At 67.3% G+C, this 112,842-nt stretch carries 104 protein-coding genes (1 of these 104 only partly in view); 55 read left to right on the top strand and 49 right to left on the bottom strand.

Features of this window, described 5'->3' with window-relative positions; genetic code table 11:
- The 4 genes from AC1DFE_RS09700 to AC1DFE_RS09685 form a co-directional block, all read right to left on the bottom strand.
- On the bottom strand, nt 1-1,705 hold the 5' portion of the coding sequence (locus AC1DFE_RS09700; RefSeq protein ID WP_476905681.1) for an alpha-galactosidase. 491 nt of this gene lie to the left of the window's left edge; the window shows 1,705 of its 2,196 coding nt (coding positions 1-1,705); the start codon lies at nt 1,703-1,705; its stop codon lies off the left edge, out of view.
- A gap of 133 nt (nt 1,706-1,838) precedes the next feature.
- The gene (locus AC1DFE_RS09695; RefSeq protein WP_476905680.1) at nt 1,839-3,191 is read right to left on the bottom strand and encodes an ABC transporter substrate-binding protein; all 1,353 of its coding nucleotides are present in this window, start codon (nt 3,189-3,191) and stop codon (nt 1,839-1,841) included.
- Between the two features lie 47 nt (nt 3,192-3,238).
- A complete protein-coding gene (locus AC1DFE_RS09690; RefSeq protein ID WP_476905679.1) occupies nt 3,239-4,180 on the bottom strand; it encodes a carbohydrate ABC transporter permease in 942 nt (313 codons plus the stop codon).
- 12 nt (nt 4,181-4,192) lie between these two features.
- Nucleotides 4,193-5,149, bottom strand: a complete 957-nt coding sequence (locus tag AC1DFE_RS09685; protein WP_476905708.1) for a carbohydrate ABC transporter permease — start codon at nt 5,147-5,149, stop codon at nt 4,193-4,195.
- 215 nt (nt 5,150-5,364) lie between these two features.
- Between AC1DFE_RS09685 and AC1DFE_RS09680 the strand changes: the two genes are divergently transcribed.
- Together AC1DFE_RS09680 and AC1DFE_RS09675 are read left to right on the top strand one after the other, a co-directional pair.
- On the top strand, nt 5,365-6,591 hold the full coding sequence (locus AC1DFE_RS09680) for a Gfo/Idh/MocA family protein (RefSeq protein ID WP_476905678.1): 1,227 nt from the start codon (nt 5,365-5,367) through the stop codon (nt 6,589-6,591).
- A gap of 14 nt (nt 6,592-6,605) precedes the next feature.
- Nucleotides 6,606-7,625: a LacI family DNA-binding transcriptional regulator gene (locus AC1DFE_RS09675; protein ID WP_476905677.1), complete on the top strand. Its 1,020-nt coding sequence runs from the start codon at nt 6,606-6,608 to the stop codon at nt 7,623-7,625.
- A 28-nt stretch (nt 7,626-7,653) separates the two neighbouring features.
- Here AC1DFE_RS09675 and AC1DFE_RS09670 read toward each other — a convergent pair whose 3' ends face one another.
- The 5 genes from AC1DFE_RS09670 to acs form a co-directional block, all read right to left on the bottom strand.
- Nucleotides 7,654-8,436: a DeoR/GlpR family DNA-binding transcription regulator gene (locus AC1DFE_RS09670; RefSeq protein WP_476905676.1), complete on the bottom strand. Its 783-nt coding sequence runs from the start codon at nt 8,434-8,436 to the stop codon at nt 7,654-7,656.
- Between the two features lie 43 nt (nt 8,437-8,479).
- A complete protein-coding gene (locus AC1DFE_RS09665) occupies nt 8,480-9,391 on the bottom strand; it encodes a carbohydrate ABC transporter permease (RefSeq protein ID WP_476905675.1) in 912 nt (303 codons plus the stop codon).
- Nucleotides 9,388-10,359, bottom strand: a complete 972-nt coding sequence (locus AC1DFE_RS09660; protein ID WP_476905674.1) for a carbohydrate ABC transporter permease — start codon at nt 10,357-10,359, stop codon at nt 9,388-9,390. Before AC1DFE_RS09660 ends, AC1DFE_RS09665 begins: the two co-directional genes overlap by 4 nt.
- A gap of 16 nt (nt 10,360-10,375) precedes the next feature.
- Nucleotides 10,376-11,686: an ABC transporter substrate-binding protein gene (locus AC1DFE_RS09655; RefSeq protein WP_476905673.1), complete on the bottom strand. Its 1,311-nt coding sequence runs from the start codon at nt 11,684-11,686 to the stop codon at nt 10,376-10,378.
- 177 nt (nt 11,687-11,863) lie between these two features.
- Nucleotides 11,864-13,861: an acetate--CoA ligase gene (acs, locus tag AC1DFE_RS09650; protein ID WP_476905707.1), complete on the bottom strand. Its 1,998-nt coding sequence runs from the start codon at nt 13,859-13,861 to the stop codon at nt 11,864-11,866.
- A gap of 403 nt (nt 13,862-14,264) precedes the next feature.
- Here acs and AC1DFE_RS09645 point away from each other — a divergent pair, with 403 nt between their 5' ends.
- From AC1DFE_RS09645 to AC1DFE_RS09635, 3 genes are all read left to right on the top strand, one after another.
- Nucleotides 14,265-15,893, top strand: a complete 1,629-nt coding sequence (locus AC1DFE_RS09645; protein WP_476905672.1) for a hypothetical protein — start codon at nt 14,265-14,267, stop codon at nt 15,891-15,893.
- A gap of 129 nt (nt 15,894-16,022) precedes the next feature.
- Nucleotides 16,023-16,847, top strand: coding sequence for an endonuclease III (gene nth, locus AC1DFE_RS09640; protein WP_476905706.1), 825 nt, complete (start codon nt 16,023-16,025; stop codon nt 16,845-16,847).
- Nucleotides 16,844-17,521 carry an NUDIX hydrolase gene (locus AC1DFE_RS09635; RefSeq protein ID WP_476905671.1) on the top strand — a complete coding sequence of 226 codons (678 nt, stop codon included), beginning with the start codon at nt 16,844-16,846 and terminating at the stop codon, nt 17,519-17,521. The genes nth and AC1DFE_RS09635 overlap by 4 nt, the downstream gene beginning before the upstream one ends.
- Before the next feature lie 39 nt (nt 17,522-17,560).
- On the opposite strand, the gene AC1DFE_RS09630 is transcribed toward AC1DFE_RS09635, so the two are convergent.
- Both AC1DFE_RS09630 and AC1DFE_RS09625 read right to left on the bottom strand, forming a co-directional pair.
- On the bottom strand, nt 17,561-17,752 hold the full coding sequence (locus AC1DFE_RS09630; protein ID WP_043417572.1) for a YegP family protein: 192 nt from the start codon (nt 17,750-17,752) through the stop codon (nt 17,561-17,563).
- A 371-nt stretch (nt 17,753-18,123) separates the two neighbouring features.
- Nucleotides 18,124-19,875 carry a bifunctional 3'-5' exonuclease/DNA polymerase gene (locus tag AC1DFE_RS09625; protein WP_476905670.1) on the bottom strand — a complete coding sequence of 584 codons (1,752 nt, stop codon included), beginning with the start codon at nt 19,873-19,875 and terminating at the stop codon, nt 18,124-18,126.
- A gap of 205 nt (nt 19,876-20,080) precedes the next feature.
- Here AC1DFE_RS09625 and ssd point away from each other — a divergent pair, with 205 nt between their 5' ends.
- From ssd to AC1DFE_RS09590, 7 genes are all read left to right on the top strand, one after another.
- Nucleotides 20,081-21,391, top strand: coding sequence for a septum site-determining protein Ssd (ssd, locus tag AC1DFE_RS09620; protein ID WP_476905669.1), 1,311 nt, complete (start codon nt 20,081-20,083; stop codon nt 21,389-21,391).
- Nucleotides 21,388-22,881: a TadA family conjugal transfer-associated ATPase gene (locus AC1DFE_RS09615; protein ID WP_476905668.1), complete on the top strand. Its 1,494-nt coding sequence runs from the start codon at nt 21,388-21,390 to the stop codon at nt 22,879-22,881. The genes ssd and AC1DFE_RS09615 overlap by 4 nt, the downstream gene beginning before the upstream one ends.
- The gene (locus AC1DFE_RS09610) at nt 22,878-23,681 is read left to right on the top strand and encodes a type II secretion system F family protein (protein ID WP_476905667.1); all 804 of its coding nucleotides are present in this window, start codon (nt 22,878-22,880) and stop codon (nt 23,679-23,681) included. The genes AC1DFE_RS09615 and AC1DFE_RS09610 overlap by 4 nt, the downstream gene beginning before the upstream one ends.
- Before the next feature lie 43 nt (nt 23,682-23,724).
- Nucleotides 23,725-24,339, top strand: coding sequence for a type II secretion system F family protein (locus AC1DFE_RS09605; protein ID WP_476905666.1), 615 nt, complete (start codon nt 23,725-23,727; stop codon nt 24,337-24,339).
- 458 nt (nt 24,340-24,797) lie between these two features.
- Entirely contained in the window at nt 24,798-25,085 is a 288-nt protein-coding gene (locus AC1DFE_RS09600; RefSeq protein ID WP_476905665.1) for a DUF4244 domain-containing protein, read from the top strand.
- Nucleotides 25,086-25,195: 110 nt separating this feature from the next.
- The gene (locus tag AC1DFE_RS09595) at nt 25,196-25,651 is read left to right on the top strand and encodes a TadE family type IV pilus minor pilin (protein ID WP_476905664.1); all 456 of its coding nucleotides are present in this window, start codon (nt 25,196-25,198) and stop codon (nt 25,649-25,651) included.
- A gap of 41 nt (nt 25,652-25,692) precedes the next feature.
- Nucleotides 25,693-26,043, top strand: a complete 351-nt coding sequence (locus AC1DFE_RS09590; protein WP_476905663.1) for an Rv3654c family TadE-like protein — start codon at nt 25,693-25,695, stop codon at nt 26,041-26,043.
- Between the two features lie 146 nt (nt 26,044-26,189).
- Here the strand turns inward: AC1DFE_RS09590 and AC1DFE_RS09585 are convergent, their stop codons facing one another.
- Both AC1DFE_RS09585 and AC1DFE_RS09580 read right to left on the bottom strand, forming a co-directional pair.
- A complete protein-coding gene (locus AC1DFE_RS09585) occupies nt 26,190-28,586 on the bottom strand; it encodes a DEAD/DEAH box helicase (RefSeq protein ID WP_476905662.1) in 2,397 nt (798 codons plus the stop codon).
- 146 nt (nt 28,587-28,732) lie between these two features.
- On the bottom strand, nt 28,733-29,425 hold the full coding sequence (locus AC1DFE_RS09580) for a GNAT family N-acetyltransferase (protein ID WP_476905661.1): 693 nt from the start codon (nt 29,423-29,425) through the stop codon (nt 28,733-28,735).
- Nucleotides 29,426-29,550: 125 nt separating this feature from the next.
- Between AC1DFE_RS09580 and trhO the strand changes: the two genes are divergently transcribed.
- Nucleotides 29,551-30,444 carry an oxygen-dependent tRNA uridine(34) hydroxylase TrhO gene (trhO, locus tag AC1DFE_RS09575; RefSeq protein WP_476905660.1) on the top strand — a complete coding sequence of 298 codons (894 nt, stop codon included), beginning with the start codon at nt 29,551-29,553 and terminating at the stop codon, nt 30,442-30,444.
- A gap of 28 nt (nt 30,445-30,472) precedes the next feature.
- Here trhO and AC1DFE_RS09570 read toward each other — a convergent pair whose 3' ends face one another.
- Genes AC1DFE_RS09570 through AC1DFE_RS09560 form a run of 3 tightly spaced genes read right to left on the bottom strand, consistent with a single transcriptional unit; the run spans nt 30,473 to nt 32,099 of the window.
- Complete coding sequence (locus AC1DFE_RS09570; protein ID WP_476905659.1) at nt 30,473-31,033, bottom strand: hypothetical protein; 561 nt, start codon at nt 31,031-31,033, stop codon at nt 30,473-30,475.
- Between the two features lie 48 nt (nt 31,034-31,081).
- The gene (locus tag AC1DFE_RS09565; RefSeq protein ID WP_476905658.1) at nt 31,082-31,525 is read right to left on the bottom strand and encodes a hypothetical protein; all 444 of its coding nucleotides are present in this window, start codon (nt 31,523-31,525) and stop codon (nt 31,082-31,084) included.
- 19 nt (nt 31,526-31,544) lie between these two features.
- The gene (locus AC1DFE_RS09560; protein ID WP_476905657.1) at nt 31,545-32,099 is read right to left on the bottom strand and encodes a hypothetical protein; all 555 of its coding nucleotides are present in this window, start codon (nt 32,097-32,099) and stop codon (nt 31,545-31,547) included.
- Between the two features lie 60 nt (nt 32,100-32,159).
- Here AC1DFE_RS09560 and AC1DFE_RS09555 point away from each other — a divergent pair, with 60 nt between their 5' ends.
- Complete coding sequence (locus AC1DFE_RS09555) at nt 32,160-33,779, top strand: DUF7059 domain-containing protein (RefSeq protein ID WP_476905656.1); 1,620 nt, start codon at nt 32,160-32,162, stop codon at nt 33,777-33,779.
- Between the two features lie 43 nt (nt 33,780-33,822).
- Here the strand turns inward: AC1DFE_RS09555 and AC1DFE_RS09550 are convergent, their stop codons facing one another.
- On the bottom strand, nt 33,823-34,143 hold the full coding sequence (locus AC1DFE_RS09550; protein WP_476905655.1) for a hypothetical protein: 321 nt from the start codon (nt 34,141-34,143) through the stop codon (nt 33,823-33,825).
- Nucleotides 34,144-34,438: 295 nt separating this feature from the next.
- Between AC1DFE_RS09550 and AC1DFE_RS09545 the strand changes: the two genes are divergently transcribed.
- The 5 genes from AC1DFE_RS09545 (at nt 34,439) to proC (ending at nt 40,776) form a co-directional block, all read left to right on the top strand.
- Complete coding sequence (locus AC1DFE_RS09545) at nt 34,439-35,032, top strand: winged helix-turn-helix domain-containing protein (protein WP_476905654.1); 594 nt, start codon at nt 34,439-34,441, stop codon at nt 35,030-35,032.
- A gap of 174 nt (nt 35,033-35,206) precedes the next feature.
- Entirely contained in the window at nt 35,207-37,930 is a 2,724-nt protein-coding gene (topA, locus tag AC1DFE_RS09540) for a type I DNA topoisomerase (protein WP_476905653.1), read from the top strand.
- A 54-nt stretch (nt 37,931-37,984) separates the two neighbouring features.
- On the top strand, nt 37,985-38,434 hold the full coding sequence (locus AC1DFE_RS09535; RefSeq protein WP_476905652.1) for an SseB family protein: 450 nt from the start codon (nt 37,985-37,987) through the stop codon (nt 38,432-38,434).
- An 82-nt stretch (nt 38,435-38,516) separates the two neighbouring features.
- Complete coding sequence (locus AC1DFE_RS09530) at nt 38,517-39,509, top strand: Ppx/GppA phosphatase family protein (RefSeq protein ID WP_476905651.1); 993 nt, start codon at nt 38,517-38,519, stop codon at nt 39,507-39,509.
- A 433-nt stretch (nt 39,510-39,942) separates the two neighbouring features.
- A complete protein-coding gene (gene proC / locus AC1DFE_RS09525) occupies nt 39,943-40,776 on the top strand; it encodes a pyrroline-5-carboxylate reductase (protein ID WP_476905650.1) in 834 nt (277 codons plus the stop codon).
- A 159-nt stretch (nt 40,777-40,935) separates the two neighbouring features.
- Here proC and AC1DFE_RS09520 read toward each other — a convergent pair whose 3' ends face one another.
- Nucleotides 40,936-41,622 (bottom strand): potassium channel family protein, encoded by a 687-nt coding sequence (locus tag AC1DFE_RS09520; protein WP_476905649.1) that lies wholly within the window; start codon nt 41,620-41,622, stop codon nt 40,936-40,938.
- A complete protein-coding gene (locus AC1DFE_RS09515) occupies nt 41,615-43,048 on the bottom strand; it encodes a TrkH family potassium uptake protein (protein WP_476905648.1) in 1,434 nt (477 codons plus the stop codon). Before AC1DFE_RS09515 ends, AC1DFE_RS09520 begins: the two co-directional genes overlap by 8 nt.
- Nucleotides 43,049-43,153: 105 nt before the next feature.
- Between AC1DFE_RS09515 and AC1DFE_RS09510 the strand changes: the two genes are divergently transcribed.
- Together AC1DFE_RS09510 and AC1DFE_RS09505 are read left to right on the top strand one after the other, a co-directional pair.
- A complete protein-coding gene (locus AC1DFE_RS09510) occupies nt 43,154-44,365 on the top strand; it encodes an acetoin utilization protein AcuC (protein ID WP_476905647.1) in 1,212 nt (403 codons plus the stop codon).
- 88 nt (nt 44,366-44,453) lie between these two features.
- On the top strand, nt 44,454-45,110 hold the full coding sequence (locus tag AC1DFE_RS09505) for an ArsR/SmtB family transcription factor (RefSeq protein WP_476905646.1): 657 nt from the start codon (nt 44,454-44,456) through the stop codon (nt 45,108-45,110).
- A gap of 89 nt (nt 45,111-45,199) precedes the next feature.
- On the opposite strand, the gene AC1DFE_RS09500 is transcribed toward AC1DFE_RS09505, so the two are convergent.
- Nucleotides 45,200-46,540 carry an alpha-hydroxy acid oxidase gene (locus tag AC1DFE_RS09500; protein WP_476905645.1) on the bottom strand — a complete coding sequence of 447 codons (1,341 nt, stop codon included), beginning with the start codon at nt 46,538-46,540 and terminating at the stop codon, nt 45,200-45,202.
- A gap of 112 nt (nt 46,541-46,652) precedes the next feature.
- Between AC1DFE_RS09500 and AC1DFE_RS09495 the strand changes: the two genes are divergently transcribed.
- Complete coding sequence (locus AC1DFE_RS09495) at nt 46,653-47,360, top strand: FadR/GntR family transcriptional regulator (protein ID WP_476905644.1); 708 nt, start codon at nt 46,653-46,655, stop codon at nt 47,358-47,360.
- Between the two features lie 92 nt (nt 47,361-47,452).
- On the opposite strand, the gene AC1DFE_RS09490 is transcribed toward AC1DFE_RS09495, so the two are convergent.
- Genes AC1DFE_RS09490 through AC1DFE_RS09480 form a run of 3 tightly spaced genes read right to left on the bottom strand, consistent with a single transcriptional unit; the run spans nt 47,453 to nt 51,265 of the window.
- On the bottom strand, nt 47,453-49,987 hold the full coding sequence (locus AC1DFE_RS09490; protein ID WP_476905643.1) for a beta-glucosidase: 2,535 nt from the start codon (nt 49,985-49,987) through the stop codon (nt 47,453-47,455).
- Entirely contained in the window at nt 49,988-50,890 is a 903-nt protein-coding gene (locus AC1DFE_RS09485; protein ID WP_476905642.1) for an MFS transporter, read from the bottom strand.
- A gap of 60 nt (nt 50,891-50,950) precedes the next feature.
- A complete protein-coding gene (locus tag AC1DFE_RS09480) occupies nt 50,951-51,265 on the bottom strand; it encodes a hypothetical protein (RefSeq protein ID WP_476905641.1) in 315 nt (104 codons plus the stop codon).
- A 132-nt stretch (nt 51,266-51,397) separates the two neighbouring features.
- Here AC1DFE_RS09480 and AC1DFE_RS09475 point away from each other — a divergent pair, with 132 nt between their 5' ends.
- Nucleotides 51,398-51,988 carry a TetR/AcrR family transcriptional regulator gene (locus AC1DFE_RS09475; RefSeq protein ID WP_476905640.1) on the top strand — a complete coding sequence of 197 codons (591 nt, stop codon included), beginning with the start codon at nt 51,398-51,400 and terminating at the stop codon, nt 51,986-51,988.
- A 167-nt stretch (nt 51,989-52,155) separates the two neighbouring features.
- Here the strand turns inward: AC1DFE_RS09475 and AC1DFE_RS09470 are convergent, their stop codons facing one another.
- Nucleotides 52,156-53,169 (bottom strand): LacI family DNA-binding transcriptional regulator, encoded by a 1,014-nt coding sequence (locus AC1DFE_RS09470; RefSeq protein WP_476905639.1) that lies wholly within the window; start codon nt 53,167-53,169, stop codon nt 52,156-52,158.
- Nucleotides 53,170-53,435: 266 nt separating this feature from the next.
- Here AC1DFE_RS09470 and AC1DFE_RS09465 point away from each other — a divergent pair, with 266 nt between their 5' ends.
- Genes AC1DFE_RS09465 through AC1DFE_RS09450 form a run of 4 tightly spaced genes read left to right on the top strand, consistent with a single transcriptional unit; the run spans nt 53,436 to nt 57,868 of the window.
- The gene (locus AC1DFE_RS09465; protein ID WP_476905638.1) at nt 53,436-54,845 is read left to right on the top strand and encodes a Gfo/Idh/MocA family protein; all 1,410 of its coding nucleotides are present in this window, start codon (nt 53,436-53,438) and stop codon (nt 54,843-54,845) included.
- Between the two features lie 25 nt (nt 54,846-54,870).
- The gene (locus AC1DFE_RS09460; RefSeq protein WP_476905637.1) at nt 54,871-55,833 is read left to right on the top strand and encodes an NAD-dependent epimerase/dehydratase family protein; all 963 of its coding nucleotides are present in this window, start codon (nt 54,871-54,873) and stop codon (nt 55,831-55,833) included.
- Nucleotides 55,830-56,735 (top strand): 5-dehydro-4-deoxyglucarate dehydratase, encoded by a 906-nt coding sequence (locus AC1DFE_RS09455; protein WP_476905636.1) that lies wholly within the window; start codon nt 55,830-55,832, stop codon nt 56,733-56,735. The genes AC1DFE_RS09460 and AC1DFE_RS09455 overlap by 4 nt, the downstream gene beginning before the upstream one ends.
- Nucleotides 56,735-57,868, top strand: coding sequence for a mandelate racemase/muconate lactonizing enzyme family protein (locus AC1DFE_RS09450; protein WP_476905635.1), 1,134 nt, complete (start codon nt 56,735-56,737; stop codon nt 57,866-57,868). Before AC1DFE_RS09455 ends, AC1DFE_RS09450 begins: the two co-directional genes overlap by 1 nt.
- 87 nt (nt 57,869-57,955) lie before the next feature.
- Here the strand turns inward: AC1DFE_RS09450 and AC1DFE_RS09445 are convergent, their stop codons facing one another.
- Together AC1DFE_RS09445 and AC1DFE_RS09440 are read right to left on the bottom strand one after the other, a co-directional pair.
- The gene (locus AC1DFE_RS09445; RefSeq protein ID WP_476905705.1) at nt 57,956-59,008 is read right to left on the bottom strand and encodes a M24 family metallopeptidase; all 1,053 of its coding nucleotides are present in this window, start codon (nt 59,006-59,008) and stop codon (nt 57,956-57,958) included.
- Between the two features lie 77 nt (nt 59,009-59,085).
- Nucleotides 59,086-61,122 carry a DUF6807 family protein gene (locus AC1DFE_RS09440; RefSeq protein WP_476905634.1) on the bottom strand — a complete coding sequence of 679 codons (2,037 nt, stop codon included), beginning with the start codon at nt 61,120-61,122 and terminating at the stop codon, nt 59,086-59,088.
- Nucleotides 61,123-61,532: 410 nt separating this feature from the next.
- On the opposite strand from AC1DFE_RS09440, the gene AC1DFE_RS09435 reads away from it, so the two are divergent.
- The 3 genes from AC1DFE_RS09435 (at nt 61,533) to AC1DFE_RS09425 (ending at nt 64,917) form a co-directional block, all read left to right on the top strand.
- Nucleotides 61,533-62,477 (top strand): carbohydrate ABC transporter permease, encoded by a 945-nt coding sequence (locus AC1DFE_RS09435; protein ID WP_476905633.1) that lies wholly within the window; start codon nt 61,533-61,535, stop codon nt 62,475-62,477.
- Complete coding sequence (locus AC1DFE_RS09430; protein WP_476905632.1) at nt 62,467-63,414, top strand: carbohydrate ABC transporter permease; 948 nt, start codon at nt 62,467-62,469, stop codon at nt 63,412-63,414. The genes AC1DFE_RS09435 and AC1DFE_RS09430 overlap by 11 nt, the downstream gene beginning before the upstream one ends.
- Nucleotides 63,415-63,594: 180 nt before the next feature.
- Complete coding sequence (locus AC1DFE_RS09425; RefSeq protein WP_476905704.1) at nt 63,595-64,917, top strand: ABC transporter substrate-binding protein; 1,323 nt, start codon at nt 63,595-63,597, stop codon at nt 64,915-64,917.
- Nucleotides 64,918-65,087: 170 nt separating this feature from the next.
- Here AC1DFE_RS09425 and AC1DFE_RS09420 read toward each other — a convergent pair whose 3' ends face one another.
- The 3 genes from AC1DFE_RS09420 to AC1DFE_RS09410 form a co-directional block, all read right to left on the bottom strand.
- Nucleotides 65,088-67,103 (bottom strand): beta-galactosidase, encoded by a 2,016-nt coding sequence (locus AC1DFE_RS09420; protein ID WP_476905631.1) that lies wholly within the window; start codon nt 67,101-67,103, stop codon nt 65,088-65,090.
- Between the two features lie 51 nt (nt 67,104-67,154).
- A complete protein-coding gene (locus tag AC1DFE_RS09415; protein ID WP_476905630.1) occupies nt 67,155-69,257 on the bottom strand; it encodes a DUF6807 family protein in 2,103 nt (700 codons plus the stop codon).
- A 164-nt stretch (nt 69,258-69,421) separates the two neighbouring features.
- The gene (locus AC1DFE_RS09410; RefSeq protein ID WP_476905629.1) at nt 69,422-70,447 is read right to left on the bottom strand and encodes a LacI family DNA-binding transcriptional regulator; all 1,026 of its coding nucleotides are present in this window, start codon (nt 70,445-70,447) and stop codon (nt 69,422-69,424) included.
- A gap of 195 nt (nt 70,448-70,642) precedes the next feature.
- Here AC1DFE_RS09410 and AC1DFE_RS09405 point away from each other — a divergent pair, with 195 nt between their 5' ends.
- The 8 genes from AC1DFE_RS09405 (at nt 70,643) to AC1DFE_RS09370 (ending at nt 78,841) form a co-directional block, all read left to right on the top strand.
- Entirely contained in the window at nt 70,643-71,002 is a 360-nt protein-coding gene (locus AC1DFE_RS09405) for an L-rhamnose mutarotase (protein WP_476905628.1), read from the top strand.
- Between the two features lie 45 nt (nt 71,003-71,047).
- Nucleotides 71,048-72,226, top strand: coding sequence for an L-rhamnose isomerase (rhaI, locus tag AC1DFE_RS09400; protein WP_476905627.1), 1,179 nt, complete (start codon nt 71,048-71,050; stop codon nt 72,224-72,226).
- 5 nt (nt 72,227-72,231) lie between these two features.
- Complete coding sequence (locus AC1DFE_RS09395) at nt 72,232-74,286, top strand: bifunctional aldolase/short-chain dehydrogenase (protein WP_476905626.1); 2,055 nt, start codon at nt 72,232-72,234, stop codon at nt 74,284-74,286.
- A 5-nt stretch (nt 74,287-74,291) separates the two neighbouring features.
- On the top strand, nt 74,292-75,746 hold the full coding sequence (locus AC1DFE_RS09390; protein ID WP_476905625.1) for a rhamnulokinase: 1,455 nt from the start codon (nt 74,292-74,294) through the stop codon (nt 75,744-75,746).
- A gap of 57 nt (nt 75,747-75,803) precedes the next feature.
- Nucleotides 75,804-76,811 carry an acetylxylan esterase gene (locus AC1DFE_RS09385; protein ID WP_476905624.1) on the top strand — a complete coding sequence of 336 codons (1,008 nt, stop codon included), beginning with the start codon at nt 75,804-75,806 and terminating at the stop codon, nt 76,809-76,811.
- A gap of 253 nt (nt 76,812-77,064) precedes the next feature.
- Complete coding sequence (locus AC1DFE_RS09380) at nt 77,065-78,213, top strand: 3-deoxy-7-phosphoheptulonate synthase (protein ID WP_476905623.1); 1,149 nt, start codon at nt 77,065-77,067, stop codon at nt 78,211-78,213.
- Nucleotides 78,214-78,308: 95 nt separating this feature from the next.
- On the top strand, nt 78,309-78,521 hold the full coding sequence (locus AC1DFE_RS09375) for a helix-turn-helix domain-containing protein (RefSeq protein WP_003797758.1): 213 nt from the start codon (nt 78,309-78,311) through the stop codon (nt 78,519-78,521).
- Between the two features lie 221 nt (nt 78,522-78,742).
- Entirely contained in the window at nt 78,743-78,841 is a 99-nt protein-coding gene (locus AC1DFE_RS09370; protein ID WP_003792170.1) for a 30S ribosomal protein bS22, read from the top strand.
- 66 nt (nt 78,842-78,907) lie between these two features.
- On the opposite strand, the gene AC1DFE_RS09365 is transcribed toward AC1DFE_RS09370, so the two are convergent.
- A complete protein-coding gene (locus AC1DFE_RS09365; RefSeq protein ID WP_476905703.1) occupies nt 78,908-79,726 on the bottom strand; it encodes an HAD family hydrolase in 819 nt (272 codons plus the stop codon).
- 83 nt (nt 79,727-79,809) lie between these two features.
- On the opposite strand from AC1DFE_RS09365, the gene AC1DFE_RS09360 reads away from it, so the two are divergent.
- Complete coding sequence (locus AC1DFE_RS09360) at nt 79,810-80,067, top strand: glutaredoxin family protein (protein ID WP_076800524.1); 258 nt, start codon at nt 79,810-79,812, stop codon at nt 80,065-80,067.
- Nucleotides 80,068-80,153: 86 nt separating this feature from the next.
- Nucleotides 80,154-80,849: a redox-sensing transcriptional repressor Rex gene (locus tag AC1DFE_RS09355; RefSeq protein ID WP_476905622.1), complete on the top strand. Its 696-nt coding sequence runs from the start codon at nt 80,154-80,156 to the stop codon at nt 80,847-80,849.
- Between the two features lie 118 nt (nt 80,850-80,967).
- On the opposite strand, the gene AC1DFE_RS09350 is transcribed toward AC1DFE_RS09355, so the two are convergent.
- From AC1DFE_RS09350 to AC1DFE_RS09340, 3 genes are all read right to left on the bottom strand, one after another.
- The gene (locus AC1DFE_RS09350) at nt 80,968-81,849 is read right to left on the bottom strand and encodes a hypothetical protein (RefSeq protein WP_476905621.1); all 882 of its coding nucleotides are present in this window, start codon (nt 81,847-81,849) and stop codon (nt 80,968-80,970) included.
- A 206-nt stretch (nt 81,850-82,055) separates the two neighbouring features.
- Nucleotides 82,056-82,718: a hypothetical protein gene (locus tag AC1DFE_RS09345; protein ID WP_476905620.1), complete on the bottom strand. Its 663-nt coding sequence runs from the start codon at nt 82,716-82,718 to the stop codon at nt 82,056-82,058.
- Between the two features lie 128 nt (nt 82,719-82,846).
- Nucleotides 82,847-83,395 carry a YceI family protein gene (locus tag AC1DFE_RS09340; protein WP_476905619.1) on the bottom strand — a complete coding sequence of 183 codons (549 nt, stop codon included), beginning with the start codon at nt 83,393-83,395 and terminating at the stop codon, nt 82,847-82,849.
- A gap of 197 nt (nt 83,396-83,592) precedes the next feature.
- On the opposite strand from AC1DFE_RS09340, the gene AC1DFE_RS09335 reads away from it, so the two are divergent.
- The 5 genes from AC1DFE_RS09335 to ccsB are packed head-to-tail and all read left to right on the top strand — an operon-like array spanning nt 83,593 to nt 88,503.
- A complete protein-coding gene (locus AC1DFE_RS09335) occupies nt 83,593-84,258 on the top strand; it encodes a histidine phosphatase family protein (RefSeq protein WP_476905618.1) in 666 nt (221 codons plus the stop codon).
- Between the two features lie 2 nt (nt 84,259-84,260).
- Nucleotides 84,261-84,872 carry a TlpA family protein disulfide reductase gene (locus AC1DFE_RS09330; protein ID WP_476905617.1) on the top strand — a complete coding sequence of 204 codons (612 nt, stop codon included), beginning with the start codon at nt 84,261-84,263 and terminating at the stop codon, nt 84,870-84,872.
- Between the two features lie 6 nt (nt 84,873-84,878).
- Nucleotides 84,879-85,634, top strand: a complete 756-nt coding sequence (locus AC1DFE_RS09325; RefSeq protein WP_476905616.1) for a cytochrome c biogenesis CcdA family protein — start codon at nt 84,879-84,881, stop codon at nt 85,632-85,634.
- Nucleotides 85,634-87,376 (top strand): cytochrome c biogenesis protein ResB, encoded by a 1,743-nt coding sequence (gene resB, locus AC1DFE_RS09320; protein WP_476905615.1) that lies wholly within the window; start codon nt 85,634-85,636, stop codon nt 87,374-87,376. Before AC1DFE_RS09325 ends, resB begins: the two co-directional genes overlap by 1 nt.
- Nucleotides 87,376-88,503 (top strand): c-type cytochrome biogenesis protein CcsB, encoded by a 1,128-nt coding sequence (gene ccsB / locus AC1DFE_RS09315; protein WP_476905614.1) that lies wholly within the window; start codon nt 87,376-87,378, stop codon nt 88,501-88,503. The genes resB and ccsB overlap by 1 nt, the downstream gene beginning before the upstream one ends.
- 144 nt (nt 88,504-88,647) lie before the next feature.
- On the opposite strand, the gene AC1DFE_RS09310 is transcribed toward ccsB, so the two are convergent.
- Both AC1DFE_RS09310 and AC1DFE_RS09305 read right to left on the bottom strand, forming a co-directional pair.
- Complete coding sequence (locus AC1DFE_RS09310) at nt 88,648-89,304, bottom strand: hypothetical protein (RefSeq protein WP_476905613.1); 657 nt, start codon at nt 89,302-89,304, stop codon at nt 88,648-88,650.
- Nucleotides 89,305-89,760: 456 nt separating this feature from the next.
- Complete coding sequence (locus AC1DFE_RS09305) at nt 89,761-90,246, bottom strand: PLD nuclease N-terminal domain-containing protein (protein ID WP_476905612.1); 486 nt, start codon at nt 90,244-90,246, stop codon at nt 89,761-89,763.
- A 301-nt stretch (nt 90,247-90,547) separates the two neighbouring features.
- Between AC1DFE_RS09305 and AC1DFE_RS09300 the strand changes: the two genes are divergently transcribed.
- Nucleotides 90,548-90,871 carry a DUF4229 domain-containing protein gene (locus AC1DFE_RS09300; protein ID WP_476905611.1) on the top strand — a complete coding sequence of 108 codons (324 nt, stop codon included), beginning with the start codon at nt 90,548-90,550 and terminating at the stop codon, nt 90,869-90,871.
- 2 nt (nt 90,872-90,873) lie between these two features.
- On the opposite strand, the gene AC1DFE_RS09295 is transcribed toward AC1DFE_RS09300, so the two are convergent.
- The 5 genes from AC1DFE_RS09295 to AC1DFE_RS09275 all read right to left on the bottom strand — a co-directional run bounded on the left by AC1DFE_RS09295 (nt 90,874) and on the right by AC1DFE_RS09275 (nt 95,326).
- Nucleotides 90,874-91,755, bottom strand: coding sequence for a 1,4-dihydroxy-2-naphthoate polyprenyltransferase (locus tag AC1DFE_RS09295; RefSeq protein ID WP_476905610.1), 882 nt, complete (start codon nt 91,753-91,755; stop codon nt 90,874-90,876).
- Between the two features lie 90 nt (nt 91,756-91,845).
- Nucleotides 91,846-93,054: an AMP-binding protein gene (locus AC1DFE_RS09290; RefSeq protein ID WP_476905609.1), complete on the bottom strand. Its 1,209-nt coding sequence runs from the start codon at nt 93,052-93,054 to the stop codon at nt 91,846-91,848.
- 61 nt (nt 93,055-93,115) lie between these two features.
- A complete protein-coding gene (locus AC1DFE_RS09285; protein ID WP_476905608.1) occupies nt 93,116-94,069 on the bottom strand; it encodes a 1,4-dihydroxy-2-naphthoyl-CoA synthase in 954 nt (317 codons plus the stop codon).
- A 21-nt stretch (nt 94,070-94,090) separates the two neighbouring features.
- A complete protein-coding gene (locus tag AC1DFE_RS09280; protein ID WP_476905607.1) occupies nt 94,091-94,531 on the bottom strand; it encodes a VOC family protein in 441 nt (146 codons plus the stop codon).
- 33 nt (nt 94,532-94,564) lie between these two features.
- Nucleotides 94,565-95,326 carry a lysostaphin resistance A-like protein gene (locus AC1DFE_RS09275; RefSeq protein WP_476905606.1) on the bottom strand — a complete coding sequence of 254 codons (762 nt, stop codon included), beginning with the start codon at nt 95,324-95,326 and terminating at the stop codon, nt 94,565-94,567.
- A 360-nt stretch (nt 95,327-95,686) separates the two neighbouring features.
- Between AC1DFE_RS09275 and AC1DFE_RS09270 the strand changes: the two genes are divergently transcribed.
- Entirely contained in the window at nt 95,687-97,465 is a 1,779-nt protein-coding gene (locus tag AC1DFE_RS09270; RefSeq protein WP_476905605.1) for an ABC-F family ATP-binding cassette domain-containing protein, read from the top strand.
- 130 nt (nt 97,466-97,595) lie between these two features.
- Here the strand turns inward: AC1DFE_RS09270 and AC1DFE_RS09265 are convergent, their stop codons facing one another.
- Both AC1DFE_RS09265 and AC1DFE_RS09260 read right to left on the bottom strand, forming a co-directional pair.
- Nucleotides 97,596-99,518, bottom strand: a complete 1,923-nt coding sequence (locus AC1DFE_RS09265) for a hypothetical protein (RefSeq protein WP_476905604.1) — start codon at nt 99,516-99,518, stop codon at nt 97,596-97,598.
- Nucleotides 99,515-99,988: a hypothetical protein gene (locus AC1DFE_RS09260; RefSeq protein ID WP_476905603.1), complete on the bottom strand. Its 474-nt coding sequence runs from the start codon at nt 99,986-99,988 to the stop codon at nt 99,515-99,517. The genes AC1DFE_RS09265 and AC1DFE_RS09260 overlap by 4 nt, the downstream gene beginning before the upstream one ends.
- 400 nt (nt 99,989-100,388) lie before the next feature.
- Here AC1DFE_RS09260 and AC1DFE_RS09255 point away from each other — a divergent pair, with 400 nt between their 5' ends.
- Complete coding sequence (locus tag AC1DFE_RS09255; RefSeq protein WP_476905602.1) at nt 100,389-101,852, top strand: amino acid permease; 1,464 nt, start codon at nt 100,389-100,391, stop codon at nt 101,850-101,852.
- Between the two features lie 76 nt (nt 101,853-101,928).
- Here AC1DFE_RS09255 and AC1DFE_RS09250 read toward each other — a convergent pair whose 3' ends face one another.
- The gene (locus AC1DFE_RS09250) at nt 101,929-102,654 is read right to left on the bottom strand and encodes a dienelactone hydrolase family protein (protein WP_476905601.1); all 726 of its coding nucleotides are present in this window, start codon (nt 102,652-102,654) and stop codon (nt 101,929-101,931) included.
- A gap of 162 nt (nt 102,655-102,816) precedes the next feature.
- Nucleotides 102,817-102,993 carry a CsbD family protein gene (locus AC1DFE_RS09245; RefSeq protein ID WP_236804990.1) on the bottom strand — a complete coding sequence of 59 codons (177 nt, stop codon included), beginning with the start codon at nt 102,991-102,993 and terminating at the stop codon, nt 102,817-102,819.
- 234 nt (nt 102,994-103,227) lie between these two features.
- Between AC1DFE_RS09245 and AC1DFE_RS09240 the strand changes: the two genes are divergently transcribed.
- The 5 genes from AC1DFE_RS09240 to AC1DFE_RS09220 all read left to right on the top strand — a co-directional run bounded on the left by AC1DFE_RS09240 (nt 103,228) and on the right by AC1DFE_RS09220 (nt 107,449).
- Nucleotides 103,228-103,686 (top strand): SRPBCC family protein, encoded by a 459-nt coding sequence (locus AC1DFE_RS09240; RefSeq protein WP_476905600.1) that lies wholly within the window; start codon nt 103,228-103,230, stop codon nt 103,684-103,686.
- Complete coding sequence (locus AC1DFE_RS09235; protein WP_476905599.1) at nt 103,686-104,375, top strand: pentapeptide repeat-containing protein; 690 nt, start codon at nt 103,686-103,688, stop codon at nt 104,373-104,375. Before AC1DFE_RS09240 ends, AC1DFE_RS09235 begins: the two co-directional genes overlap by 1 nt.
- A 187-nt stretch (nt 104,376-104,562) precedes the next feature.
- On the top strand, nt 104,563-105,774 hold the full coding sequence (locus tag AC1DFE_RS09230; protein ID WP_476905598.1) for a thiolase family protein: 1,212 nt from the start codon (nt 104,563-104,565) through the stop codon (nt 105,772-105,774).
- The gene (locus tag AC1DFE_RS09225; protein ID WP_476905597.1) at nt 105,774-106,598 is read left to right on the top strand and encodes an enoyl-CoA hydratase/isomerase family protein; all 825 of its coding nucleotides are present in this window, start codon (nt 105,774-105,776) and stop codon (nt 106,596-106,598) included. The genes AC1DFE_RS09230 and AC1DFE_RS09225 overlap by 1 nt, the downstream gene beginning before the upstream one ends.
- Nucleotides 106,595-107,449 (top strand): 3-hydroxyacyl-CoA dehydrogenase family protein, encoded by an 855-nt coding sequence (locus tag AC1DFE_RS09220; protein WP_476905596.1) that lies wholly within the window; start codon nt 106,595-106,597, stop codon nt 107,447-107,449. The genes AC1DFE_RS09225 and AC1DFE_RS09220 overlap by 4 nt, the downstream gene beginning before the upstream one ends.
- Before the next feature lie 54 nt (nt 107,450-107,503).
- On the opposite strand, the gene AC1DFE_RS09215 is transcribed toward AC1DFE_RS09220, so the two are convergent.
- From AC1DFE_RS09215 to AC1DFE_RS09205, 3 genes are read right to left on the bottom strand one after another with little or no spacing between them, the layout of a single operon-like run.
- Nucleotides 107,504-107,734: a DUF6480 family protein gene (locus AC1DFE_RS09215; protein ID WP_377948614.1), complete on the bottom strand. Its 231-nt coding sequence runs from the start codon at nt 107,732-107,734 to the stop codon at nt 107,504-107,506.
- 34 nt (nt 107,735-107,768) lie between these two features.
- Nucleotides 107,769-108,200, bottom strand: coding sequence for an SRPBCC family protein (locus AC1DFE_RS09210; RefSeq protein WP_476905595.1), 432 nt, complete (start codon nt 108,198-108,200; stop codon nt 107,769-107,771).
- Nucleotides 108,201-108,239: 39 nt separating this feature from the next.
- Entirely contained in the window at nt 108,240-109,091 is an 852-nt protein-coding gene (locus AC1DFE_RS09205) for an SGNH/GDSL hydrolase family protein (RefSeq protein ID WP_476905594.1), read from the bottom strand.
- Nucleotides 109,092-109,313: 222 nt separating this feature from the next.
- Here AC1DFE_RS09205 and AC1DFE_RS09200 point away from each other — a divergent pair, with 222 nt between their 5' ends.
- Entirely contained in the window at nt 109,314-109,985 is a 672-nt protein-coding gene (locus AC1DFE_RS09200) for a tyrosine-protein phosphatase (protein WP_476905593.1), read from the top strand.
- Nucleotides 109,982-112,165: a S1 family peptidase gene (locus tag AC1DFE_RS09195; RefSeq protein ID WP_476905592.1), complete on the top strand. Its 2,184-nt coding sequence runs from the start codon at nt 109,982-109,984 to the stop codon at nt 112,163-112,165. The genes AC1DFE_RS09200 and AC1DFE_RS09195 overlap by 4 nt, the downstream gene beginning before the upstream one ends.
- 37 nt (nt 112,166-112,202) lie before the next feature.
- Here the strand turns inward: AC1DFE_RS09195 and AC1DFE_RS09190 are convergent, their stop codons facing one another.
- Together AC1DFE_RS09190 and AC1DFE_RS09185 are read right to left on the bottom strand one after the other, a co-directional pair.
- Nucleotides 112,203-112,499: an antibiotic biosynthesis monooxygenase family protein gene (locus tag AC1DFE_RS09190; RefSeq protein ID WP_476905591.1), complete on the bottom strand. Its 297-nt coding sequence runs from the start codon at nt 112,497-112,499 to the stop codon at nt 112,203-112,205.
- Between the two features lie 76 nt (nt 112,500-112,575).
- On the bottom strand, nt 112,576-112,842 hold a 267-nt coding region (locus AC1DFE_RS09185), incomplete at its 5' end, for a choice-of-anchor Q domain-containing protein (protein WP_476905590.1).

The following is a 112,842-nucleotide window of genomic DNA, read 5'->3' as shown; positions in this document are numbered from 1 at the left end:
ACAGCGCGGTGATGGCACGGAAGGACAGGTCGTGGGTGCGGGCGGTGGTGTGCGACGTGGTGGGGCCGACGTGCCCGCCCACCAGTTCGGGCGGAACCACGACGCCGGTCCACCGCTGGATGGTCTGCCGTTCCAGCGCGTCGTTGCAGTCCGAACCCCAAATGCGGTCCGTGCGGTCCAGGATGCCGAGGTCCACACGTGCCCCGCCGGACGAGCAGCTTTCGACTTCGACGCCGGGATGGGCCTTCCGGAGCTCATCGAACAGGCGGTAGGCGGCGAGCGTCTGCTCGTGGACGGAGGAGCGCCCGGCGTGCCCGTGCTCGGTGAGGTCCCTGTTCTGGTCCCACTTCAGGTAGCTGATGTTGTTCTCGCGCAGCAGGGCGTCGATCCGGCCGAAAATGTACTGCCAGGCCTCCGGGTTCACCAGGTCGATGACGTGCTGGTTCCGCCAGGCCAGCGGCAGGCGTCCGCCGTCCTTGTGCGAGGCGGCGGCCGGTCCCACGATCCAGTCCGGGTGCGCCCGTGCCACGTCCGAGTTGAGGTTGATCATTTCGGGCTCCACCCACAGCCCGAACTCCATGCCCCGGGACGTGACGGCCTCGATGAGCGGTGTGAGCCCTTCCGGCCAGAGCGACTCGTCCACGAACCAGTCACCCAAGCCGGCGGTGTCGTCGCGGCGGCCGCGGAACCATCCGTCGTCGAGCACGAAGCGCTCCACGCCCAGGTCGGCGGCCGAGTCCGCGAGCTCGATCAGGGTGTCCAGGTTGTGGTCGAAGTAGACGGCCTCCCACGTGTTGAGCACCACGGGGCGCGGCTTTCCGCCGCCCGACGCCGGGAGCACGTGGTGCGGGCGGGAACGGAACCAGCTGTAGAACGCCTCGCTGATGCCGTCCAGGCCGCGGTCCGAGTAGGCAGCGAAGAGCTTGGGAGTGGTGTAGTCCGCGCCGGGCCCGAGGATCACCTCGGCCGGGCCGAGCAGTTCGGAGCCGCCGATCATCGTTCGCCCGTCGGCGAGGGTGTCCGCAAACTGTTCGTGGTTGCCGCTCCAGGCCAGGTGGGTGGCCCAGACCCTGCCGTGGCGGTTACCGAAGCCGGCGGTGCCGGCGGCGAACAGCAGCGAGGAGTCGTGTCCTGTGCGGCCGTGCCGGCCGGTGCGCACCCAGGTGCCCTGTTGGATGGGCCGCCGCTGCGGGTGCCGTTCCCGGCACCAGCGCCCGGTCAGGTCCAGAAGTTCGACGGCGTCCGGAGCCACCGGGAGGACGGCGGCCAGTTCGTCGAGCTGGAAGGGAGTGGTTCCGGTGTTTGTGACGGTGTGCTGCAGTTCCAGCAGGCCGCCGTCGTGCAGGACGAGAGTGGATTCGACGGTGATGCCGGCGTCGGCATCCTGCTGGACGACTACGGCTGAGCTGCCGTCAACTGTGGCGTGCACGGCGCGCAGGCGAACGGAGAAGTCGAGTCCGGAGACGCCGTCGGCAATCCGGTGCCCGCGCAGGCCCGGCCGGCCACGCCAGCTGGAGGACGCCTGCGGGAGCAGTCCGGCCGGGACGGTGACGTCGACGGCGGAGTTGGGAATAGTCTCCGAGAGGATGGCCAGGTCAGGGAGTTCGCTGCCAAGGTCGGCACCCCAGTGGATGACCTCGGCCTCCCCGCTGTTGAAGCTGATCACCAGGCTGGTGCCGGTGGTACGGAGGTGCAGGGGGTCCATAGGTGGGTCTCTTTCGTGATGCGCAGATAGGTAGGAGTGGTGTCGCGGGGCCGGGCGCGGTGTGCGCGGTTCCGGCCCCGCTGGTGTGGTGCTGTGTGGATGCCCGGACTTTAATTTTCGCCCAGTTGGCTCGCTACTTGAAGAGCGCGTTCACCTGGTCGTTGGCTTCGGTCAAGGAGCTGGCGGGCTTCTTGCCGGAGAGCACTGCGTCCATCGCAGGCTTCATGATGCCGTCAACTTTGGCCGCCTTGTCCGCGATGGGGAAGAGGAACGTGGTGCCGTCCTTGACGTGGGTGGTGAAGGCCGAGACATCGGTGCCCTTGGCCTTGAACGCCTTGGCCGCCTTTTCGGAGGAGCTGGTGATAGCCGGGAAGACCACGGCCTTGGATGCTACGACGTCCTGGCAGGCGGCGGAACCGAGGTATTCAACCCACTTGACGGACGCTGCAGGGTTCTTGGTGCCTGCCCAGACGGAGTCGGCAAGGCCGTTGAACATGCTGGCACGCTTGCCGTCGGGGCCTTTGGGGGTGGGAGCGAAGGCGGTTTCCACGCCCTTGTAGCTCTTGTACTGGCCGATCAGCCAGTCACCTGTGGTGTTGATCGCAGCCTTGCCGGCGCCGAAGTTGTCAGCGAGGCTGGCGCCCACCGTGGTTTCCAGCTTGGGCATGTAGCCCTTCTCGATCAGGCCGGCCCACCAGGCGATGGTTTCCTGGAACTTCGGGTCGTCGTAGTTGAACTTCGTGCCCCAGGGGTTCTTGTCCGTGTGGGTCCAGCCCGTGGTGGCGCTCAGGAAGCTCCATTCGGTCTGGCCCTGGCCGGAGCCGCTGCCTGCCAGGCCCAGCCCGTAGACGGCGACGTTGTTCTTGTCAAAGCCGGCTTCGTCGCCGCGCTTGCCGTTTTTGTCCACGGTCAGGTGGGCGATGGCCTTCTCATAGCTGCCGCCATCCTGCGGGTTCCAGTCAAGGTTGGCCATCTGTTCGGCGCTGATGCCGGCCGAGTCCGTCATCGCCTTGTTGTAGAACAGGCCTACGGTGTCCCAGTCCTTGGGCAGGCCGTAACGCTTGCCGTCCTGGCCCACCCAGAGTTCGGGCAGGCCCTTGGTGTAGCTGTCCAGCTTGACGCCGTCCTTGGCCACGGCGTCGTCGAGGGAGAGCAGCTGCTTTTTGGCCGCGTACTCGGGGTACTTGGAAAGGTGGTCGGTGAAGACGTCAGGGGCTGTGCCGGCGACAAAGCCGTTGGTCAGCGTGGTCCAGTAGTCGTCCCAGCCGCGCTGGGTGATCTTGACCTTGATGTCGGGATTGGCCTTGGTGAAATCGTCTGCGCACTGCTGGTAGGCCGGGAGCTGGTTGGCGTCCCAGAGCCAGTAGTTGATCTCGCCTTTGGCCTCGCTGGAGGCGGTGCTGCCTCCGCCGCAGGCGGAGAGCGAGAGGGCGGCCGCTGCAGCGACGGCGACGGCGGCTGCGACAGTGCGTATGGGCTTCTTCATGACGGACCTTTCGAGGGTGTTTCGGGGGGAGGGGTGAGGTGAAGGGGTTACTTGATTCCGGAGAAGCCGATGGAGTTGACCACCTTCTTGCCGAAGGCGATGAACAGCAGGAGCACGGGGAGTGCGGCCACCAGGGTGGCGGCCATCAGCCCGGTCCAGTCGGGGGCGCCCTGCGGGGACTGGGACTTGAAGACGCCCAGGCCCACGGTGAGCACACGGACGTTTTCGTCCTGGCCCACGAGCAGCGGCCAGAAGTATTCGTTCCACTGGCCGATGAAGGTCAGCAGGGCCAGCGTCGCCAGGGGTGCGGCGGCGTTGGGCAGGACGATCTGGAAGAAGATCCGCAGGTGCTTGGCGCCGTCGAGCATGGCGGCTTCCTCCACTTCCCTGGACATGCTCAGGAAGAACTGGCGCAGGAAGAAGATGGCGAACGGCGTCATGAACAGGAACGGCAGCGTCATGCCGGCGAACGTGTTGAGCAGGCCCAGGTTCTTGATCATCAGGAAGTTGGGCAGCGCGGTGAAGATCGGCGGGACCATCATGGTCGCCAGGAACACGCCGAACACAGCGTTCCTCCCGGGCCAGCGGAGGCGGGAGAAAGCGTAGGCTGCCATCGCACTGAAGAAGACCTGCCCGGCGGTGGTAGCCGTGGCGAAGATGACCGAGTTCCGCAGGTAGAGCCAGAAGTTGATCGCGGCTCCCGAGCCGCCCTCGGCGATGGCCTCTTCCGGGCTCTGCATTCCGAGGACCCGCTTGAAGGCGCCGAGGCTGAAGTCTGCGGGCAGCAGGTTGCTGGCGTTCGATGCCAGCGAGGCGTTGGTGGACAGTGCCGTGCGGAGCATCCACAGGAAGGGTGCCACCGTGACGGCCACGGCGAGGGCCACCAGGGCCCATGCTCCGACGCGCCGCCAGTTGACCGGCTTCTTGGCGGAATTCCTGACATGGATCTTGCTGACGGGCTTCTTGCGGGAAAGAGTGGAGGTGCTCATGGCTGGGATTCCTTAGTCCAGATCCGATTCGTTGCCCTTGAGGAACTTCATTTGCACGAAGGCCACCAGGGCAAGAATGAGGAAGAGAATGACGGACAGTGCCGATGCGTAGCCGAAGTCCGATTCGCCGAAGGCCTTTTGGTAGATGTACATCTGGATCACGCGGGAGGCATTGATGGGGCCGCCGGCGGTGGTCACCGCCACGGTGTCGAACACCTGGAAGGACCCGATCACGGTTACCACCAGCACCAGCACCAGGACGGGGCGAAGGAGCGGCATGGTGATGCTCCAGAAGGTCCGGGTGGCGGAGGAGCCGTCCAGCGATGCAACCTCATAGACGTGGTTGGGAATCGACTGGAGTCCGGCGAAGATCAGCAGGGCCGTGTAGCCCATGTGCCGCCAGACGTTGACGGCGGCGACGGTGGGAATGGCCCACTGCTCGCTGCCGAAGAAGGCGATGCGCGGCAGGCCCATCCAGCTGATGATTTCGTTGACAATGCCGATCTGGTAGTCGAGCATCCAGAACCACAGCAGCGCCACGATGACGTTGGCCACCAGGAAGGGCAGCAGCAGCGCGCCGCGGATGAACGTGGACTTTGCGACGCGGTGCATCAGGAGTGCCAGCCCGAGTGCGATCACCGTCTGGAAGCCGATGTTCAGGGCGACGTACTGGACGGTGACCCACATCGCGTTCCAGAACAGTTCGTCGCCCAGCATGGCGGTGTAGTTCTTGATACCGATCCAGGTGGGGTCGCCCAGGATGCTGTACTCGGTGAAGCTGAGGTAGGCGCCCCGGATTGTGGGGACCAGATAGAAGAAAACAAAGCCGATCATCGCCGGGAAGATGAAGAACAGCGCCACCTTCAAGTCGCCGAGGCGGCGGATGAAGCTCTTCCGGGCGGGTTTCTCTGTCTTGGGCCGGCCGCCCCGCGCCGCCGTGTCCTGTTGATGCTTGGTAAGGGTGGTCATCATCGACCCTTCCTGGGTGTGTGATGGAACTAACAATCGCCACCGAATCTACACGAGTAGATTTGAGCGCGCAAGGAATATTTCTTTATGGATTACTGGCCGCACTTTCTCCAACGTTGCAAGCGTTGACTCGAGTAGATCCGGCTGCAAGACTGTGACGCAAACATGTTGGCGCGCCGGACAACGGTGCCCTCGGATCCTGAAAGGCAGGAACAATGGCGTTTTCAATCGGAGTAGTTGGCGTGGGACAGTTCGGTGGCCAATTCGCGCACCTCTTCAATCTGCATCCCGGGGTCAGCGAGGTCTTCGTCGTGGACGAGAGGGCGGACCGTGCGGCCGAGGCAGTTGGGCAATACGATCTGGCCGGTTCCATCGGCACCTTCGATGAGCTGCTGGCGTCCGACGTCGACGCCGTCGCCATCTTCACGCAGCGGTGGACCCACGGACCGCTGGTGGAGCGGGCGCTCCGGGCCGGAAAGCATGTCTACTCGGCCGTGCCCATGGCCGTCACCGAGGACGAGATCGCGAGGATCATCGACGCCGTCCGGGAGACCCGCAACGTCTACATGATGGGTGAAACCAGCTACTACAACCCGGCCACGGTCTATGCGCGCCAGCAGCACGCGGCCGGCCGGTTCGGGAGGGTGTTCTACTCCGAAGGCGACTACGTCCACGACATGGACCTGGGCTTCTACGACGCCTACCAGTACAGCGGCGGGGAGCGCTGGAAGGAAACCGCCAGCTACCCGCCCATGCTGTATCCCACCCACGCGATCGGCGGCGTCCTCGGTGCCCTGCCCGCGCACGCCGTGAGCGTCAGCTGCGTTGGCGTGAAGGACGACCGCCAGGACGGAGTGTTCGACAAGGACATCAGCATGTTCGGGAACGACTTCTCCAACGCCACGGCCCTCTTCGAACTGAACGACGGCGGTGCCATGCGGACCAATGAAATGCGCCGGGTGGGCTACCCCTCGCATATTCGTGAGTCGCGTTTCCGGTTCTTCGGCACCGAGGCGAGCTTTGAGCAGCTGGCCAAGGTGACGGTGTGGCAGGACAAGACCAACGTCCACGACATCTCAGAGCAGGTGGAATCCCGGCCCAGCGTGCCCTTGGACGATCCCTCGCTCGCCAATGTGGCCCCCGAACTGCGGGACGCCTTCGTGTCCGGGCTGGCGCCGGTGCATGACAGCGAGAGGCTGCCGGAGGAGTTCCGCGGCGCCCCGAACGGCCACGAAGGCAGCCACCAGTTCCTGGTGGACGACTTTGTCACGGCCGTGAACACGGGATCGCTGCCGCCGGTCAATGCATGGACGGCCGCGCGGTTCACCCTGCCCGGCATCGTGGCCCATGAGTCCGCCCGGCGGGGCGGCGAACGCCTCCCCATCCGTGACTTCGGCGATGCTCCGGACGTGCTTCAGGACGTGCTTCAGGACGTGCTGTAGCTAGCATGGACACTATGACCATTCCGGCAGCGCCCGCCCCGCGGACCCAGGTGACCCGCAAGGATGTTGCCCGGTACGCCGGGGTGAGCACCGCCGTCGTCAGCTACGTGGTGAACGGCGGGCCGAAGAAGGTGGCGCCTGCGACCGAAGCGAAGGTCCAGGAAGCCATCCGGCAGCTGGGCTACCGCCCCAACGCGGCTGCGCGGGCCCTGAAGCTGGGGTCCAGCGAAACGATCGGTTTGGTCATTCCGGACAACAGCAACCCGTTCTTCTCGATGCTGGCCCACGCCGTGGAGGATGCGGCGGGGGCACTCGGGTACGCCCTGGTGCTGACGAACTCGGACGGCAACCTGGCCAAGGAGCGCCGGAACATCCGGAACCTGGCAGCCCGCCAGGTGGACGGTGTGGTTCTGGCCAGCGTCCTGTTCGAGCCTGACCTGGCCGATCTGGAGACCGCGGAGATCCCGTCCGTGCTCCTGAGCCACAGCGGGAGCTCCGCCGCGGTCACCACGGTGGGCGTGGACCTGGCCAAAGGTGCGCGCACCGCCGTCGAGCATCTGATCGGGCATGGCCACACCAACATCGGCCTGGCCATGGGCACCACCACCGGCAACGAAGCGGACGCCCGCGAAGAGGGCTGGGTGCAGGCGCTGAGGGTAGCCGGGTTGCCGGAAGGCCCCATTGCCCGCAGCGCTTTCACCCGCGTTGGCGGCTACGCAGCCGGGCAGCGGCTCCTCGCGTCGGGGCACAGGCCCACCGCCATCTTCGCGAGCTCGGACATGCAGGCCATCGGCATCCTCCGTGCGCTCCACGAGGCCGGCCTCTCCGTCCCGGGGGACATCGCACTGGCTTCCTTCGATGGATCAGAGGACGCCGAATACTCCTGGCCAACGCTGACCACCGTGCAGCAGCCCGTGCGGGACATGGCCGAGGCCGCAGTCCGGGCGCTCGTCGGGGCGGACCGCGGCGAGCCCGCACAGCACCGCGTCTTCCCGACGAAACTTCTGGTCAGGCAGTCCTGCGGCTGCCCGTAAGCCCGATACGGCCTACGCGGGTACGGCCCTAAACGAGCCTTAGCCGGCCCACCCGGTCCCGGAGGATCCGCTGGGCGTCGGGGGACAGGCCGGAATCGCTGATCACCTCGTCGGCTTCCTCAAGTTTGGCGATGGTGCTGATTCCCTGCGTGCCCCACTTGGTGTGGTCCGCCAGGACCACCACCTTGCGCGAGGCTGCGATGAACGCACGGTTGGTCTCGGCCTCCAGCAGGTTGGGCGTGGTGTAGCCGGCGTCCGCGTCCATGCCGTGCACGCCGAGGAACAGCAGGTCCAGGTGCAGCTGGCTGAGCGCCGCCGTCGCGATGGGGCCCACGAGGGCGTCCGACGGCGTGCGCTCGCCGCCGATGAGGATCACCGTGGAGGCGTGCCGCGCGGACCCCGACGCCGAGGCATGGTGGAAGAGGTCGGCGATCTTCACCGAGTTGGTGACCGCCGTGATCCGGGGGCCGTTGGCGAGTTCCTTGGCCAGCGCCCACGTGGTGGTGCCCGCGCTCATGGCCACTGCCATCCCTTCATGGACGAGGCCGGCGGCCTCCAGGGCAATGGCGCGTTTCTGCGCGGTTAGCTGGGTGGATTTCAGCTCGAATCCGGGTTCGTGCGTGCTGGCATCCCCGGGCAGCTTGGCGCCGCCGTGGATCCGCTCCACCTGGCCGCTTTCCTCCAGCATCTCGATGTCGCGGCGGACCGTCATCAGGGATACGCCCAGCTGCTGGGCGAGGTCCGAGACGCGGACCACCCGCTCGCGCCGGACGGCGTCCACTATGGACTGGTGGCGGGCAGCGGGAAGCATCGGGATCCTTTCACTGGGTGAAGCTCTTACTGCCCATCATCGCCTAGCCCTTGCTGGAACCAAGAGTCAGGCCCGCAACAAACTGCCGCTGCAGGAGCAGATAGACAACCAGGGTGGGAATTACCGTGATCACGGCGCCGGCCGCCAGCAGGTTGTAGTTGTTCAGGAACTCGCCCTGGAGGTTGTTGATGGCGGTGGTGACGGGCAGCCGGTCGCCGCTCTGAATGAACAGCAGGGGCCAGAAGAAGTCGTTGTAGATGAAAATGACTTCCAGGGTGGCAAGGGCAGCGAAGGCCGGCCGGCACAACGGCATGATGATTTCCCGGTACTGGCGCCAGATGCCGGCGCCGTCCACGAGGGCGGCTTCGGTCAGGTCCGCGGAAAGTGCCTTCATGTAATTGGACAGCACGAAAGTGCAGAAACCCATCTGGAAGGCCATGTTCACCGCTATGACGATGATGTACGTGTTCAGCATGTTGCCCGAATCGCTGAACGAGTAGGGCACCTGGAAATGCTTGGCCATCTCGAACAGCGGCGCCGCCAGGACCTGGGGCGGGAGCAGGTTCCCCGCCGTGAACATGATGAGCAGTGTGATATTGAACTTCCAGTTCACCCGGCTGACGGCGAATGCCATCATGGAGGCGAAAAAGAGTACCAGGAGCACCGCCGGAACGCAGATGATCACCGAGTTCCAGAGGTATTTGGCGAAGCCGCCCTGGGACCAGGCCTGGATGAAATTGTCGAAGTTGAAGTCACCGGCCAAGCTGAAGTAGCCGTGCTCGTTGGTCGAGGCGATCGGCCGCAGGGCGGTGAACACGGCCCAGACCAGGGGGACCAGCCACATGACCGCCATCGCCGTCAGGAAGATATGCGTGCCGTAATGCCGCGTCGGTTTGCTGCCGGAGCGTTCGGTTTTCCCGGTCATCGCAGTGCGGGCGGAGACGGCGGCGCTCATGCCCTGTTCTCCTTGCCGAAGGTGCGGCTGAGGTAGAACACGATGGGTACGAGCGAGATGACCAGGAGGACCACCGCAAGGGCAGAGCCGACGCCGATCACCTGGCCCTCGCCCACGAGGTTCTGGATCACCAGGGCGCTCAGGAGCTCCAGGCCGTTGGTGCCGCGGTTGATCACATAGACGACGTCGAACGCCCGCAGCGATTCGATGATGGTGATGACGACGATGACGATGTTGATGGGCCGCATGGCCGGGAAGACCACGCGGAAAAATGTCTGGGCGGCGTTGGCACCGTCGATGGCCGCGGCCTCCTTCAGGCTGGGGTCCACACCTTTGAGGCCTGCCAGGTACAGCAGCATGACGTAGCCGGCGTGCCGCCACGTGGCGGCGATCATGGCGGCCCAGATGTTCACGGAGGAGTCCCCGAACCAGTCAACGGCCTGCGGCGTACCGGACGTGCCCAGCAGGAAGTTCAGCAGGCCGTTGTCACGCTGGTAGAACAGCTGCCAGATGATGCCGACCAGCGCGAGCGAGAGCATCACGGGTGTGAAGAAGATGCTCTGGTAGATCCTGCTGCCGCGGATCTGCTGGTCCAGCAGCACCGCCAGCAGCAGGCCCAGCGGGGTGGCCACCAGGGCCAGGAAGGCAAGCCACAGCAGGTTGTGCTGGATGGCCGGCCAGAACGGCGGGTAATCCTGGGATATGTACTGGTAGTTGTCTGCGCCCGCGGGCCTGATATCGCTCAGGGCGAGACCGTTCCAGCGCGCGAAGCTTAGCCCGACGGACATCACCGTGGGCAGCCAGATAAACACCAGCTGGATGAGCGTGGGGATGCCCACCATGAGGGAGAGGACCGCCTTGTCCCGTTTGGAGAGCCGGCGGACCCGTCCGCTGCGGACCCGCTTCGCCGGCGCCCCGGAGGGCGCCCTGGACTCGGGCGGGACGAGGTCACTTGCTGTTGTGCTCATGGAAGTCCCCGCATTGCTACTGGGCCGCGTACAGTGACTTGGCCTGCGCCTCAAGGTTCTTGACGTCCATCTTGCCGTCCTTGAGGAAGGTCTGCAGGGCCGGGATCATGACGTTGTTGGCCATCGCGGGCAGGGCGTCGCGGTCAAAGAACTGGCTGATGGACTTCGCCTGCGCAATGGTCTCCGCGCATTTTTTGTTCAGCGGCGTGAACTTGGAGTTGTCCGCGCCCTTGGCCGTGGCGATGTTGGAGGAGTCCACCGATGCGTAGATGTTCTGGCCTTCGGGCGTGCCGATGAATTCCATGAACTGGTGCGCGGCCGCGTTCCCGCCGCCCTTGGTGGACAGCAGCAGGCCGTCGATGGGCGCTTCCACGGCATCCCGCCCCTCGGCAGCGATCTCCGGAAACGGGAAGAAATCGACGTCCTTCAGCACCGCGGGATCGGTGAACTGCTGGGTGACGAAGGAGCCGAGCAGGTACATGCCCGTCTTCTTGGCTGCCAGTGCCCGCGCGGCGTCCTGCCAGGTCTGGCCGAGCGCCGCAGGATCCTGGAAGGGGAGCAGGGCGGACCAGGTGTCGAAGACATCGGTCACCTTCTTCTGGTCCCAGGACTCCTTGTGGGCGCACAGGTCCACGTGGAACTGGTACCCGTTGAGGCGCATGTTGATGTAGTCGAAGGTGCCCATGGCGGGCCAGCCGTCCTTGTCCGCGAAACCGATCGGGATGATGCCGTCGGCCTTCATCTTGGCCGCCAGGGTCTTGAGGGCGTCGAAGGTTTCCGGCACCTTGTAACCCATGCTGTCCCACAGGCTCTTCCGGTAGAAGAAACCCCACGGATAGTTGTAGTTGGGGACGAAGTACATCTTCCCGTCCGGGCCGGTGGAGGCCTTCTTCAGCGCGTCGGAGAAGTTGCCGCCGATCTTGCCCCAGACGTCATCAACCGGTGCCAGGAGCCCCTTGCCGGCATAGAACTGCATCCTGTAGCCGGCGAACCAGGTAAAGGTGTCGTCGGGCGAGCCCTGCAGATAGGAATTGATCTTGTTCTGGAAGTCGTTGTGCGGCACCACGTTGGTGCGCACCGTTTTGCCCGTTTTCTGCGAGAACGCGTCGGTGACGGCCTGGTAGGCCTTCTTGGGGACTTCGTCGGAGGAACCGGATCCGAACGTCAGGCCGGAGGATTCCGAGCCTCCGGCAGACGGCCCGCTGCCTCCGGTGCACGCCGCCAACAGCGGCACGCCCGCCAGGCCGGCGGCGCTGATGCCCAGTGTTTTGAGGAATGTCCGCCGGGCTGGCCCGGCGCTGGTTGACGCTTCCGGATGCATTGCCATGATCTCTCCCGCGGGACGGAGCCCTGTGACATGTGTCACATATAGATGACTATAACCTCGCAAAAGGGAACAGGAAAGATCGCGAAACAACACGGGGATTTTCGGTGCCGCGACCCCCGTGGGTCCGAAAGAAACAGGGCCCGCCCGGTGATCCGGACGGGCCCTGGTTTGGCTCCGCTAATTCTTCAGTGACTCGGCGATCTGCTGCATGACGGTGTTATCGGCGAGGGTGGTGGCGTCCCCGACGTCGCGTCCTTCGGCGACGTCTTTGAGGAGCCGGCGCATGATTTTGCCGGAGCGGGTCTTGGGCAGTTCGGGCACCACGAGGATGGTCTTGGGTTTGGCGATCGGGCCGATTTCCTTGCCCACGTGGTTGCGGAGGTCCTGGACGATTTCGTCGCCGGAGTCCACGGCGTCGCCGCGGAGGATGACGAACGCGACGACGGCCTGTCCGGTGGTTTCGTCGGCTGCACCGACGACGGCGGCCTCCGCCACCGCGGGGTGGCTGACCAGGGCGGATTCGATTTCGGTGGTGGAGAGGCGGTGCCCGGAAATGTTCATGACGTCATCCACCCGGCCCAGGAGCCAGATGTCGCCGTCCCCGTCCTTCTTGGCACCGTCGCCAGCGAAGTACATGGTCTCGAAGCGGGACCAGTAGGTGTCCTTGAACCGCTCCGGGTCGCCCCATATGCCGCGGAGCATGGCCGGCCAGGGTTCGCGGATCACCAGGAAGCCGCCGTGCCCGTCGGGGACCGAGGCGCCGTTCTCATCCACGACGTCCACCGCGATGCCGGGCAGCGGCACCTGCGCGGAGCCGGGCTTGGTGGCGGTGACGCCGGGCAGCGGCGCGATCATCTGGGCGCCGGTTTCGGTCTGCCACCAGGTATCCACGATGGGTGCCTTGTTGCCGCCGATGACGTCCCGGTACCACATCCAGGCTTCGGGGTTGATGGGTTCACCCACGGAGCCCAGGACCCGGATGGAGGACAGGTCGTACTTGTCCGGGATGTCCCGGCCCCACTTCATGAACGTGCGGATCGCGGTGGGGGCGGTGTAGAGGATGGAGACCTTGTACTTTTCCACGATCTCCCACCAGCGGCCCTGGTGCGGGGAATCCGGAGTGCCTTCGTACATGACCTGGGTGGCGCCGTTGATGAGCGGCGCGTAGGCGACGTAAGAGTGTCCGGTGACCCATCCGACGTCGGCCGTGCACCAGTACACGTCCGTTTCGGGGTGCAGGTCAAAGACCGTCTTGTGGGTGTACGCGGTCTGGGTGAGGTAGCCTCCGGTGGTGTGCAGGATGCCCTTGGGCTTTCCGGTGGTGCCGGAGGTGTAAAGGATGAACAAAGGGTGTTCGGAGTCATGCCCGACGGCGGTGTGCTCGGCTGACGCTGCCCCGACAGTGTCCTCCCACCAGTGGTCCCGGTCCTCGTGCCAGTCCACGTCCTGGCCGTTGCGCTTGACCACCACCACGTTCTGGACGGTGTGGCCATCATCCCTGAGGGCGGCGTCGACTGCTGTTTTCAGGGCGCTGGGCTTGCCGCGCCGGTAGGTGCCGTCCGCGGTGACCACGAGCTTGGCTTCGGCGTCCTCGATCCGGGACCGGAGCGCGTCGGCGGAGAAACCGCCGAACACCACCGAGTGCACGGCGCCGATCCGGGCGCAGGCCAGCAGGGTGATGACGGCCTCGGGGATCATGGGCAGGTAGACGGCCACCCGGTCGCCCTTGGCCACGCCGAGGGACTCGAACGCGTTCGCGGCCCGCTTCACTTCGTCGGTCAGCTCCGCGTAGGTGTAGGAGCGGGTGTCGCCGGGTTCGCCCTCGAAGTAGATCGCCACCCGGTCACCCAGGCCGTTCTCCACGTGCCGGTCCAGGGCGTTGTAGGCCGCGTTGACCTCGCCGCCCACGAACCACTTCGCGAACGGAGGGTTGGACCAGTCCAGGGCCTCGGTGAAGTCCTTGCTCCAGGTCAGGAGGTCGCGGGCCTGCTTGGCCCAGAACGCGGGCCGGTCAGCTGCTGCCTCGGCATAAACTTCGGCGCCCACCACGGCGTTGGCGGCGAAGTCTTCGGAGGGGGCAAACTTGCGGTTCTCATACAGCAGGTTTTCAAGTGCATCGCCCTGCTGGCTGGGGGTGGCAGCGGTGGCCGTCGAACCGGGGGTGTCCTGGGACATGGTGAACCTCATCATTCATCGATCTTTGCTGCGCGGTGCGCCGGTCCCGGCCATCACCCCGCCGCTGCACGGCGTCAGGCAACGGCCCGTCGCGGACAAACCGCAAAGAGCTGTTCCGAAACCAGACTAGCGCCTCCGGCGTGTGCGCGTGGGCAGCGTCACACAAGGAGCCGTGAGCGGTGCCCTTTTAGCGGCGAACGGAACTTTAGGAGAGCTGTGCGGCTTCTGTGAGCGCGCCGCACCGCGGCCAGCCAGCTAGTGAAGCACCCTCCTCTTGGCTAGGCTGAGATGGACTCGTGACAATGGCCGGAGGCAGCCAGACCGCTTGTGGTCAGGCTCCGGCCGTAGGGCGGAATCACGCTTCGGACGCCAGTCCGGTCGCCGCCACGCTAAGGAGAACAGAATGAATCAGCAAAGCCAAGGCCAGCAGGGCACGGCCCAGCCGGGGCCAGCCCAGCAGGGTGCCGGCCAGCCGGGCCCCGGTCAGGCACCGCTCGGGGCTGGACAGTCCGCGCGGCCCGAAGCGCAGACTACTGCGCCGAACTTCATGAAGCAGGAGGGGGTGCGGAATGAGGCCATTGCTGGACCCTTTACCGTCCGCGACCTGACCGTCTTCGCGGCCACCCTGGTTCTCTTTATCGCATCGCTCATTCCCATGTTCGCCGTGCGCTACAACCTGTGGAACCTTGGAAGCCTCTTCTTCCTGGGGCTCGGCGTGGTGCTGCCGCTCATTGTTGCCGCACTGTTTGTGGCCCGCCGGCTCGCCCCCGACACGAAGGTCCGGATCGGGTCGCTGTCCGTGGACCAGTTCGGTTCAGTGGTGGCCTCGTTTGCGGTGGCCTTCTTCTTCCTGTCCATCGCCGGCGCCTACACGCCCAGCCTGCTCGTGGCGCTGATCGGTTCCCTCGTGCTGCTGGCCGCCACAGTGCTGGCCCGCTTCATCCCGTTCTTCGCCGGCGACTTCCTCGGCCGTACCGAGGTGCCAGCCCACATCATGGCGCGCGACTCGGCCGTTCCGGTGCGCAAGCCCAAGGCGCCCAAGGAGCCGAAACCCGCGGCTGCCACGCCCGGCACTGGCTCCACCGGCGCGTTGCCGGATAGCGCTGCGTCTACGGCCTTCACTGCTCCGCAGGGTACTGAGCCGCGGCATCCTGTCTCCCACGGTGCGACGGCGGTCGGCCAGGCGGGGCGCGAAGCAGCCCGAACCGGAACTTTTGGTGCCGGAACTTCCGGTGCCGGTACCGCGGCTGCGGGAGTTACTGGACCCGCAGCAGCTGCTGCCGGAAGCGCAACTGCCGGAACCGCCGGAACCGCCGGAACTGCCGGAACCGCCGGAACTGCCGATACAGCGCCGGCGAATGGCATGTGGCCCGCCGCCAACGCGGCCAGCAGTGCCGCAGCATCGCCGGAAACGGGACCCGCCGCCGTCGTGCGGTCCGCGCAGACCGGGGAAGCCGCCACGCAGGAGGCAACGGTGGCGTCGGCCAAGGCCGATGCCACCACCACGCCGCCGGTGGCACCGGAGGCCGAGCGGACCCAGCTGGACGGGGCCACTGCAGCCCCGGCGATCAGCGCAGACACTGCAGCATCCCCGGCCAGCGCAGACACTGCCGCAGCCCCCGCGGCGGAGACGGCGCGGACGGAAGCACCTGTCGCCGAAGGCAAGTCCGGCGCGGCTGCGCGGAAAGCGGAAGCGGAGGCTGCACGGGCGGCCTCGGCCACGCCTGCCACCGCCGTCCACCCGAGGGTGGATGTGCAGCAGCAGGTGCGGTCGCAGGAACCGATTGGCGCCACCGTCGACCCGGCGAGCCGGCCGGAGGAGTCCGAGCAGGAACAGGTCCAGGAGGCCTTCTGGTTCGCCGTGGCGCAGCACCGCACCGCCGTCGACGAGCGCACGGGCGCTCCGCTGTTCGGGATCGAGCCCGGTGGCTGGGTCCTGGCACTCGAGGACCGCGGGGACGAATTCCTGGTTCAGCACACGGACGGCCGGGTGGGCGTCCTGCGCGACCTCAGCAACATCGAGCGCGGCTAGCCGGCCGCCGTGGCCAGTTCCGCTTCGCGCCGGCACGGCTCGCCGGACGGCATCACCGTAGTCCCTGCTCCGGCGGAGGTGCCAACAGGGGCTCCCGCCGAGGCGCCCGGGGATGCCGTACCTGCCGAAATCCCCGCCGTCAGCGGGCCGGGGGCTAACGCCCCGGCCCGCTCCGGCGAATCGCCGCTGGCACTGAAACGCCGGGCGCGCAGGATCAACCGGGCCCTCGCCGAGCAGTACCCGTACGCCCACGCCGAACTCGACTTCCGGAACCCGTTCGAGCTGCTCGTTGCCACGGTGCTGTCCGCGCAGACTACGGATGTGACGGTCAATCTGATCACGCCGCTGCTGTTCTCCCACTACCCGGACGCCCGTGCCATGGCGGAAGCCGACACCGCGGAGCTCGAAGCCATCATCAAGCCGACCGGGTTTTTCCGTGCCAAGTCCAGGAACCTTCTCGCCCTGGCCACCCGCGTGGTGGACGAGTTTGACGGCGTGGTGCCCGGACGGCTGGAAGATCTGGTGACCCTGCCCGGCGTCGGACGGAAAACCGCGAACGTGGTGCTGGGCAATGCGTTCGGCATTCCAGGCATTACGGTGGACACCCACTTCGGGCGTCTGGCGCGGCGCTTCGGCTGGACCGAGTCGGACGACCCAGTCCGGATCGAGTCCGATGTGGCGGAGCTGTTTGAGCCCAGGGACTGGACCATGCTGTCCCACCGGGTGGTCTTTCACGGCCGGCGGGTGTGCCATTCCCGGAAGCCCGCCTGCGGGGCCTGTGCCGTGGCCAACTGGTGCCCCAGCTTTGGTTCGGGTGAGACAAACCCGGCCAAGGCCGCGAAGCTGCTGAAATATGAACTGGCGCCCGGAAGCGAGGAGCTCCTGGCAAAACTGCTGGCCGAGACGCACCGCGCGGCGGAGATCCGGATGGAATCCCAGCGGAGGACTCCGTGACGGCGCGCCAGAACCTTGTGGACCTCGTCGACTCCATCCGCGCGGGAACCGCTCCTGCCCGGAATCCTTACTGGCGCAAGCTGACCGTTGACGAGTCAGCTGCCCGCAAAGCAGCCGTCCTGATCCTGTTCGGGGCCCTGGACGATGTGCCCGCCGGCTCTGACAAGCCGCTGGTGGCTGCAGACCTGGACGTCCTGCTCCTGGAGCGCGCCCACACCCTCGATGATCATCCCGGCCAGGTAGCCTTTCCAGGCGGCGGCATCCACGTGGGTGAAACTCCGGTGGAGGCCGCGCTCCGGGAAGCCGAGGAGGAAACGGGATTGGACCCGTCCGGCGTCGAGGTGCTGGGTGCCATGCCGGAACTGGCACTGCCGCGCGGCAACTTCCTGGTGACCCCGGTCCTGGCCTGGTGGCCCTCGCCGTCGCCGGTCCGGGTGGTGGACTACGGCGAGTCCGCCCAGGTCTTCCGCGTACCGGTCCGTGACCTGCTGGATCCCGAAAACCGCACCATGGCGGCCGTGACCCGCATGAACCAGACGTTCCAGAGCCCGGCGTTCACGGTGAACGGCCTGGTGGTCTGGGGCTTCACGGGCATGATTCTGAACGAAATGTTCGACCAGCTGGGCTGGGCCGTTCCGTGGGACCGGACCCGGCTTCATCCGCTGGACCTCTAGGCGGCACTGCTGGCTTTGGCCGCCCCGCGGCGACCGGTGTTAGTGCTGCGACTTTCGCAGATCCACCACCAGGCCGGTGGCGGCGTTTTCACGCAATGCGTTGATGCCGGCCACTACTCCCGAAACGCTCTTGAACCGCGGCGACTCTGCCACGATGTTTCCGTCCCCATCCATGAGACGAAATTTGTAAGACTGATCGCTGTCCTGGTGAACCTCAAACTTGCCCGCCATTGGCGTGGAAACCCCCTGCTGATGCTTCGTCGCACGTGCCGGGCCAACTTATTGCCACTGCCCGGCCACCATAGAGCTTAGTGGTCCACGCCACACGATGCGAACTACTCGCCGGTACATGACTCAGTACAACCGCGTATTCCGTCTGTGGCGGATGTGACTTTTGTTTCCCGTGAGCAGGGGCTATTGTCCTGCCCCCGACCCCGGGCAGGCGGGCGACGGACGCGTTGAGCGGTGCCGTCGTGGGGCACTTTGGGGGTGCCGCCGTCGTGAATTACGACGGCGGCCGGCGTGTCGCGTGCCAAAGTGCCCCGTTTCGGCCGGGCCGGCTTCGCGGGGCGTCGGGCTTTTGGGGCTGCAGGGGTGAAGGGCTACTTTGCGTTGTCGTAGGAATCGACGACGGCGACGCTCACGGGGAACTCGACCGGAATGGTGCCGAAGAGCAGCTCCTTCGCGGCGTTGGCGGCTTCCTCGATGGCGCGGATGCAGGCGTCGACGGCGGGGTCGGGGGCATGGACCATCACTTCGTCGTGCAGGAAGAACACCAGTTCCCCGCTTCCTGAACCGTCGGCACGCATGGTGCGCAGCCGCCGTCGTAATTCCGCCAGCCAGCAGGCGGCCCAGTCCGCCGCGGAACCCTGGACGACGAAGTTGCGCGTGAAACGTCCGCGGGACCGCGCGATGGCGTCCGCGCGGCGCTGTTCCTCCGCCGAGGTGGAGCGCTGGCTGAGGAACCACCGGTCCGACGGCGGCGGGCTGCTGCGTCCCAGACGCGACGTGACGGTCCTGCCGGCTTCACCGTCGCGGGCGGCGCGCTCGACGAAGCCCACGGCCCGCGGATAGGTCTTGGCCAGCTGCGGCATCAGGCGGCCTGCCTCGCCGGAGGTGGCCCCGTACATGGCGCCCAGCAAGGCCATTTTTGCCTTGCTGCGGTCGCCGCCGAAACCCTTGGCGGCGATACCCGCGTAGAGATCCTGGTCCCGGGCGGCCTCGGCCATGGTGGAATCCTGCGCGAGCGCCGCGAGAACGCGGGGTTCCAGCTGGGATGCGTCGGCCACGATGAGCTTGTGTCCCGGATCGGCGTGCACAGCGCCGCGGACCTGGCGGGGGATCTGCAGCGCCCCGCCGCCGCGTGACGCCCAGCGGCCGGACACCACTCCGCCCACCACATACTCGGGCCGAAACCTCCCGCGCCTCACCCACGCGTCCAGCCACGCCCAGCCGTTGGCGGTGTGCAGCCGCGACAGTTTCTTGTAGGTCAGGAGCGGCGCGATGGCCGGATGGTTGGATCCCTTCAGCTCCCATTGCCGCGTGGACTTCACCTCGATGCCGTTGCGGTGCAGGGCGCGCATGAGTTCCTGCGGCGAGTCCGGATTCAGGGCTGGCGCGTTCAGCAGGCCCCGGAGTTCCGTGTTCAGGGCTTCGAGTTTGGCCGGCCGGTGCCCCTGCGGGGGCCGCGGCCCCAGGTGATCGGCCAGGATCCGCTCGTGCAGCTCCTCACGCCAGGGCACGCCAGCGTGCTGCATCTCGGCCGCGACCAGGGCGCTGGCCGACTCGGCGGCCAGGAGGAGCTGGAGCCGCTGCCGTCGGTTCCCGTCTCCGGCGGCGGCTGCCAGGGCCTCCTGCTGGGCGGCATATTCGGCGCGCAGCTCGGCCAGACTTTGCCGCGGTTCGGTTGCCGCGCCCGGGTCGTCGAAGAGTGCGCCCTGGTCCGCGGGCGGCGGGGGTGGCTGAAGCAGCCGCGGCGGCTGCAGGTCGTCGTCCTGGGTGAGCTTCTCGGCGTTCCTGGCGTACGCGGTGTGCGCCGTGAACTCCGAATGGGCCAGGATCGCGCCGCACAAGGAGAGGTCATAGCAGCGCTCCACGTCGACGCCGGCCGCCAGCAGCGACGGGTACCAATCCTGGGTGCGGTGCCAGATCCAGCGCGGGCGCCGCTTCTCGAGTTCACGGACGACGGCGGCCAGCCCGGTTCCGCTGCCTGCCGCGCCGGGTTGGGGTGCGGTTTCCCGTCCGCTGGCCAGAGGGACGACGCGGGGTTCCGGATTGGCGGGATGAGGGAGGCCCGCTGCCGTGAGTTCCAGTATGGCTGCGCCGTCGGGGTGGGCGGCGAGCAACAGATACATGTGTCTAATTCTGCCTTGCCGCCGGGCTTATTGTTTTCGTGCCGAGCATCTCGTGGGCCGTCGGTTGGTCTGCATTGGCCCCTCCCGCACTGGTCCTATGCCGCTTGTCCTCCACAGGGAGCTGGACAGGAAGCGGGGTGACCGGTTTTCCACATACAGTCATTCACCTCTGACGGGAGGCCGTTCCTTTGGGCACAGTTGCTGCATGAGCAGGCATCACGCCCGGAACCGGCGACTCCCATCAGACCCGGACACTGCCCCGCCGGATGGCGCCCTGCGGGATGTCATGCTGCCGGATGCCGCGCTGCCGGATGCCCACGGGTTCTGGGCAGGGCCGCCGGGCGACGTCCCTGACGGCTCCTCCCCGGTGCCCCGGGGCAGACGGCGTCCGGAGACGCAGCGCGTGTCAGCTCCGGTGAGGGCACTAACAAGCTCTGACTCCGGAACCTGGCTCCCAGCTGACGGCGGCGATGTCCTGCTGGTCACGGGTTTTGAGTTCCTGCGGGGCGAAGTGGAACGGATTGTCGCCGCTGCCGGCGGACGGCTCCGGGTGGTGGACGATGTGGCGGAGGCCGCGCCGTTCTGGGATTCCGCTGCCGACGTTCTCGTCGGCAGCGATGTCCGGGAGTTGCCGCCCCGCCGCCGTGCCCCGGCCGTCCTCGTGGGCCTGAGCGGGGAAGGGGACACGCTCTGGCACCTTGGCGCTGCCCTGGGCGCCCAACGCGTCGCGGTCCTCCCGGATGCCGCCGCGTGGCTGGCCGAGTACCTCAGCCGCTCCCGTTCACCGGAGGCCGGAGGCCTCGTCCTCGGCGTTACCGGCGGCTGCGGAGGCGCAGGCGCCACTACCGCGGCGGCGTGGCTCGCCCAGGCGGCAGCGGAACTCGGCGCCCGGGTCCTGCTCGTGGACGCCGATCCCTGGGGTGGCGGCCTCGAACTGGCCCTCGCGGCGGAGGAATCACCGGGCCTCCGCTGGCCGGACCTGGCCGACGCCAGCGGCAGCATTGACCCGCAGCAGCTCGCGGACGCCTTGCCCATCGCCGGTGGATTCTCATTTCTCTCCTGGCCGGGAAGCCGGGAGCGGCCACCCCTGGTGGACCCGATAACAGTGGGGGGTGTCTTCGACGCCGCACGCCGGGGCTACGAGGTGGTTATTGTCGACATCGGCCGCAACGCGGAGCCGCTGCGCACCTTCGCGTGGGATTGCGACCGCCTCCTGGTTGTCGTCCCGGCGCAGTTGAAGGCTGCCGTGGCCGCCGCCCGGCTCCTGCAGGAGCTTCCGCCTGTCGAATCAGCCTTGGTCATCCGTGGCAAGGCCGGGGCTGCCCTGGACGCCGCTCTGGTCGCCGAGTCCGTGGGGCTGCCCCTGCACGGCGTGATGCCCGAGGTGCGGGGCACAGCCTCGGCCACGGAGCTGGGCCGCCTGCTCGACCAGGGCAGGCGGAAGAGCGTGCGGCGTTTCGCTTCGTCGGTGCTAGGGCTCCTCGCCGGGGACCTGCAGGTCGGAGACCTCCTGTGACTGCCCACTCGGGAGCGGCCGCCACCGGTTTTCCTGGTACACCGGCTTCCCGCGCGGCCCTCACCGAGACTGCCGGGCGCCGGCGTGCGGCCCGGGTTTTGGACGCTGGGCTTCTTGAGACCGTCCGCGAGTCGGTCATGGCGGACGCCGGACCTGTGACCCCGTCGCGGGTGGCTGCCGCAGTGCAGGCCACCGGAAAGCTGTTGGGCACAGCCGGTTCCCTCGCCGCGGCCGAACGCATCAGCGCCGAGCTCAACGGCCTCGGGCCGCTGCAACACCTGGTCCGGGATACGTCGGTGACTGACATCTTCGTGAATGCCCCGGACTCCGTCTGGTTGGACAGGGGCCGTGGCATCGAACGGACATCGGTGGCCTTTGCGGGGGAGGCCCAGCTCAGGGCCCTGGCCGCCAGGCTGGTGGCATCGGGCGGCAGGCGTCTGGACGACGGGTCGCCGTGCGTGGACGTGCGGCTCGAGGGCGGCTACCGGGTCCATGCAGTCCTGCCGCCCATTTCGGCGTCGGGCACGCTGCTGAGTATCAGAATCCGGCGGGAACAGGTCTTCACCATGGATGAGCTCCGGGGCGGGGGCATGTTTGGGCCCCTGGTGCAGTGCGTTCTGGAGCGCATGGTGGAACAGCGGTTGAGTTTCCTGGTCAGCGGCGCCACCGGATCCGGAAAGACCACCCTCCTGTCCACTCTTCTGGGGCTCTGCCATCCAGGGGAGCGGCTGGTCCTGATCGAAGACGCCGCGGAGCTGAACCCGGTACACCCGCACGTGGTCTCCCTGGAGTCGCGGCACGGGAACCTCGAGGGAGGCGGCGCCGTGGACCTCGGGGAACTCGTTCGCCAGGCCCTGAGGATGCGGCCGGACCGCCTGATTGTGGGGGAGTGCCGGGGCGCCGAGGTGCGCGAACTTCTTACTGCCATGAACACTGGCCACACCGGAGGTGGAGGGACCATCCACGCCAACGCCGCGGAAGCCGTTCCTGCCCGGCTCACCGCTCTCGGAGCCCTTGCCGGCCTTGGGCAGGAAGCCGTCCGGCTCCAGGTTGCCAGCGCAGTGGACGTAGTAATCCACGTGGCCCGGTCCAGGCACGGACGCTACGTCGCGTGCGTCGGAATCCTGACCGAGCGGCCCGGTGGCCTCGACGTCTCCGTGGCCCTGGATATTTCGGCCGGCAAGCCGGTTCGCGGGCCGGCGTGGGAGCTCCTTGCCCGGCGCCTGGCCCTCGATCCGGGCTTTGCCCTTGCAGCCCCTGTCTCCGATGCCGGGCCTGCGCTCGATCCGGGCCTTGCCCTGGATTCTGTCCCTGTCCGCGACTCCAGCCCCGCACTCGACGCTGGCCCAGCCAGTCACGCATCGGGTTGCCCGACAGGTTGGGCAGACCCAGCCCAGCCGGCCGCGTCGGCGGCGTTGGCCGCGCCGGGCGGACTGCACGGCCCGGAGACCGGCCGTGAAAACCGCGTGGCCCGCAGGGCAGCAGCATGACCGCGGCGTTCGTTTGCGCACTGGTCCTTGCCGCCTGGCTGATCCTGGGCCCAGCCCGGGGACCTGTTCGGCGGGCGCACCATGCCTTCGGCCTCAGCCGTTCGATCGGCGGTCGTTTTCGCCGTGATGGCAGGCCTGCCGCAACGGGCCACGGCAGGTTCCGCCTCGCCCAGGGCCGCCGCAGGGAGTCCTTCGTGTCCCTGACGGTTGTGGTTCAGCAGTTGGCTGCCTTGCTGAAAGGCGGCCGGTCTCCTTCGCGCCTGTGGGACGAACTGTGGCAGCTCTACGTGGAGTCGGGCCTCACAGACGACGACCCGCGCCGGCCACAGCTCAGCCCCGGATCGGCAGCGGTCCTGGCCGCTGCCCGGGGAGCGGCCATGCGGGGAGCGCCGGTGGCCGAGGCAATCCGCTCGGCGGCTTCGCCCAAACATCATGGCGCCGGCGGCCGTGAACCGCGGATCTGGGCGGAGCTGGCGGCCTGCTTCGAGATAGCAGCCGCCAGTGGCTGTCCGCTGGCAGACGTCCTGACACGCTTTGCAGCGCAGCTGGAGGTTGAGGATGACGCTGAAGCCGCCCGCCAGACCGCGCTTGCAGGACCGAAGGCAACGGTCACCCTGCTGACCTGGCTACCGGTGCTTGGCCTGGGACTGGGCATCTGTCTCGGCGTGGATCCGCTGGCCATGCTGCTGGGCACGCCGTTCGGGATGGCAGCGCTGACCGCGGGCATCGGACTGACCTTTATTGGCCGGATCTGGTCCGCGCGACTCGTGCGGGCGGCGGCCGGGGCGGCTGCGCCATGAAAACCCGCCACTTGTGGTACCGCGGCATGACCGGATCAGGCCAATGACCGGACCTGTCCTGGCTGCTGCCGTCGTCTCACTGGCACTCGCCGCCGCCGCGGGCCTCGCGTTTAGCGGAACCGCTCACGGGAGATTAGGCCTCCTGCGACGGAAAGGACATGTGGCGGCGAACGGCAGTGCGGATGGAGACGACGAGCCGCAGGGCCGGGCAGAACAGTCGCCGGGCTTGCGTGATACCGCCATGATGCTTGAGCTGATTGCCGCGATGCTTCATGCAGGCTCGGGCATCGGACGGACCCTGGAACTGGTGGCCGCCGCGGCCTCACCCGAGTATGCCCGGGCCCTGCGGCCGGTCGTGGGAGCCATGGCCATTGGCGCGGACTGGGAGACGGCCTGGCGGAGTTCAGACGTGCGTTCGCCGGAAATACTGGCCCTGCGCGACGCTTTGGGCTTTGCCGCGCTAACGGGTGCACCGTCCTCGGCCATCCTCTATGCCCAGGCCGCCAGAATGAGGCGGGAACGTTTCCGGGCCGCGGAGAAGCGCGCGGCCTCGCTCGGCGTCAAGCTGGTGGTCCCACTGGGGCTATGCTCGTTGCCGGCCTTCATCTGCCTGGGGGTCGTTCCTGTGCTGCTTGCCCTGGTTCCCTCGGGCAGCTGAGTTCCCTCCGGCAGCTGAGTTCCCTGGGGAAGCTGCATCCTGTGGGCGCACGGTGCATGCGCCGAAACCTCCTGGCATCGCATGTACGGCGGGCTGGTCTTATGCCTTTCGGACCCGGTGCTTGCCCTACTGTCATGGGCCCTCACGATATTCCCCGCGGCAAAACTGATGCGCACCGATCCTGATTCGCGGCGATAGTGACTCGCGCCGCTGCGTGGTGGCGCTTGCCCTGCGTTTTCTCGCTACGGTGCTGGCTGCCCGCGCAGACAGACGCCAAGTGCTCTCGTGCCGCGGTGCTGGCTGCCCGCGCGGCCGCCAAGCGCACGGGCACTTTTCCTCCACAGACGGCTGGCCGCGCAGCTTTTCCACTTAGGAAAGTTTGGGCCTTACCGGTCCGGGCGTCCGGCGGAAGAGTCGAATGCACCGGCAACTGGCCGGAAGTCCAGAAAGGAATATTCATGTCCCTCAACCACCACACTCCGGGTGAAGCTGCCCGGCCTTTGGGCCAGGACCCCGAAGAAGCAGATGTCCTGGAGATCTACCCGGGCGCCAGCATGGCGCCGCGGGTGAAGGCGCGGCCCCGCAGGCGGCTCATGGGGTCGGAAGCCGGCATGGCTACCGCAGAATATGCCATCGCCACGCTGGCGGCGGTGGGCTTCGCCGGACTCCTGGTGTTCATCCTTCGAAGCGACGAAGTCCGTGGCTTCCTGCTCACCCTGATCCGTACGGCGCTGGCCCTGCCGTGAGACCCGCCCCGCAGACCCTTCCGGCGGCCGGCGGTCTTGTGTCCTGCCGGCAGCCCGGGCACCAGTCCGGAGAGGAGGCTGGCGCTCGCGGTCCGGGGACGGAGCGCGCTGTGAGTGGCCTCGGGAACGGCCGCGGCGCGGTGACGGCGGAATTTGCCGTCGCTCTGCCGGCGGTCCTGCTTCTCCTGGCGATGCTGCTGGCGGGGTCTGCGGCCGGGATCACCCAGCTCCGGCTGGAGGAGGCGGCCCGGGCAGGTGCCAGGGCACTCGCCAGGGGTGAGGATGCCGCCGCCGTCGACGGTATCGTGCGGAAGCTGGCCGGCCCTTCGGCCTCGTCGGCTGTGGTGCCCGGCGGCGAATGGATGAGCGTCACAGTGTCGGACAGGGCGGCGGGACCCTTGGGACGCATGGTGCCGTGGACGCTGACCGCCAGGGCCGAGGCACGCAGCGAAACGGCATCGTCGGCGCCGCTGCCGGGAACAGCGCAGGGAGGCCAGGCAGTCCAGGCAACACAGGCGGCACTGGCCGGGCGAACGTACGCCGTTCCTGCCGGGCGGCCGCTGTGAGCCGGCGGCGGACACAGCCGCGTGGCCGGTGGCGGCACCCGGTGTCAGGATTCGGATCCGAACGCGGATCCGGCACTGTGCTGGCAGCGGCGCTCGGCATGGCCGTTGTCATGGTCATGGCCCTTCTCCTCCTCCTTGCGCATGCGGCCGCGGCGGCATCCAAGGCCGCCGCCGCGGCCGACCTTGCGGCGTTGGCAGCGGCTGACGCGCTCCGCGGGGTTTCGGCGGGCGAACCCTGCTTGGTGGCCGCCGGCGTGGCAGCCCGCCACGAAGCAAGGCTCGTCAGCTGCACGGAGGAAGGTGACCAGTCCGTCGAAGTCAGGACGGAACTATCTGCCGGACCCCTCCTGGGTGTTGCCACTGGCCGCGCCAGGGCCGGACCACCGCCCTAAGTGGGGCCGGCTTGGGTGGCACCTGGCCCTTGCTGTCCTGGCGCAGTTGCTGTTGGGCCCCATTTGCTGGGGCGCAGTTGCTGTCCCGGCCCCGTCGCTGTTCGGGCCGTGCTGTTTGGCCCTTAGTATTCGGCTCTTCGGCACACCTAGACTACGGTCGGCGCCGGCGCGCCCGCCTCGGTATCCCTTTGCGACCCCGCGTCCCGCGCATCCCTGAGCAGGACATCGATCAGCGTGACAGCGGCGTCCTTATCCAGGGGGTTGTTCTTGTTGCCGCATTTTGGGGACTGGACGCAGGACGGGCATCCGGACTCGCACTCGCAGGCCTCGATCGCGTCCCTCGTGGCCGTGAGCCATACCTTGGCCTTCTCGAAGCCCCGTTCGGCAAAGCCGGCGCCGCCAGGGTGCCCGTCGTACACGAAAATCGTCGGCACGCCGGTGTCGGCATGAATGGCGGTCGAAACCCCGCCGATGTCCCAGCGGTCACTTGAGGCAACCAGCGGCAGCAGGCCAATGGCGGCGTGTTCCGCGGCGTGGAGGGCACCTGGAAACTGCGCTTCGACGAGCCCGGCGCCTGTGAGTGACCGGTTCTCCACTACAAACCACACGGCCTTCGTGAACAGGTCCCTGGCGCCCAGATCCAGGGGCTCCTCGCCCAAGACCTCATTGGAAATCAGGGCCTTCCGCTGAAAGGAGACCACTTGCGTCGTGACCTTGACGTCGCCGAAGTGCACGCCAACATCGCCCCACTGCGCGGTCCGCTGGGTCTCAAGAACCTCGATCTGCGTGACGTCCCGGGCAGTCGTGTAGTAGTCCGGGTTGGCACGGCGTACCACCACGCAGTGATCATCCTCATTCAGGTCCTCCACCACGTAGCTATCGCCCTGATGGACGTACACGGCACCAGTGTGGGCTTGGTAATGGGTCTGCGGCGAATCCATGGTTCCCAGCAGCGAACCGGTGTCTGCATCCACAATGCTTACCGGCCCGCCGCCGTCGGCCCGCAGGTTCACCATGGCCGCGGCGCTCTGCGAATGGGTCCAGAACCAGCCGGCCGGGCGCCGCCGCAGGTACCCCTGTGCCACGAGCTGCCCGAGAAGCTTCTCCGAAGTCGCTCCGAACAGCGGCAGCTCCGCCACGCCGAGCGGGAGCTCCGCGGCTGCGGCACAGAGGTGCGGGCCCAGCACATAGGGATTGGACGGATCAAACACTGTCGCCTCGACGGACACGTCGAAGATTGCTTCCGGATGATTGACCAGGTAGGTGTCCAGGGGATCGTCGCTGGCCACGAAGGCGGCGATGGCGTCCTGGCCCGCACGGCCAGCTCTGCCGATTTGCTGGAAGAGGGATGCCCTGGTGCCCGGCCAGCCGGCCACCAGGACGGCATCAAGCCCGGAGATGTCGATGCCCAGTTCCAGGGCCGAGGTGCTGGAAATACCCAGCAGCTGGCCGGTCCGCAGTGCCCTTTCCAAGGCACGGCGTTCTTCCGGGAGGTACCCGGAGCGGTAAGCCGCCACCCGCTGCGGCAGGCTGGGGTCGACTTCATCCAGGAGCCGCTTGGTGATGGACGAGATGGTTTCGGCGCCGCGTCTGGATTTGATGAAGGCGATGGTCCGGACCCGCGACGAGACGAGGTTCGCGAGAAGATCGGCGGTCTCCGCCACCGCCGTCCGGCGTTCCTTGGCGCCGTTCTCGCCGCGCACCTCGCTCAGCGCCGGTTCCCAGAACGCCACAGTGGTGGACCCGTGCGGCGAGGAGTCTTCGGAGACTCCCTTGACCGCCGCGCCAATGAGGCGGCCGAAGGACTTCTCCGGCTCGGAAGCGGTGGCTGAGGCGGCGATGAAGACCGGCCCCGCGGCGCTGCCGTCGGCCGCGTAATAGGCGCAGATGCGCCGCAGCCGGCGCATCAGGTTGGCAACATGGGAACCGAAAACGCCACGGTAGCTGTGCGCCTCGTCGATAATCACGTACCGCAGGCGCCTGAAGAACCCGGCCCACCACGCATGGTTCGGCAGGATGCCGAAGTGCAGCATGTCCGGGTTGGCCAGAATGAAGTTCGCGTGGTCGCGGATCCAGCGGCGGGAGGCCTGGTCGGTGTCGCCGTCGTAGGTTTCCGCGCGGACCGTCGGCAGGTTCAGGGAACGGATAGCCGCGAGCTGGTCTGCCGCCAGGGCTTTGGTGGGGGAGAGATAAAGGGTCACCGCGCCGTCGTCGTGGATTTTTCCCGGTTCCGACAGAACGCGCAGCTCGGAACGGTGAATCGCATCCAGGGCCGGCAGCTGGTAGGCCAGGGACTTCCCTGACGCTGTCCCGGTGGCGATCACCACGTGATCGCCACCGTGGGCAATGTCTGCTGCCCGGATCTGGTGCCGGTACGGCTGGTGGATGCCCAGCTTGCCGTAGGCCGCGACCAGGTCCGGGTGGGCCCAGGCCGGCCACGGTTCGTGGACGGCCGCGCGTGCCGGAATCGTCCGCACATGCCGGAGCTGCTCCGGGTCCGGGCCGCGGCCCAGCAACGGAATCAGCGAGTCATGGGGGTTCACCCCAACATTCTTTCATCCGGGCAAAAATCGCCGGCATAGGACACTCATCCGCACGGAACAGCAAATGAAGGCAGGACAAACGAACCGGCACAGCGCAGCCAAACCCGGCCGTAACCCGAAGGCGGGAACGGAAGTGCCTGAACGGCTTAGACCACGGACAGGTCGGCGCCCTCATCGGAGGCCGAGAGCATCAGGACGTGGCACACCGAGGACCAGCCCAGATGCGAGTACAGCTTTTGTCCGTCCAGGGACGCCAGCAGCAGGCCGTCCTCCACGTCGTGCGAAAACGCCTGCGCCGCCAGGGCCTTCATGATGAAGCTGCCCAGGCCACGGCGCTGGAAGGACGGTTCGGTCACGATCTTGTCAAACACCGCGGTGCCCTTGATGACCACCACGCGGCCGCTCACCGCCAGGGTGTCGCCCGAGCGTACTTCGGCAAAATGGACACCGTCGGACTCCCACGTTTTCAGGGCGAGGTCGTCATCCGAGAGCCACGGGTCCTCGGAGTCCTGGGTTTCCATGTCCACGACCATCATGGTCTGGGACGCTGACGTGGCATTGAGGTTGTGCTGCTCAGCCAAGAGCTTGTAGCGTCCCACGTCATTTGTCAGGATTGTCAGCACCCGCTTCGGGGCCTCGGCAGTTTTTGCCGCCAGGTCCGCGAACTCGGTATCCGTAGGATCGGAGGCGAAGTATTCCCAGTCCCCGGTTGTGTCCGCCCGCAGGGCGGAGGGGAACCGGCCCTCAGTTCGCGTCTCGTAGCCGCGGCAACCAGCCCAACCGGCCACCCAGACTTCAAGCAGATGAGTGATGTCTCCAACCATGGCTTCTGGCGTCATGTGAAGAGAGTATTCCAGCGCTGTCATAAGCAACAGAGCTTCGGCGCTTGCTTATGCAATTGTGATAGGAGGCTCTTCCCCGGCCTGGAGTCCGTTCCCGCCGGCCAGCAAGTACCCTTAAATACGTGGCTTTGAACCGAATCGTGCTCTTTTACGGCTTTACCCCTATTGCGGACCCGGACGCCGTCCGGCTCTGGCAGCGTGCCCTCTGCGAAAAGCTCGGCGTGACGGGGCGGATCCTCATCTCCAGGGACGGCATCAACGCCACCGTCGGCGGAGAGATCGGCGCCGTCAAGCAGTATGTGAAAACGACCCGCGAATACAGGGGCTTCCGGGGAATCGACGTCAAATGGTCCGACGGCGGGGCGGAGGACTTCCCCCGGCTGAGCGTCAAGGTCCGCGATGAGATCGTTTCGTTCGGCGCACCCGGCGAGCTGAAGGTGGACGAGAACGGCGTCGTGGGAGGCGGAACCCATTTGCAGCCCGAGGAACTCCACGAACTCGTTGACGCAAAGAAAGCCAGCGGCCAGGACGTGGTGTTCTTTGACGGCCGCAACGCCTTCGAGGCGCAGATCGGAAAGTTCAAGGACGCCGTCGTCCCCGACGTCGCCACCACCCACGACTTCATCACCGAACTCGACTCCGGCAAGTACGACCACCTCAAGGACCAGCCCGTCGTCACCTACTGCACCGGCGGCATCCGCTGCGAGGTGCTGTCCAGCCTGATGGTGAACCGCGGCTTCAAAGAGGTGTACCAGCTGGACGGCGGCATCGTTCGCTACGGGGAACAGTTCAAGGACCACGGCCTCTGGGAAGGCTCCCTCTACGTCTTCGACAAGCGCATGCACCTCGAATTCAGCGAGGACGCCAAAACCATCGGCGAGTGCGTCCGCTGCCAGGCGCCAACGAGCAAGTTCGAAAACTGCTCGAACCCCAGCTGCCGCACACTCACCCTGTACTGCGCCGGCTGCGCGGCCACTCCCGAGACCCTGCGCTGCCCGGACGGCTGCGCCGCCTGAGCGGACCGGACCGGTACGCCCTGCCGCGTCAGATCCGGCTGATCCGGTAGGCAAAATTGGCGTCCGACCGTGCCTCCACCGTCACCCGAAGCACGGAATCCTCGGACAGGTGCACCACATTGACGCGCGACGTGCCGCACCGAAGGCTGAGGTCCACCAGCGCGAACTCTGCGTCGCGAACGGTGAACGCGACCCGCTGCTCGCTCCGGCAGGCGAGGGTGAGGGAGTATGTGCCGCTCGGCAGCTGCCGTGTGGATTCCGTCTTGCTGCGGCCCCTGGCAACGCTGCCATAGTTCGTGTGGAAAACCTGCCCCTCGGCGTCGGGCAGCACTTCCTTCGCCCATTCGGTGAGCTCATCGCCCGCCACCGGCACGTTCTCCAGGGGATCCCGCGGCAGCACGGGATCCGTCACCACCGGGGCATCCGGCAGTTCACCCCTGCCGTCGTCGTAGTTGTATTCACAGCCGCCCAGGACGGCGGCAACCAGCACCAAGAAAAGCACGACGGCGGCTGCCGGCGCCCGCAGCCAAAGCGTGCGTTGCGCCCGCCCCAGGAAACGAAGCGCGGAGGCCATCCGCACCGTGGGCATACCCCGACTTTAGGCCCGCGCAGCCCCCGGGTACAGAGGGCTCCCACCCTAACGCGCGGGGACCAGGTGATAGGCGTACAGGAGCGGCGCGTCCACGCTCGAGGCACTGATTTCCATCCGCCCGGGCTTGGCTACGGTGATCTTCGTGGTTTCCCGGCTGCCGTTGCATGCCGCCCCGGCTTCCGTCAGTTCCTTACCGGCGAGCGTCACCCCGAAGAACGCCTTGCCGCCGCCGTCGCAGGTAATGGTCAACGTGTAATCACCTGCCGGAACGCTGGCTGCCTCCTGGACGATCCTGTTCCTGTTGAGGATCTTGCCGGCGTCCTGCAGCACGGCCTGGCTGTCGGAGGGCAGCGCGGTGGCCTGCCACTGGGGGACGTCCGCATTTTCGACCGAAACCACGGCAGTGCAGGCGGTGGCTGCCAGCAGTATGGCGGCGGACGCTACCGCCCCGCCAAGGGCACGGAAAATGAGGGGATAACGTTCAGCCATGGCTTCAAACTTACCCGCTTCAGGTGCTGCCGGTTTCCGTCCCCCTCCTCCCGCTCCGCCGGGAGGCCGCAAAGGAGACAAGTCTGTCTGCCTCCGTCAGTACCTTGGCCATGCCCCCGGAGCTTGCCAGCACCCGCTCTCCGCGTGACTCCAGAGCCACCGGTATGGCGGCGGTCCGTGCAGCGGTTCCCGGCGGCACCGCGGTTTCCTGCTGTGGGGGCCGGGGCTGCGGGCCCTCGCGCCTGATGCTCTCCTCGGACAGGGTCAGCGCATCGATTTTGGCGCCGCCGATTTTGTCCAGCATCTCGTAGTCGTCGTCAGTGCACAGATCACTGGTGGCAAGGTACCTCAGGGTGACCAGGCCCACGACTGCCCTGCTGAAGTCGCGGTCCATGGCAAGCTCGATGGCCCACTGCGCCCGCTTCCACCACTGGTCGCGCCGGTCCGCCTCGCGCCGTTGGGCGAGGGTGCGCCAGGCGATCCACCCCGCGATGAGGGCGGCCAGCAGCGGTGCGAATGCCGCCGCGTACCGCAGCCATTCGGGATCGGCCGCCAATGCCTGGGTTCCGAGCATGGCCCCACTGTAGCCCCGGCGCCCGACACTGAGGGCACGGCCGGGAAATAGACTTGGCCGGTGACCGAACCAACGCACTTCACCGCCGGCAACACTCCCGACGCCCCGCGCAGCGACCTCCCCGACCTCCTGACCGCGCTGGCCGCAGACCTCCGCGGGGTGGGCTACACCCTGGAGGGCGTGGCTGACCTGCTGGGGGAATCGGCGTATTCGGCCCTGAACCGCGACCAGCTCGTCCCGGCTCTGATCGTGACTGAAGCAGCAGCCGCCGGCGAGCCGCGCACCGCGGCGCTGGCCGCCGTCGTGCGTTTCTGGCTCCTGGCCGTCCCGCAGGAGGCGGAGGTGCTCGACGCCGCGCTGCCGCGGACCCGCACCGAGGGGCTGGTGGCTCTTGGTCTGGCGAAAATCACGGGGACCGGGGCTGCCGCCGAAGCGGACCTGCGCCCCTATGGCTGGGATTCCGGCGCGGATGGCAGCGTCGAAGTCTGGGTGGCCAGCGACCTCGCCGCGCACCAGCGGCCCGGCGTGCTCAGGCACGACCACGTCCTGGGCATCGGCCAGGCGTCCACCACCCTTGTCCAGTCCACCATCCGCCGCCCTGCCGGACGAGCATTGGACCTGGGCACCGGCTGCGGCATCCAGACCTTCCACCTGCTGCAGCACAGCAGGCACGTCACCGCCACCGACATCTCCGTGCGAGCCCTCGCCTTCACGCGCTTCAACCTGCTGCTCAATGCCGAAACGCTGGACATCGATCCGGCGCAGCCGGAAGAGCGGGTGAGCCTGCGGCTCGGATCGCTCCTAGAGCCTGTGGCCGGCGAGGCCTTCGACCTCGTCGTGTCCAACCCGCCCTTTGTCATCACGCCGCGCACTGCGGGCGAGGCTGCGGCCAGCCAGTTCACCTACCGCGACGGCGGCCTGCCGGGCGACGACATCGTCGCGTCGCTCATCCGCTCGCTGCCTGAGGCGCTTGCGCCGGGTGGAACAGCCCAGCTTCTGGGCAACTGGGAGATCTTGAAGGGGGCGTCGTGGGATGAGCGGCCGCAAAGCTGGGCCGGTCCGGACGCGGACGCGTGGTTCATCCAGCGCGAGCAGGTCGGGCCGGAGCTGTACGCCGAGACCTGGCTGCAGGATGCCTCCGAAACCCGGGACAGCCGGCACTACCAGGAGGCCTACGCCGCCTACCTGGACGACTTTGCCTCGCGGAATGTCGGCGGAATCGGGTTCGGCATGATCTTCCTCCGCCGGCCGGCGGGTGAGCAGCGGATCCACCGGTTCGAGGAGATCACCTATCCGATCGAACAGCCGGTCGGCCCGCACCTGGGGGCAGCGGTCGAAAGGGCCGACTGGCTGGCGGACCACGACGTGGCCGCGGCCCACCTCCTCGTGGCCGAGGACGTCACCGAGGAGCGGCACCAGCGCCCCGGCGCCGAACACCCCGGCGTCATCCTGCTGCGCCAGGGAGCCGGTCTCCGCCGCACCAACCTTTTGAGCACCGAACTCGCGGGCTTTGTCTCCGCGTGCGACGGCGACCTGACCGCCGGACAGATTGTCGGCGCCCTTGAGGCGCTGCTGGGCGGAACGGACGAGTTCGACGGCGAGGCCTTCCGGACCGGCCTGCTCACGGAGGTGGGCAATCTGGTCCGGGACGGTTTTCTGCTGCCTGTGGACCCGGACTGACAGCGGTCCCGCAGCGCGAAGGCGCAGGCAGCTAATTTCACCGTCAGTTAATCAGGGCACGGCCCATCCCGGGAGCAGGCACATCGATGGTGAAGCCGCACATGCAGCGGAATGTGACAGCGTCGGCGGCGCCCACGGCCTTCACCGAGCGGATCAGGCGCTGGCCGTCCACCCTGATGGCCATTTCCAGGGAGAATTCCTGGTCCAGTCGCTTCATGGGCCGCCGGCAGTGCCGCGGGGTGCCCGTCGCCGCCAGCAGGGAGCCGTCGGCGGCTGTGCCTGCGTCCTGGCCTGCGCCCGTCAGTTCGCCGGAGGGTCGGGCGGCCGGCATCAAAGCGTCTTCGTCGAGGGTAATCATGGTCATCCTTTGGGCTTCTTACGGGGCTGCCAACGTTGGCGGCCCCGCCGCGAACTGCTTGCGGGAGGTCTGTTTACGCATGTAAGCAAAGCATGCTTAGTATTTGCGGGGCAAGCCGGGCCGGCCGGTCCGCGGATATCAAGCATTTCTTTCAGAGCCGCTTCCCGTTGCGTAAACTGGGGGAGTGAGTACTGACACGCCGGAACCGGCGCCGGACGCCCCCCCGGTTGGGTCCGAGGCGCCCGCGTCCGGGATGGCCGGGGCTGCGCCCGGGCATCGCAGGAACCGGCCCGAAAGGAAGGTGGAAATCACCGACCCGACGGCGATCCGGGCCCTGGCCCACGCCGCCCGCCTGGAGGTCATCTCCGAGCTGTACTCCACGCAATCCAGCCGCACCGCCACGGAACTCGCCCAGCAGACCGGCCTCACGCCCAGTGCGATGAGCTACCACCTGCGGGCACTGCAGAAGTGGGGCATCGTGGTCCCGGCCGAGGCGTCGGCCGACGCGCGCGAACGCCGGTGGAAGGCCGCGGGGACCGATTTTGCGATCAACTCCGGAGGGGCAGTGGCCGGTCCGGACTTCGCGGTGATCGACCTCGAACTGGACGCTTTCCGCCGCCGCGCCAGCGCTTACGCCCGTACCCGGGACGAACAGCGCGAACGCGGTGAGTCAGCGGAGCCGGCGCAGGCTGTGCTGCTCGCGAGCAACCTCCTGTACCTGACGGCAGAACAGCGCAGCGAACTGACGGAAAGGGTCTTTGACCTGCTGCGCGACTACGCTCTTGAGGATCCCAACCACATTCCAGCGGGCGCCGAACGGATCGCCACCATGTGGTCCATGATTCCGGATGACCGCACCTTGCCCGGTGCCTCCGGCAGGGAAGACGGCACCTGACAGGCGCGCTCCGGTCCTGCGCCGGCTCGCCGGAGGAACCGGGCGGACGGCCGGCAATACGGGCCGTGACGGGAGCCACCGTTTTCCACATGACAGCGCAGAATTCTGCAAAATATGGTGAACTAGGCCAATATGGGCTGATCTGCCCGAGCAACCTTTTTCTGTAGGAGCACTGTGCCAAGCAAGGCCAAAACCGGCAAGAAACTCGTGATTGTGGAGTCTCCGGCCAAGAGCAAGACCATCGCCAAGTACCTGGGCGAGGGCTTCATCGTTGAGGCCTCCATCGGTCACATCCGCGACCTGCCGCAGCCGTCCGAGCTCCCCGCGGACCTGAAGAAAACCTCGCTGGGCAAGTTCGCCGTCGACGTCGAAAATGACTTCAAGCCCTACTACGTCGTCTCGCCGGACAAAAAGAAAAAGGTGGCCGAGCTCAAGGCCCAGCTCAAAGACGCTGACGCGCTCTATCTCGCAACCGATGGGGACCGCGAGGGCGAAGCCATCGCGTGGCACCTCCTGGAGGTCCTAAAGCCCAAGGTTCCCGTGTACCGGATGACCTTCGGTGAAATCACCAAGGAAGCCATCCACCGGGCCATGGACAACCTGCGCGACGTCGACGCCGCCCTGGTGGACGCCCAGGAGACCCGGCGCATCCTGGACCGCCTCTACGGCTACGAGATTTCCCCGGTGCTGTGGCGCAAGGTGGCGCGCGGACTGTCCGCTGGCCGCGTGCAGTCCGTGGTCACGCGCATGGTCGTTGACCGCGAACGGGAGCGCATGGCGTTCAAGGCCGCGTCCTACTGGGACCTGACCGGGCAGTTCGGTGCCGACGCCGGCTCTTTCAAAGCGAAGCTCGCCGCCGTTGACGGCGCCAAGGTGGCCACCGGCCGGGACTTTAACGACGACGGCCAACTCACCTCTCGCAATGTTGCGCACCTCAACGAGGAACTCGCCACATCCCTGGCCGACGCGCTGCAGGACGCCGATTTCCGCGTCCGCTCCGTTGACACCAAGCCGTACACGCGCCGCCCCGCCGCGCCCTTCACCACCTCGACGCTGCAGCAGGAGGCCGGCCGCAAGCTCCGGTTCTCATCCAAGAGCACCATGCAGGTCGCCCAACGGCTGTACGAGAACGGCTACATCACCTATATGCGTACGGACTCCTCGGCGCTGAGCGACGAGGCCGTCACGGCCGCGCGCCGCCAGGCTTCCGAGCTGTACGGCCCCGAATACGTTCCGCAGTCGCCGCGCGTCTACACCAGCAAGGCCGCCAACGCACAGGAAGCCCACGAGGCCATCCGCCCCGCCGGCGACTCTTTCCGCACCCCGGCGCAGGTTGCCAAGCAGCTCAGTGGCGACGAATTCCGACTGTATGAGCTGATCTGGAAGCGCACCGTCGCCTCCCAGATGGGCGACGCCAAGGGCTCCACCGCCACCATCCGCCTGGGCGCGGTGGCCTCCGACGGCCGCGACGCCGAATTCTCCGCCTCCGGCACGGTCATTACGTTCCCCGGCTTCCTCGCCGCCTATGAGGAAGGCAAGGACGAAAGCCGTGGCGACGACGAGTCCGACGAGGCCCGCCGCCTGCCGAACGTCACGAAGGGTGACGCGCTGAACGCCTCGGACATTATCGCCGTCGGCCACGAGACCTCGCCGCCGCCGCGCTACACGGAAGCGTCCCTGACTGCCGAGCTGGAAAAGAAGGGCATCGGCCGCCCGTCCACCTATGCTTCCACGATCTCCACCATCCAGGACCGCGGCTACGTCCGGAAGCAAGGCTCGGCCCTGGTGCCGAGCTGGATCGCCTTCTCCGTGGTGCGACTCCTTGAACAGCACTTCACGGACTATGTGGATTACGAGTTCACCGCCGACATGGAAGGCGACCTGGACAAGATCGCCAACGGCCAGGCTGCGGGCGCCGCCTGGCTCAAGCACTTCTACTACGGCGAAGATGCCGACCCCGGCCTGCTGAGCATCGTGAACAACCTGGGTGAGATCGACGCCCGTGAGATCAACTCCGTGCCCATCGCGGACGGCATCACGCTGCGCGTAGGCAAGTTCGGCCCCTACCTGGAGAGCTCCCTGCCCACGGTGGACCCCAAGACCGGCGAGGTGGTGGAGTCCGCCCGCGCCAACGTCCCCGAAGACCTGGCTCCGGATGAGCTCACTGCACAAAAGGCAGTGGAGCTCATGGAAACGGCGGCTCCCGAGGAACGTGTCCTTGGTGCCGACCCGCACACCGGCCACACTGTTGTTGCCAAGAACGGCCGGTACGGCGCCTACGTCACCGAGATCATCCCGGAAATGACTGAGGAACAACTGGCCAACCAGCCCGTGGAGTACTACAAGAACGGCAAGCCCAAGCCGCCGAAGAAGCCTGTCAAGGCCAAGCCGCGCACAGGGTCGCTGTTCAGTTCCATGACCGTGGACTCTGTCACCCTGGACGAGGCCCTGCAGCTCATGAGTCTTCCCCGTGCGCTCGGCGAGGACGCCGAGGGCAACGTGATCACGGTGCAGAACGGCCGCTTCGGCCCGTACCTGAAGAAGGGTACGGACTCCCGGTCCATCGGCTCGGAAGAGGAAATCTTCACCATCACGCTGGAGCAGGCGCTGGAGATCTACTCCCAGCCCAAGCAGCGCGGCGCCCGTGCCGCCGTGCCGCCGCTGGCCGAGTTCGGTCCGGACCCGGTGTCGGAGAAGAACATCGTCGTGAAGGAGGGCCGCTTCGGTCCGTACATCACCGATGGCATCACCAACATCACCGTGCCCCGGAGCACCTCGCTGGAGGAGCTCACGCGGGAACGCGCCGTCGAACTCCTCGCCGAAAAGCGGGCCAAGGGCCCGGTCAAGCGCACCGCCACGCGCAAGGCCCCCGCGAAGAAGGCCGCGGCGAAAAAGTAAGCCCGGTGGTTGACCGGAATTGCGTCGTGCCCCGCGACGTGGTCGAGTAGATGCATGACTCAACAGCCGGAATCCGCAGACACCACGCCGCTGAACGACCTTGAGGAGAAGCTGGCCCGGGGCGGCCAGCCGGACGCCGACCCGGTGGACGTCATCCTGTCGTTCCTCAACAACGAGGTCTACGTAGTGAGCTCCGACGCGCTTGAGGGCGAAGACTCCCAGGTCGAGCCTCTGGTGCTTGGGAACGCGGACGGCCGGCCGGTCCTTGCGGTGTTCTCGCACCCCAGCCGCGTTGACGCGCAGTACCTGGAGGCTGCCCCGAACGTTCTGGGGACCCAGGGCGCGGCAATCATCGCCAACATTGGCGATGAGCTGGGGATGGTCATCAACCCGGGCGCTGCCTATGGCTTCGAGATCAACCCCGAGGGCATCGCCAACATCAAGCGCGACTTCAAGCGCGCCGATGAAATGGACCCTAACCCGGCGGGCCTCGAGGGCGAATAACGCTGCGGCTGTCCGCAGCCGGAGGTCCGCAATCTAACTGTCGGGTTGCGTCCGCCGCGCCGGCGGGAGGAATAATGGCAGGATGCGGCTAGGCGTCCTCGACATCGGTTCCAACACTGTCCACCTCCTGCTGGTGGATGCCCACCCAGGCGCGCGGCCGGTACCTTTCGCCTCGCACAAGCGACCCCTCTCGCTGGTGCAGTACCTCGATGAGGCCGGCAACATCACCGACGCGGGCCAGTATGAGCTGACGGAGTTCGTGCTCGAGGCCTGGGAATTCGCGGCGCGGCACAAGGCTGACGACCTGCTGGCCTTTTGCACATCGGCAGTCCGAGAGGCCACAAACGGTCCCGCCGTGCTGGCCCGGGTGAAGCACGAAACCACTGTGACGCTGCAGGAACTCTCTGGCAGCGAGGAAGCGTCCATGACGTTCTTCGCCGTCCGCCGCTGGTATGGCTGGGCCGCCGGCACCGTCCTGAACTTCGACATCGGCGGCGGTTCCTTCGAAATGGCGCTGGGCCAGGATGAGCTGCCGGAGCTGGCCACCTCCGTGCCCCTCGGTGCCAGCCGGCTGACCCGGGACTGGCTGCACGAGGATCCGCCCTCCGCGAAGAGCGTCAAGGAACTGCGCCGCTACATCCGGGCCACCCTCAAGCCGGTGGTTCGAAACTTTAACGAGGTGGGCAGGGCCAACGTCCTGGCCGGCACCTCGAAGACCTTCCGCTCACTGGCCCGGATCGCCGGGGCCGCCCCCAGCGCCGCCGGCCCCTACGTGAAGCGCGACCTGAACCGTGCTGACCTCGGCATCTGGGCGCAGCGCATTTCTGCCATGAAGACCGAGGACCGGCTGCACCTGCCGGGGGTCTCCGAGGCACGGGCCAACCAGCTCCTCGCCGGCGCCCTGGTGGCTGAAGCGGCCCTGGAGCTTTTCGAGTACAAGAAAATCAAGATCTGCCCGTGGGCGCTGCGCGAGGGCCTCATCCTCCGGCGGCTCGACCAGCTGGTCTTCGACGGCCCGCTGGAGCCGGCACCGCACGTGGGCATCCAGCAGGCCTCGGCGCTGCCTGCAGTCTAGGGCCGGCGCCTTTAAACGAGTAAGCGCCGGCCGGCTACGCAGAAGAAGCTGGGGGGAACACTTCTGCAACCGACCGGCGCCATGCCAGTCCCGAAGGACCGGCTCCATCACTCGCACCTGTGAGGTATCTACGACACTAGAGGGGCAGTATGGGTGTTCTGCGGGATTTGCCTGACAGCAGGCTGGGAATCTGTCGGCAGCCTCGCGGAGCTTAAAAGTAAAAGACACCGACGGCCTGCTGCAGAAAAATGGGCAAAACCACTGCAGACCGTCGGTGCCTGACAAGCATCCCCATGCTTGCTTCATCACTCGCACCCTCAATGAGGTAATTACTAAGTTAGGTGCCGAAGGTGTGTGAATGCTTCGGCCAGCATGTGAGCTTCCTGTGAATGGCTGGCCTGCATCCGGAGCGATGAACTGCAATGATGGAGCAATGAGCAACCGAATCGCATTCCTTGGCTGTGGATCAATGAACGAGGCCATTCTGGGCGGCCTGCTGGAGAGCGGCACGAATCCCATGGAGATCGTGGCTACCGTCCGCCGGGCGGAGCGGGCAGCGGAGCTGGCCGAACGGCACACCGGCATCACGGCCATCGCCGGCAGCGAAGAACCCGACAACAACAAGCAGGCGGCCAAGGGGGCCGGCGTCGTGATTCTCGGCGTCAAGCCTGTGGGCATCGCCGAGCTGGCCCGGGAAGTCAGCGGCTCGCTTTCCCCCGATGCGATCGTTATCAGCGTTGCGGCCGCCGTCTCCATCGCCCAGCTCGAAGCCGCCCTGCCCACGGGCCAGGCGGTGATCCGGACCATGCCGAACACCCCCGCGAAGCTCGGCCGCGGCGTGGTCTCTGTGTCTGCCGGCAGCAGCTGCTCGCCCGAGCAGCTCCAGCGGGCGAAAGACATCCTTGGCGCCGTGGGAACCGTCGTCGAAATTCCCGAGGAACAGGTGGACGCCCTGGGCGCCATCAGCGGCTCCGGTCCGGCCTATGCGTTCTACCTGGCCGAGGCGATGGCAGCCGCCGGCGTGGAACTCGGCCTTGACCAGGAGCTGGCACTCCTGCTGGCACGCGAAACCGTCGCCGGAGCCGGCCTCATGCTCGCGGAACCCGGCGCCGAACCGGCCGCCCTGCGCAAGGCCGTCACGAGCCCCAACGGCACCACCGAACGCGCCATCGCCACGTTCGATGACCGCGGCATGCCGGCGATCATCGCCGCGGGCGCACGCGCCGCTGCCGACCGTGCCGCCGAGATCACCAAGCAGCTCGGCTAGCCACGCACCCCTCCCGCTCCAGGATTGGAGTTTTTGTCCAGGTACCGCGGGTAAAAGCCCCTTTAGGGCCCGATATCTGGACAAAAACTCTCCCGACGGCGGGCGGGACTTTACGGACGACGGCGGGCCGCCGTCGTCGGGTGCGTTACTAACCTTGCGTTACGGCCGGGCGGCGAACCGTTCCAGCAGGTCCACGTGGCCGGACACGATCAGCATGTCGCGGGCGGACACCTTGGTCTCGGGCCGGGCGTACGTGAAGTCCTCGCCGGGGGACTTCACGCCCACGATGGTCACGCCGTACTTGGACCGCACCTTGGACTCGTCCAGCGTGAAACCGACCGTTTCACGCGGCGGATACATCTTCACGATGGCGAAGTCGTCGTCGAACTCGATGAAGTCCAGCATGCGCCCGGAGACCAGGTGAGCGGCGCGGACGCCGGCGTCGGCCTCGGGGTAGATGACGTGGTTGGCGCCGATGCGGGTGAGGATCTTGCCGTGGGACGGCGTGATTGCCTTGACCCACAGGTGCTCGATGCCCAGGTCCACCAGGTTCACGGTGATGAGCACCGAAGACTCAATGGACGTGCCCACGCCCACCACCGCCGAGCTGAACTCCTGCGCACCCAGCTGGCGCAGCGCATCGATGTTTGTGGCATCCGCCTCCACCACGTGGGTTAGGACAGGCGACCACTTCTGGACCAGCGACCTGTCGCGTTCGATGGCCAGCACCTCGCGGCCCTGCTTCACCAGCTGCTCGGCGGTGGAGGCGCCGAAGCGGCCCAGCCCGATCACCAGGACCGGTGCGTTGTGGGCGGGGCGGTTGGCGGCGCCTGACGAATTAGCCAATGATGGGCCTCTCTTCCGGGTAGTGGTACAGCTGGCTGCGCTGGCGCAGGGCCAGGGCAGCGGCAAGCGTGACGGTGCCGACGCGGCCGGCGAACATCAGGATCGACAGCACATACACGCCCTCCGGCGGCAGTTCGGCGCTGAGGTTGGTGCTGAGGCCGACTGTGCCGAAGGCTGAGATGGTTTCGAAAAGCACCCGGTCGAGGGAGGCGCCGCTGATGTGCAGGAGCAGGAAGGCCGACGCGGAGACCAGCGTGGCGCCGGCGACGATCACGGAGATGGCCACGCGCATGGTCCCCTCCGGGATGGTGCGGCCGTAGACCTTGACGTCGGCGTCGCCGCGGGCTTCGGCGATGATGGCCAGGAACATGACGGCGATGGTGGTGACCTTGATGCCGCCGGCCGTCGACGCGGAGCCGCCGCCGGCGAACATGAGGGCGTCCGTGAGCAGCTTGGTGGTGGATTCCATCTGGTTCTGGTCCACGAGGTTGAAGCCGCCGGAGCGTGTCATGACGGAGGCGAAGAGCGCGTGCGTGATCTTGTCGCCGAGGCTCATGTTCCCGATGGTCCGGCTGTTGTCCCACTCCATGAGCGCCCACAGCACGGTGCCGGCCGCCAGCAGGATGAACGAGACCTGGATGGTGAGCTTCGTGTGCAGGTTCCACTTTTTCCAGTTCAGCCCGTTCTGCTGGAGCACCATGACCACGGGGAAGCCCAGGCTGCCCAGGAACACGCCGAGCATGAGCGGGATGAGGATCCAGAGGTCTGTTTCGTAGGGGACGATTCCGTCCGAGTGCGGGGTGAACCCGGCATTGTTGAAGGACGAGATCGCGTAGAAGACGCCGTGCCAGACGGACTGCAAGAATGGCTCGCCGAGGACCATGAAGCGCGGGATCAGGGCGAGCGCAAGGGTGCCCTCGATCACCACGGAGGTGGTGATGACGATCCGCAGCAGGGTACCCACTTCACCGAGCCGGCCGGCGTTGTTCATGGCCTCCTGGGCGATGAGCTTGCCCCTGACCCCCAGCTTCTTGCTCACCATGAGGGCCAGCAGCGACGCCAACGTCAGCGTGCCGAGGCCGCCGACGAAAATGCCGATCAGGATGATCAGCTGCCCGAAGAAAGACCAGTGCGCGGCGGTGGACACCACGGTCAGGCCCGTGACGCAGACGGCCGAGACCGCGGTGAAGAGCGCCTGGTGAAGCGGCGTGAAGTCACCGGTTGCCGAGGAGGCCGGCAGCGACAGGAGCGCTGTGAAAAGGACGATGACCACCACGAAGGCGCTCAGGGCAAGGCGGGCCGGGGAGGTGTTGGCAATGTCATCGATGAAGTCACGGATGCCCGTGAATATCCACAGGCCCTCACGCTCCGGCGGTGCGGGTTGCCAGCTGGCGGGGCTCTTGGACCTCGACTGGCTTTGGGTCATGTGCGGCTATTCCTCGATTGACTCTGCTTCCTCCAGTAGTAAACCACTAAACACCGCGCCGTGACCGGGCCTGCGACCAGACCGGCCTCCGGTAGCCTGTGAGTGATGACACTCCAGCCCGGACTCAGCCTCCCCGCACTGCCAACGACGGTGGTGTGGGACGCCGCCATGACGGCCTACAACTTCGGCCCGGGCCACCCCATGGCGCCGGAGCGCCTGGACCTGACCGCCCGGCTGGCCGGAAGCCTGGGCCTGCTGGACCTCGGCCACGTCACGCTGGCGGCCCCGGACGTGGCCGACGACGGCGAACTCACCACAGTCCACAGCCCCGACTTCGTGGCCGCGGTCCGCCGGGCCAGCGACAACCCCGCCGCCGCGGACGAGTCTTACGGACTCGGCACCGAGGACGATCCCGCGTTTGCCGGCATGCACGAGGCCGCCGCGCGACTGGCCGGCGGCTCCCTCCTTGCGGCGAGCTCGATCCTGGACGGCTCGGCGGTCCGGGCCGTGAACTTCGGCGGCGGACTCCATCACGCATCCCGTGACCGGGCCAGCGGCTTTTGCGTCTACAACGATGCCGCCCTGGCCGTCCGGAAACTGCTCGACGGCGGCGTGCAGCGGGTGGCATATATCGACGTCGACGCCCACCACGGGGACGGGACGCAAAGCATCTTCTGGGACGAGCCCCGCGTCCTTACCATCTCGCTTCATGAGACCGGAATGTCCCTTTTCCCCGGCACCGGCTTCGCCAACGAGATCGGCGGTCCCGAGGCCCTGGGCAGCGCGGTGAACGTGGCACTGCCCGCGGGGACGGGGGACGCCGGCTGGCTGCGGGCGTTCCACGCCGTGGTGCCTCAGCTGGTGGGCGCCTTCGCACCCGAGGTCATCGTCAGCCAGCACGGCTGTGATTCGCACCGGCTCGATCCCCTGACCCATCTCAACGTCAGCGTGGACGGACAGCGTGAGGCCGCCACCGCCGTCGCGCACCTCGCCGCCCGGTACTGCGGAAACCGCTGGATCGCCACCGGCGGCGGCGGGTACCACATCACGGGCGTGGTGCCGCGGACGTGGAGCCACCTGATCGCCATAGCCGCGAACCGGCCAGTGCCGCTGCGGACCCCCGTGCCGGAGGCGTGGCGGACCTATGTGCAGGAGCGCTACGCCGTTGACACGCCAGAGACTATGGGCGACGACGCCGACGTCTGGTGGCGCTCCTGGGAGGTGGGCTTCGATCCCAACGACGACATCGACCGCACCGTGATGGCCACGCGCAAAGAGGTTTTCCCGCTGTACGGCCTGGACCCCTGGTTCGACTAGTTCACTGGTTCGACCAGTTTCTTCACGGGACGGGCCCGAGGCGAAATAGTAGATGCCATTCGGCGTATATGTCGCTAGGGTGGGTCTCATGGTGACAGACGACGTATTTGCCGTCATTGCTGAGGCAACGCGGCGCGACATTCTCGTGTCTCTCCAGTCGGGGGACAAAGCTGTGGGGGAGCTGGTCGAGGAGCTCGCCGCCAGCCAGCCCACCATCTCCAAACACCTCAAGGTGCTGCGTGAAGCAGACCTGGTCAGCATGCGCGCGCAGGGCCAGAAGCGCTACTACGCGCTTAATCCCAAGCCGCTGGCCGGAGTCGCAAGCTGGCTTGAGACGTTCGACGTCGGACGCGCGGCTTCCGCCGCAGCATCACCTGAGGCCGTACCCCAGCAGGCTGAGGAAGCACCGACCGGTTCCGCCCAGACGGCTTCGTCAGCCGCGTCCGCCGGGACCCCTTCCGTAAGTCCAGGGACGGCCGCGGCCGTCCCTGTTGCGGAGGTCCCGGACGCCTTCGCGGCAGCCGCGGCGCACGCCCGCGGTGCAGCGGACGATGCCACCCACGCCTCTGGCCGTCCGGCGAGCGGCGAGCTGAGTCCCGCCGTCGTGGTTCCCGGCGGACAGCTGCCAGCAAGCGCGGGCCAGGATGACACCGTCCCGCAGCAGATCGGCCGCTCCGTGGGCCGTGCGGCGACGAAAGCCGCGGACCTGCTGGCCAGCCTGCCCAAGTTCGGCCGCAAAAAGTAGCCCGCTCAACGAGTTTTTGTCCAGATAATGGGGGCTAATCGCCCATTTGAGGCCATTATCTGGACAAAAACTCCAGCGCGGAGGGCGGGTTATTTGCGCAGGATCCGCACGTGGTCCGGGGTCAGCTCGGAGATCTTGCTGGCGCCCAGGAGCGCCATGGTGCGGGCCATGTCCTTTTCGAGGATCTGCAGGACGCGGTCGACGCCGGCCCGGCCGCCGGCCATGAGCCCGTAGAGGTAGGCGCGGCCAATGAGCGTGAAGTCGGCACCGAGGGCCAGGGCTGCGATGATGTCCGCGCCGCTCATGATTCCGGTATCCAGCATGATGGCAGCGTTGCTGTTGTCCGCCTTGAGCGCCTTGGAAACTTCCGGGAGCAGGTGGAAGGGGATGGGGGCGCGGTCCAGCTGGCGGCCGCCGTGGTTGGACAGGACGACGCCGTCGGCGCCGTGGTCCACCACCTTGCGGGCGTCGTCCACGGTCTGGATGCCCTTGACCACGAGCTTGCCCTTCCAGGTTTCGCGCAGCCAGTCCAGGTCCTCGAAGGTGAGGGTGGGGTCGAACATGGAGTTGATGAGGTCGGCCACCGTGCCCGTGTACCGCGAGAGTGACGCGAAGGTGAGCGGCTCGTGGGTGAGGAAGTTGAACCACCAGGCCGGCCGGTAGGACGCATCCAGGACGGTCTTCAGCGTCAGTGCCGGCGGGATGGTCATACCTTTGCGGACATCGCGCAGCCGCGCCCCGGCGACGGCGGTGTCAACCGTGACCATGAGGGTGTCGTTCCCGGCCTTCGCCGCCCGCTCAATCAGTCCAAGGGAGCGGTCGCGGTCCGTCCAGAGGTACAGCTGGAACCAGTTCCGGCCGTTGGGTGCCGCCGCGGCCACGTCCTCGATCGAGGCGGTGCCCATGGTGGAGAGCGTGTAGGGGATGCCTGCGGCTTCGGCGGCCTGCGAGCCCGCGTATTCGCCCTCGGACTGCATCATCCGGGTGAAGCCGGTGGGGGCGATGCCCACGGGAAGCCGGGAGGACTTGCCCAGAATGTCAGTGCTCAGGTCGATACTGGAGACATTCCGCAGGATGCCGGGGCGGAACTCGATGTCCAGGAATGCTTCACGGGCACGCCGCAGGGTGATCTCGGACTCCGCCGCGCCGTCGGTGTAGTCAAACGGTGCCTGCGGGGTGCGGCGCTTGGCGATGTCGCGCAGTTCCCAGACAGTACTGGCGCGCTTGAGCCGGGCCTCCTTGCTGAACTCGGGCTTCTTGAACTGCATGAGCGGGGCGAGGTCCGAGTACTTCGGGATGCGGCGCTTCAGCGCGGCCGGAACGGCAGTGGCTGCCGCAGCGACGCCGGTGGCAGTCCGCGTGGCCGGAACGTCCGTCGCGTCCGGGGCCGGGGTGGTCTCGGGGTTGCTGGGCTGGATGGTGTGGGTCATGGCTTTCCTCCGTGGGCATGCCGGGAGACGGGCTGAACAGCCAGAGCCTCCCTGCTGTGGTCTAACCACACTGTAAAGCATGTGGTCCAACCACATCAAGTACCATGGGCTCATGCGCACGCACCAACTTGTCCTGCGGTGGATCGAGGACCAGCTCTCCGGCGGCCAGCTCGCCGTCGGCGGCAGGCTTCCAGCCGAGCGGACCCTGGCCGAGCAGCTAGGTGTCTCCCGCACCTCCGTCCGCGAGGCCATCAGGGTCCTCGAGGCCATGGGAGTGGTACGGGCAGGCGTGGGGTCCGGCCCGGAGGCGGGAACGGTGGTGATCTCAGATCCGACGGCGGCGCTTGGCTCCGCCCTGCGGCTGCACGTGGCCACGCAGCACCTGCCGGTGGAGGACGTGGTAGAGACGCGTGTGCTGCTCGAGTCCTGGGCGGCCGCCCGGGCCAGGCCTGACGCACCGGAGCTGGACGTGGCCGGCGCCCTGCTGGACGACATGGACGAGGGCCACGGCACGGACGACTTCCTGGCCCTGGACGTCCGCTTCCACCTGGCCCTTGCCGACGCCGCCGGCAACGCCGTGGTCAGCGCCATGATGGGGTCCCTGCGGGAGGCCATCCAGGGCTACGCGGGGCAGCTGACGGCGAATTTGCCCGACTGGGATGCCACCGCCGCACGGCTGAGGGCCGAGCACCGGGAGATCCTGGCGGCCATCAAAAAGGACGACGGCGGCCGTGCAGCCGAGCTGGTGGCGGCCCATATCCGGGGGTACTACAAGGAAGCCGGGCTGGGCCCGAAGGATTCGGACCCGGCCCGGCCGTAATCGACCTTTGGGATGGAGTTTTTGTCCAGATAATGGCCCCAACCGGGGGTGTAACTCGCGATATCTGTCCAAAAACTCCAGGGGGGTGAGGGTTAGCGGACCTCGACCTCCAGCGACTGGAAGTCGTCCGCCGCGTGCCGGCCCACCAGCAGGCGGAACGGGCCGCGCTCAACCTGCCAGCTGCCGTCGTAATGGCCAAAGGCACGGGCCGGGATCCGCACCTCAACTGTGTCCGTGCCGCCCGCTGCCAGGTGCGTGCTGGCGTATCCGGCCAGCCAGCGGACGGGCCGCTCCACCGCAGAATCCTCGCGCGAAAGGTAGACCTGGACCACCTCGCGGCCGGTGCGCGTGCCGGTGTTCCGGACGGGGACGTGCACCACGATGTCCCGGCCGGCGGGAACGGACTGCGGCGCATGGGCGGCGCCGAGTTCGAATGTGGTGTAGCCGAGGCCGAAGCCGAACGGGAACAGTGGGGTGGCGCCGCCCGCGGCCTGCTGCCTGAGCCACGCGCGGTAGCCGACGTGGATGCCCTCGCTGTACACCACCTTGCCGTCAACGGGCGTGGTGTTCAGGACGGGAACGTCCGCGAGCGCCGACGGCCAGGTGGTGGGAAGCCGGCCGCCGGGCTCCTCCTTGCCAAGCAGGATGTCCGCCACGGCGGTGCCGAACTCCTGCCCGCCGAACCAGCCGAGGAGCACGGAGCTGACCCTGTCCAGCCACGGCAGCAGCACCGGCGAACCGGAGTTGACCACCACGACGGTGCGCGGGTTGACCGCGGCCACAGCCTCAACAAGCTCGTTCTGGTGGCCGGGGAGGTCCAGGTCCTTGCGGTCGAAGCTTTCGGATTCGATGGCTGCATTGGTGCCCACCACGACGACGGCGACGTCGGCCGTCCGCGCCGCCTCGACGGCGGCACGGATCTCGGCCTGGGGATCGGCGACGATGGCCTCCTCGCCGAGCAGGATGGCCGTCAGCGGAATCTCCTGCTGCGGCGGCAGCTTGTATAGCGCGTCGATGGCGAACCGCTGGCCGGCCGTGGCCTCGAAGGCGTGGATGGTCTGGGGCGGATCGAACAGGGCAGCGCCCAGGACGTCGGTATCGTCCTCCAGCTCACCGTTGAAGACCTCGGTGCCGCCGATGGAGACGGCGATGTGCCCGACGGTACCCACGCCGAGGTGGCGGACGCCTGCGGTTTCCGCTGTCCACTCGGTCTGCATGCGGATAGCCGCCGTGCCCCCGGGAATGCCGACGCCGAACCAGATCAGGTGCGAAGCCAGCCGGTCCTCGCCCGAGATCTCCGTTCCGTCGGCGGCCAGGAAGGTCACGCGCATGCCGGGCACGCCGCTGACCGGGTTGTGCAGCGCCTTGCGGGCGAACGGCTGCAGCCCCTCGGCCACCTTGGCGCCGCGGGCGTAGGTGAGGGTGACGTCGTCGGGCAGTGCCTTGCGCAGGCCCTCCAGCGGCGAGACGGTGTACTTGGGCATGACCGTGGCGCTGCCGCCGCCCTGCGTGCGGGCCTCGTCGGCGTTGTGCCCGATGACGGCCACGCTGCCGAGTGCCTTGGTGTCCAGCGGGAGCAGGCCGCCCTCGTTGCGGACCAGCACGGCTCCGCGGACTGCCACCTCGCGGGCCAGCTGCGCGCCGTCGAGCTCCGCGGGCAATTCGGTGACCGCGGCGTCGAAACCTTCCAGTGAACCGACCCTGGCGGCGAGGCGCAGGATGCGGGTGACCTTTTCCAGGATCGCGTCCCGGCTGACCCGGCCGTCCTCGACGGCGGCGAGCAGCTTGGCGCCCCAGTGGCCCACCGGCCCGGGCATCTCCAGGTCCTGGTGGGCTTTGGCGGCGTCCACCGAGCGGACACCGGTCCAGTCCGAAACCACGACGCCGTCGAAGCCCCACTCAGTGGACAGCGGGGTTTCCAGCAGCTTGTTCTCGCTGGCCGTGGTGCCGTTGATGGAGTTGTAGGAACTCATGACCAGCCAGGCGCGGGCCTCGGTGATGGCGTCCTCGAACGCGGCCAGGTAGAGCTCGCGCAGGGGCCGTTCGTCGACGACGGAATCGGAGGTGAAGGGGTCGGTCTCGGCCTCGTTGGCGAGGTAGTGCTTGGGGGTGGCGCCAACGCCCATTGACTGCACGCCGGCGACGTAGCCGGCCGCGAGGGTGGCGGTGAGCCGCGGATCCTCGCTCATGCATTCGAAGTGGCGGCCGCCCAGCGGAGAGCGGTGCAGGTTGATGGTGGGGCCGAGGACGGCGTGGACGCCCTTGCGGCGCGCCTCCTGGCCCAGCACCTGGCCGTAGCGGCGGGCGATGTCCACGTTCCACGTGGCGGACAGGGCGGACGATGACGGCAGGGAGACGGAGTCGTGGCGCTCGTCGAAGTCTTCGCCGCGGACGCCGGCCGGGCCGTCGGACAGCACGATCCGGCTCAGGCCGATTTCCGGAATGGCTCGCGTGGACCACACGTCGGCACCGGTGAGCAGCCCGACCTGCTGTTCCAGGCTCAGGCTTCGGGCCAGGTCGCGCAGGCGCGCCTCGGCCTCTTGCGGCAGCAGCCCGGCGCCATCTGCCGGGGCGGTCTTGGGTGAGGTCTTCTGTGAGGTCTTCTGTGCGGACAGGGTGGGGTTCATTTATTTGACTCCTTTGATACGGGTGACCAGTACAGCGCCGATGATGCCGACGGCGGCCCCTCCGAGGAAGAGGGCGGGGTAGCCGCCGAGGGCGATGACGGGGAAGGCGACGGCGGGCACGATGGACTGGGGGAGTGCCTGGGCAATGTTAAAGACCCCGAAGGTCTTGGCGTTCTCGGCCTGGCCGCTGGGCAGGAGGTCGGCGATGAGGGCCACGTCAACGGCGCCGAAGCAGCCCAGGCCGAGGCCCACGATCGCCTGGCCCACCAGGACCTGGTCTGTGCCGGGGCTCATGGCGATGACGATAAGGCCGGCCATGATGATGAGGCTGGAGGCGATGACCAGGGCCTTGCGCTTGCCGATCCTGTCGCTGATCCAGCCGCCCGCGATGCTGGTGACTACAGTTCCGGCCGAGCTGACCAGCGTGGCCTGGAAGACCAGGGAGGCGATGCTTTCCTCTGCCACGTGGAGCTGGTCCGCGAAGAAGTACGGCAGGCAGAGCAGGCCCGCGCAGTAGCCGATGTAGACCATGAACTTGGTCAGCCAGGCCCAGCCGAGGCCAGGGTGGAGGCGCGGATCGAAGTAGAAGGATCCCAGGACTTCCTTGAGGTTCAGGGGCGCCGGCCGTTCGGTGAGGACCCGGTCCTTGAACGTGAAGGCGAAGCCAATGGCCAGGGCGGTCCCCACGATGCCCGGAACCACCGCCATCTGGAAGGCGTTGTCGAAGAGTTGCGCGAAGTACGCCGCTGCCACGAGGCCGATGGGCAAGGTCATGCCGATGAGGCCGGAGAGGCGGCCGCGCTCAGCGGGGGCGGCCTGGTCCGGGAGCGTCGCGACGAGGGCGGCCAGTGCAGCGTTGAATCCGAGCTGCGCCACAACCCAGGCGCCCAGGACCCCGGCCACATCGCCGGCGAGGCCCAGGAAGAAGAGCGCGCCGAGCCAGATGAGGGAGCCTCCAACGATTCACGGCTTGCGCATGCCGAGCCGGGACGTGGTGCGGTCGCTCAGGCGTCCGAAGAACGGGTTGGCCACCAGGGCGATGACGGCCCCGACGCCGGCCACGAGGCTCAGCGCTCCGGCCCTGGTTTCCGGGGTGGTGATTTCGGAGACCTTGATGGCGAGGACGACGAGGGCAGGTGCGAGCAGGGCCATCCAGAGGCCTGCGCTGGCGATGGGCATGCCGATGACGTATGCCCGGGGTGCCCTGACGGACGGTCCTGCGGTTGAAGATCGTGCGGGCGGAGCCGCTGTCTCTTCGGATATGGATTCGATGGCCACATTGCCTCCTGACGAAAAGTGGCCCACCGTTGGGCCTCGGTGAAAGCGTAGCGCCAAAAACCTAGTGTGACTAGGTTTTGTGGAACTTGACTTGGCGCCCGGTGGAACGGGACCGTGAAATAAACTGGCGAAATGTCTCCCTCAAAGCCCCGCGGGCAGTACGCCAAAGGCGCCGAACGCCGCGAGCAGATCATCCAGACCGCTACAGATGTCTTTGCCACCGAAGGCTTCGAGGGCACGGCCCTCAAGCGAGTCGCCGAGCTCGTGGGCGTCAAGGAAGCAACGCTCTTCCACTACTTCAGCGGCAAGCAGGAGCTGCTGACGGCGGTGCTTGCCGAGCGGGACCGGCGCAGCAGGGACCTTGGGGGATTGGTCGAGTTTGGCCTGCCGATGCTGGCCCCGGTGGCGGAGCGGAACAGGAAGGAGCCCGGGCTAACCACGCTGTACGCCGTGGCATCGGCAACGGCCAATGACCCCGGGCACGCTTCGCACGGCTACTTCCAGGACAGGTACTCCCAGCTGGTGGACGTGCTGGCGCTCGACATCGGCCGGCGACAGGAGGCGGGAGAGGTCCGGTCTGACGTTGCCGCGGAGCCACTCGCGCGGCTGGTCATCGCCGCCTTCGACGGTTTGCAGCTGCAGTGGCTGTACGACAAGAAGGTGGACATGGCTGGCGGACTGACGGAGCTCGTCGACGTGCTCCTGGTCCCGGCCAAGCCCTAACTCCGGCGCGCTCAAACCGCAGCCCATCAGGCACGCGGCACCTCAAAGGCCGCGGCCCCTCAAGCAGGTGGCCCCTCAAGCCCGTGGTGTGGAGTTTTTGTCCACTTGTCGCGACTTAGGGGGCCTTTAGGGGCCATTATCTGGACAAAAACTCCACCGGTGAGGGGCTACTTTCCGGCGGGGCCCGTGCTTCCGCGGATCTCGAGGCGCGGTTGGAAGGTGGTCTCCTCGTCCGGTGCCTCCGCGTTGCGGATCAGGGCCCGCAGGCTGTGCCACGCCCGTTCGCCGAGTTCCGTGATCGGCACCGCGGCGGTGGTGAGCGGCGGGGTGGTGTACCGGGCGAAGGGGATGTCGTCGAAGCCGGTGATGGAGATGTCCTCGGGAACGCGGACGCCGCGTTCGTGCAGTCCGCTGAGCAACCCCATGGCCACGAGGTCGTTGAACGCGAGGACGCCAGTGGCCCCGCTGGCCAGCACCTGGTCCACGGCTTCATGGCCGGTCTCGAAGCTGGACCCGCCGTCGAGCATCCGGAGCTCGACGCCGGGATGCCCGGCCCGGAACTTGTCCAGCCCGGCCATTCGGGCCCGGTTGGAGGCGCTTCGGGCAGGGCCTGCAAGGAAGGCGATGCTGGTGTGCCCCAGGGTGACCAAGTGTTCGGCGAGCTCCTGCACGCCCTGGCCGTAGTCCACCTCGAGGCTGGGCACGCGGGTTTCCGTGGTGCTGCGGTTGATCAGGACCATGGGATGCAGTGACGGCGCCAGTTCCTCAAGTTCGGCGTCGGCCATACGCGGCGCGCAGAGCACCAGCCCGTCGCAGCGTCGCCGCGCTTCGCCGGCCAGGATCGCCTCCTCGCTGGAGACTTCCGAAGAGTCCGCAATGAGCACCCGGTAACCGTCCTGGGCCGCGGCCATGCTCAGCCCCCGCAGGATGGCCTGGAACGTGGGGTTGGCAAGGTCCGGCACCACGATTCCGATGGTGTCGGTCTTGCCCAGGGCCAGGCTGCGGCCCACAGGATTCGGTTGGTAGTTCAGTTCCGCCGCCGCATCCCGCACGCGCTGGGCGATGGCGGGATCCACGGTGAAGTTGCCGTTCATGACGCGGGAAACGGTGGCATGCGAGACGCCGGCCTTGATGGCGACGTCCGCGATGCCGATGCGCCGGGTGCCGTTTCTCCTGCCCATGTGCTTCCTTCCCTGTCTGCTGCCACTGTCCAGCCGCGGCCGCGCAGCCACTGTCCAGCCGCGGCCGCGCAGCCACTGTCCAGCCGCGGCTGCGCAGCCACTGTCCAGCCGCGGCTCCTCCGGCCTTGCGAAAGATGGTTGACGCGCTTGCCGGTGTCTTGATACAAAGCTTATAACGTTTCGAGAAAACGCTTTCTCAGGATTTTTCCTTCATGTGGGCAGGGCGTCAAGCGGCCCGCCTACCGCCTTTGGAAAGGGGCTCACCCATGGTCAATGTCGACACAGCACAGAAACCACGGCCCGGAACGAAAACGCCGGAAAAGCGCTCCCGGATTGCCCTGATCGGCACCGGCGGCCGCTCGGAGATGTACATCCGCGCCATCCTCGGCGAGCACGCGGATGTGGCAGAGCTGGTGGCCCTCTCGGACGCCAATCCCGGCCGCGTGGAGTACTACCAGCGGCTCATCCGCCAACTCGGCGCGGAGGCTCCGGCTGACTCGTTCGAGCCCGGCAACCTGGCCGGATACATCAGGGCCAACGGGATCGACCGCGTCATCGTCACCACCCCGGACTACACCCACGCCGATTACATCGTGGAAGCGCTGGAGGCGGGGGCCGACGTCGTCGTCGAAAAGCCGCTGACCATCGACGCCGAGGGCTGCCGCCGTATCACGTCAGCGGTTGCGGCCACGGGCCGCAACGTGGTGGTCACCTTCAACTACCGCTACTCGCCCCGGAACACCGCGCTGAAGCAGGTCATTCAGGACGGCGTGATCGGCAGGGTGACGTCCATCGACTTCAGCTGGGTGCTGGACACGGTCCACGGGGCCGACTACTTCCGCCGCTGGCACCGCGACAAGCAGAACTCCGGCGGCCTGCTTATCCATAAGGCCTCCCACCACTTTGACCTCGTGAACTGGTGGATCGACGACGTTCCCGAGCGGGTCTACGCCTCCGGCGGGCTGCGGTTCTACGGCGCCACAAATGCCGCGGAGCGCGGCCTCGGCGCCCGCCCCAAGCGCGGCACAGAGCCCGGAACCACCGATGAAGGGACGCGGGACCCCTTCGCGCTGGACCTCCGCGAGGATGAGCGACTCCGCGAGCTGTACTACGACAACGAGAAGTTTGACGGCTACCGCCGGGACCAGGACGTCTTCACCGAAGGCATCACCATCGAGGACAACCTGGCGCTGACGGTGGACTACGACGGCGGGGCCACACTCAGCTACTCCCTGAACGCCCACAGCCCCTGGGAGGGCTACCGGGTTGCCGTCAACGGCACCGAAGGCCGGGCCGAGCTGGAGGTGGTGGAGCGTGCCGCCGTCGTCCACAGCACGGACAAGAAAACCGTGATGGACCCCTCCGCCACGCCTGTGAAGGAGGACGACGCCGTGCGCCGCAACGGAGAACGCCTCGTGGTCCAGCGCCACTGGGAGCGGGCATACGAGGTGCCGATCGTGAACGGCGAGGGAGGCCACGGCGGCGGAGACAACCTTCTGCTCTCCGACCTTTTCAACGGCCCGTGTGAGGATCTGCTGGGCCGCCCCTCCGGCTACCTCGATGGGCTGCGCTCCGTATCCGTGGGCATCGCGGGCAACGCATCGCTGGAAACCGGACTCCCCGTCCGCATCAGCGAGCTTGGCCTGGGCGTGGAACTGCGCCGCGGCCGGGCCTGAACGCAGCAGGAACAGGAACAACACCATGAGTAGAATTCTTGTCACCGGCGGCGCCGGGCGCCTGGGGCGCAGCGTGGTCACCGGCCTCGCCGAACGGGGCCACGGGGTGGTCTCGGCGGACCGGGACGCCGTCCCGGCCGGCACGTTCCCGGCCGGCGTCGAACAGGAAACGGCGGACCTGCTGGTCCCCGGCGAGGCGTTCCGCCTCCTGGAACGCACAGCGCCCGACGCCGTCATCCACCTCGCTGCTATTGCCGTGCCTTTCAGCGCACCCGAGGATGTCATTTTCAGCACCAACACCCGCCTCGCCTTCGCGGTGCTCAGCGCGGCCACCGAACTCGGGATCGGGAAGATCATCACGGCCAGCAGCCCCACCGTCCTGGGCTACGGCTCGCCAGCCGGCTGGCTGCCCGAGTCCTTCCCGGTGGACGAGGACACCGCGCCCCGCCCGTGGAACGCCTATGCACTGTCCAAGCTGATCGCCGAACAGACGGTGCAGATGTTCGCCGCCGCCCAGGGGGACCGGATCCGCTATGCGGCTTTCCGGCCCTGCTACGTCATCTCGCCGGAGGAGTGGGCGGGCGCCCCCACCCAGCAGGGACACACCGTCCGCGAACGGCTCGCCGACCCGGCGCTGTCCGCGCCGGCCCTTTTCAACTATGTGGATGCCCGGGACGTGGCCGACTTCCTGGATGTGCTCCTGCGGAACATGGAGTCCATTCCCAACGGCGAGACCTTCTTTGTGGGCGCCGCCGATGCGCTGGCCACCGAACCGCTGGCCACGCTTATGCCCCGGTACCTGCCCGGCAGCGCCGGCCACGCCGCCGGACTCGCCGGCACCACCCCCGCCTTTTCCATCGCCAAAGCCAAGCGGCTGCTCGGCTGGGAGCCCCAACGCACGTGGCGCACAGAACTCGCCCTGGCCGGTGCCACCGCAGGACCAGCCACCGCAGGATCAGCCACACTCGGATCACAGGAGACCAAATGAAACTCGACGGCGTGCTTTTCTTTCCCGTCACCCCCTTCGGCACCGACGGCGCAGTGGACGTTGAGGTCCTGAAGGAACACATCGCCTCCCGCATGCAGCATCGCCCCGGCGGGGTGTTCCCGGCCTGCGGCACCGGCGAATTCCACGCCCTGAGCATTGACGAGGTGCGCACCGTGGTGACGGCCGCCGTCGAAACCGTCAACGGCCAGGTGCCGGTCATCGCCGGCGCCGGCGGCCCCCTGGGGCACGCGGTCGCCGCGGCCCGCGCCGCCGAGGAATCGGGCGCCGACGCCCTGCTGGTCCTGCCGCCGTACCTGGTCACCGGACCCACCGACGGCGTGGTGGCCTACATCGAGGCGGTGGCCTGCGCCAGCAGCCTCCCGGTGATCGTGTACCACCGCGGCACGGCCAAGTTCACGGCGAAAGCCATCACGCAGCTCGCCGGGAACCCCAAGGTCATCGGCTTCAAGGACGGCATCGGCGACGTCGGCCTGGCCCAGGAGATCGTCTCCGCCGTCAGGGCCAGCGGCCGGGAGGACTTCCTGCTCTTCAACGGCCTCCTGACCGCAGAACTGACGCAGGGTGCCTACCGCGGACTGGGTATCCCGCTGTACTCCTCGGCTGCCTTCGCCATGGCGCCGGACATCGCCACCGCGTATTACGACGCCTACGCCAGCGGCGATGAGGACCGCCGGCAGGCCCTGCTCGAGGGCTTCTACGCGCCCCTGGTGCGCCTGCGGGACCAGACACCCGGCTTCGGGGTTTCCCTGATCAAGGCCGGGCTGCGCCTCGACGGCCTGGCCGTCGGCCCGGTCCGGCCTCCGCTGGTTGACCCCACCGAGGACCAGCTCGTGGAGCTCAAGGCGATCCTGGCCAGGGGCCACGAGCTGGCCGGCCGCTGATGCCGGCCAGGATCACCGGGCTCCACACGCGCCTGATTACGGTGCCCCTGCGGCGCAGCTGGGGTGCTGATGCGCCGGAGAACCACATCATCGCCACCAGCCTTTTTACGGACGACGGCGGTGCGGGACACGGTTTTTCCTGGACGCCCACCATCGGGCCGCAAGCCGTCAAGGCCCTCCTTGACCACGACATCGCCCCCTTTATCACCGGGCTGGACGCCAATCCGGAGGTGGTCTGGGACCAGCTCTGGAAACGGCTGCACGAGGCCGGTGGCGGCGGGCTCACCACCATCGCAACGGCCGGCGTCGACCTTGCCCTCTGGGACCTGGCGGCCCGCAATGCGGGTGTGCCCGTGGCCGGCCTGTTGGGCCAGCGGCAGGAATCGGTGGAGGTCTACGGCTCGGGCGTGAACCTGCACTATTCCCTGGACGAACTCGTCGCGCAAACCGAACGGTGGGTGTCAGCAGGCCACCAGGGCGTGAAGATCAAGGTGGGAAAGCCGGACCTGGCTGAGGACGCCGAACGCGTGGCTGCGGTCCGGTCGGTACTTGGCCCCGACCGCAGGCTCATGATCGACGCGAACCAGCGCTGGGACCTGCCCGCGGCCGTCCGCGCCCTGGAGGTGCTGGGCCAGTTCGGCCTGGACTGGCTGGAGGAACCCCTGCGCGCCGACGACCTTTCGGCCTACCGGCGGCTGCGGAAACAGTCGCCGGTACCCATCGCGCTGGGCGAGAACGTGCATACCATCTACCGTTTCAGGGACTTCATCGAGGCCGAGGCGGTGGACATCATCCAGCCCAACATCATCCGGGTGGGCGGCATTACGCCGTTCCGCCGCATTGTTGAGCTGGCCAGGGCCAACAGCGTCCGGGTGGCGCCGCACCTGCTGCCCGAGCTGTCCGGCCAGCTGGCGCTGACCCTCGCGGAGGCCGTCAGCGTGGAGGACGTGGAGGACGCTTCCTTCGAGCAACTGGGCATCCTCGCGGGCCGGTCGCCGGTCCGGATCCGCGACAGCCGCCTCTACAGCACCGGGCTGCCGGGCCTGGGGTTCAGCTTCACCGCCGCGCTCACGCCCGAGCCGCGGGACCGAAGCTTCGACCTGCCGGCGGACCCGGCGTTCCGGCTCTCGTAGGGCCCGCTCACCCTATCCGGGTAGCAGCACAGGGCGTTCCCAGGTCTGGGAACGCCCTGTGCTGCTACATAGTTGGGCCAGCTACAGCTACAGCTGCAGCGTCAGCGGCCGGGGGAGTCCGTTGAGGTCCGCCGCCGGCCACCGCGGGTCCAATGTCAGGACGCTGGTACCCGCCGCCGACAGCTGGACCGTGTCCTCGATCTTGACGCCCGGGCCGGACGGATTCCACGTGAAGGTCTGGTTGGACACCACGACGTCGTCCGTGGCGGCGGTGGCACGGGGATCGCGGCCAGCATAGCCGGCGGGTCCGCCCTGGTGGTGCAGCGTCCACTGGTCGGCGCCGAAGCCGTGCCGGGCGTACGCGTCCTGGATCTCGGCGAAGATGCCGCCGAGCCGGGCGCCCGGAACTGTGGCAGCGAAGATGTCCGCCTCAACCGCCGCGATGCGTTTCTCGGCGTCGAGCTCGTCGGGGGTGCCGGCGTCGAACCTCACCCACCTGGTCACGTTGGCCACCAGGCCGTGCCGCCGGGCGCAGACCACGGCCATGGCGCGGCGGCCCAAGGGTGTGCGGGTGGCCAGCGGGTGCCGGAACGCGCTGCGCGAGCTGCCGTTGCAGAGCAGGACCAGGGGCTCCGCACCCGCCGCGACGATCCGTGCGGCAAGGGCGGACACGACCTCGACCTCGGTGGTCTCCGGCGTCGCCCGCGAAAGGACGTCGGTCATGGCGCCTGCGGCATCCGTGCACAGCCGCGCGTAACGGGCACTCTCGCCGGGCAGCATCGGCTGCCGGGCTGCCCGCAATTGCGTGGCCACTTCCTTCTCTGCCAGCGCCTCGCCGGGTCCGGCCAGCGCACCGACGGCGTCCGTGAGCTGGCCGTGCCAGGGAACCGTGTGAAGTTCGACGCCGGATGGCAGCTCTTCGGCGGCGAGGCGTTCCGCCTCGTTGTTGAATGTGATGAGGTGGTCACCGGTGCGGTCCACGAGGAGTGCCGCGATCGGGTCGCCGGCCAGGCTGATGTGGACACGGCTGCCGTCCAGGTACCAGGTCAGGGCAGTGTGGCTGGTCAGCAGCAGCGAGTGGCGCCCCGCGGCGTCGAGAATGTCCAGGACCCGTTGCCGCTTTAACGCCCGGTCCGTCAGCGCCCCAGGGGCGGTGCGGCCCGGGGGGCACTCCCTGTCCGGCCGCGCTGCCGGCGCTGTGTCAACGTGCCCGGGGTTCACGAGCTGCCCTCCATGCCCGTCACCAGTGCGTCAATATCAGCGGTTCCAAGCCGCGCATCGGACACGAACACGGTGACACTCCTGGTGACCGATTCGCCGGGCTGCAGGAGTACCGGCTCCTCCCAAGCGAGCGATTGCCCGACACCTGGGTAGCTGCTGACCCGCACGAACCACGGATCGTCGCAATCCGCGGGAGATGTGAAGACCAACGTTGCCGGATCTCCGTCGAAGGTTCCGCTCCACGCGAGCCACTGGGTGACGGATCCATGTACCGCGGCCTCCCCGGACCCTGCCGCGGACCAAACGCGGGCATCATCGCAGGAAGCCAGGCGCCAGAAAAACCCGCCATAGCCGCCTAGCCACCGCCCGTTGGAACCGGGACTGCCAAGGCTGACGGGAGCGTCACCCGCCGGCGCCAGGGTGAAGCCGAGCCTCAGGCGCCAGGTCTGAAGGTCGACGGCAGCCCACGTCCATTTGCGCTGTTCCCGCAGAACCGGGGCGCCGTCGGGTCCGTTCCAGGACAGTACCTCAGACAGCGCACTGCCGGATGAGTCACTGCTCGTTGAGGTGCGGACGATCATGCCGTGGTCCGGGCGCCAGACGTAACGGCCGGCGTCGCGCGTGTTCGTCCGCCCGCCCCAGAAGTTGATGCCGTTGACGTCCTGCACTGCCACACCGACGCCAAGGTGCCACACATGATCGGCGGGCTGGTGGTCAGTCACCACGGTGCCGGCCAAAGTGCGAACGGGATGCAGGTAAGGCCGCGGGGATGAGATGGGGCGGATGCGGCTGCCGTCCTGATAGCTGGCCACTTCGCGTCCGGCGACGGTGCTAGTAACGGCTGGCTCCAGCGGTCTGGCCCACGGTGCGCCCAGTTCGGAAAACGTTGCCTGGGCGAGGGCGGCCCGTTCGATCAGTTCGGCGATTCCCTCCACGACGGGGTGGGCATCATCGCCGCTGCCTTCCCACTTGATGTACCCGTCGTCGATCTGCTGCGGTGCGGGTGCCGTTCGGATTGCTTCGAGCACAGCCATAAAGGCTCCCGAGCCGGACAGCGGGCTGCGCAGCTCCCCGCCCGATGCGCGTACTTCCAGCAGATTCTCCAGCAGCTCCGTGCGGGGGAATACTTCCCGGCGCTCGCCTTGGTCAGTGCTCACCACCAGTTCGTCCTCCGTGTAAAAGAGCTCTGCTTTGCCTGCGGTGCCGAAAACAGTGATGGAAGGACGTGTCTGCCGGGGGGCGCAGAGGGTCAGTGCGCACGTGAGAACCTGTCCCGCGGAGGTGCGCACCCGGATCACTGACGTGTCGTCGCTTTCGGTAGGGTGGGCGCGGTAGAGATCGGTGTCCACGCTGGCCACATCATCAAGGGTGCGGGCAGCGGCGATGCTGAGACCCGTCACCACGGCGTGTGCCAGCGCGTTGGTGGCGACGCCGTCAACAACATCGGTTCCGTTGATTGCCCGTTTACCGGCCCAGCGCGAGCGCTTGAAGTAGCCGCGCGTTCTGAGCCAGGCTCCCGTGGCCCCCAGTCCGAGCACGTCTCCGATCTCCCCGTCCGCGATAAGCCGCCGGATGGCGGGCAGCGCGTCGGATCCCAGGCTCTGGAAGCCAACCTGCACGAGCCGGCCTGCGGACTCGGCGGCCTGCAGCAGTTCCTGGAACTGCTGCAGGGACGCTGCCGGCGGCTTCTCTACATAAACGTCCGCGCCTGCGGAGAGGGCAGCCAGCGCGAGGGGAACGTGCGTCTGGATGGGGGTAGCCAGGATGACGACATCCGGAGCGGTCCCCGCCTGAAGGAGGTGATCGAGAGTCTCGAAAACGGCTACGGAGTCCTTCAGGACTCCGTCTGCGGGAGGGCGGGGGTCCGCTACGGCCACGAAATCGAGCACTCCGGAGGCCTGCAGCCGGGCCAGGTTGGCCAAGTGCCGGGCGCCGAACCCGTGTACGCCGACGAGGGCGATCCGGGGCGCGGGGTTCTGTGCCCTTTGCGTACCGGCGGCGGGAAAGGAGGCGTGAGCGGCAGGTAGCGACATGTGGGTTGATCCTTCTGGCGTTGGTAAGTGCTGGACAGGGAGGAAAAACGCAGGCACTCATACCGTACTCGAGAAAACGTTTTCTGACATCAGTCCCGGGGCGGGCTTCGATTGGTTGAGCGGGATCTCCTGGGTGTGCTGGGCGGTTCGACCTGACATGGAAAGCGGTTTCCTAGGTTTTCGAAATAACCTGTACATCGCCTCGGAAAGCGTTTACCGTAGTACCCGACCGCTTCACGAAAGTGACGGGGGGCACAAAGCACTCCCGCTGAATGAAGCACTTATCCGCGGCAGCGGCGGTCCTGGGACTACCTGGGACGGAACGCCCGCGCGGGAATGGCCACGATGACCGAAGGAGACCGCATGGCCGCTCAACACAAACCTAAGCCGCACCGAGCGAGGTGCGCGCCGTGAGTGCCATTACCGAACTCACGTCCCTCTCGCGCCGCAAGGGGCCGAAGACTGCCGAAGAGAAGAAGGCCAGCGGGCGGGACAACAAGGCCGCCTACATCTTCCTGCTGCCGTGGCTGGTGGGACTTGTGGCCATTACCGTCGGTCCCATGGTTATGTCGCTGTACCTCTCCTTCACCGACTACAACCTGATTCAGGCCCCGGAGTGGGTGGGCCTGGAGAACTTTCAGCGGATGTTCACCGACGCCAGGCTGCACAATTCGCTCGGGGTGACGTTCACGTACGTACTCGTGGGCGTTCCGCTGCAGCTGGCGGTTGCCCTGCTGATCGCACTGGTGCTGGATAAGGGCCTGCGCGGCCTCCCGTTCTACCGGTCCATCTTCTACTTGCCGTCCCTGCTGGGCGGTTCGGTCGCCATCGCTATCCTGTGGAAGCAGATCTTCGGCACCACAGGACTCGTGAATCAGGTGCTGGCCCTTGGCGGCATTGAAGGGCCGGGGTGGATCTCCGACCCGAGCACGGCTCTCGGCTCGATTATCCTGCTCCATGTCTGGACCTTCGGCGCCCCGATGATCATCTTCCTGGCTGGCCTGCGCCAGATTCCGAACATGTACTACGAAGCTGCCGAAGTAGACGGGGCCACCAAGCTCCAGAAGTTCTGGCGCATCACCCTTCCGCTGCTGAGCCCCATCATCTTCTTCAACCTGGTGCTGCAGATCATCGGATCATTCCAGTCGTTCACCCAGGCGTTCATCGTCTCCGGCGGCAACGGCGGGCCTTCCGATTCGACCATGTTCTTCACGCTCTACCTCTACCAAAAGGGCTTCGGCCAGTTTGATATGGGATACGCCTCGGCCATGGCCTGGTTCCTGCTGGTCATCATCGGCGCATTCACTACCGTCAACTTCATCGCTGCAAAGTATTGGGTTTTCTATGACGACTAAGCTGGAGACGCTTCCCGCCCCGAGCAACAAAGCTTCGGCCGGCAAGCCAACGAACCCCCGAGGGCCAGGCAAGAACCGCGAATCACTCGGCAGCCTTGCCTTTAGCCGCAGCGCGCGGACCAAGGCGCTGATCAAGCACGCGATACTGATCGTCACCGGCGGAGTCATGATCTACCCGCTGCTGTGGATGGTTGTTTCCTCGCTGCGGCCCAACGATCTCATCTTCCGCGATCCCGGCCTGTGGCTCAGCACCCTGGAAATGGGCAACTACACGGACGGATGGTCAGCGCTGACCCACCCGTTCGGCCACTACATGATCAATTCCGCGGTGGTTGTACTGGGATCAATCCTGGGCAACCTGATCTCCTGCTCCATGGCTGCCTACGCCTTCGCCCGGCTCCAGTTCAGTGGAAAGAAGCTGTTCTTCGGCATCATGCTCCTGACCATCATGCTGCCGTTCCATGTGGTGATCGTTCCGCAGTACATCCTGTTCTCCCAGATCGGCTGGGTGAACACCTTCTGGCCGCTGATCGTGCCCAAGCTCCTGGCCACGGACGCGTTCTTCGTGTTCCTCATGGTCCAGTTCATCCGAGGCATCCCGAAGGAGCTCGATGAAGCAGCCAGGATCGACGGCGCCGGCCACCCGCGGATCTTCCTCCGCGTGATTCTGCCGCTGATGGTTCCCGCGCTGGCCACCACCACCATTTTTACCTTCATCTGGACCTGGAATGACTTCTTCGGGGCGCTGATCTACCTGACGGATCCTGACATGTTCACCGTTCCGGTCGCACTCAGGGCCTTCGTGGATTCGCAGTCCGCCACCAGCTGGGGCTCGCTCTTCGCCATGTCCATCGTTTCCCTCCTGCCCGTGTTCCTGGTTTTCCTCTTTGGGCAAAGGTTCCTCATCAAGGGGATCGCCACGACCGGCATCAAGTAGGGCGCTACCGAAGACTGGGCCCGGCCCACCGCCAAGGGCGGCCGATTCAATCGAGCGCAAGAGCTTGTAATACAAGATAAGTACTTATAATATTAGTTGGAAAGCGTTTTCCTTCTCCTTCAAGATCAAAGAAGATCGGAGTGAACTGTGCGACAGTTTTCCAAATCTGCCCCTGATGCCGTGGCCGGCCGGCCCCACGTATCCGAGGCCCCGCGACGGCTAGGAAGGGCGGGAGTGGTTGCTGCCGCAGCCGCCGTCGTCCTTGCGCTCAGCGCCTGTGGCGGGGGATCTGCCGCCCAGAGCGCCGATGGAAAGGTTGAACTCCGTTTCTCCTGGTGGGGCAGCGATAAGAGGGCGCAGGTGACCCAGGAAGCCATCAAGGCCTTCGAAGCCGAGAACCCGAACATCAAGATCAAGCCGGAGTACGGCGACTGGAGCGGTTACTGGGACAAGCTGGCCACGCAGGTAGCTGCGAACGACGCCCCGGACATCATCCAGATGGACGAAAAATACATCACCGAGTACTCCAGCCGCGGAGCCCTGCTTGACCTCTCGAAGTACGGTATCGACACGTCCAAGCTCGACGAGGCCACTCTGAAGGCGGGTCAGAGCGAGGACGGCCTGACGGGGATCCCGGCCGGCATCAATGCAGCCACCATCCTTGCGAACCCGGCTGTGTTCAAGGCTGCAGGTGTGGCATTGCCCGACGACGCGACCTGGACCTGGGAAGACTTCGAACGGATCTCCGCCGAGGTGACGGCGAAGTCCCCGAAGGGCACCTACGGGGCGGCCGCCTACGGGACCGATGAGGCATCCCTGGGCGTATGGCTGAGGCAGAACGGAAAGTCCCTCTACACCGAAGAGGGCAAGCTCGGCTTTGAGCCAGCGGACATCGCCGCCTGGTGGGCGTTCCTCAAGCAGATGAGTGAGGGCAAGGCAGTTCCCTCGGCCTCGGAGGTTGTTGAAGCTGAAGCAGCGCCCCTGGACCAGAGCGGCCTCGCAACGGGTAAGAATGGACTCGCCTTCTGGTGGTCCAACCAGCTTCCCGCCCTGGAAAAGGCTGCAGGCTCAGAACTGAAGATTCTGAGGTTCCCCACAAAGACCGGCTCCGCTGCTGATGCCCAGCTCTGGTACAAGGCCTCGCAGTTCTGGTCGGCCTCCTCCAGAACCAAGCACCCTGCGGAAGTCGCCAAGTTCATCAACTTCCTCGCGAACGACGCCAAGGCTGGCGAAGCACTCCTGGCCGACCGCGGTGTCTACCCGAACACCGATGTGCGCGAGGCGATCTCCGCCAAGCTGACCCCTGCGGACGTCAAGGTGGTCAAGTTCATCGACCAGATCAAGAACGAACTCGGTGAGGCTCCTGCCCCGCCGCCGAAGGGCGCAGGTGCCATCCAGGAAATCGTCAAGCGCTACACCTCGGAAGTGCTGTTCAACAGGCTTTCGGCAGATGAAGCCGGCAAGAAAGCGGTGGCTGAGATGACGTCAGCCATCAGCAGTTAGCTCCTCCACGGAAAAGGAAAAACCCCGGGCCGTCTCTCAACGGAGGCCGCCCGGGGTTTTTCGCGAACGAGGTGTGGAATTATTGGCGCGGGGCGGGGAGTTTTTGTCCACGTATCGCGACTTCGGGGGCCCCTAGGGGCCATTATCTGGACAAAAACTCCACCGGAGGCTCAGTCTTCGGCGATCACGGCCACCGCCCCGCCGGGAACGAACCCGCCGAAACGTCCGCCGCCCAACAGTTCCTCGCCGTCGGCCTCCAATGACGCGTCCTCCCGGCCGTGGTTGATGGCGAAGAGGAAGCGGCGCCCGTCGGCCGCGACCCGCCGGGTCAGTTCGACGCCGGCAGCGGCCTCCGCGGAGGCCGCCACTCCCGCTTCGGCCAGGAGCCGGTCCAGCAGGCTCTCGATGCCGTCACGGTCGGGGAGGGTGGCCAGGTACCAGGCGGCGCCGCGGCCAGTGCTCCTCCGAGTCAGTGCGGGCACGCCGGAGAGCGGGTAGCCGGTGAAGGTGGCCAGGGCTTCAGCCCCGGCAAGGTGGATGTGCTCGCTCCAGACCCGTCCAATGGTCCCGTCGCTCAGAGTCACCTGCCCGCCCTCGAGCAGCGGATGGAACTCCTCGGTCCTGATGCCCAGCAGCTCCCGGAAAGCGCCCGGGTAGCCGCCCAGCCGGATGTGGTCGCGTTCGTCGACGATGCCGCTGAAGTAGCTGACCAGCACCGTGGCACCGGCTTCGGCAGCGCCGGCAATGTTGGCCGCGGCGGCGTCGGTGACGCAGTAGAGCGTGCACACGAGGACCAGGTCATAGCCCGTCAGGTCTGCGGTGGGGCGGACGAAGTCCACGCCGATGCCGCGCAGGAACAGCGAGCGGTGGAATTCGCGCAGCAGCTCCAGGTACTTCACATCCTCGCTCGGGTGTGAATCCAGTTCGCTGGCCCACCACGCCTCGTAGTCGAACACGATAGCCACCCGGGATTCCACCGTGGAACCCTTGACGGCCCCGAGTTTGCCAAGGGCGTCGCCCAAGGCCACCACCTCCCGCCACACCCGGGTGTCGCGGCCGCCGTGGGGCACCATGGCCGAGTGGAACTTCTCCGCGCCGGCAACGCTCTGCCGCCACTGGAAGAACATGACCGCATCGGCACCACGGGCCACATGCGCCAGGGAGTTGCGGAGCATTTCGCCGGGCAACTTGGGCCGGTTGCGCGGCTGCCAGTTGACGGCCGACGTCGAGTGTTCCATCAGGATCCACGGCCTGTTGCCCGCGACGCCGCGCGTGAGGTCAGCGCTGAACGCCAGTTCGATCTCCCGCTCCGGGTCTGCGGCCACCAGGTAATGGTCGTTTGCCACCACGTCCAGGTCCTTCGCCCAGTCGAAGTAGTCCATGGACTTGGTGGCGCTGGAAACCATGAGGTTGGTGGTGGCCGGGACATCAGGCGTCACTTCCCGGATCACCGCCAGCAGGCTCCGGTAGTAGTCCATCAGCGCCCAGGAGCTGAACCGCTGGAAGTCCAGCCGCTGCGTCGGGTTGAGGGTGGTGGGGGCGGCCCGCGGCGGAATGATCTCCTCGAACGAGGCATAATGCTGGGACCAAAAGGCTGTGCCCCAGGCCTGGTTCAGTGCCTCGATGCTGCCGTAGCGCCGCTCCAGCCAGTGCCGGAACGCCGCGGCGTCCTCATCGCCGTAAAACTCCGAAACGTGGCAGCCCAGCTCGTTGTCCACATGCCACAGCGCCAGCGCCGGGTGGTCCTTGTACCGGTCGGCCAGTTTCCGGGTGATGCCCGCGGCATACCGGCGGTAAACAGCGGACGACGGCGAGTAGTGCCGCCGGGAGCCGCGCTCCAGGACGGTGCCCTCCGCCATCACCGGCAGGACCTCCGGATGCTTTCCCACCAGCCAGGCCGGGGGAGCGGCCGTGGCCGTGGCGAGGGCCACCTTGATGCCCGCTCCGTCCAGGTTGTCCAGCACCTCGTCCAGCCAGTCAAAGTCGTACTCCCCTTCGCGGGGCTCCAGGAGCGCCCAGGAGAAGATGCCGACGCTGAGGAGCGTCACCCCGGCTTCCTTCATGAGGCCGATGTCCTCCAGCCGCACGTCAACCGGCCATTGCTCGGGATTGTAGTCGCCGCCAAACGCAAGGCCGGGGCCGCTGTTCCAGGCCGGAGTTGGGAGAGAGGACTCTGGGGTGGGCATGTGGGCTCCTTTGGCGGGCGGAGGATCCGGCTCAGCGATAGTGTTCCGACCTTACGTCGAAGCCACCAGGGATTCGAGGGCGGCCGGCGACAGTTCGCCGTCGCACACCCAAACGCTCAGGCTTCGCCGGAGCGATTCCCCTGCGGCGAGAGCCACGGGCCGGTCCCAGGCCAGTGCAGACCCGACGGCGGGGTAGCCGGAGCAGCGGACAAACCATGGATCGGCTGCCTCGGCCGGGGCGCCGAACACAAGGGTCGCGGGCTGTCCTGCCCGGATGCCGGGGACCTCGCCGAAGGAGGCCGTCCATGCCAGCCACGGCGCCGCGGAACCATGGACGGCCGGTTCCCCCTCGGCGTCGGACGTGAAGATACGGGCACCGCTGCAGGCCGGAAGGCGCCAGAAGAAGCCGCCGTAGCCGCTGCCCGCGGCGCCGTTGGAGCCGGGGCCGCCCAGTGAAACGCCGACGGCGGCGGTCAGCTCGCTGCTCACGTCCAGCCGCCACACGCGCTCACCCAGGATCTCGCGGCTGGCGGTCCGCTGTTCGGTCAGAAGGGGCTGTCCGTCCGGACCGAGCCAGCGGAGCTGACGGGTGTCCGGCTCGTCCGGGCTGGCGGGAAGCAGCTCGATCCGGCCATGGTCCTTCCTGGACACGTAGGCTCCGGCGTCGCGCGTGTACGTCTTGCCGCCCCAGAAATTGGTGCCGTTGACGTCCTGGAGCGCGAAGCCGGCGCCCAGATGCCACGGATGGTCGGCGGGCAGATGGTCCGTCACCACGGTGCCGCCGAGGGTGGCGACGGGGTGCAGGTAGGGACGTGGCGACAAACCTGCGTTGAGCCCGGCGCCGGTGCGCTGGACTGCCAACGGCCTTCCGCCGGCGTCGAAAAGCACCGAGGCATCGGCGGCATCAGCCGGGCGCGCCCACGGCAGGGCCAGCTCACTGAAGGTGACGTGTGCCCCGATGGCCCGATCGAGGGCGTCCTCGATGCCGGGAATCACCGCATGGGCCGCATCGCCGTCGCCCTGCCAGAACACATAGGCGGGGCTGACCGGCGCCGGCGGCTCGGCTGTGCGGACAGCCTCGAGCACCCGCATGAACGCGCCGGAGTCGTTGAGGGCGCTGGTGAGCGCCGTGCCGCCGGCGAGGTGCTCCAGCAGGTTTTCGGTGAGGTCGTCGCGGCCGAACTCCTGAGAGTGCCCGCCGTCCGCGTTGCTGACGTGCAGCCGGTCCTCCGTGTAGTGGAAAACGGCCGTTCCTTCCGAACCCTGCAGGGTGATGTACGGCTCCACGGGCTCCGAGGCGCAGAGCGTCAGGGCGCAGGTAATCGGCAGCCCCGCGGCGGTGCGGATCCGAATGACGGAGGTGTCATCGGCCTCGATGTCGTTCGCGCGATATAGATCTGTTTCCACGGAAGCCACGTCCTCTGTGGTCCGGGCACCGGCGATCCGCAGGGCTGTGGCGATGGCGTGCGCCAGGGGGTTGGTGGCCACGCCGTCCACCACGTCCACACCGTCCAGGCTGCGCTTGCCGGCCCACCGGGAGCGCTTGTAGTAGGCGCGGTCCCGCACCCAGCGTCCCGTCGCACCGATGCCCTGCAGGGTGCCGATGGTGCCGTCCTGGAGGAGCTTGTCGATGGCCGCCAGCGCCTGCGAGCCGAGGCTCTGGAACCCGATCTGTACGCTGCGCCCGGATGACTCGGCGGCTTCCTGCAGCTGCCGGAAGTCGGCCAGTGATGCCACCGGTGGTTTCTCCAGGTAGAGGTCGGCGCCGGAGGCCAGGGTGGCGAGGGCCAGTGGTGCGTGGGTCTGGATGGGGGTGGCGACGATGACCACGTCAGGGCTGTGGTTGCCGGCCAGCAGGGACTGCAGGTCGGGGTGGACGGCCGTGGTGGCCGGCAACGCGCCAGGGGCCGGCGGATTTGGGTCCGCCACGGCCACGAGTTCCACCGCGCCGGCCTGCCGCAGCCTTTCGAGGTTGGCCAGGTGGTGGGCCCCGAAGCCGTGGACGCCGATCAGGGCCACCCGGGCGGGGGCGCTGCGGCGTTGGGTGGCCGAATTTACGGCTCGCTCGCTGGGCGTGGCGCCTGCACTGGACTGCATGTCTGTGCCGGGTGCGGTGCCGGTGCCCGCAGCTTCTGCCGTTGACTGAGTGTCCATGGTGCTCCTGTCCGGCGCTGCGGTGCTGTGCGACGCCATCGTCGACCGTTGCCGGGAACGTGTGCGCGTATGTGGCAAGCGCTTTCCCGGTGTCGTTTGCCACCCAGTGTACTCCCTGCCCGGGCGTGCCGGGTCAGTGGGAGCCGCCCAGGGTATGTGCCGGCCTAGTGGGGCGCCTCGGCTCCCGCGGTGCTTTGCCTGACCACCAGCTCGGGCGTGAAAACGACGGCGCGGTGACGCGGATGCTGCGCGTCCAGTTCCTCCGTCAGGAGTTTAATAGCAGTCCTGCCGATCGCGTCGGTGGGCTGCCGGATCGAGGAGAGAGGCACGACGGCGGACACGGCAAAGTCGATGTCGTCATAGCCGATCAGCGCGACGTCGTCCGGAATGTGCACGCCGTTCGTCATGGTCAGCGACTGCATCACGCCGAGCGCCAACAGGTCGTTGGCACAGAAGATGCCGTCCGGCATATCCCCGGCACCCCGGTCCACGAGGCCGTTGCCCACGCCGCGTCCGGCGAGCACGGACTGGCCGTCCGAGTCAAGCACCTCCAGTGCGGCGCCGTCCACCTCGGCCACGGCGCGGCGGGCGCCGAGAAGGCGGTCGGACACCTGCCGGATGGACACCGGCCCGCCCACGAAGGCCAGCTTCCTTCGCCCGAGATCGAGGAGGTGCCGGGCGGCCAGGTAGCCGCCGGCGTCGTCATCGACCGAGACGGAGCTGAAGCGGTCCTCATCCGCCAGCCGGTCCACCAGGACCGTTGGCACGCCGCGTTGCCGGAGTGCATCGAGCCTGTCAGCCACGTCCCCCACGGGGGAGATGAGCAGGCCCTGGACGCGCTGCTCCTGGAAAAGGTCGATGTAGTGCGATTCCCTGTTCGCATCGTGGCCGCTGTCGCCCAGCAGTACCGCGCTGCCGTTCACTGCCGCCGCGTCCTCGGCGGCCCGGACCAGCGAGGTGAAGAAGGGGTTGCCGACGTCCAGGACCACGACGCCGATGGTCCGGCTGTGCCCTGCGCGCAGCTGCCGGGCGGCGTCGTTACGCACGAACCCGAGCTCGTCAATGGCCTTCAGTACCCGGTCCTTAGTGCGCTTGGAGACGCGGTCGGGGTTGTTGAGGACGTTGGAGACCGTCCCCACCGCAACCTGTGCGTGGTTGGCGACGTCCTTGATACTGGCTGCCCGCGACATTCTCTGATCCTCCGAAAGATCGATTGCCCATCCGGGTGAAAACGCTTGACACCCTTCTTCCATCCAGAGTACTTTGAATCGTAACAATGAAACGATTCAAAGACGGACAATGATCAGAGATGACAACGCAGCCGAACGAATTGGTTTCCGTCTCCGCTTCCACCGCCGCTACCGAAACGTCCAGAGGAGTACAACATGAGGGTTTGCTTCCGATCCTCCGTCCAGCCGCAGCTGCTGGCGGAGTACAGACGGCGCCACGCCGCCGTCTGGCCGGAAATGCTGGCTGCGCTCAATGACGCGGGCTGGAGCAACTACTCCCTGTTCCTGGACAGCGACGGGCTGCTGGTCGGTTACCTCGAATGCGACGACTTCGACGCGGTGCGGGCGCGGATGGCGCTCACGGACGTCAACGCCCGCTGGCAGGCGGAGATGGCCGCACTCTTCCGGGACAGCGATGTTCCGCCCGACGAGGGCTTCCGGGTCCTCGATGAGGTATTCAACCTCGAGGACCAGCTGGCCGCCGCCCGCAGCACCGCTGATGGCGCCAAAAACTAAATTCCTCACCACTTTCCACTGCCAAACACCGACGAAAGAAAGATCATGAACAACACTGCATCGGCATTGGGCCGGCTTTCGGAGCTTGCGATTGAGGTTCCGTCGTGGGCCTATGGCAATTCGGGCACCAGGTTCAAGGTGTTCGGCACGCCGGGTACACCGCGCACTGTCCAGGAGAAACTGGCGGATGCCGCCAAGGTCCACGAGCTCACGGGCCTGGCGCCCACGGTGGCGCTGCACATCCCGTGGGACAAGGTGGATGACTACGCCGCCCTGAAGGAGTATGCGGCCGGTCTCGGCGTGGGGCTGGGCACGATCAACTCGAACACCTTCCAGGATGATGAGTACAAGTTCGGGTCGCTGACGTCCTCGGACGACGCCGTCCGGCGCCGCGCGATCGACCACCACTTCGAGTGCATCGACATCATGCACGCCACCGGGTCCCGTGACCTGAAGATCTGGCTCGCGGACGGCACCAACTATCCGGGCCAGGATGACATGCGCGCCCGGCAGGACCGCCTGGCAGAGTCCCTGCAGGAGATCTACGCCCGCTTGGGCGAGGAGCAGCGCCTGGTGCTGGAGTACAAGTTCTTCGAGCCGGCTTTCTACCACACTGACGTTCCGGACTGGGGCACCTCGTACGCGCAGACCCTGGCGCTGGGCGAGAAGGCCTTTGTCTGCCTGGACACGGGACACCACGCCCCCGGCACCAACATCGAATTCATCGTCATGCAGCTGCTGCGACTGGGCAAGCTGGGCTCGTTTGACTTCAACTCGCGCTTCTACGCGGACGATGACCTGATCGTGGGCGCCGCGGACCCGTTCCAGCTGTTCCGCATCATGCACGAGGTGATCCGCGGCGGCGGCTTCGGCAAGTCCGCAGGAGACAATGCAGGCGTTGCTCTCATGCTGGACCAGTGCCACAACCTGGAGGAGAAGATCCCCGGCCAGATCCGCTCGGTCCTGAACGTCCAGGAGATGACCGCCCGGGCCCTGCTCATCGACATCGCAGCGCTGGCCGAGGCACAGCGCGCCGGGGACGTCCTGGCCGCGAATGGCGTGTTCAATGATGCCTTCTACACCGATGTGCGGCCGGTCCTGGCCGAATGGCGTGAATCCCGCGGCCTGCCCGCGGACCCGCTGGCCGCCTACAAGGCCAGCGGTTACCAGAAGAAAATCAACGAGGACCGCGTGGGCGGCCAGCAATCCGGATGGGGCGCGTAAAGGGCATGAACATGCAGAACACAGCAACCAACAAAACTGTTCAGGACCTGATCGCCCGGTCCAACCGCCTCGGCGCGGACAAGCGGAACACGAACTTCGCCGGCGGCAACACGTCCGCGAAGGGCGCGGAGAAGGACCCTGTCACCGGCGAGGACGTCCAGCTCCTTTGGGTCAAGGGCTCCGGCGGTGACCTGGGCACGCTGCAGGCGCAGAACCTTGCCGTGCTGCGGCTGGACCGGCTGCAGGCGCTGAAGAACGTGTACCCGGGGGTGGAGCGCGAGGACGAGATGGTTGCGGCCTTCGACTACTGCCTGCACGGCAAGGGCGGCGCTGCCCCGTCCATCGACACTGCCATGCACGGGCTCGTGGACGCCGCGCACGTGGACCACCTGCACCCCGATTCAGGCATCGCCGTCGCCACGGCCGCTGACGGGGAAGCGCTTACCGCGAAGATTTTCGGTGACAAGGTGGTCTGGGTGCCCTGGCGCCGGCCGGGTTTCCAGCTGGGCCTGGACATCGCCGCGATCAAGGACGCCAACCCGCAGGCCATCGGCACCATCCTGGGCGGGCACGGCATCACCGCGTGGGGTGCCACCAGCGAGGCAGCGGAAGCGAACTCGCTGTGGATCATCGAACAGGCCGAGCAGTACATCGCGGAGAACGGCCGGGCCGAACCCTTCGGCCCGGCCCTGCCGGGCTTCGCCCCGCTGGCCGACGCGGAACGGCGCGCGAAGGCCGCCGCGCTGGCACCGGTGATCCGCGGCCTGGCCTCCGCGGACAGGCCGCAGGTGGGCCACTTCAGCGACGCCCCCGCCGTGCTGGAGTTCCTCGCAGCCGCCGAACACCCGCGCCTGGGCGCGCTGGGCACCTCGTGCCCGGACCATTTCCTGCGCACCAAGGTCAAGCCGCTCATCCTGGACCTGCCAGCGGACGCCTCCATCGAGGACTCCGTGGCCCGGCTGAAGGAACTCCACGCCGAGTACAGGACGGACTACCAGGCCTACTACGACCGCCACGCCGATGCGGACAGCCCGGCGCTGCGCGGCGCCGACCCCGCAATCGTCCTCGTCCCGGGTGTGGGCATGTTCTCCTACGGCAAGGACAAGCAGACCGCCCGCGTCGCCGGAGAGTTCTACCTCAACGCGATCAACGTGATGCGCGGCGCCGAGGCGATCTCCACCTACGCCCCGATCGATGAGGCCGAGAAGTTCCGCATCGAGTACTGGGCCCTGGAGGAAGCCAAGCTCGCCCGGATGCCCAAGCCCAAGTCGCACGCCACCCGCATCGCCCTGGTGACCGGCGCGGCCTCGGGCATCGGCAAGGCCATCGCCACCCGCCTCGCCGCGGAAGGCGCCTGCGTGGTCATCGCAGACCTGAACCTCGAAAACGCCCAGGCCGTCGCCGCCGAACTCGGCGGCCCGGATGTCGCCGTCGGCGTCCAGGCCGACGTCACCAACGAGGCGCAGGTGGCCGCCGCCATCGACGAAGCCGTGCTGGCCTTCGGCGGCGTGGACCTCGTGGTCAACAACGCCGGCCTGTCCATCTCCAAGCCGCTGCTGGAAACCACCGAGAAGGACTGGGACCTGCAGCACAACGTCATGGCCAAGGGCTCGTTCCTGGTGGCCAAGGCCGCGGCGAAGGCCATGATCGAACAGGGCCTGGGCGGAGACATCATCTACATCTCCTCCAAGAACTCGGTGTTCGCCGGCCCGAACAACATCGCCTACTCCGCCACCAAGGCCGACCAAGCCCACCAGGTCCGGCTGCTCGCCGCGGAACTGGGCGAATACGGCATCCGCGTCAACGGCATTAACCCCGACGGCGTGGTCCGCGGCTCCGGGATCTTCGCCGGTGGCTGGGGCGCGAAACGTGCCGCCGTCTACGGCGTGGATGAGGAGAAACTGGGCGAGTACTACGCCCAGCGCACCCTGCTCAAGCGCGAGGTCCTGCCCGAGCACGTCGCCAACGCCGCGGCCGTGCTCACCAGCAACGAACTCTCGCACACCACCGGCCTGCACATCCCCGTGGACGCCGGCGTCGCGGCAGCCTTCCTGCGGTGAGCACCGTGCCAACTGCCAGTGTCGACGGCGGCCTGTTCGCCGCCGTCGACATCGGCGCCTCCTCTGGCCGCGTCATCCTGGGACGGATCACCGGTGACGGCGGTGTGGCGCGGGCCACGCTCGACGTCGTCCACCGTTTCCCCAACGCCGTGGTGCAGTCCGACGGCGGCCTCCGCTGGGACTTCGACGCCCTCTTCGCCGAGGTGCTCACCGGCCTCGCTGCCGCCGGCAAGGCGGCCGCGGAGCGGGGGGAGACAGTCACCAGCATCGGCATCGACACGTGGGCGGTGGACTACGGGCTGGTCAACAAGGCCGGGAAACTCACCGCGCAGCCTTACAGCTACCGGGACGAACGCAGCCGCGCAGCCGTCGCCCGCGTGCACGGAAAACTGGACCCGGCACGGCTCTACGCCACCACCGGGCTGCAGTTCCTGCAGTTCAACACGCTCTACCAGCTCGCCACCGAACCGGACCTGGACGGGCTGCAGGCCCTGCTGATCCCGGACCTGATCGCGTTCCTGCTCACCGGACAGCGCCGCACCGAGGCCACCAACGCCTCCACCACGGGACTGTTCGACGCCGTCGCGGGGGAGCGGGCCAGCGAGCTGTTCGGACCCCTCGGCCTTCCCAAGGATCTGTTTCCGCCGCTGATCCAGCCGGGCGAAACGCTCGGAACCCTGCTGCCCGGCATCGCCGAGCGGACCGGGCTCCCCGCAGCAACCAAGGTGGTGGCCGTCGGCTCGCACGACACCGCCTCGGCCGTGGCAGCGGTCCCCGGGGAGAAGGAAAACTTCGCCTACATCTCGTCCGGCACCTGGTCCCTTGTCGGGCTGGAACTGCACCATCCCGTGCTCACCGAGGCCAGCCGCGCCGCGAACTTCACCAACGAGCGCGGCGTGGACGGCACCACCCGGTATCTGCGGAACGTCGGCGGCCTCTGGCTCCTCAGCGAATGCCAGCGCACCTGGGCCGAGGGTGGCTACCGGCCCGCAATCGGGGACCTCCTCGACGCAGCCGCGGCGCTCCCGGCCGGCGGGCCCCGGATCAACCCCGACGATCCCGCCTTCATCGCCCCGGACAGCATGCCGGACCGCATCCGCGCAGCAGCCCGCAACACCGGCGCCGTCCTTCCCGAGGCCCCGGCAGCGATCGTCCGCTGCATCCTGGACAGCCTCGCCGCCGGCTACGCGCGCACCATCGCTGACGCCGAGCGCCTCGCCGGTATCGCCGTCGAAGTGGTGCACATCGTCGGCGGCGGCTCGCAGAACAGGCTGCTCTGCCAGCTCACCGCCCAGGCCACCGGCAAACCCGTCATCGCAGGCCCGGTCGAGGCCACAGCCCTCGGCAACATCCTCGTCCAGGCCCGTGCGGCAGGTGCCGTCAACGGCGGACTCGATGCGCTGCGGGCCCTGGTGCGCGCGTCTCACAGGCTCGACAGGTTCGAGGCAGCGCTGGTCTGATAGGACGCAGCAACCGCCGCCCAGGAAGCCCGCCATCCCCGGAAGAACGGATAATCCATGCCGCTGTTCGATCTGCCCCTCGAGGAGCTCCGCCGGTACACATCCGCAGCCACCATGCCGCCGGATTTCCGGGACTTCTGGGACCGCACAATTGCGGAGGCGCGGGCCTTTCCACTGGACGCCGCCTTCGAACCGGTGGAAAACTACCTGGCCGTCGTGGACACCTTTGACGTCACGTTCGCCGGCTACGGCGGCGCCCCGGTGAAGGGCTGGCTGCATCTGCCGGTGACCAGGGAGCCCGGGACCCCACTGCCCGCCGTCGTGCAGTATGCCGGGTATTCCGGCGGCCGGGGCCTGGCCAACCAGGACACGCGGTGGGCGCAGGCGGGCTACGCGCATTTCATCATGGACACCCGTGGCCAGGGCTACGCCGGGGCGGTCGGCGAGACTGCGGACCCGCACCCGTCGGCGGGCGAGGTGGCGTACGCGGGCCTCATGACCCGGGGCGCGGCAAGCCGCGAGGACTACTACTACCGCCGCGTGTACGTCGATGCGTTCCGCGCCGTGGAGGCGGCGCAGTCTTACCCAGACGTGGACGCGTCCCGGATCGTCGTGGCAGGCATGAGCCAGGGCGGGGGCATCACCGTCGCAGTGGCCGGGCTCGTGGCGGGAAGGCTCGACGGCGTCATCGCCGCGCTGGCCGATGTCCCGTTCCTCCAGGACTTCCCGCGCGCCATCGACATCGCACCGCGCGGCCCCTATCCCGAGATCGCGGCCTTCCTCGGCCGGCACCGCGAGCGGTACGAGCCCACGCTGGCCGTGCTGAACTACTTCGACGGCGTCAACCTGGGCAAGTCCGCGACGGCCCCGGCGCTGTTCTCCGTGGCGCAGATGGACGACGTTTGCCCGCCGTCGACCGTCTTTGCCAGCTACAACGCGTACGGGACGGACGCCGGTGGGCCGGTGGCGAAGGACATTGCGGTGTACCGCTTCAACAACCATGAGGGCGGCCAGGAGCACCACTGGATCCGGCAGCTGCAGTACCTGCGCAAGCTGCTGGGCTGACGTAACCCGGGGCCACAAATGTCCGTTCGCGCGTCGGCCGATTTGCGGCCCGCGCCGGGCCGCGGCTATGGTGTGGCTATGACTAACCGTTGGTATGCGTATTTTTCGTTGGCTCTGGAGGGGCCCGCGTCTAACTGACACGCATCCAACTTTCCTTCAGAGCCAACAGGGCAGAGATCATTCTCTGCCCTTCGCCATATCTACGGCGGGTTCTGATCAGGGGCCCGCTCCCACCCGGAACAGGACCCCTAAAATGAGCGCAACAGCCACTGAACCCCAGCAGGCGCCCGCATTGCCGACGTCGAAACGCCAGTCCACGTCGAACCTGAGGGTCAGCGAGATCACCGCCCTGCCCACCCCTCAGGAAATGATCGCCGAACTGCCGCTGGACGCGAAGGCGGCGGACGTCGTCGAACGCGGCCGCGACGAAGTCCGCGCCATCATGGATGGCGTGGACGACCGCCTGCTGGTAATCGTGGGCCCGTGCTCCATCCACGACCCCAAGGCCGGCCTGGAATACGCCCGCCGGCTGGTGAGCCAGGCAGAGAAGCACCAGGAAGACCTGCTTATTGTCCTGCGCGCCTACTTCGAAAAGCCGCGCACTACGGTGGGCTGGAAGGGCCTGATCAACGATCCGCACCTGGACGGCAGCCACGACATCGCCGGGGGCCTGCGCGCTGCCCGCAGCTTCCTGCAGCAGGTCACCGCGCTGGGCCTGCCCACGGCCACCGAGTTCCTCGAACCCATCAGCCCGCAGTACATGGCCGACCTCATCTCCTGGGGCGCCATCGGCGCGCGGACCACGGAAAGTCAGATCCACCGTCAGCTCGCCTCCGGCCTCTCCATGCCCATCGGTTTCAAGAACGGAACCGACGGCGACCTCCAGGTGGCCGTCGACGCGTGCGGTGCTGCCGCCGCATCACAGGCTTTCCTGGGGATCGACGGCGACGGCAGGGCTGCGCTGGTGTCCACCGCCGGCAACCCCGACACGCACGTGATTCTCCGCGGCGGCCGCAAGGGCCCCAACTACTCCGCTGCCGACGTCGAGGGGGCCTCCGCCAGGCTCGCCGCCAAGAACCTCAACCCGCGGCTGATCGTTGACGCCAGCCACGCCAACAGCGGCAAGAGCCACCACCGCCAGGCGGAGGTGGCGCTCGAGATCGGCGCCCAGCTCGAGGGCGCGGGAACGGCCGCCGGGGCGATCGCCGGCGTCATGCTGGAGAGCTTCCTGGTGGGCGGCGCGCAGAACCTCGACGTGGCGGAACACGCCGCCGGACGCTCGGACCTGGTCTACGGTCAGAGCGTGACGGATGCCTGCATGGAGTGGGATGTGACCGCCTCCGTCCTCGAACAGCTGGCCGCATCCTCGCGGAAACGGCGGGCTTTCACAATGGCCACGTGAGCATCTAGAGTAACTAGAACACGGTTGTTCGATGGCTCAGCATCGGCGCACCGCAGATAGGCAGGCGTCGTTGCTGAGAGCAAAGGAATATGGGTATGTCCGCAGAGTCGAACTTCTCGAACGCCAAGTTCTTGACCGTGGCCGAGGTGGCTGAGGTAATGCGTGTCTCCAAAATGACCGTGTACCGCCTTGTCCATTCGGGGGAGATGCCCGCCGTCAGGTTCGGCCGCTCCTACCGTGTCCCGGAGACCGCCGTCGAACAGTACCTCAAGGGTGCTGTCGTGGACGGTCATACGGGCACCGCTTAACGGACCCGACTGACCGCACCGATCCCGAGGTTGCTGCAGCCGCCTTGGGGGCCGCTGCACGCCACGGGAGATGTGCTGGTCAGGGGAGGCTCCAGATAAGCGGTACCCTGTTAAGGAACGTTTTACGTCATTGTAAGAATCTGTCAGTTGTTCAGTCTGTTGCTCAGTCCACGGACCTTCTCCATCAGACAGGTACTGCATCTAGTTTGTAAGGAACTTTCGTGGGTTCAGTTATTAAGAAGCGTCGCAAGCGTATGGCCAAGAAGAAGCACCGCAAGTTGCTTCGTAAGACGCGCCACCAGCGCCGCAATAAGAAGTAGAGTTCGCTCTACGCGTCAATGCCCGCTCCCTTTCGAGGGTGCGGGCATTTTTGCATTAAGACGGCGTCAGGCGCGGGGGCCGCGGAAGCGGGTATAGCCCCGCCAGAGGCCGTAGACCGCTCCTCCTGCTGTGGCTGCCTTTAGGCCCAGGGTTGCGGCTCGGCGGCCTGAACGGAAGTCGTAGACCGGCCAGTTGTGTTTGCGGGCGTGCTTGCGCAGGCGGGCGTCCGGGTTGATCGCCACGGGGTGGCCCACCATCGTCAGCAGCGGGATGTCGTTGTAGGAGTCGCTGTAGGCCCAGCAGCGCTTCAGATCCAGTGCGTGGTTGTCCGCGATGCCCTGGACTGCCACCGCCTTGGCCGCGCCGTGCAGGATGTCCCCGACAAGTCTGCCGGTGTAAAACCCGTCCTTGGTCTCACCCACGGTCCCGAGGGCACCGGTGAGCCCCAGCCGCGTGGAAATCACCGTGGCCACCTCGATCGGCGTCGCGGTGACCAGCCAGACCTTCCGGCCGACGCGCAGGTGCTGCTCGGCCAGGGCCTTCGCGCCTGGCCAGATCCGGGAGGCGATCATCTCGTCGTAGACTTCTTCGCCCAGTGCCTTGATGTCCTCCTCTGTGATGCCGGCGGCGAGACGCAGCGCGGAATCCCGCACCGCGTGGACATCGTTGAGGTTCTCGCCCCGGAGCACGAACTTGAGCTGCTTCCACGCCATGCCCGCCGCCTGCCCGAGCGTGAAGGCGCCGCGCTGGTGCATTTTCCTGGCGACGTGGAAGAGGCTTGCGCCCCGCATGAGGGTGTTGTCGACGTCGAAGAAGGCTGCCTCGCCGTGTTGCTGCTTCGCAACCGGACGGTGGGCCACAGCGACGTACTTCTCCTCGGGCATGCCACTGAGTCTAGTCAATGCCGTACGCCACACCTGACGGCCGCCGCGTCGCCCGCCGCCGGGAACGGCGATACGGTTGAAGCATGGCAAACCCCGACGTCGTTCTCCTCACCAAAGCTGACTGCCACCTGTGCGCCGCGGCGCGCGACGCCGTTGGACGGGTGACTGCCGGGCTGGGGCTTTCGTGGTCGGAGCGGCAGCTGGACGCCGACGACGAGCTGCGAGACCGCTACGCCGAGGAGATCCCGGTGGTGCTGGTGGACGGGATCCAGCGGGACTTCTGGAAGATCGACGAGGCGCGCCTCGAGCGAGTCCTGCGCCGTGCCATGGCAGGGGATTAGCCGATTTCGAACAATGGCATCGGCTTTGTTGGCATAACTGATGGGGATCTAGAGTGGACTCACAACGCGACGCATCGGAGCAGACAGTGACTTCGCTCGATTCACCACCCCAGGCCGTGCCCGGTCCGACCGGCGCCGCCGGGAAGCAGATCCCGCCCGCGGCCGTGGCCCGGCTGACGATCTACCTGCGCGCACTGAACTCCCTGCTGGCCGAAGGCACCGAGCGCGTCTCCTCCGAATCACTGGCTGAGCTTTCCGGAGTCAGCTCGTCGACCCTCCGCAAGGATCTGTCGCACGTGGGCTCCTACGGCACGCGGGGCGTCGGCTACGAGGTTCAGTACCTGAGCCGCCACATCGCCGCCGCGCTCGGGCTGACGCACGACTGGAAAGTTGCGATTGTCGGCGCCGGTAACCTGGGCAAGGCACTGGCGCGCTACGGTGGCTTTGAGTCCAGGGGCTTTGACGTGGTTGCCATCTTCGACGCCGACCAGATGGTCGTGGGCAACGAGGTGGGCTGGCTGCGGGTCAGCGACGTTGCCGATCTGGAGACGGTCCTGGAGCGGACCGGCACCAACATGGTGGTGCTGGCGCTGCCGGCCGCTGTGGCGCAAAGCGTGTGCGACCGGGTGGTGAACGTCGGAGTGCGCAGCATCCTCAGCTTTGCTCCGGTGATGCTTCAGGTGCCGGACGGCGTGACGCTGCGGAAGGTGGACATGGCCACCGAGCTGCAGATTTTGGCCTACCACGCGCAACGGGCGCAGACCCCCGGCCAGTCGGAGTAGCTCCGGCCTCCCAGGAAATCCGCGCCCGTTGGCGTATCGGGACTCTTACTTTTCGTGTCCCCCGCTTCTTGCTCTCGTTGGCTAGCGGCGGCTTGCGTTGGCTAGTAGCTGGCGTTGGCTAGCGGCCGTACGGGCCGCCCGGCTGCGAGTAGGGGTTGGCGAACTGCTGCGGCTTCTGGAAGTACGGCGCCGATCCCGGCAGGTACAGCATCACGATCGCGGCGATTCCGAGCAGGCCCACCAGGGTGTTCAGGCCCGGCGGGAAGATGCTGAAGACGGAAAGCGCAGCAAATACTGTCCCCAGGATGCGGGCCCAGTTCTTGCCCTTCCGGACGTTGAAGGCCACCAGCGCGTACAGGCCGGCGCCGATCAGGGCAAAGACCACCATGGTTCCGATGATGAAGCCCTTGACGTCGTCGAACGCGATGTTCTGGCCGCTGCCGCGCAACTGCTGCTCAAAGGTGTTCCGCATGGCAGGGTCATCCAGGGTGGGGATCGCTACCAGGATGGTCAGGATGGACAAGATGCCCGCCGCGATGATCATCCAGAAGGAATAGTTCACGAGCTTCGGGACGCCGGCTCCGGTCGCGGCCTTGGCCTGTTCCGACGGGTACTGCCCGTAGGGGGACTGGCCGTAGGGCGACTGGCCATAGGGCGACTGGCTGGGCTGGGACTGGTTCTGTCCGTACTGCGGCTGTCCGTACTGTGCCTGGCCGTATTGCGGAGCGCCCTGCCCGGCCTGCCCGTACTGGGGCGGGTTTTGGCCGTACTGGGGTGCCTGCGGCGAACCCTGCCCGTACTGCGGCGCGTTCTGGCCGTATTGGGGGGTGTTCTGCCCGTACTGGGGCGCCTGCGGTGCGTTCTCGCCATACTGCGGGGCGTTCTGCCCGTACTGGGGTGCGTCCTGACCGTAGCGGGGCTGATCGTTGCCTGGCTGGGGACCGTTATCCGGCTCGTTGGAGCCGGGTTCATTAGGATGCGGGACTGGAGGATTGCTCATGAGCGGTCCTTTGCGTAGTGACGTCTGAATCGGCTACCGGTTCAGACGCCTGCCCTCCCCAGCATGGTTCACTTCCCACCGTACCCCTCGGCGGGGGCGCGGTGGATCATTCCGGAGAGGTATTCCAAAAGCGCGCCAACCTGCGGAAACGCTGCCCGGCTAGCAGTTCTCCGCCCGATGATCGGCGGCTCTGCTGGCTGCCCCAATCAGGCCCTACCCCGCCCCGCGGCGAACCAGTTTTGCGAGCTGGGCACCCACATCAGCGCCGTGGCCACCAGACTGACCACGAAGCCCAGCCAGTTCGCGTCCTGGCCCGGGCGGAAACTCGAGCTGGTGATGGCCAGCAGCAGCGAAACCCCGGCCGCTATGGTCAAGGCCAGCCGTGCCCACTCGTTGCGTTCCTTCAGCTTCATGGCCAGCACAATCTCCGCTGCCGCCAGGGCCAGGGCCACGAGGACAAGCAGGAGCACCAGGATGGCCACACCGGGGATGATCGCAAAGAGCACGAGCACACCGAAGATGCCGATCACGCCGCCCAGCAGCCCCAGCAGGCCGCCGATCACCCAGATCCAGTAGGACACCTTGAGTTCTGTGGGAAGACCCGTCACGTCGAAGAGGCCGGAGAAGCCGCCACGCGGCAGAACCTCGCTGAAGTTCCGTGGCCGGCCTGCCGGCATCTCGAAGGCGAACCGGCCCCTGCCGGCGGGCGGCTGCTGACCCGGAAATGGCTGTCCCGCCGTCGGCTGGGCCGGGAACGGCTCGGCCGGTTCCTGACCCGGGAACTGCTGTCCCGGCGTCGGACGGTCGTTGCCGGACCGCGGCACGGCGCCGGGATCACGGGGCTCCGGTTCATCGCTGGGGGTGCTCATGGCTTTCACTTTAAGCCCCGGATTTTGCCAATTCCAGAAGGCTGGAACGCCGAACGCCCCGTCTGCGGAAAGTCCGCGGACGGGGCGTTTCGTTGCCAGTAATCGTGGCTGCGGGACGTGCCCGGAAACTACGCTGCAGGTGCGATGAAGGCCAGTTCAAGGTTGATCGCAACCTTGTCGCTGACCAGCACGCCGCCGGCTTCCAGCACGGCGTTCCAGGTCAGGCCGAAGTCCTTGCGGCTGATGGTGGTCTCGGCTGAAACGCCGGCGCGGGTGTTGCCGAAGGGATCCACTGCAACGCCGTTGAACTCGGTCTCCAGGGAGATGCGTCGGGTGACACCCTTGATGGTCAGGTCGCCCTGGAGCTCGTAGCTGTCGCCGTTGGCCACCAGGCCGTTGGAGACGAAGGAGATCTCGGGGAACTTCTCGACGTCGAAGAAGTCTTCGCCGCGGACGTGGCCGTCGCGGTTGGCGTCGCCGGACTCGAAGCTGGCGGTTTGGATGGTGGCCTCGACTTTGGTGGCGGTCACGTCGTCGGCGAGGTCCAGAGTGGCGGCGGCATCCTTGAACTGGCCGCGGACTTTGCTGATGCCGGCGTGGCGGACGGTGAAGGCGATTTCGCTGTGGGAGTTGTCGAGGGTCCAGGTACCGCGGGCGAGTTCGGTGGAAAGTGCCATGGTGGTTCTCCTTGTTCAGTGGGTCGATCTGGTGACGGTTGAAACTTTCATTGAAATCTCAACTAACTGCTGCATCCAGTATAAACATGCATTTGCATCTTTTATTCCATCGGTCGGGAACTTTTCGAAAAAATTTTGAGTTCTACTTGATGTAGAAGATTTCGCCATTACCCCTGCCCTTTGAGAAACTGGTAGACATGCCCCAAGCCACTGTCCATTTGCTCCGCCACGGCGAGGTCCACAACCCCGAAGGTGTCCTGTACGGCAGGCTGCCTGAATTCCACCTCTCCGAACTTGGCCGGCAGATGGCGCAGACGCTCGCCGAGCACTTCCGCGAACGTGTATCCCAGGGCGCCAACATCGTGTACCTGGTGGCGTCGCCGCTCACCCGCGCCCAGGAAACAGCGCAACCCACCTCGGAAGCGCTTGGGCTGGACATCCACACCGACAGCCGGATCATCGAGGCGGAAAACTACTTCGAAGGGCTGAAGGTCACCAAGGCCGAGCTGCGCAAGCCCAAGCACTGGCCGCACCTGGTCAACCCCTTCCGGCCCTCCTGGGGCGAGCCCTACAAGCAGCAGGCGGCCCGCGTGACCGAGGCCGTCCAGGAGGCCCGCGCCAAGGCGGTCGAACTCGGTGGTGACGGTGCCGAGGCCATCCTGGTCTGCCACCAGTTACCTATCTGGGCCACCCGGCTCAGTGCCGAGGGCAAGCCGCTGTGGCACGATCCGCGGAAACGCGAATGCACCCTGACCTCCCTCACCTCCCTGGTTTTCGGCGACGACGGCGCCCTGCTGCGCGTGGAGTACAGTGAACCGGCCGCCGCCCTTCTTCCCGGTGCCTCGAGCACCCCCGGAGCCTAGTCATGACTGAAACACCCAAAAGTTCCCGCCGGAGCGTCCTCGCCGCCGGCGGCCTGGCCCTCGCCGCGATCACGCTGGGCCTATCCTCCTGCGCACAGGAGGATGCCTTGGCCAAGCAGGCCAAGGCCGGGGACAATAAGAACTACGTGGCCGGCGACGGCTCGGTGACCGAGTTTGCCGCAGCCGAGCGCAAGTCCGCCATCCAAATCAAGGGCACGCTGTTTGACGGCACCGCCGTGACGTCCAAGGACTTCCTGGGCAAGGTCACCGTCCTGAACTTCTGGTTCGCCGCCTGTGCACCCTGCCGGGTGGAGGCGCCGTCCCTGGAAGCACTCCACAAGGAGTTCAAGAGCAAGGGCGTGCAGTTCTTCGGTGTGAACCTGCGGGATGAGAAGCCCACGGCTGACGCCTTCGACAAGACCTTCGGCCTGACCTACCAGAGCTTCGACGACAAGGACGGCAGCGTGCTGCTGGCCGTTTCCGGCCTGGTGCCCCCGGGTGCCGTTCCCACGACGCTCGTGGTGGACAAGCAGGGCCGGGTGGCGTCACGCGTGCTGGGGGAGATCGAGAAGGGCACGCTCAAAGCTCTCATCCAGTCTGCCGTGGCAGAGTAACCTCCCGTGAACAGTCCCTTCGCCGAAGCTATCCTGAACGGTTCGCTGCTGCTCGCCATTCCCGTGGCGCTGCTGGCCGGACTCGTGTCCTTCCTTTCGCCGTGCGTGCTCCCGCTGGTGCCCGGATACCTGGGCTACGTCACGGGGCTCACCGGCGTGGACCTGCAGAAGCAGAAACGCGGCCGAATGCTGGCGGGCATCGGCCTCTTCGTGCTCGGCTTCTCCGTGATCTTCGTGCTGCTCGGCGGGGCGTTCGGGCAGCTGGGCTCGCTGATCTCCGGCGGGCAGAACGCGTGGATCACGCAGGTTCTGGGCGTCCTGGTGATCCTGATGGGCGTGGTGTTCATGGGCGGATTCTCCTGGTTCCAGCGCGACGCCAAGATCCACGCGAAGCCGCCGGCAGGCCTCTGGGGCGCGCCGCTGCTGGGCATCACGTTCGGCCTCGGCTGGGCACCCTGCATCGGCCCCACCTACTCCGCCGTCCAGCTCCTGAGCCTCTCCGGAGGCTCTTCCGCCGCGAAGGGTGCGCTCCTGGCCTTCGTCTATAGCCTTGGGCTGGGCATCCCGTTCCTGCTGATTGCCCTGGCGGTGCGCCGCGGCGCGGGCGTGATGTCCTTCTTCCGCAAGCACCGGCTGGCCATCCAGCGCACCGGCGGCGGAGTCCTGATTGCCCTGGGCATCCTGATGGCCACGGGTCTGTGGGGAACCTGGGTCACCGAGTTGCAGTACTGGTTCCAAACCGATGTGAAGTTGCCGATCTGATGAGCGAGCGTGTGAAGTCAACCGAGAAATCCCCGGCCGAGGACGTCCCGCAGCCCGGGCCTGCCCAGAAGGACGCGCCCAAGGACGCCGTGAAGGCTGCCAAGGCCGGGGCGTCCGTCCCGTCCCTGGGCATCGTGGGCATGCTCCGCTGGGCGTGGACCCAGCTGACCAGCATGCGCACTGCGCTGTTCCTGCTGTTGCTCCTGGCGGTGGCAGCGGTGCCCGGATCGCTGTTCCCGCAGCGGCCCGCCAACCCTTCGGTGGTCACGCAGTACATCAAGGACCACCCCGACTACGGCAAGCTGCTGGACTCGCTGCAGCTGTACGACGTCTACTCCTCGGCATGGTTCTCGGCCATCTACATTCTGCTGTTCATCTCGCTGATCGGCTGCGTGGTGCCCCGCGCAATCGCCCACTACCGGGCGATGCGTTCGCAGCCGCCGCGCACCCCGAAGCGGCTGTCCCGCCTGCCCGAGTACGGCACCCTGGTGGTGCCCGCGGAAGCCGGCATCCCGGCGTCGGACGCCATTGAGGACGCAGCGGAGCTGCTGAAGAAACGCGGGTACCGTGTTGAGGTTAGGCACGACGACGGCGCGCGGCCGTCTTTGGGGGCCGAGCGCGGCTTCCTGAAGGAAGTGGGCAACCTGGTCTTCCACACCTCGCTGATCGGCGTGCTGGTGTCCGTGGCCGTCGGCGGCCTGTTCGGCTACAGCGGCCAGCGGATCCTGGTGGAGGGCGACACGTTCGTGAACACCCTGGTGGGTTACGACCAGTTCAACCCCGGCACCAACTTCCAGAGCAGCCAGCTACAGCCGTACTCGATCCAGCTGGACAAGTTCCAGGCCACGTTCGACCGCGAGTCCCAGGGCAAGTACGGCCAGCCCATCGACTTCACGGCGGACGTCACCACCAAGGAAAACCCCGGGGCTCCGGCCAAGAAGGAAGTCCTCAAGGTCAACGACCCCGTCAACCTCGGCGGCACCAGCATCTACCTGACGGGAAACGGCTACGCGCCCGTCGTCACGGTCCGCGACGGGAAGGGCAACATCGCCATGCAGGGTCCTGTGGTGGCCAAGCTGCAGGGGCAGAACTACTACTCGTCCGTGGTGATCAAGGTGCCCGACGCTAAGCCCGACCAGTTGGGGTTCGTGGGCTTCTTCCTGCCCACGGCGCTGGTGACCGATAAGGGCATCTCCTTCAGTGGCGATCCTGATCTCATCAACCCGCAGCTGAGCCTGAACTCCTTCTACGGCGACCTTGGCCTGGACAAGGGCTCTCCGCAGAACGTCTTTGAGCTCGACGTGAAGAACCTCAAGGAACTCAACAGCCGGAACCTCAAAGCCGGCGGCATCACGCTCGCACCGGGCAACACGTACACGCTGCCCGAGGGCAAGGGTTCCATCACGTTCGACGGCGTGAAGAAGTACGTCGGCCTGGACATCCACCACAACCCCGGGCAGCTCTCCGCGCTCATCTTCGCGCTGCTTGCCGTGGCCGGACTCATCGTCTCGCTGTACGTGAACCGCCGCCGTGTCTGGGTCCGCACCGGCACCCACGAGGACGGCCGGACCATGGTTGAGTACGGCCTCCTGGCCCGCGGCGAAGACCACCGGCTGGCCGGCGAGGCCGCAACGCTGCGCAGCCTCCTGGCGCGCAAGTGGGACGTGGACGCCGACAACCCCGAAACAGCACCTTCCAATTCCTCACCAGCAGGCTCGCCTGAGCCGAAGAAGGACCAGTAATGTTTCCCATCAACGAGACCATGGGCCAGTACAGCGAGCTCTTCATGCTGCTTGCGGCTGGGACCTACACCGTGGCGTTCATCGCGTTCGCGTGGGACCTCGCAAAGAGCAGCAAGGCCCTGAAGGCGATTGACCTCAAGGCCGCAGCTACGGATAAGTCAGCCGACTCGGCTGCCGGGGCCAAGGTTCCGGTGGCGGCAGGCGCATCCGCCGGGGCATCCGCCAGCGCAGCCATGTCGCGGACCGCGGGCAGCGGCGGGGTCCGCCTGGCCGGACCGGCAGACCGTGCCGAGCGGCCGTCGTCGTACTCCTCCGGCGCGAACGGCGCAGCCGGGCAGACCGCCGACGACAGCATGCGCTACGGCGAACGCCGAGCCCCCGCACGCGTGGCAGTGGCACTGACCGGCCTGGGCGCCGCGATCCACGCTGCCGCCGTGCTGACACGCGCTGTCGGCGCCGGCCGTGTGCCGTGGGGCAACATGTACGAGTTCCTCACCACCGGGGCGTTCCTGGTGGCGGCCGTGTTCCTCGTGGTGCTGGTCCGCCGCGACCTGCGCTTCCTCGGCACGTTCGTGGTGGGCCTGGTGATCATCATGCTGGTGGCCGCCTCGGTGGCGTTCTGGACACCGGTTGGCCACCTGGTGCCGGCGCTGCAGAGCTACTGGCTGCTCATCCACGTCTCCATCGCGGTGCTGTCCTCGGCGCTGTTCACCCTGACGTTTGCCATGTCCGCGCTGCAGCTGGTCCAGTCGCACCGGCAGCGGACCATCGCCGCCGGCGGCGCCGACAAGCTGGGGTTCATGCGCCTCGTGCCGTCCGCGCTGAGCCTCGAGAACCTCTCCTACCGCATCAACGCGATCGCCTTCATCGGCTGGACCTTCACCCTCATGTTCGGCGCCATCTGGGCAGAGAAAGCGTGGGGCCGATTCTGGGGCTGGGACACCAAGGAAGTGTGGACCTTCGTGATCTGGGTGGTGTACGCCGGCTACCTGCACGCCCGCGCCACCCGCGGCTGGACGGGGACCCGCGCGGCCTGGCTGTCGATCGTGGGCTACCTCTGCGTGGTCTTCAACTTCACCATCGTGAACCAGTTCTTCAACGGCCTGCACTCGTACTCGGGGCTGTAGGGGTTCCGCGGCTGCTCGTCGATTTACCAAAAAAGGCCGCTCCGCTTGACAGCTGGGCGGCCTTTTTTGGCCAAACGGTGAAGGCGCGAACCGTCGTCGGGCTTTACGGGTGACGTGCGGTTGGCCGCCGGGAGCGACGGCGGACTAGCGGGCGGGCTTCCAACCTCGGTTTGTCAGCGCCGCGCGGATCCTGGTGACTGCGCTGGGCTCCATGCCTGGTGTGAGGGGGTCCAAGTCCAACTGCGTCAGGACCACTACGAGCCAGCCGAGGCCCCGTGCGTTTTCATCGCGGAAGATGTCGCTTCTTCGCTGCGCTGGAGTGGCGTGGTGGCCGCCGTCGTACTGGATGGCAAGCTTGAACTCTTCGTAGGACATATCCGGGTCCTGGACCCAGGCCCCGGTCTCATCGAACATGGGAACGTTGATGGCTGGCTCAGGCAGCCCCGCGCCGGTCAACAGAAGCCGCAGCTCGGTCTCTTTCGGTGAGTCGGTGCGCGCGCGGATGAGTGCCCTGGCCTTCATGGCCTTGCGATAACCGGCCCGTCCTTGCCTTGCCGCGAGGAAGGAGTCCATTGCCTCCGGCGTGGAAAGGGGACCCTTGCGGCGCAGAAGGAAGTCGCCGGCAATGACAAGGTCCTCCAGCGACAGGATGCCGGCCAGATCGAACCAGGTCCGTAGTGGCGAGGTGCAGGCAACGTAGCGGCCATCGAAGATCTCGTTCTCCGGGAGCGGAAGCCGGTGGCCGCTGACGTTCTTGCGCCGGACGGCCCTGGCGCCGTCCCGGCTGGTCAGATGGATCACGGCGTGATCCTCGAAACGCAAAGCCAGCGGGAAACCCCAGAGCGCAGCGGCGGAGAGATGGCTAACCACGGCTCCGGTCGCGAGTGCAAGCCCCCGTGCGCGAACAAGAAGTGTAATTTCCACGGCCGCCGGCGCGCGTACGCCATGGCAGGGGCTCGCCAAGTCGAGAGCGCGGGCACGCCTGCGGGTCAGGCCGGCAGCAGTGGCCTGGCGGATGGTGAACGGCTGTGCCTGCAGGGCGGGAGGAAGAGGGCGTGGACGCGGCATAGGAGCATTCTGCTGCCCCGGGTGGGCCTGCATTCCGTTGTCCACAATTTAGGCCCGCTGTGGAGGACCAGTGGGCGATGACGGCTTCGCCGTAAGCACCGTCCTGCTCCGCCGATTCGCCAAAAAAGGCCGCTCGGCTTGTTAGGTGGGCGGCCCTTTTGGGTAAATCGCCGACATGAGTGACGGGTGCTACTTGGCCTCGGGGTTGCCTTCGGCGTTGGCCTCGCCTGCGGCGCCTGGCTTACGTGGATCCGGCTCACCTGCGGCCGGGCTGCCCGCCGAAGTACTGCCGCTGCTGGTGCCCGGCGCTGCGCCCGTGCTGCCCGTGCGGTGAGAGCCGCCGTCGGCCTGCTTTTTCCGTGCCGCGTCGTCCCTGAGCTTGCGGAGCCGTTCCGCCTCGGCCTGGCGGCGGCGCTGTTCTAGGTTCCGCAGGAAGTCGGGGTCGTCGTCGGGAGCCGTGGGGTGGTGCTGGTAAACAGGCTGGACCACGGCGGATTCGCGCGGGCGGCCGATCAGGAACCACAGCGCAGCCCCAATGAGCGGCAGGAGGACAACCATGATGATCCAGGTCGCCTTGGAAAACCCGCGGGTGAGACGCCCATCAGTCCGGATAACGTCCACCAGTCCGTAGACGTAGATGGCGAGTATGGCGACTGCGATGGCAACACGAGGCATGCAATCAGTCTAGCCTCCGTGTGCCCCGGCGGAGATTACAGTATGCCCACAGTAATGCGCCAGTAAAAAGCCAAAGGGCGGTCCCGCATGACGCGCCGACGCCGCCGGGCGGCCGGCCCGGGCACCGCGGCGGGGCGCGGCGCGGGATGGCCCCGAGCGGTTCCGCATGACGCCCGCGCGGGGCCGCGCGCCAGGCGGCTGGCCGCGGAGCAGCCGGCCACCGAGCAGTGGAGCAACCGCCTTGACGGTGGCAGTTGAGGACCGGCAGGCTACGTTCAGGCAGGGCGGCTAAACTTGGATAGTGGCTTTTCTGAAATACTCCCTGATCCGGTTCGCGATCTTCCTGCCCCTGTTCGTGCTGTTCGTCTTCCTGCAGCTGGGGTGGTTTCTGGCCGTCGTCTGTGCGGGGCTGATTTCCTTCGCCATCAGCTACCTCTTCTTCCAGAAGCAGCGCGATGCCGCTACGGCGTCACTCCATGCCCGCTTCTCCGGCCGCGCCAAGCCCATCCGCACCGCCGGAGAGATCGATGATGCCCTGGCCGAGGATCACCTCGTTGACACGCACCCGGACATCACCATCCGCAACGACGTCAAGAACCGCGAGCCCCGAAACAAGGACGCCTAGGCTTACAGCCCGCTGCTCAGCACGAGTCCCAGCGAGAACAGCACGGCGTAGCCGAGGTTGATGAGTCCTGTCTGCTTCAGGACCGGAATGAGGCTCTTGCGCTTCCGTCCGTTGATCATGAGCCAGGCCGGCATCAGGCAGGCCGGAATCAGAAGCAGCACGATCAGCATCCACGGCCGCGTCGGCGCCAGGACCACCACGAGCAGGAGGGCCACGGCCAGCATCAGCACGTAGCTTTCGCGGGCGTGCTTGTCGCCCAGCCGCACGGCCAGGGTCTTCTTCCCGGCCTGGATATCCGACGGGATGTCCCGCACGTTGTTGGCCATCAGCAGCGCACAGGCAATGAGGCCCGTGCCGATCGCCCCGATCACCGCAGGCAGCCCGATCTGCCCGGCCTGTGTGTACGTGGTGCCGAGAGTGGCCACGAGCCCGAAGAAAACGAACACGAAGACGTCGCCCAGGCCCATGTAGCCGTACGGGTTCTTGCCGCCGGTGTAGCCCCACGCTGCCATCACGCAGCCCACGCCCACAAGCAGCAGCCACCATGTCTGGGTGACGATGACCAGCACCAGCCCCACGAGCATGGCCAGGCCGAAGGCCCCGAACGCGGCATACTTCACGTGTTCGGGCCGGGCGGCGCCGGAACCGACCAGCCGCAGCGGCCCCACGCGGTTCTCGTCCGTCCCGCGGATGCCGTCCGAGTAATCGTTGGCGTAGTTGACGCCGACCTGCAGCAGCAGCGCCACGAAGGCCGCCAGGACTGCGTTGAGCGGGCGGAAGGAACCCATCTCGTAGGCCGCTGCCGTGCCGATCAGGACAGGGGCGATTGCGGCCGGCAGGGTGCGGAGCCGGGCGCCTTGGATCCATTGTGCGGCTGTGGCCACGGTGAGTACCTCGTGTTGGGTCGGTGATACGTAGTAAAGCATTGGTGCGCGCTGGGCACGCGGAAGCCGCAGCGGCGCGGCAGGACTAGTCTATTTTCCCTGATGAAGCGCGTTGAGCCGTTCAATCATGGCGAGCCGGTCCGGTTTGCCATTGGGCAGCATGATCAGTTCGCTGGCCGGAAGGACGGTCTTGGGGGCAAGTAGCCCCAGAGTTCGGTGCCATTCCTCGGCCCACGCCGCCCCGTCCCTGGCAGCGCCATCAGGCCGGGCGCCATCAAACCCGGCACCGTCGCCGTCAAGCCGGGTGCCGCCAAGGCCGCCCCCGGACGCACTCCCGGCCAGCGCCACATAGGCCGCCACGGCCTGGCCCCATTTCGCGGACTCGACGCCGGCCACAAAAGCCGCCGTCACGCCGTCGGACTTTTCCAGCTCAGCCTGCACGTGCGCGGCCGAGACTTTGACGCCGCCGGTGATGATGACGTCGTCGGCGCGGCCCAGCACGGTCAGCCGGCCGTCGGCGTCCAGGGTGCCGAGGTCGTTGGTCCGGTACCAGCGGCCGCCGTCCTCCTCGACGAAGGTCTCGGCGGTCTGCCGCGGCGCGTCCAGGTAGCCGGCGGCGAGCGTGGCCCCGCCCAGGTGGATCCGGCCGTCCTCGGCGAGCCGCACGGCCACGCCCTCGAGCGGATAGCCGTCGTAGACGCAGCCGCCGCAGGTTTCCGCAGCGCCGTAGGTGGTGACTACCCGCAGGCCGGCGTCGCGCGCGGACTCGAGGAGTTCGGCAGAGGCCGGGGCGCCGCCCAGCAGGATGCCGTTGAAGCGGCGCAGCACGGCGAGCGTATCGGACGACGGTTCCACGAGGAGCCGCTGCAACTGCGCGGGCACCAGTGACGTGAAGCGGATCTTGTCCGTCAGCTCCAGCGCAGCGGCGGTGAAGGCGTCGGCGGTAAAACCCCCGGCCAGGTCCATCGCCCAGGGCCGGGTGCCGGCGAACAGCGAGCGGACCAGCACCTGCACGCCGGCAACGTACTGCAGCGGCAGAGCCAGGAGCCACTGCCCCTCGCCCTTGAGTGCGAAGGCGGTCGCCATCGACGACGCCGCCAGTGCGTCCACTGTCAGGACCGTCGCCTTGGGCGTTCCCGTGGACCCGGACGTGCGGACCACCGCGACGGCGTCCTCGAACCCGGGGGTCGGGACGGGCGTCACCACCGGATCGCCGTCAGGGCCGGCGGCGAGTTCGACGGCGGGACCCTCACCGTGGAGGGCGGCCGCCAGGGCCTTGAGGGCCGGCTCGATATTCACTGCGTGCGCCTGGGATGCGCGGGCCTGGGGAGCATGGGGGTGCCTTCCGACGAGTGCGGGCTTAGAAGTAGTACGGGAACTTGGACCAGTCCGGGTCGCGCTTTTGCAGGAAGGCTTCCTTGCCCTCCACGGCCTCGTCCGTCATATATGCCAGCCGGGTCGCTTCGCCGGCGAAGACCTGCTGGCCGGCCAGGCCGTCGTCGGCCAGGTTGAATGCGAACTTGAGCATGCGGATGGCCTGCGGGGACTGCCGCGCGATGTCCGCGGCGTACTCCAGGGCCACCTCCTCGAGGCGCTCGTGGTCCACTGCCTCATTCACGGCGCCCATCCGGACCATGTCCTCAGCGGAATATTCGCGGGCGAGGAAGAAGATCTCCCGGGCGGCTTTCTGGCCGATCTGCCGGGCCAGGAGCGCCGAGCCGTAGCCGGCGTCGAAACTGCCCACGGTAGCGTCGGTCTGCTTGAACTTTCCGAACTGGCGCGAGGCGATGGTCAGGTCGGAGACCACGTGCAGGGAATGCCCGCCGCCGGCTGCCCAGCCGTTGACGACGGCGATGACCACCTTGGGCATGGTCCGCATGAGCCGCTGGACTTCCAGGATGTGGAGCCGGCCGGCACGGGCGGGGTCGATGGTTTCCTGGGTCTCGCCGTCGGCATAGCGGTAGCCGTCCCTGCCCCGGATCCGCTGGTCGCCGCCGGAGCAGAACGAGTGTCCGCCGTCCTTGGGGGAGGGGCCGTTGCCGGTGAGCAGCACCGTGGCCACGTCCGGCGTCATCCGCGCGTGGTCCATGGCGCGGTAGAGCTCGTCGACGGTTCCAGGGCGGAAGGCGTTGCGGACCTCCGGCCGGTTAAACGCGATGCGCACGGTGGGCAGGTCCCTGGCCACGGAGCCGTTCTCGGACCGCTCCACCTGCCGGTGGTAGGTCAGGTCCTGGAAGTCGTCGAAGCCGGACACGGTACGCCAGCGGGACGGGTCAAAGACGTCGGATACCTTGGCGGGGAATTCGTTGCTCACCGTCCAAGTCTAGTAATCGGCTCAGCTGATGCAGAACTCGTTGCCCTCGGGGTCGGCCATGGTGTGCCATTCGTGGGGACCCTGGCTGGCCGTCCAGAGGAAGGTAGCACCGCGGGCCTCCAGTTCAGCGCGGACGTCATCCTTGTCCCGGCCGTCGAGGCGCACGTCCCAGTGCACCCGGTTCTTGATGGTCTTCTGCTCCGGCACGGTCTGGAACAGCAGGCGCCGGCCCGGTGCCTTGGCGTCCAGTTCCTCGGTGGGCCGGATCGCCGCGCCGTCCTTCCACACGAGCTTGCCGTTGTGCGTCATGGTCTGGTCGTCCGTCGCGAAGCCCTGGCTGACCATGGACCGGATGAAGCCCTCGTCCTGCGGCTCCACCGACCAGTCCAGGGTTTCGGCCCACCAGTCGGCAAGGTCGTGCGGGTACTTGCAGTCGATGGCTATCTGAATGTTGAGTCCCATGGCACAAAGCTACGACGGCGGGTGCGAGGTTTTCTAGCCGTGGGCCCGCTGCAGCTGGTCCAGGAGCTCCGGCGGGATGGTGTAGAGGAAGATCGCGGCCAGCAGGTTCTTCGTTGCATGCACGAAGTAGGAAAACATCAGGTTCCGCCCCGTCCACACGTACACGAACACCAGTGTGCCGCCCATGGCCAGGTACGGCATGAGCGCCGGGAGGGTGAGCGCTTCCTGGCCAACGATGTGCAGTGCGGCGAAGAAAACCACGGACAGGCCGCAGCAGATCCAGATGTTGACCCGCCGGCTCAGCTTGCCTATCAAAAGGTGCCGGAACACGTACTCCTCGACGAACGGGCCAACGACGACGATCAGTGGCACCATGAGCCACGCCGGCACCTGCCGCACGAGCGCCTGCAGCCCGGCCTGGTTGGCCGATGTTCCGGTGGTGCCGCCTACGGCAACCAGGATGGCCGTGATAATCATCATTGCGACGACGGCCAGCGGCACCATCGCGAGCGTGAACCAGGGCCGCGTGGCAAGCACCTTGAGGTCCCGGGACACCACCCCGCGGGCGGCGAACAGTGCCAGGGCGCCGACGCAGCCGTAGAAGACGAGGTTCACGCCGTAGGAGGCGGCAGCGGGAGTCGGGGCCAGTTGGCGGAGCAGCGGCAGGATCAGTTCCCCGGCCAGTGCGAAGAAGGCGGCGACGGCTACGTAAAGCCCGACGGCGGTGAGGTCCAGCGGCGAAAACCGGTAAAGATCCGGCCGCGGGGCGGGGAGCATGCGTCTGGTATTCACCATGCTTCCAGCGTAGTGCGCCAACCCCCCGCGCGAACGGACAGTTGTGGCCACGTTTGCGCGGGCAGTCGGGGCCTTAACTGCCCGTTCGCGCTTGCAGCGTAGTGCGCCAGCGCCCGGCCGCACCTTGACGGGGCCGCCCAACGGCGGGCAGGCTTGACCCATGAAGTCCTAACTCCCGACGCCGGCGTGGTCCGGCGTCGATCATGTTCCGGCCTGTATCCCGTCACCCGGATCCGTCGACCTGGGTTCCGCGGACCCGCAAGCTGCCGCCAAGGCGTCCGCGTTGACAAGGCCAAAGACAAAGCACCGTCGAGCATCTCACTGAGCTCCGGGGCCGCCCCTGAACTGCGAGGACTTCCTATGACTGACCCAAATTTCCGCACCGACCAGCTGCACCTCTCCGGGGTCACACACGGCTATGGGGACCGCGAGCTTTTCGCCGGCGTCGAACTCGCGATCTCCGCCGGGGAACATGCCGCCGTCGTGGGGGAGAACGGGGCCGGTAAGTCCACCCTGCTGCGGATCCTCGCCGGAATCGAGGCGCCTGCAGAAGGCAGGGCCCAGCGGCACGGCCGGGTGGGGTACCTGGCGCAGACATCCGGGCTGCCAGCCCGGCTGACAGTGGCTGACGCGATAGACGAGGCGCTGCTGGCATTGCGGGAGATGGAAGCTGAGCTGGAACGGCTGGAAGACGGTCTGGCTGCAGCCGCACCGGGCGAGCTCGAGGCGTACGGGAACCTGCAGACCCAGTACCAGTTGCGCGAGGGCTACGCTGCGGAATCCCGTGTGGAGGCGGCGCTGGACCGGCTGGGCCTGGGCGGCGTGGACCGTGGCCGGACGCTCGGCTCGCTGTCCGGAGGCGAACAGGAGCGCGTGGCGCTGGCCTGCCTGCTGGCCGACCCCGCGGACATCCTGCTCCTGGACGAGCCCACCAACCATCTGGACGCCAGCGGCACTGCCTGGCTCGAAGCCCGTCTGGCTGCCCACCGGGGCGCGGTCGTCGTGGTCTCGCACGACCGCGTGCTGCTGCGGAAGATCGCCGCCGCCGTGATCGAGGTCGACGCCGAGCGCCGCACCGTGAACCGCTACGGCAACGGCTACGAGGGCTACCTGAAGGAGAAACGGGCCGAACGCCAGCGCTGGGTGCAGCAGTACCACGGCTGGCTTGACGCCATGGAGGCCGAACGGCGGCAGGCTACCACGGTGGCCGGCCGGATGGGCTATGCCCGCCGGCGGGACAACGACAAGGCAGCCTTCGACTTCAAGACCGGAACCTGGCAGCGAGCCGCTGCCAGCAAGATCCGCAATGCGCAGGAACGGCTGCGCCGCCTGGAGGACAACCCCGTGGAGCGCCCGCCGGAACGCCTGAAGCTCGACGCCGGGTTCGACGGCGGGTTCGACGGCGGGTTCGATGCCGGGCTGGAGGCAGGGCTGAACGCCCCCGCCGGTTCCGACGGCGGATTGGGCTCAGCCGGCGAGGCCCAGGAAGCGGCCGGCCGGGTCCTGCACGCCTGCAACACCCAGGTGCCTGGCCGGCTGGATGTCCCCGAGTTCCGCGTGGACCGGGGGCAGAAGATCCTCATCACGGGTCCCAACGGTGCCGGGAAGTCCACGCTGCTCTCTGTTCTGGCGGGAACGCTCGAACCGGTCGCGGGCCGGGTGGAGCGCCACGGCCGGATCGGCTACCTGCAGCAGGAGCTGGAGCCGCCCGCATATCCCGCCCTGCGCCTGCTGCCGGCTTTCGCCGCCGGGCTGGGCGGGAACATCGACCACCACGCCGAAGCGCTGCTGCGCCTGGGCCTCTTCCGCACCAGCGAATTCCATGTTCCGGTGGGCGCGCTGTCCGCAGGCCAGCAGCGCAGGCTGGCACTCGCCCGGCTGCTGCTGGGCCACAACGAGGTCATGCTCCTCGACGAGCCCACCAACCACCTGGCCCCCGTGCTGGTGGAGGAACTGGAATCCGCGCTCGCAGACTTTGGCGGAACGGTGGTGATGGTCAGCCACGACCGGGCCCTGGGTGAGTGGTTCGACGGCTGCGCGGACCGGTCCCGTGGCCGGGCCGGCAAAGGCACACCCGGCGCGTGGCTCAGATACGCGATGGCGGACGGCGCGCTGGAGAAGGTGGCGCTGCCCGCCTGAGCGGGCAAACAGGGCCGTCCCCTACGCTGCGCAAGGCAAAGAGAGAACCCAGGCCCGGCGGATGCCGGGCCTGGGTTCTTCGAACCGCCTGGGGTTCGGCGCCGCTAGCGGAACGCAGGGGACCGGGAAGCTACCGGAACAGGGCGCTGTACGTTCCCATGATGATCCGGTCACCGGGCGTGGACTTCCTGATGTAATCCACCACTGCCCAGTCGTCCAGCGAGATGCAGCCCGCCGTCGGGACCTTGTTCATGTGCAGGAAGATGGCGAAGCCGGCGTCCTGCACAATGTTGGGACGGTTGTAGTTGATCACCACGCCCTGGCGGTAGTCGTGCTGGGCGCGGGTGGCGAAGTACCACATGTTCTCGTCCCACCCCACCCACGACGAGGACTCGAAGTACTTGTTGTACGTCGCGGTCCACGGGTTGCCGCCCCAGCGGGAGCCGGGGTTCAGCGTGCGGTAGGGGAGCTTCGTCCCCGGGTTGCCTAAGCCGAAGGCCTCGGTCACCGAGTACGAGCCCGTGGGCGAGTACAGGTTGCGGGTGGGGCCGGACGGGACGCCGGGTGCCTTGAAGCCGGAGGCGCCCACGTAGCCGTCTGTCCTCCAGTCCTGGACGTACGTTCCGGCCATCCGGACGCAGTAGACGTTCGTGGCATACGACTGGCCGTAGCCCTGCGTGAACGTGAGCAGCACCCGGTTGGCGCCATACGTGGAGTACCGGGACCGTCCGTTGTTCAGCTTCTGGCAGTCAGTGATGCCGTAGGTCCGGGTGCCGGCTGCCTTGGTGTAGCCGATGAAGCCGCGCTGGAATGACTGGATGCACTGGTCCCCGGCGCATTTTTCGTTCGACGTCGGATAGCCCAGCCAGCCGCCGGCGCCGCCGTTGCCGGCGTACCGCTGGGCGATGCCGGCCCGGACGGTCCAGGCGGGGGTCAGCGGAGACCAGTAGATGGTGCCGCCCTGGAACCGCTGGATGCAGCCGCCGGCGGCCTGCCCGCAGGCCTCGTTGGCCAGTGGATAGCCCAGGGAGCTCCGGTTTTCGCCGGTCAGGATGTAGCGGGTGCCGATGCCGCCGCGGGTGATCCAGGCGCCCGTGGCGTGCGACCAGTAGATGCTGCCGCCCTGGAACCGCTGGAGGCAGCCGCCGGCCACCTGCCCGCAGGCCTCGGTGGTGGTGGGGTATCCCAGGACGCCGTTCTGCGTACCGGCGGCAGCCCAGCGGGTGCCGATGCCGCCACGGATCACCTGGCCGCCGGTCTGCGGTGACCAGTAGATGGTGCCGCCGTCGAAGACCTGCGAACAGCCCCCGTTTTTCAGGCCGCAGGTCTCTCCGGCTGACGGCAGTCCCAGCACGGTCTCGGCCCCAGCGGCTGCCCAGCGGCTGCCGATGCCCGTCCCGGTGGAGAAGCTGAGGAACCGGGAGCCCGTCCAGATGATCACCTTGCCGGTGGAGAATTTCTGCAGGGACCGTGCCCCCAGAACGATTTCGTCGCCGATGGCGTAGCCGAAGGCCGCCAGCCCGCCGCCCGCCGTCCATTGCGGACCGGTGCGTCCGGAGGCCCGCAGGACCGGGTGGGCACCCGACCTGGACGTCCAATAGATCGAGCCGCCGGCGTAGGTCTGGACGCAAAGCCCGGCCGAGCACTGCTCGTTCGACGTCGGGTCGCCCAGCACGCCGCCCGCTCCGCCAAGGCTCCGCCACTTGGCGCCGATGCCGCCGCCGGTGACATATTCGGGGGCGGGCGCCGGCTCCGTGACGGGCGGGTCAGGTAGGGCCGCGTCCGACGACGGCTCCGGGGCCGGGGGGTCCGTCACCGGATCGGTGGCCGGGTCAGTAGCGGGATCAATTGCGGGGTCGGTCGCCGGGTCCGTGGCCGGGTCGGCCGCCGGGTCCGTGGCCGGATCAGTGGTGCCCGACGCGCCCGTTGCCGCGGCGGAAGTCCCGGTCGCCGGCGGCGGAGCTTCGGAACTGACAGCGAGGGCGGGAGAGGACGCAAAGGGTCCGGCCGCCAGGCTCAGGAGCAGGGCAGCCGCAAGTATTGGTTTTTTCACGAAGCATCCTCCACCGACACAACCGGTTCGCACGTGCCGGCCTGGCCCGTGGTTTTGGCGAAGTTCTCTGCAGACACCTCAGCCGATTTCCCTGCCTGGACGGTTTCCGTGATCAGGGTGTGGCCCTGGACCGCCGCGCCGACTGTGACCGCGATGGCCACGGTGTACGTCTTCGCCTTGCCCGAGGAATTGACCAGGGTTCCCTTGAACGTCCACTGGCCGTCCGCACCGGCCGTGCAGGTGTGCTCCTGCAGGGCGTCGATCGCGTTCAGCGACGTGGACACGTCGGTGGGCAGGGAAGGGGCCGTAGTGGGTGGTGAGGAATCCGACGGCGGCTGGGACACCGCCGTCGTACTGGTGGGTGTTGGTGAAGCGCTGGGGCTGGATCCGGCAGGGTCTGAGCCCCCGCCGGAACACCCCGAGACTGCCAGCAGCAAGGCCGCCGGCAGCAGTAGAGCTCTGTTTCTCATAGTCCCCCCTGAAGAATGGCGCGAGTGCCGACGTCCGCATGAGACGGTGCGGATGCCACGGCCGGGAACGAATCCCCGGTCATGGTGCTCAGAGTAGCCGCATTTGGGCCGCCAACGGGAGGCTTTTGTCCATTCGAATTACTGTTTCGCCGACGGCGGTGAGGACGGGATCTGAACAGTGCCAAACCAGGGAAGAACGAGGGGAATGTTGCCCGCGTCACGGAGCCGTTCGGAAATCTTGTACGATGGATGGGCCGTGCGAACCTTCGATGCTCCACGAGTTTTTGTACATATACGGTCCTCAAGAGGGGCCTGAAGTCGAATTATCTGTACAAAAACTCCAGGTTCCGGAACCGGCAATGCCCTACCCAAGGCAACCCCCGACCTACAAGGAACAGTTGTGCCTCAAAGTACCCCCACAGAACTTATGAGCCCGACGGCTCCATCCGCCGCCGTCGACTCGACCCTCAGCGCCGAGGGCTACAAGAAGACCCTGAGCCGGCGCCACGTCACCATGATCGCGATGGGCGGCGCCATCGGCGTGGGCCTCTTCATGGGCGCGGGCGGCCGCCTGGCTTCCACCGGCCCGGCGCTGATTTTCTCCTACGCCATCGCGGGCGTCATCGCCTACCTGCTGATGCGGGCCCTTGGCGAGCTCATCATGTACCGCCAGACCTCCGGCTCCTTCGTCAGCTACGCCGGCGAACTGTTCGGCAAGAAGGGCGCGTACCTGTCCGGTTGGATGTACTTCATCAACTGGGCCATGACCGGCATCGCGGAACTCATTGCGATCGGCCTCTACTTCCAGTTCTTCTTCCCCAACGTCCCCGTGGAGCTCTCCGCCATCGCCGCGCTGGTGCTGCTGGTGGCCGTGAACCTGCTCAGCGTCAAGGCGTTCGGCGAATTCGAGTTCTGGGCGTCCTGCCTCAAGGTGGCCGCCATCGTGATCTTCCTGGCCGTGGGCACCTTCATGGTGGTCACCAACGCCAAGGTGGGTGCCGGCCATGCGTCTGCAGCCAACCTCTTCGGCGGCGACGGCGGCATGTTCCCCAAGGGTGCACTGGTGATGATCCTGGTGCTCAACGCCGTCATCTTCGCCTACAACGCCATCGAACTCGTCGGCATCACCGCCGGCGAGATGCAAAACCCGGAACGCGAAGTGCCCAAAGCGATCCGCGCCGTCGTGCTCCGCATCGTCGTGTTCTACGTCGGCTCCGTCACCCTGCTGGCCATGCTGCTGCCCTCGGACCAGTACAAGGCCGGCACCTCGCCTTTCGTCACGGTCTTCGGTCAGATGGGGCTGCCGTGGATGGGCGACGTCATGAACATGATCGTCATCACCGCCGCGCTCTCCTCCTGTAACTCAGGCCTGTACTCGATCGGCCGGATCTTCCGCACCATGGCCAACAACGGCCATGCCCCGCAATGGCTGACCAAGATGTCCAGCCGCCACGTGCCGTACGCCGCCATCCTGGCCATCGCCACGGTGTACCTCGTGGGCATCCTGCTGAACATCTGGCTGGGCGGCTCGCACGCCTTCGACCTCGCGCTGAACTCCGCCTCGATCGGCGTGATCTTCACCTGGGGAGCGATTTTCGCCAGCCAGATCGCGCTGCGCAAGAAGAAGGGCAACGTCTCCAGCCTGCCCATGCCGGGATCGCCCTGGACCAGCTGGGCCGGACTCGTGGCGCTGCTGGCCATCACGGTGCTGATCGGCTTCGACACCATGACGGACAAGGCCACGGGCGAGGTCTTCCCGCTGGGCCTCTGGACGCTGGCCACCATTCCGTTCTTCGCCCTGGTCCTGTGGCTGGGCTGGCGGAAGGTCAGGAACAACGAGCCGAAGAGCGAACTCTTCAACTAGTTTCCTGTTGTGATTACGACGGCGGGCGCTCCCTTTCCGGAGGCGTCCGCCGTCGCCGTCCGCTCGCGCTGAGGGGCTAGTCCTTGAGGTGCCGGGCGAAGTGTTCCTCGATCCGGTGCCATGCTTCCGGGGCAGAGGCCGGGTCCGGGCCGATCCCCATCACCCGCGTCAGCGGGCGCAGCACCCGCGGGCCTTCCTCCTGGTCGTTCAGGAAGGAGTGCCCCGCCGTCGGGAACTCCTTGACGTCGTGTTCGACGCCCACGGCATCCAGCGCGGCATCCAGCCGGGCCGCCGCGCCGCGCAGGGTTCGGTCCTTCGCACCGTAGTTCGCCACGAGCGGGCAGGCGCCCCGGAGCGCAGGTTCCAGGTCGCGGGGGAGGCGGCCATAGTTCACGGATGCGGCGTCGAAGCCGTCGTTGGCCGCGAGGAGGGCGAACCCGCCGCCCATGCAGAAGCCGATCACGCCCGTCCGGCCGGTGGAAAGCGGTGATGCCTGAAGCCAGGAGCGCGCTGCAGCGATGTCGGCAAAGACCCGGCCTTCGCCGGTGAACATGGATTTCATGGTGCCCACCAGACAGCGCCGCGGGCCGCCGTCGCTGAAGAGGTCCACGGCGAGCGTGAGGTAGCCCGCCGCCGCGAGCCGGTCGGCGTGACGGCGGATCTGGTCGTTGAGGCCGAACGCCTCATGGATCATCACGACGGCGGGAAAGAGGCCCGGTCCGGCGGGTGTGGCGAGGTAACCGCGAAGGTTCTCGGAGCCGCCGGCGGCGGCGCCTGCCCCGCCCAGGTCTACGTGCGTCATGCGCCCAGTCTTGCACGGGCGGCAGTCCAGCGCGGGCTGGCCTTGTGGGGTGTCCGGCCGACTGGCCGGGGCCGGGGCGGCGTGCCTAGACGGGCAAGCAAAAACGGCGGCGCCAGGCTCCCCCCAAGGGAGTCCGGCGTCGCCGTTTTCGGGGATGGTTTACTAATCCCGCTTGAGTTCGTCCTTGACGTCTTCGCCGACCTTCTTGGCGTCGGCCACCACCTGGTCCTTCTGGCCCTCTGCCTTCAGGCGGTCATTGTCTGTCGCGTTGCCCGCCGCTTCCTTCGCCTTACCGCCGAAGTCCTCTGCAGCGTTCTGGATCTTGTCTCCGATACCCATGATGGGAACCACCTTTCGGTTGCCGGTTGATCTGACAAAGTCATTTCAGCCTAACACAAAGCATGCTTACTATTTTAGGCCGAGCTGGCGATTCCGTGTAGCGGCCCCGGGCCGCGGGCTGTGATCCCGGGTGCAGGCGCGGGGTAGAAGGCGTCAGATCCCGGGGGTTACAGGCACGGGGTGTGGCCGCGCTGCGGGTCCGGATTGTCGGCCACCGACGCTAGGCTCGAAGGCATGGATCACAGCATCAGCCTGAGTCAGCACGTGAACGCCAGTCCGGAGAAAGTCTGGGCGGTGATCTCCGATGTTCCGGGATCGGCCGCCACGCTTTCCGGGGTCGAATCCATTCAGATGGTCAGTGAGGGTCCGTACGGCGAGGGCACCCGCTGGAAGGAGACGCGGTCCATGATGGGCCGGCGAGAAACCGTGGAAATGTGGGTGTCCCAAGCGGATCCGCCGCGCAGCACAACAGTGAAGGCGCTGCAGGGCGGGGCCGAGTACACGTCCCGCTTCACGCTGCAGGAGCGGGGCGGCGGGACCGACCTGACCATGACCTTCGGTGCGGAAGTCCTCCGGCCAACTGTAGTCAGCCGAATCATGCTTGCCCTGTTCGGGCGGCTGGGCATGAGTGTGACCCGGAAGGCCTTGGCGAAGGATCTCGCCGAGATCGCGGCGAAGGCGGAGCAGCTGTAATGGCGGGCAGGTCTGCGGGCAAACCCCGCCAGGGTGCGGCGCCGAAGATCACGCCCCCGAGGCTGGCGCCGGTCCGGCTGGAAGAACTGCGGGACGACGACGCGCCGGACTTCAGCCGCGCCGCCCGGTATGACGGCGTGCGGTACAGCCGCGTGACCGCCGACGGGCTGGAGCTGAGCGGGATCACGTTCGCCGAATGTGAATTCGCGGGAGTCTCCTTCAACGAGGCCCAGCTGCGGGGTGCCACCTTCCGGGACTGCGTCATCGGGGAGGCCTTCGCCCCTGTGCTGAACGCCGCCCGGTCCACGATGCACGACGTCGTCTTCAGCAATCCGAGGTGGGGCTCGGCCGAGCTGTACGAGAGCGGCTGGCAGTCGGTGCGGATCGACGGCGGCAAGCTGGACTACCTGAACCTGCGGGGCTCGAGGCTGGCGGACGTGCTGATCAGCGACTGCATCATCAGTGAACTGGACCTGGGCTCCGCCACCGCCGCCCGCGTGGCGCTGAAAAACTGCACCATCGGCAGCCTGGACCTTGCCGGTGCCAAGCTGAAGGACTTCGACCTGCGCGGCACGGACTTCCGGAGCATCAGCGGCCTGGGGAGCCTGGCCGGCGTCGTGATTGACGAGTACCAGCTGGGTCTCCTGGCGCCGCTGCTTGCCGCCCACCTCGGCGTCGTCGTCGCCTGACGCGCCCCGCCTGCGGGGGCTGGAGAGTTTTTGTCCAATTGTCACGACTTCGGGGCACTTTAAGTCGCGACAAGTGGACAAAAACTCCAGTCCCGTTGACCGGTTGCCCGCACCGTGTAATCTTTATAGAACGAACGGTCGGTAATTTATTCGCTTCCGGCCCAGCTTCTGCGAAAAGGATGTTCTCATGGTCGAGGCTTTTCTGGTTGGCGGTGCCCGCACGCCGGTAGGACGTTACGGCGGAGCGCTCTCGGCGGTCCGGCCCGATGACCTGGCGGCGCTGGTGGTCCGGGAGGCGGTGGCCCGGGCGGGCGTGGACACGGACGCGATCGACGAGGTCATCCTCGGCAACGCCAACGGCGCCGGCGAGGAGAACCGGAACGTGGCCCGCATGGCCACCATCCTCGCCGGCCTTCCGCTGCACATCCCGGGCATCACCGTAAACCGGCTCTGCGCCTCCGGCCTGAGCGCCATCATCATGGCCAGCCAGATGATCAAGTCCGGGGCTGCGGACATCGTGGTGGCCGGCGGCGTGGAGTCGATGAGCCGCGCGCCCTGGGTCCAGGAGAAGCCGCAAACGGCCTTCGCCAGGCCAGGCGACATCTTCGACACCTCCATCGGCTGGCGGTTCGTGAACCCCCTGTTCGCCAAGGGCGAGCTGTCGCGTGACGGCAAGATGACGTACTCCATGCCGGAAACCGCCGAGGAAGTGGGCCGCGTGGACGGCATTTCACGCGAGGACGCCGACGCCTTCGCCGTCCGCTCCCACGAAAGGGCCCTCGCGGCCATCGAGGCGGGCCGCTTCAAGGACGAGATCGTCCCGGTGACGGTCAAGACCCGCAAGTCCGAGACGGTGGTGGACAGGGACGAGGGCCCGCGCGCTGGCACCTCCATGGACGTTCTGTCCGGTCTGCGCCCCGTGGTGCCGGGCGGCTCGGTGGTCACGGCCGGCAACTCGTCATCCCTCAACGACGGCGCGTCCGCCATCATCGTTGCCTCCGAGGCCGCAATCCAGCGGCTGGGCCTCACGCCGCGTGCCCGCATCATTGACGGCGCGTCCGCCGGCTGCGAGCCGGAGATCATGGGCATCGGCCCCGTTCCGGCAACCCAGAAGGTGCTCAAGCGGAGCGGGCTCAGCGTCGGTGACCTTGGCGCCGTCGAACTTAATGAAGCGTTTGCCACCCAGTCCCTCGCCAGCGTGCGTCGCCTTGGGCTGGACCCGGACATCGTGAACAACGACGGCGGTGCGATCGCTTTGGGGCACCCGCTGGGTTCCAGCGGCTCCCGGATCGCCATTACCCTGCTGGGCCGGATGGAGCGCGAAGACGCGCGGATCGGCCTGGCCACCATGTGCATCGGCGTGGGCCAGGGCACGGCCATGCTGCTGGAGCGCGTGTAGTGGCGGGCCAGGACGGCGCGAACGAGGACGGCGCGAACGGACACTTGAGCAGCCGGGAGTTCAGCACCCTCCTGGTCGAAGAGCGTGGGGACCGGGTGGTGGTGCTCCTCAACCGCCCGGACGTCCGGAACGCGATCGACCAGCAGATGGTGGACGAGCTCCATGCGGTCTGCGCCGAACTGGAGAAGAACCCCAAGGTCCTCATCATCGCCGGCACCGAGGGCGTTTTTGCCTCCGGCGCGGACATCGCCCAGCTCCGGGAACGGCGCCGCGACGACGCGCTGCAGGGCATCAACTCCACCATCTTTGTGCGGATCGCCAAGCTGCCCATGCCGGTGATCGCCGCGCTGGACGGCTACTGCCTGGGCGGCGGCGCCGAGCTGGCGTACGCTGCCGACTTCCGGATCGGCACCCCGGCGGTGCGGATCGGCAACCCGGAAACGGGGCTGGGCATCCTGGCTGCTGCCGGCGCCAGTTGGCGGCTGAAAGAGCTGGTGGGGGAGCCGGTGGCCAAGGAAATCCTGCTGGCCGGCCGGGTGTTGAAGGCCGAGGAGGCACTCGCCGTCAACCTGGTCACCGAACTCCACGAGCCTGCCGAGCTCATGGACGCCGCCCACCGGCTGGCCGACCGCATCGCCCGGCAGGACTCCCTGGCCGTCCGGATCACCAAGTCGGTGTTCCATGCCCCGGCCGAGGCCCACCCGCTGATCGACCAGCTGGCGCAGGGGATCCTTTTCGAGTCGCAGGCCAAGTTCGACCGGATGCAGGCCTTCCTGGACAAGAAGAACGACAAGAAAATAACCACAGACGGGACCAAGTCATGACCGCCATTCCCCAGCACGTCGGAGTTCTCGGCGGTGGCCGGATGGGCGCAGGAATCGCCCACGCCTTCCTTATCAAGGGCGCCACCGTCGTGGTGGTGGAGCGCGACGGCGACGCTGCCGCCGGTGCCCGCACCCGGGTCGCCGACGCCGTGGCCAAGTCCGCCGCCCGCGGCGCCCTGGACGGAACCCCGGAGGAGGTCCTGGCGCGGTTCAGCACGTCCACCGACTACTCGGCCTTCGCCGGTTGCGGCCTGGTGGTCGAGGCGGTTCCGGAGGACTTCGAGTTGAAGGTCAGTGCCCTGAAAGCCGTGGAGGAGCAGCTGGCGCCCGGGGCGTTCCTGGCCTCGAACACCTCCTCGCTCTCGGTCACAGACCTCGCCGCCCAGCTGCAGCGGCCGGCCAGCTTCGTGGGGCTGCACTTCTTCAACCCCGTGCCCGCCTCCACCCTGATCGAGGTGGTGGTGGCCAAGGAGACGCCGGCCGAGCTGGCGGCCCAAGCGAAAGGCTGGACGGAAGCGCTCGGCAAGACCGCCGTCGTCGTCAACGATGCGCCGGGGTTCGCGTCCTCGCGGCTGGGCGTGGCGATTGCGCTGGAGGCGATGCGCATGGTGGAGGAAGGCGTGGCGTCCGCGGAGGACATCGACGCCGCCATGGTGCTCGGTTACAAACACCCGACCGGGCCGCTGAAGACCACCGACATCGTGGGCCTTGACGTCCGCCTGGGCATCGCCGAGTATCTGCACTCGACGCTGGGCGAGCGCTTCGCTCCGCCGCAGATCCTTCGGGACAAGGTTGCGCGCGGCGAACTGGGGCGCAAGACCGGCAAGGGCTTCTTCGACTGGGCTGACTAAGCCGCGGACGCGCGCCTGGTTACTGGCAGGCGCGCCTTCAGAGGTTCGGCGGGCTTACAGCAGGCCGACGATGTAGCCGACGAAGAACAGCAGGCACAGCAGCACCACAATTCCGATGAGCACCAGCACCGCCACCTGGGTTCCCCGCGGCGGTCCGCCCTCGTCGTGCCCCTGCGGTCCTCCGGTGGAGCTTTCAGCGGGTGGTGTTTCCCCGGGCGGCACTCCGCCGCCTGGTTCCAGCCCGGTGAGATGGTCTTCAAGGGGGTCGGGGTTTTGGCTGCTCACGGAGTACTCCTTTGCTGGATTTGCGGCTGGACGGCTAAAGCGATCCGAGTTTCTGCCGGAGCCCGTTCAAAGCCGGATCGCGAAGCTGCATGAACAGCGGCGTGAAGAACGGCTGCAGCAGCTTGTAGGGCCAGTTGATGCTGAACTGGGCCGTGTACAGGACTTCAGATCCGGAGCTGAGCGAGCGCACGTCGATTGAATCAAAGGCCACGAGGTTCCGGTGTTCGCCCCGGAGCTTGATGTGGTTGTCGAACAGTTCGATGACCTCGTACTCGATGGGCTGGCGCTTGTTCCGGAACAGTGCCTCGGCGTGGTATCGGTGGCCGACGGCGACCGGCCCCTCCGTCAGCTTGTCCATCACCGCCGTGCCCGGGTCCCACTCGCTGGTGTGCTCGAACGCGGACAGGTAGGCGAACGCAGTCCGCGCCGGCAGGGACGAAGCGACAGTGCCCGAGACTGTGATCATGACACCAGCCTAGCCACGTGGGTTGCGCGGCACACCGTCTTAGTGGAGAGCCGCCCTGATGGAGGCCGCGTAGCCGTCGGCGTAGCCGTCGGCCGTCGGGTGGAAGATATCGGCGGTCTGGGTGCCGCAGGTGGCGGAGGCGGTGCAGAGCGGCGGAAGGCCTACGATCCAGGGCTGCGCCGATCCGATGCCATGTCCGGCAAACGCCCGCGCCACATCCACGTAGTGGACCTTCGAACGGCCGCCATCCGCTGCCCGGGCTGCCTTGGCGATGACCGCGTTCAGTTGCTGCGTCAGCCCGTTCACCGGATTAGCGGCCGGGCCGGCGCCGGGCGCGAACAGCAGCGGGTACCCGGTGACGTAGATGTCAGCGCGCGGTGCCTTCGCGATGATGTCGTTCAGCATGGCCTGAAGACCCTGGTAGAACGGGCTGGCCGCCGGGTTGTTCAAAGCGGTCTGCAGGACGGCTGCACGTTGGCCGAGGGCAGCCGTGCACGCCGGGCCGGGGTCCTGCGAACAGGTCACCAGCGCCCCGATGGAGTCCAGGTCGTTGCCGCCGGCGGTGACAGTCACCAGGTCCACCTTCTTGCTCAGCAAGGGGATCTGGTCTGCCCGCACGGTGCTGGTGGTGGCGCCGCTGCAGGCCTCATTTCCGGCCAGGTCGATCTTGCGTGCCGCGTCCAGCAGCGCCGGATAGCTGTTGTCGCTCCGCAGGCAGGCGTCCTCATAGGGCCCGGCGCCCTGGCCCGCCGCATAGGAATCCCCCAGCGCCACATAGGAGTCGAACCGGTCCGCGGACGCCGGTGCCGCGGTCAGGCCGGCGAGGGCCAGCGCCGCGAGGACGCCGGTGAGGCGAACAATCCGCAGTCGCAAAGGCTGTGTGGCTGTCATCTGAATCCCCATATTCGCTCAGGCCGTGGAGCGGCGCCGCCCATTGTCCAAGGGTACGCCCGAGGTCAAGGCTGCACCCGTGCAGTTCACCCAGCCTGGATGATGGCCTGCTCCGGCCGCTGCAATCCGCCGCAACTTGCCGCGGAACCCGTGCGGTTGCCGGGGCAGGTGTGGTTAGCTGGCTCCGTGGGCGCGAGGGGACAGGTCGGCTGGGACGGGGCGGTGAACGCCTGGCTTGTGGCTGGTTCGGTGTACCGGATGGGGCGGCGGGAATGTGTCACCGAGGCTGGCTGGAAGGAAGCCTACGGCGACGGGATCCGCACGATCATTGACCTCCGGAACCCCGGCGAACGGCAGCGCCGGCCCACCGACCCGGAGGTGGGCGGGGCGCTCGCGGCGTTCGACGTGGTCCATGCACCCACCGAGGACCCGGACAACCCTGAGTTCAAGGCCCTGTGCAACCCGTACCTGAACGACCCCGCGCACTATGCGGCCAATGCCCGCCTCTTTCCGGACCGGCTCGCGGCCGTCTTCAAGGCGGTGGCCGGCGCCCCTGGGGGCGTGGTGATCCACTGCTCGGCCGGCCGGGACCGCAGCGGCATGATCGCGGCCATGCTCCAGGACCTTGCCGGGGCCGGTGATACCGAGATCGTGGCCAGCTACCAGTCGGCCATGCGCAGCATCAACGAACGCCACCGGACCATGTGGCCGCCGCATCCGTACGAACGCTACCTCGATGAGGAGACGTTCACCCCGCTCCTGGAGACCCGTGGCGCCCGCGTTCTCGACTTCGTGCGCGGGCTCAACACCCGGGAATTCCTGCTGCGGAACGGCGTTACCGAGCCCGAACTGGACGCCGTGCTCGCAGCCCTCGGCGCGAGGGTTGCCCTGTGACTTCCGCCGCATCCGGCCGGGCGCTCCGGCGCGCACTCGTCCTGGCGGCGGCGGTCGCGCTGGGCGCACCGCTCGCGTCGGTCCCCGCTTACGCTGCCGTGGAAAGCACGACGACGACGGCGGCGGGCGGCGCCGATGCCGCGCCGCCGGTGCCGTCCCCGGCTGCCCCGGCTGCCCCGGCGGCCGGTGGTTCCGAGGTGCCTTCCCCGGCCACGCACACAGTGGCGGGAGTGCCGGGGGACGGCCTTCCCGAAGCGGTCCTGCGTGACCTGGGCATGACACTGGAGGAATTCAACGCCGCAGGGGAGCAGGGCAAACGCGCGGCTGCCGCCCTGGTCACACTCCGCACGGTTCCCGGCTTTGAAGCGCTCAGAATCGACGACGCCAAGGTGGTGGTTACGGGAACCGGACCTGCCTTGGCCAAGGCTGTGAAGGCAATCAACGCAGCCAGCCCCGAGGCCCGCCAGGAATTCGTGCTCGCGCCAGCTTCGGCAGTCACCGCTCCGGAGGCCGCAGCACCGAAGCCGGCTGCCAAGCCTGACGCCGCGAAGGATCTTCGGGCCGGAAGCGTTGGGCAGCTTTACCAGGCGTACCTCCGCGAGGTGGGGCCGGCGGGACTACAGGCTGTGGCGGAGGCGGACGGGAAGTTCATCATCCGCACGGGCGGCGTGAACGTGCCGGAGGCCGAACCGCAGCCCGGCACCGCGGCAACTGGCACTAAAGCACCTGGCGCCGGTCCCACCGAAGGCCATGCCCCGGCGCCAGCGGACCACGCGGGCGGCGGGCGACTGTCCGCGCCGGAATTCGTGGGGCAGTACGCCAACGTGGTCCTCGAAACCGGCGAGCCGCTGGCACCGGAGGAGGACTTCTTCGGCGGCCAGGGATACCGGATCGACGGCGGCGTGGTGTGCTCGGCCGGTTTCAGCGCGTTCAGCGCCGAGGGCCAGCCTTTGGTCCTGACCGCCGGCCACTGTGCCGACGACGGCGCCGCGCGCCTTGCCGAAGTGACCCTGCCCGCCGGGGATCCCGCCGGCGGGTATTTGGCGGACAATGCCGTCACCGGGGAACTCGGGACCTTCGGCTTCAGCCAGTTCGGCGGCCCCGGGAATTCAAGGGTCCTTGATCCGGAGAACCCCGGCACGCCGGGGAATGACATTGCGGTCATCGAATCCATCCGCCCGGACCTTGACGCACTGCCGGCCGCCACCACATGGGAGGATGCCACCCGCCTCGGCAGGGGGTCCGTGAAGGTCGTGGGCGTTGCCTCACCGTTCGTGGGACAGGCCGTGTGCCGTTCCGGACGGACCGCCGGATGGTCATGCGGGACCGTGGACGAGGTGGGGATCTACGTCGTGGGCGGAGGCTCGGGGGACCCTGATGATCTGCGCTCCTTCAGCGGTTTCCTCTCCCACTCGGTGGAATCAAGCGGCGGCGATTCCGGCGGGCCGTGGATCAGTGGGAACTACGCCGTGGGCACACACTCGGCCGGAGAAACCAGTGCCTCCACAGAGAACTTTGCCGTTGCGGCCACGCTCGAGGATTCGATGTCGGTCCTGCCCGGCGTGCAGCTCCGGCTCTTCCTGAACAGGCCGGTCCCTGCCGGCTCGCTCCCGGCAGGGCCGATCGCGGCCGGGCAACGGATTACCGGCCGGCTGGCCGCGGACCCGGCCACCGACGTGCCTGCGGGAACCCGGGCCCGGATCACTTTCCCGGGCCGCGAGCCGTTCGACGTGGGCGTGGACGCCGCGGGTAATTGGGCTTTTAGCGCGCCCGGCCCCGCCACGGAGTTCACAGCCCAGGCGATTAACGGTTTCAGCAGGTCCGGGCTAAGCACGTTCAGTACAGCACCGGCCCCCGATGGCTCCGGCGCCGGTACCCCAGCCCCCAGTGGGCAGCCAGCCGCGTCCCCGCCGGCCGCGTCCCAGCCTGCTGCAGCGCAGGGCGGCGAGCCGGCGGTGCTGGCGCCGGCGCCCCAGCCTTCGGTGGTGGCAGTGCTTCCTGCCGCCGGCCCTGCCGATGATGGCCCGGACGGCGCTGCAGTTCCGGACCAGGACGCGACGCCGCCGATGCTCGCCGACACAGGGGTGTCAGGGCTGACCCTTGCGGCTGCTGTCGCAGGAACCGTTCTGCTGCTCGGCAGCTTGTTGCTGGTAGCGGTTCGGCGGCACACCAGGCGCTAGCCAAGCAGCAAGGGGGTGTGACCGGAGCAGTGCCCGCTCAGCCGATGGTGGCCGCTTCGTCCAGTGTGTGCGGCTCGAAGTGTTCGATGATGTCGCGGACCGATGCGAGGCCGTCGGTGAAAGCTGCCGAGGCCCTCCACTGTTCCACCTGCTCGGGTGATTCCCAAGGCCCGGTACTGATGAAGCGGTTGGGCACATCACGGTCACGCATCAGCAGGGCCCGGCCGCCCGGATAGTCCTCGTTAGTTCGGTGGGCCATGTCCTTCCAGGCCTTCACGAAGTCCTCCTCGTGGCCGGGCTTCACGAGCCAGATACCCAACGTGTATACAGACACGCCAACCACCTCCATTGGTGTCTAGAACGGATACCTGATTATCTTCCGGTGCCGCCGGGTGCGGAAGACTCCCGCGCTAACAGTTGGGCGGGCCGTATTCATAAGCGCCGGCGTCGGGCTTTCCGGTTCCGGAACACTGTCCCGGTTGCGGAACGGACGTCTGGTCCAGGTGCGCCCCGGACGGGATGCTGTCCCCGCGGTCTATGGCCGGGCTGCCGCTGGTGAGGTGGAGATCGTCGGGGGGATTCACGAACTGGGCGGATGCGGTCGTCGAACTGTTGTCCAGCGGGACGTTGCTGGGGCCGTTGACGACGTTGGACTGCTCCGTCCAGCCGGACCCGTC

The organism is Arthrobacter sp. 05T423 (assembly GCF_056396245.1).
Note: the sequence above shows the minus strand (reverse complement) of the source record. Positions and strands in the feature narration are given on the sequence as shown.

What these genes read in the sequence shown, in the direction of transcription:
- AC1DFE_RS09695 (WP_476905680.1), bottom strand. Translation starts at nt 3,191, where the DNA reads ATGAAGAAGCCCATACGCACTGTCGCAGCCGCCGTCGCCGTCGCTGCA.
- AC1DFE_RS09690 (WP_476905679.1), bottom strand. Translation starts at nt 4,180, where the DNA reads ATGAGCACCTCCACTCTTTCCCGCAAGAAGCCCGTCAGCAAGATCCAT.
- AC1DFE_RS09685 (WP_476905708.1), bottom strand. Translation starts at nt 5,149, where the DNA reads ATGACCACCCTTACCAAGCATCAACAGGACACGGCGGCGCGGGGCGGC.
- AC1DFE_RS09680 (WP_476905678.1), top strand. Translation starts at nt 5,365, where the DNA reads ATGGCGTTTTCAATCGGAGTAGTTGGCGTGGGACAGTTCGGTGGCCAA.
- AC1DFE_RS09675 (WP_476905677.1), top strand. Translation starts at nt 6,606, where the DNA reads ATGACCATTCCGGCAGCGCCCGCCCCGCGGACCCAGGTGACCCGCAAG.
- AC1DFE_RS09670 (WP_476905676.1), bottom strand. Translation starts at nt 8,436, where the DNA reads ATGCTTCCCGCTGCCCGCCACCAGTCCATAGTGGACGCCGTCCGGCGC.
- AC1DFE_RS09665 (WP_476905675.1), bottom strand. Translation starts at nt 9,391, where the DNA reads ATGAGCGCCGCCGTCTCCGCCCGCACTGCGATGACCGGGAAAACCGAA.
- AC1DFE_RS09660 (WP_476905674.1), bottom strand. Translation starts at nt 10,359, where the DNA reads ATGAGCACAACAGCAAGTGACCTCGTCCCGCCCGAGTCCAGGGCGCCC.
- AC1DFE_RS09655 (WP_476905673.1), bottom strand. Translation starts at nt 11,686, where the DNA reads ATGGCAATGCATCCGGAAGCGTCAACCAGCGCCGGGCCAGCCCGGCGG.
- acs (WP_476905707.1), bottom strand. Translation starts at nt 13,861, where the DNA reads ATGTCCCAGGACACCCCCGGTTCGACGGCCACCGCTGCCACCCCCAGC.
- AC1DFE_RS09645 (WP_476905672.1), top strand. Translation starts at nt 14,265, where the DNA reads ATGAATCAGCAAAGCCAAGGCCAGCAGGGCACGGCCCAGCCGGGGCCA.
- AC1DFE_RS09630 (WP_043417572.1), bottom strand. Translation starts at nt 17,752, where the DNA reads ATGGCGGGCAAGTTTGAGGTTCACCAGGACAGCGATCAGTCTTACAAA.
- AC1DFE_RS09625 (WP_476905670.1), bottom strand. Translation starts at nt 19,875, where the DNA reads ATGTATCTGTTGCTCGCCGCCCACCCCGACGGCGCAGCCATACTGGAA.
- ssd (WP_476905669.1), top strand. Translation starts at nt 20,081, where the DNA reads ATGAGCAGGCATCACGCCCGGAACCGGCGACTCCCATCAGACCCGGAC.
- AC1DFE_RS09610 (WP_476905667.1), top strand. Translation starts at nt 22,878, where the DNA reads ATGACCGCGGCGTTCGTTTGCGCACTGGTCCTTGCCGCCTGGCTGATC.
- AC1DFE_RS09605 (WP_476905666.1), top strand. Translation starts at nt 23,725, where the DNA reads ATGACCGGACCTGTCCTGGCTGCTGCCGTCGTCTCACTGGCACTCGCC.
- AC1DFE_RS09600 (WP_476905665.1), top strand. Translation starts at nt 24,798, where the DNA reads ATGTCCCTCAACCACCACACTCCGGGTGAAGCTGCCCGGCCTTTGGGC.
- AC1DFE_RS09580 (WP_476905661.1), bottom strand. Translation starts at nt 29,425, where the DNA reads ATGACGCCAGAAGCCATGGTTGGAGACATCACTCATCTGCTTGAAGTC.
- AC1DFE_RS09570 (WP_476905659.1), bottom strand. Translation starts at nt 31,033, where the DNA reads ATGCCCACGGTGCGGATGGCCTCCGCGCTTCGTTTCCTGGGGCGGGCG.
- AC1DFE_RS09565 (WP_476905658.1), bottom strand. Translation starts at nt 31,525, where the DNA reads ATGGCTGAACGTTATCCCCTCATTTTCCGTGCCCTTGGCGGGGCGGTA.
- AC1DFE_RS09560 (WP_476905657.1), bottom strand. Translation starts at nt 32,099, where the DNA reads ATGCTCGGAACCCAGGCATTGGCGGCCGATCCCGAATGGCTGCGGTAC.
- AC1DFE_RS09550 (WP_476905655.1), bottom strand. Translation starts at nt 34,143, where the DNA reads ATGACCATGATTACCCTCGACGAAGACGCTTTGATGCCGGCCGCCCGA.
- AC1DFE_RS09535 (WP_476905652.1), top strand. Translation starts at nt 37,985, where the DNA reads ATGACTCAACAGCCGGAATCCGCAGACACCACGCCGCTGAACGACCTT.
- AC1DFE_RS09530 (WP_476905651.1), top strand. Translation starts at nt 38,517, where the DNA reads ATGCGGCTAGGCGTCCTCGACATCGGTTCCAACACTGTCCACCTCCTG.
- proC (WP_476905650.1), top strand. Translation starts at nt 39,943, where the DNA reads ATGAGCAACCGAATCGCATTCCTTGGCTGTGGATCAATGAACGAGGCC.
- AC1DFE_RS09515 (WP_476905648.1), bottom strand. Translation starts at nt 43,048, where the DNA reads ATGACCCAAAGCCAGTCGAGGTCCAAGAGCCCCGCCAGCTGGCAACCC.
- AC1DFE_RS09510 (WP_476905647.1), top strand. Translation starts at nt 43,154, where the DNA reads ATGACACTCCAGCCCGGACTCAGCCTCCCCGCACTGCCAACGACGGTG.
- AC1DFE_RS09505 (WP_476905646.1), top strand. Translation starts at nt 44,454, where the DNA reads ATGGTGACAGACGACGTATTTGCCGTCATTGCTGAGGCAACGCGGCGC.
- AC1DFE_RS09500 (WP_476905645.1), bottom strand. Translation starts at nt 46,540, where the DNA reads ATGACCCACACCATCCAGCCCAGCAACCCCGAGACCACCCCGGCCCCG.
- AC1DFE_RS09495 (WP_476905644.1), top strand. Translation starts at nt 46,653, where the DNA reads ATGCGCACGCACCAACTTGTCCTGCGGTGGATCGAGGACCAGCTCTCC.
- AC1DFE_RS09490 (WP_476905643.1), bottom strand. Translation starts at nt 49,987, where the DNA reads ATGAACCCCACCCTGTCCGCACAGAAGACCTCACAGAAGACCTCACCC.
- AC1DFE_RS09475 (WP_476905640.1), top strand. Translation starts at nt 51,398, where the DNA reads ATGTCTCCCTCAAAGCCCCGCGGGCAGTACGCCAAAGGCGCCGAACGC.
- AC1DFE_RS09470 (WP_476905639.1), bottom strand. Translation starts at nt 53,169, where the DNA reads ATGGGCAGGAGAAACGGCACCCGGCGCATCGGCATCGCGGACGTCGCC.
- AC1DFE_RS09465 (WP_476905638.1), top strand. Translation starts at nt 53,436, where the DNA reads ATGGTCAATGTCGACACAGCACAGAAACCACGGCCCGGAACGAAAACG.
- AC1DFE_RS09460 (WP_476905637.1), top strand. Translation starts at nt 54,871, where the DNA reads ATGAGTAGAATTCTTGTCACCGGCGGCGCCGGGCGCCTGGGGCGCAGC.
- AC1DFE_RS09455 (WP_476905636.1), top strand. Translation starts at nt 55,830, where the DNA reads ATGAAACTCGACGGCGTGCTTTTCTTTCCCGTCACCCCCTTCGGCACC.
- AC1DFE_RS09450 (WP_476905635.1), top strand. Translation starts at nt 56,735, where the DNA reads ATGCCGGCCAGGATCACCGGGCTCCACACGCGCCTGATTACGGTGCCC.
- AC1DFE_RS09440 (WP_476905634.1), bottom strand. Translation starts at nt 61,122, where the DNA reads ATGTCGCTACCTGCCGCTCACGCCTCCTTTCCCGCCGCCGGTACGCAA.
- AC1DFE_RS09430 (WP_476905632.1), top strand. Translation starts at nt 62,467, where the DNA reads ATGACGACTAAGCTGGAGACGCTTCCCGCCCCGAGCAACAAAGCTTCG.
- AC1DFE_RS09420 (WP_476905631.1), bottom strand. Translation starts at nt 67,103, where the DNA reads ATGCCCACCCCAGAGTCCTCTCTCCCAACTCCGGCCTGGAACAGCGGC.
- AC1DFE_RS09415 (WP_476905630.1), bottom strand. Translation starts at nt 69,257, where the DNA reads ATGGACACTCAGTCAACGGCAGAAGCTGCGGGCACCGGCACCGCACCC.
- AC1DFE_RS09410 (WP_476905629.1), bottom strand. Translation starts at nt 70,447, where the DNA reads ATGTCGCGGGCAGCCAGTATCAAGGACGTCGCCAACCACGCACAGGTT.
- AC1DFE_RS09405 (WP_476905628.1), top strand. Translation starts at nt 70,643, where the DNA reads ATGAGGGTTTGCTTCCGATCCTCCGTCCAGCCGCAGCTGCTGGCGGAG.
- rhaI (WP_476905627.1), top strand. Translation starts at nt 71,048, where the DNA reads ATGAACAACACTGCATCGGCATTGGGCCGGCTTTCGGAGCTTGCGATT.
- AC1DFE_RS09395 (WP_476905626.1), top strand. Translation starts at nt 72,232, where the DNA reads ATGAACATGCAGAACACAGCAACCAACAAAACTGTTCAGGACCTGATC.
- AC1DFE_RS09385 (WP_476905624.1), top strand. Translation starts at nt 75,804, where the DNA reads ATGCCGCTGTTCGATCTGCCCCTCGAGGAGCTCCGCCGGTACACATCC.
- AC1DFE_RS09380 (WP_476905623.1), top strand. Translation starts at nt 77,065, where the DNA reads ATGAGCGCAACAGCCACTGAACCCCAGCAGGCGCCCGCATTGCCGACG.
- AC1DFE_RS09375 (WP_003797758.1), top strand. Translation starts at nt 78,309, where the DNA reads ATGTCCGCAGAGTCGAACTTCTCGAACGCCAAGTTCTTGACCGTGGCC.
- AC1DFE_RS09365 (WP_476905703.1), bottom strand. Translation starts at nt 79,726, where the DNA reads ATGCCCGAGGAGAAGTACGTCGCTGTGGCCCACCGTCCGGTTGCGAAG.
- AC1DFE_RS09360 (WP_076800524.1), top strand. Translation starts at nt 79,810, where the DNA reads ATGGCAAACCCCGACGTCGTTCTCCTCACCAAAGCTGACTGCCACCTG.
- AC1DFE_RS09350 (WP_476905621.1), bottom strand. Translation starts at nt 81,849, where the DNA reads ATGAGCAATCCTCCAGTCCCGCATCCTAATGAACCCGGCTCCAACGAG.
- AC1DFE_RS09345 (WP_476905620.1), bottom strand. Translation starts at nt 82,718, where the DNA reads ATGAGCACCCCCAGCGATGAACCGGAGCCCCGTGATCCCGGCGCCGTG.
- AC1DFE_RS09340 (WP_476905619.1), bottom strand. Translation starts at nt 83,395, where the DNA reads ATGGCACTTTCCACCGAACTCGCCCGCGGTACCTGGACCCTCGACAAC.
- AC1DFE_RS09335 (WP_476905618.1), top strand. Translation starts at nt 83,593, where the DNA reads ATGCCCCAAGCCACTGTCCATTTGCTCCGCCACGGCGAGGTCCACAAC.
- AC1DFE_RS09330 (WP_476905617.1), top strand. Translation starts at nt 84,261, where the DNA reads ATGACTGAAACACCCAAAAGTTCCCGCCGGAGCGTCCTCGCCGCCGGC.
- resB (WP_476905615.1), top strand. Translation starts at nt 85,634, where the DNA reads ATGAGCGAGCGTGTGAAGTCAACCGAGAAATCCCCGGCCGAGGACGTC.
- ccsB (WP_476905614.1), top strand. Translation starts at nt 87,376, where the DNA reads ATGTTTCCCATCAACGAGACCATGGGCCAGTACAGCGAGCTCTTCATG.
- AC1DFE_RS09305 (WP_476905612.1), bottom strand. Translation starts at nt 90,246, where the DNA reads ATGCCTCGTGTTGCCATCGCAGTCGCCATACTCGCCATCTACGTCTAC.
- AC1DFE_RS09280 (WP_476905607.1), bottom strand. Translation starts at nt 94,531, where the DNA reads ATGGGACTCAACATTCAGATAGCCATCGACTGCAAGTACCCGCACGAC.
- AC1DFE_RS09275 (WP_476905606.1), bottom strand. Translation starts at nt 95,326, where the DNA reads ATGGTGAATACCAGACGCATGCTCCCCGCCCCGCGGCCGGATCTTTAC.
- AC1DFE_RS09270 (WP_476905605.1), top strand. Translation starts at nt 95,687, where the DNA reads ATGACTGACCCAAATTTCCGCACCGACCAGCTGCACCTCTCCGGGGTC.
- AC1DFE_RS09260 (WP_476905603.1), bottom strand. Translation starts at nt 99,988, where the DNA reads ATGAGAAACAGAGCTCTACTGCTGCCGGCGGCCTTGCTGCTGGCAGTC.
- AC1DFE_RS09250 (WP_476905601.1), bottom strand. Translation starts at nt 102,654, where the DNA reads ATGACGCACGTAGACCTGGGCGGGGCAGGCGCCGCCGCCGGCGGCTCC.
- AC1DFE_RS09245 (WP_236804990.1), bottom strand. Translation starts at nt 102,993, where the DNA reads ATGGGTATCGGAGACAAGATCCAGAACGCTGCAGAGGACTTCGGCGGT.
- AC1DFE_RS09240 (WP_476905600.1), top strand. Translation starts at nt 103,228, where the DNA reads ATGGATCACAGCATCAGCCTGAGTCAGCACGTGAACGCCAGTCCGGAG.
- AC1DFE_RS09235 (WP_476905599.1), top strand. Translation starts at nt 103,686, where the DNA reads ATGGCGGGCAGGTCTGCGGGCAAACCCCGCCAGGGTGCGGCGCCGAAG.
- AC1DFE_RS09230 (WP_476905598.1), top strand. Translation starts at nt 104,563, where the DNA reads ATGGTCGAGGCTTTTCTGGTTGGCGGTGCCCGCACGCCGGTAGGACGT.
- AC1DFE_RS09220 (WP_476905596.1), top strand. Translation starts at nt 106,595, where the DNA reads ATGACCGCCATTCCCCAGCACGTCGGAGTTCTCGGCGGTGGCCGGATG.
- AC1DFE_RS09210 (WP_476905595.1), bottom strand. Translation starts at nt 108,200, where the DNA reads ATGATCACAGTCTCGGGCACTGTCGCTTCGTCCCTGCCGGCGCGGACT.
- AC1DFE_RS09205 (WP_476905594.1), bottom strand. Translation starts at nt 109,091, where the DNA reads ATGACAGCCACACAGCCTTTGCGACTGCGGATTGTTCGCCTCACCGGC.